The organism is Pseudomonas sp. SMN5, assembly GCF_052041925.1.
Classification (GTDB): Bacteria; Pseudomonadota; Gammaproteobacteria; order Pseudomonadales; family Pseudomonadaceae; genus Aquipseudomonas.
On record NZ_JBKGGX010000014.1, the window covers coordinates 55,356 to 169,550 of the forward strand.

The 114,195-nt window shown below is 60.6% G+C and carries 97 protein-coding genes, 1 tRNA gene and 3 pseudogenes (2 of these 101 running past the window's edge); 60 read left to right on the plus strand and 41 right to left on the minus strand.

Annotation, left to right across the window (positions count from 1 at the left end; translation table 11 throughout):
* Positions 1 to 389 carry the final stretch of a DegQ family serine endoprotease gene (locus ACLEJR_RS15710; RefSeq protein ID WP_440815028.1) on the plus strand. It extends 991 nt beyond the left edge of the window, so only the last 389 of its 1,380 coding nucleotides appear in the window; its start codon lies off the left edge, out of view; the stop codon is at positions 387 to 389.
* A 230-nt stretch (positions 390 to 619) separates the two neighbouring features.
* Here ACLEJR_RS15710 and ACLEJR_RS15715 read toward each other — a convergent pair whose 3' ends face one another.
* Entirely contained in the window at positions 620 to 2,053 is a 1,434-nt protein-coding gene (locus ACLEJR_RS15715; RefSeq protein WP_440797511.1) for a M48 family metalloprotease, read from the minus strand.
* A 97-nt stretch (positions 2,054 to 2,150) separates the two neighbouring features.
* Between ACLEJR_RS15715 and ACLEJR_RS15720 the strand changes: the two genes are divergently transcribed.
* Together ACLEJR_RS15720 and ACLEJR_RS15725 are read left to right on the plus strand one after the other, a co-directional pair.
* On the plus strand, positions 2,151 to 2,390 hold the full coding sequence (locus ACLEJR_RS15720; protein ID WP_025212368.1) for a sulfurtransferase TusA family protein: 240 nt from the start codon (positions 2,151 to 2,153) through the stop codon (positions 2,388 to 2,390).
* Positions 2,391 to 2,421: 31 nt separating this feature from the next.
* Positions 2,422 to 3,492 (plus strand): AI-2E family transporter, encoded by a 1,071-nt coding sequence (locus tag ACLEJR_RS15725; protein ID WP_440797513.1) that lies wholly within the window; start codon positions 2,422 to 2,424, stop codon positions 3,490 to 3,492.
* Positions 3,493 to 3,693: 201 nt separating this feature from the next.
* Here the strand turns inward: ACLEJR_RS15725 and ACLEJR_RS15730 are convergent, their stop codons facing one another.
* Both ACLEJR_RS15730 and ACLEJR_RS15735 read right to left on the minus strand, forming a co-directional pair.
* A complete protein-coding gene (locus ACLEJR_RS15730; protein WP_440797515.1) occupies positions 3,694 to 4,167 on the minus strand; it encodes a peroxiredoxin in 474 nt (157 codons plus the stop codon).
* 10 nt (positions 4,168 to 4,177) lie between these two features.
* Positions 4,178 to 4,738 (minus strand): glycine cleavage system protein R, encoded by a 561-nt coding sequence (locus ACLEJR_RS15735; protein WP_003184325.1) that lies wholly within the window; start codon positions 4,736 to 4,738, stop codon positions 4,178 to 4,180.
* 313 nt (positions 4,739 to 5,051) lie between these two features.
* Here ACLEJR_RS15735 and dapA point away from each other — a divergent pair, with 313 nt between their 5' ends.
* The 7 genes from dapA (at position 5,052) to ACLEJR_RS15770 (ending at position 9,573) form a co-directional block, all read left to right on the plus strand.
* The gene (gene dapA, locus ACLEJR_RS15740; RefSeq protein ID WP_440797518.1) at positions 5,052 to 5,930 is read left to right on the plus strand and encodes a 4-hydroxy-tetrahydrodipicolinate synthase; all 879 of its coding nucleotides are present in this window, start codon (positions 5,052 to 5,054) and stop codon (positions 5,928 to 5,930) included.
* A 17-nt stretch (positions 5,931 to 5,947) separates the two neighbouring features.
* A complete protein-coding gene (gene bamC, locus ACLEJR_RS15745) occupies positions 5,948 to 7,063 on the plus strand; it encodes an outer membrane protein assembly factor BamC (protein ID WP_440797519.1) in 1,116 nt (371 codons plus the stop codon).
* A gap of 4 nt (positions 7,064 to 7,067) precedes the next feature.
* Complete coding sequence (locus ACLEJR_RS15750) at positions 7,068 to 7,826, plus strand: MBL fold metallo-hydrolase (RefSeq protein ID WP_440814938.1); 759 nt, start codon at positions 7,068 to 7,070, stop codon at positions 7,824 to 7,826.
* A gap of 27 nt (positions 7,827 to 7,853) precedes the next feature.
* Positions 7,854 to 8,567, plus strand: coding sequence for a phosphoribosylaminoimidazolesuccinocarboxamide synthase (gene purC, locus ACLEJR_RS15755; RefSeq protein ID WP_440814939.1), 714 nt, complete (start codon positions 7,854 to 7,856; stop codon positions 8,565 to 8,567).
* Positions 8,568 to 8,650: 83 nt separating this feature from the next.
* A tRNA-Ser gene (locus tag ACLEJR_RS15760) sits at positions 8,651 to 8,740 on the plus strand.
* A 228-nt stretch (positions 8,741 to 8,968) separates the two neighbouring features.
* Positions 8,969 to 9,262: a type II toxin-antitoxin system RelE/ParE family toxin gene (locus ACLEJR_RS15765; protein WP_072409894.1), complete on the plus strand. Its 294-nt coding sequence runs from the start codon at positions 8,969 to 8,971 to the stop codon at positions 9,260 to 9,262.
* A gap of 2 nt (positions 9,263 to 9,264) precedes the next feature.
* Positions 9,265 to 9,573, plus strand: coding sequence for an addiction module antidote protein (locus tag ACLEJR_RS15770; RefSeq protein ID WP_440814941.1), 309 nt, complete (start codon positions 9,265 to 9,267; stop codon positions 9,571 to 9,573).
* Here the strand turns inward: ACLEJR_RS15770 and ACLEJR_RS15775 are convergent.
* Positions 9,558 to 9,755, minus strand: a complete 198-nt coding sequence (locus tag ACLEJR_RS15775; protein ID WP_440814942.1) for a hypothetical protein — start codon at positions 9,753 to 9,755, stop codon at positions 9,558 to 9,560. The two genes, ACLEJR_RS15770 and ACLEJR_RS15775, sit on opposite strands and share 16 nt — an antisense overlap.
* Positions 9,756 to 10,020: 265 nt before the next feature.
* On the minus strand, positions 10,021 to 10,374 hold the full coding sequence (locus tag ACLEJR_RS15780; RefSeq protein WP_440814944.1) for a DUF6124 family protein: 354 nt from the start codon (positions 10,372 to 10,374) through the stop codon (positions 10,021 to 10,023).
* Between the two features lie 689 nt (positions 10,375 to 11,063).
* On the opposite strand from ACLEJR_RS15780, the pseudogene ACLEJR_RS15785 reads away from it, so the two are divergent.
* Positions 11,064 to 11,840, plus strand: a pseudogene (locus tag ACLEJR_RS15785) (MCP four helix bundle domain-containing protein); the annotation flags it as partial.
* A 78-nt stretch (positions 11,841 to 11,918) separates the two neighbouring features.
* Entirely contained in the window at positions 11,919 to 12,698 is a 780-nt protein-coding gene (locus ACLEJR_RS15790) for a methyl-accepting chemotaxis protein (protein WP_440815030.1), read from the plus strand.
* Positions 12,699 to 12,773: 75 nt separating this feature from the next.
* Here ACLEJR_RS15790 and ACLEJR_RS15795 read toward each other — a convergent pair whose 3' ends face one another.
* The 3 genes from ACLEJR_RS15795 to ACLEJR_RS15805 form a co-directional block, all read right to left on the minus strand.
* Positions 12,774 to 13,142, minus strand: coding sequence for a cupin domain-containing protein (locus ACLEJR_RS15795; protein WP_440814946.1), 369 nt, complete (start codon positions 13,140 to 13,142; stop codon positions 12,774 to 12,776).
* Between the two features lie 112 nt (positions 13,143 to 13,254).
* Entirely contained in the window at positions 13,255 to 14,061 is an 807-nt protein-coding gene (locus ACLEJR_RS15800; protein ID WP_440814948.1) for an AraC family transcriptional regulator, read from the minus strand.
* A gap of 115 nt (positions 14,062 to 14,176) precedes the next feature.
* Positions 14,177 to 14,368 (minus strand): YegP family protein, encoded by a 192-nt coding sequence (locus ACLEJR_RS15805; protein ID WP_245145723.1) that lies wholly within the window; start codon positions 14,366 to 14,368, stop codon positions 14,177 to 14,179.
* Between the two features lie 334 nt (positions 14,369 to 14,702).
* Here ACLEJR_RS15805 and ACLEJR_RS15810 point away from each other — a divergent pair, with 334 nt between their 5' ends.
* The 6 genes from ACLEJR_RS15810 to ACLEJR_RS15835 all read left to right on the plus strand — a co-directional run bounded on the left by ACLEJR_RS15810 (position 14,703) and on the right by ACLEJR_RS15835 (position 20,493).
* Complete coding sequence (locus ACLEJR_RS15810; protein ID WP_440814950.1) at positions 14,703 to 15,671, plus strand: glycosyltransferase family 2 protein; 969 nt, start codon at positions 14,703 to 14,705, stop codon at positions 15,669 to 15,671.
* Between the two features lie 2 nt (positions 15,672 to 15,673).
* Positions 15,674 to 16,384, plus strand: coding sequence for a class I SAM-dependent methyltransferase (locus ACLEJR_RS15815; protein WP_440814952.1), 711 nt, complete (start codon positions 15,674 to 15,676; stop codon positions 16,382 to 16,384).
* Complete coding sequence (locus ACLEJR_RS15820; protein WP_440797536.1) at positions 16,381 to 16,764, plus strand: GtrA family protein; 384 nt, start codon at positions 16,381 to 16,383, stop codon at positions 16,762 to 16,764. Before ACLEJR_RS15815 ends, ACLEJR_RS15820 begins: the two co-directional genes overlap by 4 nt.
* Positions 16,761 to 18,845, plus strand: coding sequence for a DUF6311 domain-containing protein (locus tag ACLEJR_RS15825; RefSeq protein ID WP_440814954.1), 2,085 nt, complete (start codon positions 16,761 to 16,763; stop codon positions 18,843 to 18,845). Before ACLEJR_RS15820 ends, ACLEJR_RS15825 begins: the two co-directional genes overlap by 4 nt.
* Positions 18,846 to 19,125: 280 nt before the next feature.
* Positions 19,126 to 20,040: a LysR substrate-binding domain-containing protein gene (locus tag ACLEJR_RS15830; RefSeq protein WP_440814956.1), complete on the plus strand. Its 915-nt coding sequence runs from the start codon at positions 19,126 to 19,128 to the stop codon at positions 20,038 to 20,040.
* Between the two features lie 87 nt (positions 20,041 to 20,127).
* Entirely contained in the window at positions 20,128 to 20,493 is a 366-nt protein-coding gene (locus ACLEJR_RS15835) for a 5-carboxymethyl-2-hydroxymuconate Delta-isomerase (RefSeq protein ID WP_440814958.1), read from the plus strand.
* A gap of 3 nt (positions 20,494 to 20,496) precedes the next feature.
* On the opposite strand, the gene ACLEJR_RS15840 is transcribed toward ACLEJR_RS15835, so the two are convergent.
* Complete coding sequence (locus ACLEJR_RS15840; RefSeq protein WP_440814960.1) at positions 20,497 to 21,429, minus strand: LysR substrate-binding domain-containing protein; 933 nt, start codon at positions 21,427 to 21,429, stop codon at positions 20,497 to 20,499.
* 339 nt (positions 21,430 to 21,768) lie between these two features.
* On the opposite strand from ACLEJR_RS15840, the gene ACLEJR_RS15845 reads away from it, so the two are divergent.
* The 5 genes from ACLEJR_RS15845 (at position 21,769) to ACLEJR_RS15865 (ending at position 26,722) form a co-directional block, all read left to right on the plus strand.
* Entirely contained in the window at positions 21,769 to 23,418 is a 1,650-nt protein-coding gene (locus ACLEJR_RS15845; RefSeq protein WP_440814961.1) for a phosphoethanolamine transferase, read from the plus strand.
* A 66-nt stretch (positions 23,419 to 23,484) separates the two neighbouring features.
* Entirely contained in the window at positions 23,485 to 24,123 is a 639-nt protein-coding gene (locus ACLEJR_RS15850) for a class I SAM-dependent methyltransferase (protein WP_440797547.1), read from the plus strand.
* 124 nt (positions 24,124 to 24,247) lie between these two features.
* Entirely contained in the window at positions 24,248 to 25,381 is a 1,134-nt protein-coding gene (gene rnd / locus ACLEJR_RS15855; RefSeq protein ID WP_440814962.1) for a ribonuclease D, read from the plus strand.
* Positions 25,378 to 25,671, plus strand: coding sequence for a YcgL domain-containing protein (locus ACLEJR_RS15860; protein ID WP_440797551.1), 294 nt, complete (start codon positions 25,378 to 25,380; stop codon positions 25,669 to 25,671). Before rnd ends, ACLEJR_RS15860 begins: the two co-directional genes overlap by 4 nt.
* Before the next feature lie 118 nt (positions 25,672 to 25,789).
* Positions 25,790 to 26,722, plus strand: a complete 933-nt coding sequence (locus ACLEJR_RS15865; protein ID WP_440797553.1) for a D-2-hydroxyacid dehydrogenase — start codon at positions 25,790 to 25,792, stop codon at positions 26,720 to 26,722.
* Positions 26,723 to 26,880: 158 nt separating this feature from the next.
* Here the strand turns inward: ACLEJR_RS15865 and ACLEJR_RS15870 are convergent, their stop codons facing one another.
* A complete protein-coding gene (locus ACLEJR_RS15870; protein ID WP_440797555.1) occupies positions 26,881 to 27,474 on the minus strand; it encodes a nitroreductase family protein in 594 nt (197 codons plus the stop codon).
* A 159-nt stretch (positions 27,475 to 27,633) separates the two neighbouring features.
* Between ACLEJR_RS15870 and ACLEJR_RS15875 the strand changes: the two genes are divergently transcribed.
* The gene (locus ACLEJR_RS15875; protein ID WP_440797557.1) at positions 27,634 to 28,083 is read left to right on the plus strand and encodes a YcgN family cysteine cluster protein; all 450 of its coding nucleotides are present in this window, start codon (positions 27,634 to 27,636) and stop codon (positions 28,081 to 28,083) included.
* A gap of 31 nt (positions 28,084 to 28,114) precedes the next feature.
* Positions 28,115 to 29,344 carry a hypothetical protein gene (locus tag ACLEJR_RS15880; protein WP_440797559.1) on the plus strand — a complete coding sequence of 410 codons (1,230 nt, stop codon included), beginning with the start codon at positions 28,115 to 28,117 and terminating at the stop codon, positions 29,342 to 29,344.
* A gap of 388 nt (positions 29,345 to 29,732) precedes the next feature.
* Here ACLEJR_RS15880 and ACLEJR_RS15885 read toward each other — a convergent pair whose 3' ends face one another.
* From ACLEJR_RS15885 to ACLEJR_RS15900, 4 genes are all read right to left on the minus strand, one after another.
* Positions 29,733 to 30,110, minus strand: a complete 378-nt coding sequence (locus ACLEJR_RS15885; protein WP_440797561.1) for a YgaP family membrane protein — start codon at positions 30,108 to 30,110, stop codon at positions 29,733 to 29,735.
* A 77-nt stretch (positions 30,111 to 30,187) separates the two neighbouring features.
* Positions 30,188 to 30,658, minus strand: a complete 471-nt coding sequence (locus ACLEJR_RS15890) for an RNA methyltransferase (protein ID WP_440797563.1) — start codon at positions 30,656 to 30,658, stop codon at positions 30,188 to 30,190.
* 260 nt (positions 30,659 to 30,918) lie between these two features.
* Positions 30,919 to 31,293, minus strand: coding sequence for a YajD family HNH nuclease (locus ACLEJR_RS15895; RefSeq protein WP_003184246.1), 375 nt, complete (start codon positions 31,291 to 31,293; stop codon positions 30,919 to 30,921).
* Between the two features lie 48 nt (positions 31,294 to 31,341).
* Positions 31,342 to 32,028: a hypothetical protein gene (locus tag ACLEJR_RS15900; protein ID WP_440814964.1), complete on the minus strand. Its 687-nt coding sequence runs from the start codon at positions 32,026 to 32,028 to the stop codon at positions 31,342 to 31,344.
* A gap of 74 nt (positions 32,029 to 32,102) precedes the next feature.
* On the opposite strand from ACLEJR_RS15900, the gene ACLEJR_RS15905 reads away from it, so the two are divergent.
* Entirely contained in the window at positions 32,103 to 32,390 is a 288-nt protein-coding gene (locus ACLEJR_RS15905; protein WP_440814966.1) for a hypothetical protein, read from the plus strand.
* A gap of 147 nt (positions 32,391 to 32,537) precedes the next feature.
* Here the strand turns inward: ACLEJR_RS15905 and ACLEJR_RS15910 are convergent, their stop codons facing one another.
* Together ACLEJR_RS15910 and ACLEJR_RS15915 are read right to left on the minus strand one after the other, a co-directional pair.
* The gene (locus ACLEJR_RS15910) at positions 32,538 to 33,011 is read right to left on the minus strand and encodes a cyclic nucleotide-binding domain-containing protein (RefSeq protein WP_440797569.1); all 474 of its coding nucleotides are present in this window, start codon (positions 33,009 to 33,011) and stop codon (positions 32,538 to 32,540) included.
* Positions 33,012 to 33,154: 143 nt separating this feature from the next.
* Complete coding sequence (locus ACLEJR_RS15915) at positions 33,155 to 35,209, minus strand: S9 family peptidase (protein WP_440814967.1); 2,055 nt, start codon at positions 35,207 to 35,209, stop codon at positions 33,155 to 33,157.
* Between the two features lie 164 nt (positions 35,210 to 35,373).
* On the opposite strand from ACLEJR_RS15915, the gene ACLEJR_RS15920 reads away from it, so the two are divergent.
* From ACLEJR_RS15920 to ACLEJR_RS15950, 7 genes are all read left to right on the plus strand, one after another.
* A complete protein-coding gene (locus ACLEJR_RS15920) occupies positions 35,374 to 35,862 on the plus strand; it encodes an MFS transporter (RefSeq protein WP_440814969.1) in 489 nt (162 codons plus the stop codon).
* 32 nt (positions 35,863 to 35,894) lie between these two features.
* The gene (locus tag ACLEJR_RS15925) at positions 35,895 to 36,671 is read left to right on the plus strand and encodes a class II glutamine amidotransferase (RefSeq protein ID WP_440814971.1); all 777 of its coding nucleotides are present in this window, start codon (positions 35,895 to 35,897) and stop codon (positions 36,669 to 36,671) included.
* A gap of 12 nt (positions 36,672 to 36,683) precedes the next feature.
* Complete coding sequence (locus ACLEJR_RS15930) at positions 36,684 to 37,226, plus strand: DUF2937 family protein (protein WP_003184238.1); 543 nt, start codon at positions 36,684 to 36,686, stop codon at positions 37,224 to 37,226.
* Positions 37,227 to 37,558: 332 nt separating this feature from the next.
* Positions 37,559 to 38,845, plus strand: a complete 1,287-nt coding sequence (locus tag ACLEJR_RS15935; RefSeq protein WP_440797577.1) for an MFS transporter — start codon at positions 37,559 to 37,561, stop codon at positions 38,843 to 38,845.
* Positions 38,846 to 38,905: 60 nt separating this feature from the next.
* Positions 38,906 to 39,658, plus strand: coding sequence for a 5-oxoprolinase subunit PxpA (locus ACLEJR_RS15940; RefSeq protein ID WP_440814972.1), 753 nt, complete (start codon positions 38,906 to 38,908; stop codon positions 39,656 to 39,658).
* Positions 39,655 to 40,359: a 5-oxoprolinase subunit PxpB gene (pxpB, locus tag ACLEJR_RS15945; protein ID WP_440814974.1), complete on the plus strand. Its 705-nt coding sequence runs from the start codon at positions 39,655 to 39,657 to the stop codon at positions 40,357 to 40,359. Before ACLEJR_RS15940 ends, pxpB begins: the two co-directional genes overlap by 4 nt.
* Positions 40,356 to 41,276, plus strand: coding sequence for a biotin-dependent carboxyltransferase family protein (locus tag ACLEJR_RS15950; protein WP_440814976.1), 921 nt, complete (start codon positions 40,356 to 40,358; stop codon positions 41,274 to 41,276). The genes pxpB and ACLEJR_RS15950 overlap by 4 nt, the downstream gene beginning before the upstream one ends.
* Positions 41,277 to 41,387: 111 nt before the next feature.
* On the opposite strand, the gene ACLEJR_RS15955 is transcribed toward ACLEJR_RS15950, so the two are convergent.
* The 3 genes from ACLEJR_RS15955 to ACLEJR_RS15965 form a co-directional block, all read right to left on the minus strand.
* Positions 41,388 to 42,566 (minus strand): vWA domain-containing protein, encoded by a 1,179-nt coding sequence (locus ACLEJR_RS15955; protein ID WP_440814978.1) that lies wholly within the window; start codon positions 42,564 to 42,566, stop codon positions 41,388 to 41,390.
* 33 nt (positions 42,567 to 42,599) lie between these two features.
* A complete protein-coding gene (locus tag ACLEJR_RS15960) occupies positions 42,600 to 43,445 on the minus strand; it encodes an AAA family ATPase (protein ID WP_024780422.1) in 846 nt (281 codons plus the stop codon).
* Between the two features lie 347 nt (positions 43,446 to 43,792).
* Positions 43,793 to 44,869 carry a DUF748 domain-containing protein gene (locus ACLEJR_RS15965; protein ID WP_440797588.1) on the minus strand — a complete coding sequence of 359 codons (1,077 nt, stop codon included), beginning with the start codon at positions 44,867 to 44,869 and terminating at the stop codon, positions 43,793 to 43,795.
* Between the two features lie 129 nt (positions 44,870 to 44,998).
* Here ACLEJR_RS15965 and cysK point away from each other — a divergent pair, with 129 nt between their 5' ends.
* The 3 genes from cysK to ACLEJR_RS15980 all read left to right on the plus strand — a co-directional run bounded on the left by cysK (position 44,999) and on the right by ACLEJR_RS15980 (position 48,465).
* Complete coding sequence (gene cysK / locus ACLEJR_RS15970) at positions 44,999 to 45,973, plus strand: cysteine synthase A (RefSeq protein WP_440814980.1); 975 nt, start codon at positions 44,999 to 45,001, stop codon at positions 45,971 to 45,973.
* Between the two features lie 353 nt (positions 45,974 to 46,326).
* Positions 46,327 to 47,265: an aspartyl/asparaginyl beta-hydroxylase domain-containing protein gene (locus ACLEJR_RS15975; RefSeq protein WP_440797592.1), complete on the plus strand. Its 939-nt coding sequence runs from the start codon at positions 46,327 to 46,329 to the stop codon at positions 47,263 to 47,265.
* A 336-nt stretch (positions 47,266 to 47,601) separates the two neighbouring features.
* On the plus strand, positions 47,602 to 48,465 hold the full coding sequence (locus ACLEJR_RS15980) for a DMT family transporter (protein WP_440814982.1): 864 nt from the start codon (positions 47,602 to 47,604) through the stop codon (positions 48,463 to 48,465).
* 118 nt (positions 48,466 to 48,583) lie between these two features.
* Here the strand turns inward: ACLEJR_RS15980 and ACLEJR_RS15985 are convergent, their stop codons facing one another.
* A complete protein-coding gene (locus tag ACLEJR_RS15985) occupies positions 48,584 to 49,492 on the minus strand; it encodes a DMT family transporter (protein WP_440797596.1) in 909 nt (302 codons plus the stop codon).
* A gap of 130 nt (positions 49,493 to 49,622) precedes the next feature.
* Between ACLEJR_RS15985 and aceK the strand changes: the two genes are divergently transcribed.
* The 7 genes from aceK to ACLEJR_RS16020 all read left to right on the plus strand — a co-directional run bounded on the left by aceK (position 49,623) and on the right by ACLEJR_RS16020 (position 62,297).
* Positions 49,623 to 51,332 (plus strand): bifunctional isocitrate dehydrogenase kinase/phosphatase, encoded by a 1,710-nt coding sequence (aceK, locus tag ACLEJR_RS15990; RefSeq protein WP_440814984.1) that lies wholly within the window; start codon positions 49,623 to 49,625, stop codon positions 51,330 to 51,332.
* A 140-nt stretch (positions 51,333 to 51,472) separates the two neighbouring features.
* A complete protein-coding gene (gene hrpA, locus ACLEJR_RS15995) occupies positions 51,473 to 55,384 on the plus strand; it encodes an ATP-dependent RNA helicase HrpA (protein WP_440814985.1) in 3,912 nt (1,303 codons plus the stop codon).
* A gap of 334 nt (positions 55,385 to 55,718) precedes the next feature.
* On the plus strand, positions 55,719 to 56,840 hold the full coding sequence (locus ACLEJR_RS16000; RefSeq protein WP_440797601.1) for a beta-ketoacyl-ACP synthase III: 1,122 nt from the start codon (positions 55,719 to 55,721) through the stop codon (positions 56,838 to 56,840).
* 456 nt (positions 56,841 to 57,296) lie between these two features.
* Positions 57,297 to 58,607, plus strand: a complete 1,311-nt coding sequence (locus ACLEJR_RS16005) for an OprO/OprP family phosphate-selective porin (protein WP_440797603.1) — start codon at positions 57,297 to 57,299, stop codon at positions 58,605 to 58,607.
* Positions 58,608 to 58,803: 196 nt separating this feature from the next.
* On the plus strand, positions 58,804 to 59,943 hold the full coding sequence (locus tag ACLEJR_RS16010) for an RHS repeat-associated core domain-containing protein (RefSeq protein WP_440814986.1): 1,140 nt from the start codon (positions 58,804 to 58,806) through the stop codon (positions 59,941 to 59,943).
* Between the two features lie 41 nt (positions 59,944 to 59,984).
* On the plus strand, positions 59,985 to 61,082 hold the full coding sequence (locus ACLEJR_RS16015; RefSeq protein ID WP_440814987.1) for an RHS repeat-associated core domain-containing protein: 1,098 nt from the start codon (positions 59,985 to 59,987) through the stop codon (positions 61,080 to 61,082).
* Between the two features lie 90 nt (positions 61,083 to 61,172).
* The gene (locus ACLEJR_RS16020) at positions 61,173 to 62,297 is read left to right on the plus strand and encodes a GNAT family N-acetyltransferase (protein WP_440814988.1); all 1,125 of its coding nucleotides are present in this window, start codon (positions 61,173 to 61,175) and stop codon (positions 62,295 to 62,297) included.
* Positions 62,298 to 62,462: 165 nt separating this feature from the next.
* On the opposite strand, the gene ACLEJR_RS16025 is transcribed toward ACLEJR_RS16020, so the two are convergent.
* The 4 genes from ACLEJR_RS16025 to ACLEJR_RS16040 all read right to left on the minus strand — a co-directional run bounded on the left by ACLEJR_RS16025 (position 62,463) and on the right by ACLEJR_RS16040 (position 66,687).
* A complete protein-coding gene (locus tag ACLEJR_RS16025; protein WP_440814989.1) occupies positions 62,463 to 64,295 on the minus strand; it encodes an ABC transporter ATP-binding protein in 1,833 nt (610 codons plus the stop codon).
* Positions 64,296 to 64,378: 83 nt separating this feature from the next.
* Positions 64,379 to 64,942: a peptidylprolyl isomerase gene (locus tag ACLEJR_RS16030; protein WP_440797611.1), complete on the minus strand. Its 564-nt coding sequence runs from the start codon at positions 64,940 to 64,942 to the stop codon at positions 64,379 to 64,381.
* A gap of 3 nt (positions 64,943 to 64,945) precedes the next feature.
* A complete protein-coding gene (locus ACLEJR_RS16035) occupies positions 64,946 to 65,749 on the minus strand; it encodes an alpha/beta fold hydrolase (protein ID WP_440814991.1) in 804 nt (267 codons plus the stop codon).
* Positions 65,750 to 65,763: 14 nt separating this feature from the next.
* Positions 65,764 to 66,687, minus strand: a complete 924-nt coding sequence (locus ACLEJR_RS16040; protein WP_440797615.1) for a LysR family transcriptional regulator — start codon at positions 66,685 to 66,687, stop codon at positions 65,764 to 65,766.
* Between the two features lie 50 nt (positions 66,688 to 66,737).
* Between ACLEJR_RS16040 and ACLEJR_RS16045 the strand changes: the two genes are divergently transcribed.
* The 3 genes from ACLEJR_RS16045 (at position 66,738) to ACLEJR_RS16055 (ending at position 69,241) form a co-directional block, all read left to right on the plus strand.
* Positions 66,738 to 67,052, plus strand: a complete 315-nt coding sequence (locus ACLEJR_RS16045) for a 3-phosphoglycerate kinase (RefSeq protein ID WP_440797617.1) — start codon at positions 66,738 to 66,740, stop codon at positions 67,050 to 67,052.
* Positions 67,053 to 67,201: 149 nt separating this feature from the next.
* Entirely contained in the window at positions 67,202 to 67,801 is a 600-nt protein-coding gene (locus ACLEJR_RS16050; protein ID WP_440814992.1) for an FMN-dependent NADH-azoreductase, read from the plus strand.
* Positions 67,802 to 68,374: 573 nt separating this feature from the next.
* Entirely contained in the window at positions 68,375 to 69,241 is an 867-nt protein-coding gene (locus tag ACLEJR_RS16055; RefSeq protein ID WP_440814994.1) for a carboxylate/amino acid/amine transporter, read from the plus strand.
* A 108-nt stretch (positions 69,242 to 69,349) separates the two neighbouring features.
* Here the strand turns inward: ACLEJR_RS16055 and ACLEJR_RS16060 are convergent, their stop codons facing one another.
* Positions 69,350 to 70,648 carry a mechanosensitive ion channel family protein gene (locus ACLEJR_RS16060; protein ID WP_440814996.1) on the minus strand — a complete coding sequence of 433 codons (1,299 nt, stop codon included), beginning with the start codon at positions 70,646 to 70,648 and terminating at the stop codon, positions 69,350 to 69,352.
* 194 nt (positions 70,649 to 70,842) lie between these two features.
* On the opposite strand from ACLEJR_RS16060, the gene ACLEJR_RS16065 reads away from it, so the two are divergent.
* Positions 70,843 to 72,189, plus strand: coding sequence for a DEAD/DEAH box helicase (locus tag ACLEJR_RS16065; protein ID WP_440814998.1), 1,347 nt, complete (start codon positions 70,843 to 70,845; stop codon positions 72,187 to 72,189).
* Positions 72,190 to 72,434: 245 nt separating this feature from the next.
* Here ACLEJR_RS16065 and ACLEJR_RS16070 read toward each other — a convergent pair whose 3' ends face one another.
* Positions 72,435 to 72,707 carry a hypothetical protein gene (locus ACLEJR_RS16070; RefSeq protein ID WP_440815000.1) on the minus strand — a complete coding sequence of 91 codons (273 nt, stop codon included), beginning with the start codon at positions 72,705 to 72,707 and terminating at the stop codon, positions 72,435 to 72,437.
* 281 nt (positions 72,708 to 72,988) lie between these two features.
* On the opposite strand from ACLEJR_RS16070, the gene ACLEJR_RS16075 reads away from it, so the two are divergent.
* The 6 genes and pseudogenes from ACLEJR_RS16075 (at position 72,989) to ACLEJR_RS16100 (ending at position 91,366) form a co-directional block, all read left to right on the plus strand.
* Positions 72,989 to 74,710, plus strand: coding sequence for a ShlB/FhaC/HecB family hemolysin secretion/activation protein (locus ACLEJR_RS16075; RefSeq protein ID WP_440815002.1), 1,722 nt, complete (start codon positions 72,989 to 72,991; stop codon positions 74,708 to 74,710).
* 24 nt (positions 74,711 to 74,734) lie between these two features.
* On the plus strand, positions 74,735 to 87,847 hold the full coding sequence (locus ACLEJR_RS16080; protein ID WP_440815004.1) for a two-partner secretion domain-containing protein: 13,113 nt from the start codon (positions 74,735 to 74,737) through the stop codon (positions 87,845 to 87,847).
* A gap of 8 nt (positions 87,848 to 87,855) precedes the next feature.
* Positions 87,856 to 88,275 (plus strand): hypothetical protein, encoded by a 420-nt coding sequence (locus ACLEJR_RS16085; protein WP_440815006.1) that lies wholly within the window; start codon positions 87,856 to 87,858, stop codon positions 88,273 to 88,275.
* 464 nt (positions 88,276 to 88,739) lie between these two features.
* The gene (locus ACLEJR_RS16090; protein WP_440815032.1) at positions 88,740 to 89,048 is read left to right on the plus strand and encodes a transposase; all 309 of its coding nucleotides are present in this window, start codon (positions 88,740 to 88,742) and stop codon (positions 89,046 to 89,048) included.
* Positions 89,049 to 89,744: 696 nt separating this feature from the next.
* Positions 89,745 to 90,299 carry a hypothetical protein gene (locus tag ACLEJR_RS16095; protein ID WP_440815007.1) on the plus strand — a complete coding sequence of 185 codons (555 nt, stop codon included), beginning with the start codon at positions 89,745 to 89,747 and terminating at the stop codon, positions 90,297 to 90,299.
* Positions 90,300 to 90,664: 365 nt separating this feature from the next.
* A pseudogene (locus ACLEJR_RS16100) lies at positions 90,665 to 91,366 on the plus strand (transposase).
* 112 nt (positions 91,367 to 91,478) lie between these two features.
* On the opposite strand, the gene ACLEJR_RS16105 reads toward ACLEJR_RS16100, so the two are convergent.
* From ACLEJR_RS16105 to ACLEJR_RS16120, 4 genes and pseudogenes are all read right to left on the minus strand, one after another.
* A complete protein-coding gene (locus tag ACLEJR_RS16105; protein WP_440815009.1) occupies positions 91,479 to 92,384 on the minus strand; it encodes a tetratricopeptide repeat protein in 906 nt (301 codons plus the stop codon).
* Between the two features lie 267 nt (positions 92,385 to 92,651).
* A complete protein-coding gene (locus ACLEJR_RS16110) occupies positions 92,652 to 92,864 on the minus strand; it encodes a hypothetical protein (RefSeq protein ID WP_440815010.1) in 213 nt (70 codons plus the stop codon).
* 100 nt (positions 92,865 to 92,964) lie between these two features.
* Positions 92,965 to 93,236: pseudogene (locus tag ACLEJR_RS16115) on the minus strand (hypothetical protein).
* 261 nt (positions 93,237 to 93,497) lie between these two features.
* Complete coding sequence (locus ACLEJR_RS16120) at positions 93,498 to 94,229, minus strand: DUF899 domain-containing protein (RefSeq protein ID WP_440815012.1); 732 nt, start codon at positions 94,227 to 94,229, stop codon at positions 93,498 to 93,500.
* 175 nt (positions 94,230 to 94,404) lie between these two features.
* On the opposite strand from ACLEJR_RS16120, the gene ACLEJR_RS16125 reads away from it, so the two are divergent.
* Positions 94,405 to 94,797, plus strand: coding sequence for a transcriptional regulator (locus ACLEJR_RS16125; protein WP_440797633.1), 393 nt, complete (start codon positions 94,405 to 94,407; stop codon positions 94,795 to 94,797).
* Positions 94,798 to 94,942: 145 nt separating this feature from the next.
* Here the strand turns inward: ACLEJR_RS16125 and ACLEJR_RS16130 are convergent, their stop codons facing one another.
* The 3 genes from ACLEJR_RS16130 to ACLEJR_RS16140 all read right to left on the minus strand — a co-directional run bounded on the left by ACLEJR_RS16130 (position 94,943) and on the right by ACLEJR_RS16140 (position 96,976).
* Positions 94,943 to 95,809 (minus strand): DUF6279 family lipoprotein, encoded by an 867-nt coding sequence (locus tag ACLEJR_RS16130; RefSeq protein ID WP_440815014.1) that lies wholly within the window; start codon positions 95,807 to 95,809, stop codon positions 94,943 to 94,945.
* Positions 95,810 to 95,889: 80 nt separating this feature from the next.
* Positions 95,890 to 96,600, minus strand: a complete 711-nt coding sequence (locus ACLEJR_RS16135; RefSeq protein WP_440797637.1) for a TorF family putative porin — start codon at positions 96,598 to 96,600, stop codon at positions 95,890 to 95,892.
* A gap of 196 nt (positions 96,601 to 96,796) precedes the next feature.
* The gene (locus ACLEJR_RS16140; RefSeq protein WP_003184153.1) at positions 96,797 to 96,976 is read right to left on the minus strand and encodes a hypothetical protein; all 180 of its coding nucleotides are present in this window, start codon (positions 96,974 to 96,976) and stop codon (positions 96,797 to 96,799) included.
* 336 nt (positions 96,977 to 97,312) lie between these two features.
* Here ACLEJR_RS16140 and ACLEJR_RS16145 point away from each other — a divergent pair, with 336 nt between their 5' ends.
* Both ACLEJR_RS16145 and ACLEJR_RS16150 read left to right on the plus strand, forming a co-directional pair.
* Positions 97,313 to 98,149, plus strand: coding sequence for a CvfB family protein (locus tag ACLEJR_RS16145; protein ID WP_440815016.1), 837 nt, complete (start codon positions 97,313 to 97,315; stop codon positions 98,147 to 98,149).
* Positions 98,150 to 98,554: 405 nt separating this feature from the next.
* Positions 98,555 to 100,009, plus strand: a complete 1,455-nt coding sequence (locus tag ACLEJR_RS16150; protein WP_440815017.1) for an NCS1 family nucleobase:cation symporter-1 — start codon at positions 98,555 to 98,557, stop codon at positions 100,007 to 100,009.
* Here ACLEJR_RS16150 and ACLEJR_RS16155 read toward each other — a convergent pair whose 3' ends face one another.
* Positions 100,010 to 101,182 (minus strand): MFS transporter, encoded by a 1,173-nt coding sequence (locus tag ACLEJR_RS16155; RefSeq protein WP_440815019.1) that lies wholly within the window; start codon positions 101,180 to 101,182, stop codon positions 100,010 to 100,012.
* A 103-nt stretch (positions 101,183 to 101,285) separates the two neighbouring features.
* Here ACLEJR_RS16155 and ptrR point away from each other — a divergent pair, with 103 nt between their 5' ends.
* Positions 101,286 to 102,179, plus strand: coding sequence for a putrescine utilization regulator PtrR (gene ptrR, locus ACLEJR_RS16160; protein WP_440815021.1), 894 nt, complete (start codon positions 101,286 to 101,288; stop codon positions 102,177 to 102,179).
* A 139-nt stretch (positions 102,180 to 102,318) separates the two neighbouring features.
* The gene (locus ACLEJR_RS16165; protein ID WP_256222727.1) at positions 102,319 to 102,447 is read left to right on the plus strand and encodes a PA1414 family protein; all 129 of its coding nucleotides are present in this window, start codon (positions 102,319 to 102,321) and stop codon (positions 102,445 to 102,447) included.
* 303 nt (positions 102,448 to 102,750) lie between these two features.
* Here the strand turns inward: ACLEJR_RS16165 and ACLEJR_RS16170 are convergent, their stop codons facing one another.
* The 4 genes from ACLEJR_RS16170 to speB form a co-directional block, all read right to left on the minus strand.
* The gene (locus ACLEJR_RS16170; RefSeq protein WP_440815023.1) at positions 102,751 to 104,139 is read right to left on the minus strand and encodes a sodium:solute symporter; all 1,389 of its coding nucleotides are present in this window, start codon (positions 104,137 to 104,139) and stop codon (positions 102,751 to 102,753) included.
* Positions 104,140 to 104,375: 236 nt separating this feature from the next.
* Positions 104,376 to 105,887, minus strand: coding sequence for a purine-cytosine permease family protein (locus ACLEJR_RS16175; RefSeq protein WP_440815034.1), 1,512 nt, complete (start codon positions 105,885 to 105,887; stop codon positions 104,376 to 104,378).
* 51 nt (positions 105,888 to 105,938) lie between these two features.
* The gene (locus ACLEJR_RS16180) at positions 105,939 to 106,346 is read right to left on the minus strand and encodes a YybH family protein (protein WP_440815024.1); all 408 of its coding nucleotides are present in this window, start codon (positions 106,344 to 106,346) and stop codon (positions 105,939 to 105,941) included.
* Between the two features lie 9 nt (positions 106,347 to 106,355).
* A complete protein-coding gene (gene speB, locus ACLEJR_RS16185; protein WP_440797650.1) occupies positions 106,356 to 107,306 on the minus strand; it encodes an agmatinase in 951 nt (316 codons plus the stop codon).
* Positions 107,307 to 107,648: 342 nt separating this feature from the next.
* Between speB and ACLEJR_RS16190 the strand changes: the two genes are divergently transcribed.
* Entirely contained in the window at positions 107,649 to 108,542 is an 894-nt protein-coding gene (locus tag ACLEJR_RS16190) for a LysR family transcriptional regulator (protein WP_440797652.1), read from the plus strand.
* 7 nt (positions 108,543 to 108,549) lie between these two features.
* Positions 108,550 to 109,146: a tRNA-uridine aminocarboxypropyltransferase gene (locus ACLEJR_RS16195; protein ID WP_440797654.1), complete on the plus strand. Its 597-nt coding sequence runs from the start codon at positions 108,550 to 108,552 to the stop codon at positions 109,144 to 109,146.
* 149 nt (positions 109,147 to 109,295) lie between these two features.
* On the opposite strand, the gene ACLEJR_RS16200 is transcribed toward ACLEJR_RS16195, so the two are convergent.
* The 3 genes from ACLEJR_RS16200 to ACLEJR_RS16210 all read right to left on the minus strand — a co-directional run.
* Positions 109,296 to 110,660, minus strand: coding sequence for an HlyD family type I secretion periplasmic adaptor subunit (locus ACLEJR_RS16200; protein WP_440797656.1), 1,365 nt, complete (start codon positions 110,658 to 110,660; stop codon positions 109,296 to 109,298).
* A 226-nt stretch (positions 110,661 to 110,886) separates the two neighbouring features.
* Positions 110,887 to 113,046, minus strand: a complete 2,160-nt coding sequence (locus ACLEJR_RS16205) for a type I secretion system permease/ATPase (RefSeq protein ID WP_440815025.1) — start codon at positions 113,044 to 113,046, stop codon at positions 110,887 to 110,889.
* A gap of 31 nt (positions 113,047 to 113,077) precedes the next feature.
* A protein-coding gene (locus ACLEJR_RS16210; RefSeq protein WP_440797660.1) for a TolC family outer membrane protein crosses the window boundary here: on the minus strand, positions 113,078 to 114,195 show its 3' portion. Its footprint extends 241 nt past the window's final position; 1,118 of the gene's 1,359 nt are visible here — the last part of the coding sequence; its start codon lies beyond the right edge, outside the window; it ends in the stop codon at positions 113,078 to 113,080.

Consider the following 114,195-nt stretch of genomic DNA (forward strand, 5'->3'; position numbering starts at 1 on the left):
TGGAAGTGATTCGCGAGGGCAAGCGCCGGAACGTCGAATTGACCGTCGGCGCCATCCCGGAGGAAGGCAAGGAACTGGATTCGCTGGCCAAGTCCGGCGCCGAGCGCAGCAGCAATCGTCTGGGCGTGGCCGTGGCCGAGCTGAGCGATGAGCAGAAGAAGGCCCTGGAGCTGCAAGGCGGCGTGGTGATCAAGGAAGTGCAGGATGGCCCTGCCGCGCTGATCGGCCTGCAGCCGGGCGACATCATCACGCACCTGAACAATCAGGCTATCGGCTCCGCCAAGGAATTCACCGATATCGCCAAAGCCTTGCCGAAGAACCGCTCGGTCTCGATGCGGGTTCTGCGCCAGGGGCGTGCAAGCTTCATTACCTTCAAGCTGGCCGAATGATCGGCTGGTGATGCAACGAAAACCGCCTCGAGAGAGGCGGTTTTTTTATGCGTGGTGAAGGGGACCGAGCACTACCGATAGATTGAGCAGCCCATGACCCCTGTGGGAGCGAGCTTGCTCGCGATAGCGGTCGATCAGCTGGCGAAGAGGGTGATTGGCTCACCGCTATCGCGAGCGAGCTCGCTCCCACAAGACGTTCGGTGCCAGGTCCGCGAATGCTCTGTTTTCCATCACCCCATCATGTCCTTGACCATCCGCTCCTGCTCCATGAGCTCCCGCTGGCGGGCATCGATGCGTGACGAAAGTGGGAAGTTCGTGCCGGCCCGCCGTTTGGCAAAGTCCAACTGCTGGATCGCCTGACGGTAATCGCCCACCAGGGCGAAGTACTCGGCCCGCGCCTGGTGCAAGCCGATGATGTTGCCCGACAACCCGCGAGTCTCGGCCACCATGTACCAGACATCCGGATCGTCCGGACGGGTCTTGAGCAGGTTTTCCAAGGCTTTCTCGGCGTCTGCGGGGCGGTTCTGCTTGAGCAGCAGGTCGACGCGTACCTGGTTGAGCGGATAGTTGCCGGGGTATTGGCTCAGCATCCGGTCGACGCGAGACTGGGCATCGGCCAGCTTGTTGCTGGTGATGTCCAGGTCGACCTGGGCCAGGTTGTAGATGATCTCGTTCGGCGATTTGGCGAGCAGCGGCTTGAGGTTCTCGCGGGCTTCATTGAGCTGGCCGCCCTTGATCTGCGCAATCGCCAGGCCATAGCGGGCCACGTCGTTCTTTGGATTTTCATCCAGTTGCGCCCGGAAGCGTTTGGCACCCAGGCCCGGGGTTTCTTCATAAATCAACTGGACCCGTGCGCGGATCAGTTGATAGCGCATGCTGTCCTCGATGCCCCCCGGCTTGGCCTGTTCGGCGCGGTTACGGGTGTCGGCGATCCGCGATTCGGTCACCGGGTGCGTCAGCAAGAACTCCGGCGGCCTGGCGTCGAAGCGATATTGGCGCATCAGGCGCTCGAACATTGTCGGCATGGAGCGTGGATCGTAGCCGGCCCTCTCCAGGTTCAGGATGCCGATGCGGTCGGCTTCCTGCTCGTTCTGGCGAGAGAAGCGCCGCTGTTCCTGGATGGCCGCGGCCTGGGTCCCGGCAATGGCGGCGATCCCGGCGTCACCGCCACCGGCCGCGGCGATCACGATACCGGTCAGCAGTGCGGCCATCATCGGCACTTGCATGCGTTGCTGGGCTTCGACGCCACGGGCGAAGTGGCGCTGCGACAAGTGGGCCAGTTCGTGGGCCATGACCGAGGCATATTCGCCTTCGGTCTGGGCATTGAGGAACAGCCCGCCGTTGACCCCGACGATGCCGCCGGGCGCGGCGAAGGCGTTGAGCTGCGGGCTGTTGATCAGGATGAACTCCAGGCGCCGGTCATTGACCTGGCTGGTTTCCACCAGTTTGTAGACGCTGGTTTCCACGTAATCCTTGAGCTGCGGGTCGTTGAGTTGTGAAACCTGGCTGCGCAGCAAGGCCAGCCAGGCGCGACCCAGCTGGTGTTCCTGTTCTGGCGAGACGATGGCAGAACTGGCGTCGCCGAGTGACGGCAGGTCGTCGGCGAAGCCCGGTGAGGCAAGCAGGCAAGCGAGCGTCAGCAGGGTGGGGCGCAGAAATGTCATGCACGAAGCCTTAGTCGACAAAGACCTTACTGTAGCCGGACACCGGGCTCGGGACCAGATATTCTAGGCGGCCCAACGACCTGCGCGGAGCGAACCGATGACCGATGCTGTAGCCCACGATGCCGAACTGGACGCCAGCGGCCTGAACTGTCCGTTGCCGTTGCTCAAGGCCAAGTTGGAACTCAATCGCCTGGCCAGCGGCGCTGTGCTCAAGGTCACCGCCACGGATGCGGGCTCCCAGCGCGACTTCCGCACCTTTGCCCGGTTGGCCGGTCATACGCTGCTGCGCGAAGAAGATGACAACGGCGTCTACCGCTACTGGCTGAAAAAAGCCTGAATCATCCCAGGCGTTTCTTAAGGATTTTTTGATGTTCAAAGTGTTACGCGACTGGATCCAGCGCTACTTCTCCGATGAAGAAGCGGTGGTCCTGGCGGTGCTGCTGTTCCTGGCCTTCACTGCGGTGCTCACCCTGGGCGGCATGCTGGCGCCGGTGCTGGCGGGCATGGTGCTGGCGTACCTGATGCAAGGGCTGGTCACTACGCTCGAGCGTCTGAGGCTACCCGGCACCGTGGCGGTCGGGCTGGTGTTCGCGCTGTTCATGGGCTTGTTGGTAGTGTTCATGGTAGTCGTCGTGCCGTTGCTCTGGCATCAATTGGTGACCTTGTTCAACGAGCTGCCGGGCATGCTTGCCAAGTGGCAGTCGTTGCTGTTGCTGCTGCCCGAGCGCTATCCGCATCTGGTGTCCGATGAGCAGGTGCTGCAGACCATCGAGGTGGCGCGTGGCCAGATCGGCAAGTTCGGTCAGTGGGCGCTGACGTTTTCGCTGTCGAGCCTGCCGTTGCTGGTGAACATCATGATCTACCTGGTGTTGGTGCCGATCCTGGTGTTTTTCTTCCTCAAGGACCGGGAGATGATCGGGCGTTGGGTGCGGGGCTACCTGCCTCGGGAACGGGCGTTGATCACGCGGGTGGCCCAGGAGATGAACCGGCAGATCGCCAACTACATTCGCGGCAAGGTCATCGAGATTTTCATCTGCGGCGGCGTGACCTATATCGGTTTCGTGGCGCTGGGGCTCAACTACGCGGCCTTGCTGGCGTTGCTGGTGGGGATTTCGGTGGTGGTGCCTTACGTCGGCACCGTGGTGGTGACCGTGCCTGTGGCCTTGATTGCGCTGTTCCAGTGGGGCTGGAGCGATCAGTTCATTTACCTGATGGCGGTCTACGGGATCATCCAGACTCTGGACGGCAACGTGCTGGTGCCGCTGCTGTTCTCCGAGGCGGTGAACCTGCATCCGGTGGCGATTATCTGCGCGGTATTGCTATTTGGCGGGTTGTGGGGATTCTGGGGGGTGTTTTTTGCCATTCCCCTGGCGACACTGTTCAAGGCGGTGCTGGATGCGTGGCCGAGCAAGGAACCGGTGGTAGCGCCGTTATTGTAGTGGTTTTATCGGTTGAGGCTGATGGCCTCATCGCGAGCAGGCTCGCTCCCACAGAGATCTCTGCAGCAGCACAGATCCAGCTCCCAGAGGGATCTCTGCAGCAGCACAGATCCAGCTCCCACAGGGATCTATGTAACAACACAGATCCAATGTGGGAGCGAGCCTGCTCGCGATAGCGTCAGAACCAACAATGAAAATGTCTCAGGCCTTGTTGAGCGCCTGAGCCGCGGCCAACACCGCATCCACATGCCCCGGCACCTTCACGCTACGCCATTGCTGGCGCAGCACGCCATTCTTGTCGATCAGGAACGTGCTGCGATCCACGCCCAGGTATTCCTTGCCGTAGAGCTTCTTCAGCTTGATCACATCGAACAACTGGCAGACGGCCTCGTCCTTGTCGCTGATCAGCTCGAACGGGAACTCCTGTTTGCACTTGAAATTCTCGTGGGACTTGAGGCTGTCCCGGGAGACACCGAACACCTCGGTGTTGGCCGCCTGGAACTGCGAGTACTGGTCACGAAAACCCTGGCCTTCGGTAGTGCAGCCGGGAGTGCTGTCCTTGGGGTAGAAGTAGATCACCACCTGCTTGCCCTTGAGGGCGGCGAGGCTGACGGTCTGCCCGCTGGTAGCGGGGGCCTGGAAATCGGTAACCGGCTGGTCGATGGCAACGGCCATGAACGCTTCCTTACATTGGGTTTTGTGGGCGCCACGGTTCGATCAGGGCATCCAGGTTCATCGCGTCGGCGAAATCCAGGAACTGATCGCGCAGCCAACTGATCTGGGTGCCGGCCGGCAGGGTCACGGTGAACGTGGCGTTGAGCATGGTGCCGCCGGTCTGCGGCGCCTGGTAGGTGTCGCAGGTCAGGTTTTCCAGCTCGACGTGGTGATCCATGAAGAACTGGCACAGCTCGTTGATGATGTCCGGGCGGTAGGCCGAGCTGACGTAGGCCACATAGGGCAGCGCCTGGGGACGGTTCTCCAGCGCGGCGCTACGCACCACGTTGACCGTGAAGGCGTGCTTCTTGGCCAGCACGGGCAAGCTGCCTTCCAGGCGGGCCAGGGCGTCCCAGCTACCGGAAATCTCGAGCACCAGCGCGCTGCATTCGCCATGGCGGGTCAGGCGTGAGGTCACGACGGCGCAGCGGTTTTCATGGCTGGCGCGGCACAGGACGTTGGTCAGCTCCATGGGGTTGGCGCCAAGGGCACTGATGACAAGGAATTGTTCGCGGACTGTGGGGGTGGACATGCAGCATTCCTAAAGCGATGAGCGGTCGGCGCCTTGCGGCTCGACACGGCGCCAGGCCCGCGTGGAACGTACGGCTCAAGCCCTGTGCCGGGGTTGCGCTGCATTCCTGAAGGCGGGAATGCACCCGGACAAACGCAGGATCGGGGCTTGTGGCGACGAAAACGAAGGCTTGGAACCGGCTGGTGAGCTTATCGGTACCGATCAAAGCCTGAAGGGTAGCGAAAACCATCGCCAAGGGGAATGGTAGTTCGCTTGTACAAGCATCTTGGCGCCAGTACCATTACCGCTCTCTTTTTCCGGCAGGAGCGGTTTCATGATTGCGGGCAGTATGGTGGCACTGGTCACACCCATGGATGCACAAGGGCATCTTGACTGGGCCAGCCTCAGCAAACTCGTGGACTTCCATCTTGAGAACGGCACCCATGCCATTGTCGCTGTCGGCACCACCGGCGAGTCGGCGACCCTCGACGTCAATGAGCACATCGAAGTCATCCGTGCCGTGGTCAAGCAGGTCAACGGTCGCATCCCGGTCATCGCCGGCACCGGCGCCAACTCGACCCGTGAAGCCATCGAGCTGACCCGCAACGCCAAGGAAGCCGGCGCCGACGCCTGCCTGCTGGTCGTGCCGTACTACAACAAGCCGACCCAGGAAGGCTTGTACCAGCACTTCAAGCACATTGCCGAAGCAGTCGACATCCCACAGATCCTCTATAACGTTCCCGGCCGCACCTCCTGCGACATGCAGGCCGAGACCGTGATCCGCCTGGCCAGCGTGCCGAACATCATCGGTATCAAGGAAGCCACTGGCGACCTGAAGCGTGCCAAGGCCATTCTCGATGGCGTCAGCAAGGACTTCATCCTGCTGTCCGGCGACGACCCGACCGCAGTAGAACTGATGCTGCTGGGTGGCAAGGGCAACATTTCCGTCACCGCCAACGTCGCTCCGCGCGAAATGGCCGACCTGTGCGAGGCCGCGCTCAAGGGCGACGCCGAGACCGCACGGGCCATCAACGAAAAACTGATGCCGCTGCACAAGGACCTGTTCATCGAAGCCAACCCGATCCCGGTGAAGTGGGCGTTGGTGGAGATGGGCCTGATGCACGAGGGCATCCGCCTGCCACTGACCTGGCTGAGCACAACCTGTCATGAACCGCTGCGGCAGGCCATGCGCCAGTCCGGCGTCCTGGTTTAATTGAGGAAGTACAACGCATGAAGCGAATGGCCGGACTTTCCGCACTTGCCTTGATTATCTCCAGCACCAGTGGCTGCGGGTGGATCTGGGGGCCGGAGGGTTACTTCCGCGACCGTGGTAGCGATTACCTGCAAGCGCAACAGACTGCACCGATGCAATTGCCACAAGACGTCAACGTCGCCAAGCGACTGGATCCGCTGCTGCCGATCCCGCGCAACGTCGCCGACGACAGCGTCAAGGGCGAATATGTTGTTCCACGTCCGCAACCGCTGTCGGCCATTGCCGATGCCAGCGACTACACCTTGCAGAAGAGCGGCGACTCCAGCTGGGTCATGGGTCAGCATCCACCGGCCGAAGTCTGGCCGGTGGCGATCCAGTTCTTCCAGGACAACGGTTTCCGCTTGGACGAACAGCGTCCGCAAACGGGCGAATTCACCACCACCTGGCAGCGTGCCGATGAGCTGTCCGCCGCCATGGCCAAGCGCCTGAGCGCCGCCGGTGTCGCTTCCGACAGCGAAACCCGCGTGCGGGTGCGCATCGAGCCGGGTGTGCAGCGCAACACCAGCGAAATCTACGTGGTCAGCGCCGAGCGTCCTGCCGGCAGCACCGCCGACGTAGCGTTCACCAACCGTTCGGTCAATACCGGCCTCGACGCCGCGCTGGTGGACGACCTGCTTGCCAGCATGAGCCGCACCGCCGAGCAGGGCGGTTCCGTCTCGATGCTGGCCACCCGGGACTACGATACGCCGAGCCGCGTCAGCCTGAGCGAAGACGGCAGCGGCAACCCGGTGCTCAACGTCGGCTCCGACCTGGACCGGGCCTGGTCGAGTGTTGGCCGTGCATTGGAACAGGGCGAGTGGCGGGTTGAAGACATTAACCGCAGCCTGGGCCTGTACTACATCAACCTCGCCGAAAAGGCCGAGAAAAAAGACGAGAAGCCTGGCTTCTTCAGCGGTCTGTTCGGCAGCAAGCCGGACAAGGAAGAAGTCGAAGCCCGCGCCGAGCGCTATCAGGTTCGCCTGAGCAAGGTGGGCGATAGCGTCCAGGTGACCGTCGAGAAGAACATCAATACCGTGGCGCCGGCCGATGTGGCGCGTAAAGTGTTGAGCGTGATTCAGGACAACCTGGGCTGATCCGATGCGTTTTGCCGTTCTCGGCAGCGGTAGCCAGGGCAACGGCACGCTGATCGCCAGCGCTGGCACATACGTGCTGGTCGATTGCGGTTTCTCCCTGCGGGAAACCGAGAAGCGCCTGTTGCGCCTGGGTGTGCACCCGGCGCAACTGAGCGCGATACTCGTGACCCACGAACATGCCGACCACGTGCATGGCGTGGGTTTGCTGTCTCGGCGCTACAATCTGCCGGTGTACCTGAGCCGAGGCACCCTGGGTGGCCTGCGCAAACCCATCGAGCCAGCGGGTTTCGTGGCCGGTGGCGAGCAATTGCGCATTGGTGCCCTGGATATCAGCGTGGTCAGCGTGGCGCACGACGCCCGGGAGCCAACGCAGTACGTGTTCAGCGACGGCGAGCGGCGTTTCGGCTTGCTCACTGACCTTGGGTCGTATTGCGACCGGGTCATGGACAGTTACCGGGACCTCGATGCCTTGATGATCGAGTCCAACCACTGCCGCGACATGCTGGCGCAGGGTTACTACCCGTACTTCCTCAAGCAGCGCGTGGGTGGGGAGCACGGACATTTGAACAACCACCAGGCGGCGTACCTGGTGGCCGAGTTGGGCTGGCAAGGCCTGCAACACCTGGTCCTGGCCCATCTGAGCAGCAAGAACAACCTGCCGCAGCTGGCCCGGCAATGTTTTGTCGACACCCTCGGGTGCGACCCGGACTGGCTGCAACTGGCCGATCAAGATTCAGGGCTCGACTGGCGACATATCGCCTAGCCCACTACTTAGCAAGCGGAGCCCATCATGGAAAAACGTGAAGAACTCTACCGCGGCAAAGCCAAGTCGGTTTACAAGACCGACGACGCCGACCGCTTGATCCTGCTGTTTCGCAACGACACTTCGGCGTTCGACGGCAAGCGCATCGAACAGCTGGACCGCAAGGGCATGGTGAACAACAAGTTCAACGCCTTCATCATGCAGAAACTCGAAGCCGCCGGCGTGCCGACCCAGTTCGATAAGCTGCTGGGCGACAACGAATGCCTGGTCAAGAAGCTGGACATGATCCCGGTCGAGTGCGTCGTGCGTAACTATGCCGCCGGCAGCCTGGTCAAGCGCCTGGGCGTGGAAGAGGGCATGAAGCTCAACCCCTACACCTTCGAACTGTTCCTGAAGGACGACGCCAAGGGCGACCCGTTCATCAACGAATCCCACGTCGTGGCCTTTGGTTGGGGCACCGCCGAGCAACTGGCGCGCATGAAGGAGTTGTCCCTCAAGGTCAACGAAGTGCTGACCAAACTGTTCGACGACGCCGGGCTGCTGCTGGTGGACTTCAAGCTTGAATTCGGTGTGTTCAGCGACGGCTCCATCGTCCTGGGCGACGAATTCAGCCCGGACGGCTGCCGTCTGTGGGACAAGGACACCATGAAGAAGATGGACAAGGACCGCTTCCGCCAGGGCCTCGGTGACGTCATCGAAGCCTATGAAGAAGTCGCCCAGCGCCTGGGTGTACCGCTGTAATCGACGCAAGCATCTGATAGCGCGGAAAAAAATTCGCTCGGGGGTTCGCTTCCGGCGAATGTGCTGGTATGATGCGCGCCACTGGAGAGATGCCGGAGTGGCCGAACGGGACGGATTCGAAATCCGTTGTACTGGCGACAGTACCTAGGGTTCAAATCCCTATCTCTCCGCCACTATACGAAAAGCCCCGTAGACTTAGGTCACGGGGCTTTTTTGTGGAAGAAATTCTATATAGAGATTCTACGTAATAACTGTCGTTACAGGCACTCTTTGCGCTGCTACGGTGTCAGCAGCCAGTTGCACCAGTTCTACATCAGGTCCCTCACCCCGGATTGAGAATACGGAGGGATGACCAGCATCAGCATCTTGACTTTTTGTATCCAACTGGATACTGTCCACCCATGAATTATCTCATTCAGCAAACGCAGACGTTTACTGCTTGGCATTCATCGGTTCGTGATCTGCGAGCAAAAATCGCAATCGCCCGCCGCATTGATCGCGCCGCAGCAGGTAACCTGGGCGATGTGAAACCTGTCGGTGATGGTGTTTCAGAGTTGCGTGTGGATGTAGGCGCTGGCTACCGGGTTTATTTCACCATGCGCGGTGGAGTGGTCATCGTGCTACTGGCTGGGGGCGACAAGTCTTCACAGAGTGCTGATATCCGGCGAGCGAAGAAATTGGCAAAGGAAATTTGAGCATGAGCCAACACCTGACGACATTCGACATGGCGGCACTACTCGATAGCGACGAAGCGATCAGTGAATACCTTTCTCAGGTGTTGGCTGATGGTGATACCGAGGAGTTTCTCCGAGCGATCGGCTATGTAGCCAAGGCCCGAGGCATGGCGCAGATCGCTAAAGACTCCGGTATGGGACGAGAAAGCTTGTACAAGGCATTCGCCCCCGGATCAAAACCGAGATTTGATACCGTACTCAAGGTCATTCATGCGCTAGGCATTGATCTTCATGCACAGCCTGGGCATGCGACTAATCATTCACCTGCCTGAAGAGTGGATTGGACAGCGGTGATTGGGAGCAGGCCGCGATTATGAATAATAGGAAGCTTGCCAGTGAGTACAAATTTATCGAACGCTTTTAGACCAGCACGCGCTGCTTGTCGGACATCAGCAAACGTCAGCTGGTCTTGAGCGATTTTTTTGTGTGCGCTGTCGGCTTTTATGGTCTTCATCGGAGTTCTCTAGACAGCCTCTTGGTATTACCTGGGCAGAAACGAAAAAAGAGCCATAGGTGCCTTTTTTCGTGTTCGGTAAAGCAGATCCAGACACCACTTGCGAACCGCCTTGCGCGGTTACGGCTTTCACCGCTGGGAAGCGCTCTATCTCATCTGGTCAGTCGCTTTCGACGGAGTAAACCTGAAGAAGATTGGAAGCCTCGTCAATCAGACCTCTGAAATATTGAGCATCCCAGAGGCCTGATCGTTTGAGGTTGCTTCGCTAGCGCGGATCAATGTTATCCAATACCCGATTCGCCAACAGCTCGCTCAGTTCGATCACCTGCAGGATACCCATTGCCACACGTCGACGTGACCCTTCGAGGTCGAATGTCAGGTCGTTGATCATGGCATTGGCCGAGGCCAGGTTTTCGCTGAGATTGGCGAGCAGGGTTTCATTGTCGATGCCCTCGACGACCGTGAAGAGCTGACCCGGTGATGGATCGCTTTTAGTGTCGGCTTCCTTTGGCTTCAAGTAGTAATCCTGCGCCCGGTCGATGGCTTCCTGGACTTTTTTTGGATCGAGGCCGGCGGAGCTGGGGTCCGTTTCCGGTGGGTTGGGGGTGACCTTGAACATAGTAAAACTCCTGTACCTGTTTGAGCCACCATGACTTGTCGCTAAACAAGTAAGGGTGGCGGCTGTACGCAGGTTAGCGAACCGGGGGTACAGGAGCCCGGCAGATCCGAAGATCTCCCGCGCACAGCCACCATTGCAACCGTTGCGGACATGAATACCTGCAACTAGATCAGGAGTGCTGATGCGTCCATACCCTTCGGGTCGCTAAACCCGATCACTGATGAGCAGTGACGGGAACCAAGCTACCGGTGCCGGCAAAGGCGCACAAGCGGGCGGATTCTGGCTTAGTTGTAGGCAAAGGCGCAAGGTAACGTAGCCGGGATCCGTGGGCTTGGTGTTTCCGGGTATGTATGGTTGTAGGACTGGCTACCCGTCTTGCTGAGACGGCGCCTATGAGTAAAGGCCCGCCCACTGTTTAGAGCTGGAATGCATCCGTGGCGAGGGAGCTTGCTCCCGCTTGAGTGCGAAGCACTCACAGAAAAGGGGCCGCTTCGCAGCCCAGCGGGAGCAAGCTCCCTCGCCACGGAAAGCCAAGCAGATCCTGATCGTTCTCTCCCTCGAGCCAAGCAGTTCCCAATGCGATTCTCCATCGTATGTCACCACCCTGTGACAATTTGGTCTACCGTCTCTCTAGCAGGCCCCACCTCTGCCGATAGCTAAAGACATACCCTCGAAAAGGAGTAGTACCCATGCCACGGTTTTTCGCCGATCTGGGCTTCCGCTGGAAAATCACCTTGCCCATTGCATTCCTGGCGTTGTTGCTGGTGCTGATGGGGTGGTCGGGCATGCGGGGGATTGGGCAAGTGACTGAGTCCAGCACTCAGTTGACCAATCGGTACCTGCCGGCGATCAGCCTGTTGCTCAACGCCGACCGGGATCTCTACCAGGCTTTCGTCGCCGAGCGCAGCCTGTTGGGCGGTAATGCCGGGGATCATCTGGAGGCCTTGCGCGCCAGTCATCGGGACAATCTGAAGCAGGCCTATGACCGGGTACAGAAATACGCGGCGATGCAGCCGGGGCCCGAGGCGATGGCGTTGGTCAGTCAATTCAATGATCGCTTTGCCCAGTGGTCGCAGATTTCCCGGCAAGTGGTCGAGCAGGCGACGAGTAATCCGCAGGCCGCCAGTGCACTGAGTTTCGGTGAGGGTGAAAGTAAGTTCGATACCATGCGTGACGCCATCGACAAGCTCGGTGAGCTGGAAGATGCGGCTTCCAACCGCGAGGGTCAGACGGCCATAGATCACGGGCTGGCGGTGGAGGTGCAACAGGGCGGCATCTTGCTGGTCGGTCTGCTGGGGTGTGCGCTGCTGATCGTGGTCTTGCCCATGGTGGTGTTGAGCCCCATGCGTCGCTTGCTGCATCGCGTCGAGCAGATTGCCGAGGGCGGTGGTGATTTGAAGGGGCGTCTCGAGGTGCGTTCGGCTGATGAACTGGGGCAGCTTGGCGGCGCGTTCAACCGCTTTCTCGATAAGTTGCAGCCGTTGATCGCCGAAGTAGGCCGGGTCACTGGCGAGGTGGATGCGGCGGCACGTGCCATGGCCAATATGGCGGCGACCAATGATCAACTGATCAGCAGTGAGCATGCGGCGCTCGATCAGGTGAGTACGGCTGCGACCCAGATGAGTGCCGCTGTGCATGAAGTGGCACATAACGCTGTAAATGCTTCGCAAGCCGCGCAGCAAGCCAGCAGCCAGTCTCGCGATGGCGCCGAGGTGGTTAGCAGCACCATTGAATCGATCCGCCAGTTGGCCCAGGAAGTAGAGAGCGCTTCGGGCACCATCGAGGCGTTGGCACAGGAAACCTCCAGCATCGGCGCGGTGCTCGAAGTGATCCGCGGCATTGCCGAACAGACCAACCTGCTGGCACTGAATGCGGCCATCGAGGCGGCGCGGGCGGGCGAGCAGGGCCGGGGCTTCGCTGTCGTGGCCGACGAGGTCCGGGCGCTGGCGGCGCGCACCCAGGATTCGACCAAGGACATCCAGGTCCGTATCGAACGCCTGCAGTCCGGTGTCGCCAAGGCGGTCCAGGCCATGCAGGTCGGGAGCAACAAGGCTCGGGACAGCGTCGAGCGTGCCGGCGGCGTCGATCAGGTCCTCAGCGGCACCAGCGGCTCAATCCAGCGGATCAACGACATGGCCGCGCAGATTGCCAATGCGTGCGAAGAACAGAGCAGCGTCACCGAGGAAATTGCCCGCAACATCTCCGACATCCGTGACTTGTCCAACGAAGCGGCGGAGAACTCGGCCCAGAGCATGCTCGCCAGCCGGCAACTTTCCAGCCTGTCGAAAGACCTCGCGGAACTGACCGGTCGCTTCCGCACCTGAGTCCGGTTCGTCCTGGGTATTGAACGCACATGAGCCCAGCGCAATCATCATCCGGTGATTGCGCTGGGTGTGCGCTCAGATCCAGACGTCATTGATCGCGGTTCGCTCGTTGGTTTCTTCACCGGTATTACGCACGCCACGGGGCTCGATCAGTAGCAATTTCACTTCCCGTTCGGCACTGGGCTTGTGCTCGATGCCTTTTTTGACCACGTACATCTCGCCCGCACCGATGGTCACCATGCCGTCGCAAAAGTCGATACGAAGCTCGCCTTCCAGCACGATGAAGGTTTCATCGGTCTCGACGTGGACGTGCCAGATGAAATCTCCCTCCAGCCTGACGATCTTGAACTGGTAGTCGTTCATCTCGGCCACGACTTTCGGGGCCCATTGATCGTGGAACAGGGCGTATTTCTCGGTGAAGTTGATTGGAGCGTAATGGGTCATGACGAGGACTCGAATGAGGTGGAAAGCGCCACCTTACTGCCCGGCCACGGGGAGGGATTGTACGATTGTGCAGCCTTGCGAGGATTTATTGTGGCGAGGGAGCTGCGTGTGTTCATCGAAGCATGTTCAACCAACGTGCCGGTGAGATGCCGAAGGCCTGGGTGTGCAGGCGGGTCATGTGGCTCTGATCGAAAAAGCCACAGGCCAGCGCCACCTCGCTCCACGCCATGCCCTGGAAGGCCAGGCGACGGGCTTCGTTGAGGCGGCGCTGGGTGATGTAGCGATAGGGGCTGGTGCCGTACAGCGCGCGGAAGTCCCGGGACAGGCTCCAACGATCCCGACCGCTGGCCTGCACCAGGTCGTCCAGGGTGATCACCTGGTCCAGGACATCATGGATGAACAGGCGCGCACGCTCCGCTGCGGGGTAGTCGATCATTTGCCGTCCACGTCGGTTGCCGGCGGCGAGGTCGAGGGCCTGGGCCACATCGTAGATAGCGTCTTCTTCCTCCAGCGGGTCGAGGGAGTGATCGATGCTGCTTAGTAGCCGGCGGGTCGCGATGTTGAGACGAGGATCGCTGGACAGTCCGCCTTCGATGAAGGGCAGCGGCTTGCCCCCCAGCACTTGCTGGATCACCGACGGCTCTATGTAGAACATCCGGTAACGAAACCCGTCGCTGGTTCCGGCTTCGCCATCGTGGATTTCGTCCGGGTGCAGGACAATGGTGCCCCCGGGCTGGCTGTGACGCTTGCTGTGGCGATAGTTGAAGCTCTGGACGCCGGAAAGCGTGACGCCAATGGCGTAGGTGTCATGCCGATGGGCGTTGTAGCCATGACCGCTGAAATAGGCCTCGATGCGCTCCAGCTTCCTCGAGTCAGGAGCCCGCTTCAGCCAGTCGCGATGGTGGTTGGATAGGGTCATTGCGACCGGCCTCTCACGGTTGTCCACGCACCATACCTGACCCAGGGGAAAGTGCGAATACCAGGACCAGACAGGCTCGGGTACCGGCCTGTCTGTCGATACAGCGCGACGCTGTTCAGATCTCCTTCACAGGCGTCTCGCCCTGGACGTTCTTGATCAACCCGATCACGTGCAGGCAGTCACTCTTGTTCACGTAGGACTCGCCGCTGGCGATGGTCTCGTGATTGCCGGCCCTCAGGCGCCAGCGCCATTGGCCTCTTCCGCTGCTTTGGGTGCCTCGGGTCTGACGGTAGATTTCAAAGTACATCGATTCGCTCCCTGCGATTGATTCATTCTAGACATGTGTTGCACATGTGGCTGCAAGCCTAGCCAAGCTGAAGTTTTTGGCTACGGGAAATTCGTATCCATTGGTGAATAGATATTACCGACTCGGGCTTGAATCGGAGGCTAGACCCGATGATCAGAACAGGTCATCTTGCGAACCATGAGTCTGCTCCAGGTGCCGGTTTCATCCTTGCGTTGCCTTGTCCGCTCCTGCTTAATACGTTCCGATGCAGTCGTCGTCATTGACGCCAGATCCGTGGGGCCCAGGGCCGCAAGCCTGACGGGACTGAAAACACTATAAGAAAAAGAGCCATCAAGTGACTGAATATCCAGGAACGGATCTACAAGGTCGTCTAGCGCTTTCGCTCGTCATTCCCGTCTTCAACGAAGCCCAGTCCATCGATTTGTTCATCGCCAGGATCGATCAGGTCTTTGTCGACCAAGCGCTGGTGAGCCTGGAGCTGGTGTTCGTCAACGATGGCAGCGTCGACGATACGTTAGGATTGCTGCTGGAAAGACAGAAGAGCGATCCGCGCATCCGGGTCGTAGACCTGAGTCGCAACTTCGGCAAGGAGGCGGCGTTGAGCGCCGGTCTGCAAGCAGCGCGCGGCCAGGCGGTGGTGCCGATCGACGTCGACCTGCAAGACCCTCCCGAGGTGATCCTGGAAATGATCGCCCACTGGCGCAACGGTGCCGAAGTGGTGCTGGGGCATCGGATCAATCGCGATTCCGATTCCTGGGCCAAACAGGTGTCCGCCAACGGTTTCTATCGCCTGCACAACAGGATCGCCGATCACAAGCTCCCGGAAAACGTCGGCGATTTCCGCTTGATGGATCGCTGTGTGGTCGATGCCCTGCAAACCCTGCCTGAATCCCGACGCTTCATGAAAGGGCTGTTTGCCTGGGTGGGATTTCGAACCACTTATGTGGATTACGTCAGGCCTGAGCGCGCTGCCGGGGAAAGCAAATTCAACGGCTGGCGACTGTGGAACTTCGCCCTTGAAGGCATTACCAGTTTCAGCACCGAACCGCTGCGTATCTGGACGTACCTGGGGCTGTGCGTTTCGCTGGTGTCCTTTGCGTTCGCCATGTTCATCGTGCTGCGAACGCTGATTTCAGGGGTTGACCTGCCCGGCTACGCCTCGCTGATGGTCGCGGTCACCTTTCTTGGCGGGTTGCAATTGATCGGCATCGGCGTGCTGGGCGAATACCTGGGCCGCACCTACATCGAATCCAAGCGTCGACCGATTTTCCTGGTACGGCGCATCTATGACGCCAAGGACTGACCATGGACCTCAAGGAAACCGACATCCTGGGCCCGGATATCGAGCAGCACTGGTACTACCGCTCGAAAGCGCGGGCGATGCTGCACATGCTCAAGGGCACATCGGCCAATACGCTGCTGGACGTGGGTGCCGGATCGGGCTTTTTTTCCCACCATCTGTTGACCCATACCGAAACGGCCGAGGCCTGGTGCGTGGACATCAGTTACCCGGCCGATTCCGACGCCCGTACCCATGGGAAACCGGTGCACTACCGACGCGCCGTCGATGGGCTGGACGCGGACCTGGTGTTGCTGATGGACGTACTGGAACACGTGGATGACGACGTCGGGCTGCTCAAGGCTTATGTCGACAAAGTGCCGTCCGGCAGCCGTTTCCTGATCACTGTGCCGGCCTTCCAGTTTCTCTGGAGCGGTCATGACGATTTTCTCGAACACAAGCGTCGCTATACGCTCAGACAGCTGGAAGGCGTCGTGGCGCAGGCGGGTCTGCAGGTGCGCCAGGGTGCGTATTATTTCGGCCTGGTGTTTCCCATCGCCGCCGGCTTGCGCCTGTTGCAGCGCAGCACCTCGCAGGCGCCGGCCAGGTCGCAGCTGGCGCGGCATCATCCGCTGGTCAATGGTGTCTTGAAGTCCCTGTGCAGCCTGGAGCGTCCGTTCATGGGCGCCAATCGCATCGCTGGCCTGACTGTGTTTTGCCTGGCGCAGAAGCCGTGACCTGGGTCCGCACGCCGCTGTTGCGACGGGCCCTGCGCTTTGCCGTGACCGGCTTGTTCGTGACGGCGATCCACGTGCTGGCCGCCGTGTTCTTCATGCATTTGATCCTGGCGAATCCCCCACTGGCCAACGGTTTCGCGTTCCTGGTGGCGACGGTGGTGTCCTATCTGATCAACACCCTGTGGAGTTTCTCCAGTCGCCTGCACGGTCGCACGCTCTACCGTTTCGTGCTGGTTTCAACCGGCGGTTTCGCACTGGCGATGCTGGTGGCCTGGGTGGCCCAGAGCGCAGGCCTGAATTACCTGGCGGGCATCGCGGCCGTGGCACTGATCATTCCGGCGTTCACCTTTATCCTGCATAACTTCTGGACGTATCGATGACCGTTCGTGGCGAGCGTTATTTGTCTCTCCTGTTGCCCGTGCTGCTGGGTGCATTGGCGTTTCTGCTGGTGATCGGCCCTCGGGTCCTGGACCCGACGAACATCGCCTGGCTGGGGGAGGGCGATGCGGCCACCCATTACATGGGCTGGGCGTTTTTTCGCCATTCACCCTGGACCTTTCCGTTGGGGCTGAACCCCTCCTATGGCCTGGAGTTGGGCAACGGCATCATTTTTTCCGATTCCAATCCGCTGTTGGCGTTGATGTTCAAGCCATTCAACGCCTGGCTTCCCGAGACGTTCCAGTATTTCGGCCTGTGGTTGCTGGCCTGTTTTATCTTGCAGGCCTGGTTTGCCTGGCGGTTGGTCGGCCTGGTGACACCGTCGTTGTGGATCCGGTTATTGGGGACCGGGTTATTCGTGTTTTCGCCCCCCATGTTCCTGCGCATGGGCGGGCATCTGTCGCTGTCCGGACATTTCCTGATCCTGGCTGCCCTGTACCTGGCGCTACGGCCCGGTCTGCACAGTCGGCGGCTGGCCTGGGGCGTATTGTTGGCCGCCACCGCGCTGGTGCATGCGTACCTGTTGGCGATGGTCGCGCTGATCTGGCTGGCAGACCTTGCCGGCAAGGTTCTCAAGCGCCAATTGTCCCTGCGCGACGGCTGCATCGAGCTGGGCGGATTGTTCCTGTTGGTCGCGTTCTGCTGTTGGCAGGCGGGCTACTTCAGCGTGGGCGGCGGGACTGTAGCAGGTGGCTATGGTTTGTATCGCTTGAATGTACTATCGCTGGTCGACCCCAGTGGCTGGTCGTTCATCCTGTGGGATATGCCCCAGGGACCCGGGGACTACGAGGGCTTCAATTATCTGGGGGCGGGCGTCCTGATGCTGGCGATCTGCGCCGGCGCGGCGTTGCTACAGGGTGATACGGGGTTGCTCGGGGCCATACGCGCTAGAAAGTTGTTGCTGTGGGCGCTGGTCGGGCTGACGCTTTTTTCGCTGACCAACAAGCTCGGTATCGGCATGCTGGATGTCCATATCTGGCTACCGAAACCCCTTGAGCTGATGGCGAACGTGTTTCGCGCTGCGGGCCGGATGTTCTGGCCGGTCTTCTATGCCATCGTGTTTGTCATCATCTTCCTGGTCGTCCGGGGCAATCGACCGAGGGCTGCTGTGTGCCTGTTGACGATTGCCCTGGTGGTCCAGGTTCTGGATACCCGCGCCGGCTGGGCTGGCCTGCGCAAGAGCCGGATGGTGCCACCGGCGTCCACTTGGCCTACGCCGCTCACCGATCCATTCTGGGACAACGCCGGCGGTCATTATTCGAAAGTCCGCTCGTTGCTGCCGCAGAACCAGCCGGAAAACTGGCTGTTGACCAGCCAATACGCTTTGACCCATGGCTTGGAAACCGATGGCGTTTACTTGGGGCGGATGGGCACCCGGGAGCTTGCGCACGCTCAACAGCACGCTGAACGTATGCTCGCCAGCGGGCAGTATGACAATGATTCGTTGTACATCCTCGACAGCCGTGCGGCGCTCGAAGCGGCGAAAACCGTCAACCGCCAGACCGACCTGTTGACCCGCATCGATGGCCTGGTGGTGCTGGCACCAGGCTGGAAGTCTTGCGCCGAATGCGCACCTTTTGCCCACGAGACCCTGGACGTGAGAGTGAAGCCCGGTGAGCGCCAGGTGTTCAACCGGATCAACGGCATGTTGGTCAGCGGCTGGGGGCAGGTCGAGGATTGGGGCACCTGGTCGCAGGGCACCGAGGCTGAAATGACGTTGCAGGTACCGCCAGAGGCCCGCGCCATTTCGATCGAAACGGCAGCCTTCGTACAGCCCAATCATACAAGCCAGCGGGTCGAGGTTTCGGTCAATGGCGTGGCGGCGTTGTCGACTCAATTCACGCGTTTACAGGACAACACCCTGGAATTGCCCCTGACGCCGGCGATGCGTGAAGCGTCGGGTGCCGATGGGCAAGTGCGTCTGCACTTTCATTTGCCTGATGCAATCAGCCCCAAGGCGTTGGGGCTGGGCACTGATGAACGGGTCATGGCGCTGGGGCTAAAATCCCTGACCGTAAAGTGACCCTTCAACAACGCTGATCCATCTGTCTGGACCGGGGAAATGTTGCCCTGTGGCGAGGGGATTTATCCCCGCTGGCTGCGCAGCAGCCCAAAACCTGCATACGATCCGCTGAGTTACCGCCAGTGCTAATGGGGCTGCTGCGCAGCCCGACGGGGATAAATCTCCTCGCCACAAAAAAGCCGCGCTTATGCAATTGTGTTTGGCGTTTGGACTTTTTGCGCATAGACGCGCAGCCACCGTCGTTCCTACACTTCCTACAGTCAGGGGATAGGAGCAGTGGATGAACCGCAACGAATTGCGCAAGACCGACATCAATCTGATGGTGGTATTCGAGACGCTGATGCTTGAGCGCAACGTGACGCGGGTGGCGGAGAAGTTGTTTCTGGGCCAGCCGACCATCAGCTCGGCGCTCAATCGGATGCGCAAGATGTTCAACGATCCGCTGTTCATTCGCGTTGGCCATCGCATGGAGCCGACTGCCCGGGCCGAAGAGATCATCCGGCATCTGTCGCCGGCGCTGGATTCGCTGTCGATGGCCCTGAGCCTGACGCATGATTTCGACCCCGCCAGCAGCACCATGACCTTTCGCATCGGGCTCTCGGACGATGTGGAGTTCGGGCTGCTGCCGCCGCTGTTGAGCAGCCTGCGCCAGGAAGCACCGAACGTGGTGTTTGTGGTCCAGCACGCGGATTACTGGCGCATTCCCGATTTGCTGGCATCGGGCGATATCACCGTGGGCATCAGCCAGACGCGTGGGTTGCCGGCCAATGCCAAGCGCAAGTTGTTGCGGCACATCCAGCCTCGGGTGTTGCGCGCCGATGCATCGGATACGCCGCTGACCCTCGACGAATATTGCTCGCGCCCCCACGTGCTGGTCTCTCACACCGCGAACGTCGCCGGTCTCGCTGACGAATGGCTGGCCGAGATCGGCCGTCAGCGTAGGGTCGTGTTGTCGGTGCCGCAGTACAGCGCCTTGCCCGCGTTGCTGGCCGGCACTGACCTGATCGCCAGCATGCCGGATTACACTGCGGCCGCCATGGCTGCGTCGGGCCGATTGTTCAGCGAACCCTATCCTTTCCCGACCCCGACCCTGGATTTGTCGATGGTCTGGCTGAGCCATGTCGACAGCGATCCGGCTGAACGCTGGCTGCGCTCCCGGCTGGAGGCGTTCATGGGCGAGCGCGGGCAGCGGTGAAACAAAATCTGCCGTCAGGAATAAAGTCGCGCTAAGGTGGCGACGGCTGGAATCACCTCATCGTTTTTTCGAATTGGAGTCGAACACATGCCTCACCTGCACATGGAGTACACCGCCAACCTGCCGGAGCTCAAGGCCGATGTCGCACTGTTGCGCCTGAACAATGCCTTGGTGGCGTCCGGTCAGTTTGCCGCCGAGTCGGATATCAAGAGCCGGGCCATCAAGCTCGAGACGTTCCGGGTGGGCACCGGCATCGGTGAACGCGGTTTCGTGCACGTGAAGCTGGCGCTGCTCAGCGGCCGCTCGCCCGAAATCAAGAAGCAGCTGGCCGATAGCCTGCTGGCGGTGATCCAGGAACTGGGTCCGTGGCCGGATGGCCTGAGTGTGCAGTTGTGCGTAGAGATCCTCGACATCGACCGCGGCCCGTATGCCAAGGCTCTTATCGGTCACTGACGGTTAGGTATCTCGCCCGGCGCAGACTTTGATGATCTGTTCGCGCAGCCAGCTATTGGCGCTGTCCTGATTGGCCGCCTGGGTCCACTGCATGTCCAGGGTAAATCCCGGCAGACCATTGGGTGCTTCGTGGTGATTGAACATCGCCTCGCTGGCCAGCAGCTGCTGAAGGCGCCGGGGCAGGGTGAGGATGAAGTCGGTGCCGCTGATCATCTTCAATGCAGCGCTGTAGCTGTTGGCGCGTGCGGCGATTTGCCGTTGCTGGGCCTGTTGCGCGAGCCAGCCGTCCACCATGTTGGTGGGTGACGTCCAGGGCGTAGGAAAGATGTGCCGGCGCCGTACGAAAGTTTGAAGGCTCAGTTGCAGTTCCAGGGGCGCCGCCCGTTTATCGACGACGCAGACCAGATCCTCCTGTAACAGCTGCCGGGACAGCAGGTCGGCATGATGGCTGTGAAAGTTGGGACCGAAGCAGATCACCAGGTCCAGGCTGCCGTCGCGCAGTCCATCGACCGGAATGTCGGCCTCCAGCTTGTGCACGTTCACGACCACCGGCAGGTCGGCGTAATCGAAGCCTTGTAGCAACTGCGGCAGAATCAAATGCTCGAAGTATTCCGGTGCACAGATGTTGAAGGTCACCGCTTCGCGTGTCGGGTCGAACGTTGGCGTACCGGCATGGCACAGGTTGATGCTTTGCAGAATTGCCTGCACATGATCGTACATGCCCACGGCCTTGCAGGTAGGACGCATGCCGCTGCGGGTGTTGGTAAACAGTTCGTCTTCGAAACAGGTCCGTAGTTTCTTCAGGCAGTAACTGACGGTGGACTGGCTGACACACAGCGCCTCGGATACACCGCTGACACTGCTTTGTTCGTACACGGCGCTAAACACCATGAGGTCTTGCATATCAAGCTTTCTTAGGGAATTACTGTTCAGCATCCGTTCTGTCTCTCGCTGTGCTCCTTGCGCGGATCGTGCGCAAACCAGGCTGATGATCCTAGCGGAACGATAGTCCCAAGAGAATGCCATGCAGGCCGTTCAACGGTCGGGAGTGGGACAGATAGTGTAGGGAACACGACCTCCAATCAACAGCCGGGCGTTTATCCGTCGTCCCTGACGTTTCAGGCCACGCGCTTAAAAAATAATTTAATAGCAACTTTTTCACGAAAAATTGATGGTGGGCTACCTAAAGTTTGTGCTGCCGTAGGGAACGAATTTTTCATAGTCCTTTTCCGGCATTCTTTTCAAAGAGCAACTTTCAGGAAGCCGTCAACTATCATGCTGACTATTAAAGCCGTGCGCCCGGAATGGGTGACGCTGGTTGCCAGTGCCTTTCTTTTGGCAGGCTTCAACATTGTTCTGTGGCAACACCTGCTCTCGATCACCTCGGCTGATGGTCGTGGCGTGCTGATGTGCGCGGCGTTCGGCGTGATGATTTTCGCTGCTTTCAACCTTGTGTTGACGCTCCTGGCGTTCCGTCCGGTGCTCAAGCCCGTGCTGATGCTGCTGTTTCTGATCAGCGCCGGTGTGGCGTATTTCATGGCTCAGTACGGCGTGCTGATCGATGCCGAGATGTTGCGCAACTTTGCCGAAACCAACGCCACGGAAGTCCGTGACCTGTTGTCGCTGAAGTTGTTTGTTTATCTCGGATTATTAGGCGTGTTGCCTTCCTGGTTATTATTCAAGACACCGATCAAGTACCGCAGCTGGCCCAAGGAGTTGCTCAGTAAGTTGCTGGTGGGGGTGGCCTCGGCGGCGCTGATCGGTGTGGTTGCCATGGCCAACTACCAAGGCTTGTCTTCGTTGTTTCGCAACCACCACGAGTTACGCTTGATGGTGGTGCCGAGCAACTACATCGGCGCGTCGATCGGCTACCTGCGCGAGCAGGTCGCGTCGGCCAAGCAACCCTTTATCCCATTGGGCGAGGACGCCAGCCGTAACCCGGCCTGGCAAACCCACGCGCGTAAATCCCTGACGGTATTGGTGGTAGGGGAGAGCGCCCGTGCCGAGAACTTTGGCATCCTCGGCTATGACCGCGACACCACGCCGACGTTGGAAAAAGAGGCCGGCCTGATCGCCTTTACCGACGTGCATTCCTGCGGCACCGAAACCGCAGTGTCGGTGCCGTGCATGTTTTCCAATATGGGTCGCAAGAACTACGACGCCAGCAAGGCCAAGAATGAAGAGGGCCTGCTGGATGTGCTCAAGCGCGCCGGGCTGGACGTGATCTGGCGGGACAATCAGTCCGGCTGCAAGGGCACGTGCGACCGGGTCACCTTGCAGGATGTGAGCAATCTGAAGGATCCGGCCCTGTGCGCCAACAGCGAATGCCGCGATGAGATCCTGCTCCAGGGCTTGCAGCATTTCATCGATACCCTCGACAAGGACACGGTGCTGGTGCTGCACCAGATGGGCAGTCACGGGCCGGAGTATTTCAAGCGCTATCCCAAGGAGTACGAGCATTTCACCCCGGTGTGCGAAAGCAACGCGTTGAACAACTGCAGCCGTGAAAGCATCGTCAACGGCTACGACAACACCCTGGTGTACACCGATCATGTGCTGTCGACCCTGATCGATCTGCTGCGGGCCAATCAGGACAAGGTCGACACGGCGATGCTGTACCTTTCGGACCATGGTGAGTCGCTGGGCGAATACAACCTGTTCCTCCATGGCACGCCCTACATGCTTGCCCCGGAACAGCAGAAACACGTGGCGATGCTCGCCTGGTTCTCCGACAGCTATCAGAAGTCGTTTTCGGTCGACACCCATTGCCTGCAATTGAGCCGGGAAAAACCCCTGAGCCAGGACAACCTGTTTCACTCGATGCTCGGACTGCTGGAGGTCAACAGCCAGGTCTACAACCGGGATCTGGACATGTTTGCCAACTGTCGCGGTGCGGTTATCGACGGGGTGTTGGCGCGGGAATGATTCCTACACCTTTTTTTCACGCCTGAGCGTCTAACCTGTCATCCAACCAATTCAAGAGCCGTTTGTATGTCCGGGTTACCCCTGCGCGCCGTCGAGCTTGAGTTCGCCAGGCATCACGATGAGCAGCATGCGCAAGTCTGTTGCCAGCCGGCACCCCGTCGGGTGCGCCTGGTGTTCTGGCGTGACGAGCAAATGGTGCGCAATGCCCTGAAAGTGGCGGGAGAGCCCGGGCTGGTGCTGGATGTGACGTGCGGTGCGGGGCGGTTTTGGCCGGTGCTGGCCGAACATGCCAACCGAGTGATCCTCGCGGCGGATCCCTCGCCGGACATGCTTGAGCATGCGCTCACCCACCATGGCGGGGCGTTGCTGGCGCGGGTCAGAACGTTTCCCAGTTCGGCATTCACCATCGGCTTGTCCACCAATGCGGTGGACTGCATTTGTTGTCTGCAATTGTTTCGCCACGTTTGCGCCAGCGAGCATCGCCTGGCGTTGTTGCGCGAGTTTCATCGGGTCAGTCGCGACACGGTAATCGTCTCGGTCCGGATCGAAGGCCGCCTCAAGCTCGGCCGTCCGCCGCAGCGAAGCCTGACCGGCAAGGCTGACATCGAGGCCGAGTTTCGCCAGGCCGGGTTCAGCGTGCTGTGGTACCAGGATTTCCTGCCCGGTTTCGCATTGACGCGTGTTTATGTACTGCGTAAGACCTGATAACTCCTGATGTAGGACTATTCTTGTTTTTGCGCAGGCGATTTCTCTCAGGCTCTTGCTCTATGGGTGCTCGCAACCGCCAACGGCGATATATACTGCGCGCCATTCTTCAAGGGAGAGCCGTGTGGCCATCGATATTCACTGGATTCGCGACAACGATAGCCTCGGTCAGTTTTGCGCCGAATGGCAGCAGTTGCCATTCGTCGCCCTCGACACCGAATTCATGCGGGTCGACACCTTTTATCCCATCGCCGGCCTGTTGCAGATCGGCGACGGCAAGCGCGCCTACCTGATCGACCCCTTGACCATCGACAACTGGCAGCCTCTGGCGGCCCTGCTGGAAAACCCGGCGGTGCTCAAAGTGCTGCACGCCTGCAGCGAAGACCTCGAAGTGCTGCTGCGCCTGACCGGCAGCCTGCCCGCGCCGCTGTTCGATACCCAGTTGGCGGCCGCTTATCTGAACCTCGGTTTTTCCATGGGCTACTCGCGGCTGGTGCAGGACGTGCTGGGCATCGAGCTGCCCAAGGGCGAGACCCGTTCCGACTGGCTGCAGCGGCCGCTGTCCGAAACCCAGATCAGCTATGCCGCGGAAGATGCCGTGCATCTGGCGGAAGTTTTCGTACAGTTGCGTCCCAAGCTTTCTGACGAAAAATACGCCTGGGTGCTGGAGGACGGCGCCGAGCTGGTGGCCAACCTGCGTCGCGAAGTCGACCCGTACGAGGTGTACCGCGAAGCCAAGCTGGCCTGGAAACTGTCCCGTGCCCAACTGGCCGTGTTGCGTGAGCTGTGTGCCTGGCGCGAGCGCGAGGCGCGCGCACGTGACCTGCCACGCAACCGCATCATCCGCGAGCACTCGCTGTGGCCGCTTGCCCGTACGCAGCCGGACAATCTCGGCGCGTTGGCAAAAATCGAAGACATGCACCCGCGCACCGTGCGCCAGGACGGCGAATTCCTGTTGGCCCTGATCCAGCGCGCCGCCAGCGTACCGCCCGAGCAGTGGCCGCCGGCCGTGGCCGAGCCACTGCCCATCGAAGCCTCGGCGCTGGTCAAGCGCCTGCGGGCGCTGGGGCAAGCTGAAGCCGAGCGCCTGGGGATCGCCCCCGAACTGATGTTGCGCAAGAAAACCCTTGAGGCGCTGATCAAGAGCGGCTTTCCCGAGGGCCCTTACCAATTGCCCGATTCGCTGCGTGGCTGGCGCCGCGAATTGATGGGCCAGGCACTGCTCGACAGCCTGGCCACTGCCGGAGAACAGCCTTGAAACGTATCTGCTCCATTTACCGAAGCTCGAAGAAAAACGAGATGTACCTGTATGTGCTCAAAAGCGATGCCCTGGCCCGCGTGCCGGAGCCGTTGATGGCGGCCTTCGGCAAAGCCATCCATGCTTTTGACCTGGTGTTGAGCCCCGAGCGGCAGTTGTCCCGGGAGGACATCAACAAGGTATTGGAAAACCTCGACACCCAGGGATATCACCTGCAGATGCCACCGGCCGAAGACGAGTACATCGAACATTTGCCCGAAGAGCTGCTGCGGCGTAACGACCCGGTCTGACACTGCCCGGGCGTTCGCTTGGGATTTTCTGAAATACCGAATGATTTTGGCGACGATTGCCTGGATGGAGTGACACTCTGTCGGCGCTCGTCTGCCCTGGCTTTGAAAGGTTTGATTCATGCGCGTTCTGATTGCCGAACACGACCACGCGGTGTACGCCCAGCTCTTGCGTCAGGCGGCACCCGATCTCGAAGTACTGACCAGCGGCGACTCCGCCGAACTGTCGCGGTTGGCCAGCGATTGCCCGGTCTGGCTCGGCCAGCCGGACCTGCTGGCGACTTTGTTGCGCCAGGGGCACCGGCCCCATTGGTTGCAATCGACCTGGGCCGGCATCACACCGTTGCTGGCCGAGGGCCTGACCCGCGATTACCGCTTGACCCGGGCAGTCGGCATTTTTGGCCAGGTGATGGCCGAGTATGTGCTCACCTACATGCTCGGCCACGAGCGTGAGGTGCTGGCGCGGTTGGTCAGCCAGGTGGAACGCAAGTGGGACAATCGCCAGGGCCAGGGCCTGGCGGGGCGCAAGGTGTTGATTGTCGGCACCGGCGATATCGGCCAGCGCGTGGCGCAGTTCCTGGTGCCGTTCGGGGTGCAGTTGTATGGCATCGCCCGGCAGCCTCGTGAACTCGAACCTTTCATCGAGGTGGGTGGGCTGGCGGATCTTCCGCGTCTGGTAGGCGAGGCGGATTACGTCATCAACCTGCTGCCCAACACCCCCGAGACCCATGATGTGTACGACGCGGCGCTGTTCAAGCAGTTCAAGCCGAGCGGGCTGTTTATCAATGCCGGACGCGGCGTCGCCGTGGTGGATGCGGACCTGGTGCAAGCCCTGAAGGACGGTCATCTGGCCGGTGCGGTGATCGATGTCTGCCGCCAGGAACCACTGCCCCAGCGCCATCCGTTCTGGACCGCCTGGGGCCTGCTGTTGACCGGCCACAGCTCGGCACCGACCTCGCCACCGATGATGGCGCAGTTGTTTCTGGATAACCTGCGGGCTTATCAGTCCGGCGGGGCATTGCGCGGGGAAGTGGATTTCAGCCGGGGGTACTGACAGGCACCGCCAGAACTGAGGGATTGGTTAAGGCGTCTGCGCTCGCCACCAATCCCATTGTGGGAGCGAGCCTGCTCGCGATAGCGGTGTGTCAGTCACCCCAGTGTTGGCTGGCGTGCCCCTATCGAGAGCAGGCTCGCTCCCACAAAATGACAGGATTACAGAGTGAAATCACCTTCCGTCACCAGCTCGCTCAACGGCCGGCGCGGGCTCGGGGTTTCGCGGGCCTGGAGGTACTCGGCCAGGGTGGATTTGTCCCCCAGCTTGCCAATCGCCACGGCAGCATGCAGGGCATAGCCGTCCGGGATCTTCAGTTCCTTGCGGGTCAGCTCTTGGTCGAAACCGGCCATGCCGTGGGTGTGCCAGCCGCTGAGGCTGGCTTGCAGCGCCAGGTGGCCCCAGGCCGCACCCGTGTCGAAGGTGTGCCACAGCGCCGGGGTTTCCTCGGTCGCGCCGGGCACGGCGAAGGTGGTTTTCGACGCGATGATCACCAGTGCCGAGGCGTGTTGTGCCCAACCGCGGTTGAACTCGTTGAGCAGGCCCAGGAAGCGCTCCCAGTTCGGCGTGTCGCGGCGCGCATAGAGAAACCGCCACGGCTGGGAGTTGTACGCCGATGGCGCCCAGCGCGCCGCTTCGAAAAAGCCCAGCAGGGTTTCTTCGGCAATGGCCTCGCCCGTAAAGGCGCGAGGCGACCAGCGTTCGATGAACTGGGGGTGGATGGCGTAGTCGGCGATGCGGGAATTGGCGCTCATGGCTTACCTGACCGGATGGGGGAAGATGAATTGAGCAACCTACGTCCCGGCGCGCAGCCTGGCAAGCCCCGCACTACCGACAGTCGCCAGTGCTTGGCCTCAAGAGGCCCCGGCACTAGACTGTCGGCCTTTTCACCACCTGATGTTGATGCTTGAGCCATGGCCGCCAAAGTCGAACCGTTCTGGATACGCAAAACCCTCGATCAGCTCGATGCGCAGGAGTGGGAATCGCTGTGTGACGGCTGTGGCCTGTGCTGCCTGCAAAAGCTCGAAGACGAAGATGACAACAGCGTCTATTACACGCGCATCGCCTGCAAACTGCTGGATCTGAAGACGTGCCAGTGCACCAACTACCCCAATCGCCGGGAATTTGTGCCCGATTGCATTCAACTCACGCCGGGCAAGGCCGATGAATTCAAGTGGCTGCCGCCAACTTGTGGTTATCGGTTGGTCAGCGAGGGCAAGGATTTGCCGTTGTGGCACCACCTGGTCTGCGGTGATCGCGATGCCGTGCACCATGAACGCATTTCCCAGTCCGGGCGTATGCTGGCCGAAGGCAGCGTGCCTGAAGAGGATTGGGAAGATCATCTGATTTTTCGCGCCGGCTGAGCGTCCCGGCGCCGCACGACCGGGAGAACCCATGGCTGCAGGACTGAAACGGATGCTGGCGGTCGGGCTGCTGGCGGTGTGCGGGCCGTTATGGGCGGCGCAGAAGGTTAATCTGGATTATCACGTGCAGCTGTTGCCGCAGAGCGACCAGGCCGAAGTGCGGCTGACCCTGGCCCGTGGTTCGGCCGTGCGCAGCCTGGATTTCGACCTCGGCGATGGCAGCCGCTACAGCGACTTCAAGGCCGACGGCCAATGGCAGCTCACCCCCGGCCAGCAGGCGCGAGGGGTCTGGCGTCCGACAGCCGACACGGCCAGCCTGAGCTACCGGGTGCGCATCAGTCATGAACGCAAAAGCGGTACCTTCGAAACCCGCATGACCCCGACCTGGGCCCTGTTGCGTGGTGACGACCTGGTGCCGTCGGCCAGACTCGACCAGCAGGACGGCGTCGAACTGGTGGCCCGCCTGGAAGTTGAATTGCCCAGCGGTTGGAAGAGCATCGAGACCCCCTGGCCGCGCATCGGTAAGCAGCGTTTTCGCATCGACAACCCCTCGCGCCTGTTCGACCGCCCGACCGGCTGGATGCTCGCCGGTAAGCTCGGCAGCCGTCGCACACGCCTGGGCGAGACCGAAGTCACCGTGGCCTCGCCCCAAGGCCAGGGCATGCGCCGGATGGATGTACTGACGCTGCTGACGTTTGTCTGGCCGCAGGTGCAAGCGGTGCTGCCACGTCATCCCTCCAAATTGCTGATTGTCGGTGCGGGCGACCCGCTGTGGCGTGGCGCCCAGTCCGGGCATGACTCGATCTACCTGCACAGCCGCCCACCGCTGGTCAGCGAGCGGGGCAGCAGCCCGTTGTTGCGCGAGTTGGTGCAGGTGCTGGCGCGAGTCAATGATCATGATCGCAGCGACTGGATCAGCGAAGGCCTGACCGAGTACTACGCCATCGAACTGCTGCGCCGCGCCGGGGGCATGAGCGATGAGCGCTACCAGGCCTTGAACGAGCGGCTGGCCCGGGACAGTAAAGACGTCACCACCTTGCGCGGCGAGCAACTGAGCCCCGCGATGGTGGCCAAGGCGGTGTTGCTGCTCCAGGAACTGGACCGCGAGATCCGCCTGAAAACCCGCAACAAGCGTTCGCTGGATGATGTATTGCAAGGGGCGATGCGGCTGGAGACGGTGGATACCAAGGAATTCGTGCAACTCAGTGAAAATGTGCTGGATGGCAGTTCCACGGTGCTGGATACCCGGTTACTCCAGTAATACCGCCATCGCGAGCAGGCTCGCTCCCACAGTGGATCTGGTAACCCAGAATCGGTGTCGGACGCGATCAATGTGGGAGCGGGCTTGCCCGCGAAGGCGGTGGGACAGTCAGCCTTTTCGTCGGCTGACACTACGCTTTCGCGAGCAAGCCCGCTCCCACAGAGGTTCAGTGGAGCGCCCAGATTCCGGATTCACCAAGAAAACCTGTGGGAGCGGGCTTGCCCGCGAAGGCGGTGGGACAGTCAACCTTTTCGTCGGCTGACACTACGCTTTCGCGAGCAAGCCCGCTCCTACAAGGGTTCTGTGGAGCGCCCAGATTCCGGATTCACCCAAAAAACTGTGGGAGCGAGCCTGCTCGCGATGAGGCCATCAGCCCCGGCGCAAGAGATCAGAGCCCGACTTTCGGCGAAACCAGCGAATCGTTGCCTGTCACCGTCGCTGTCCCCGTGGCGGCCTCGGCGTTGGCCTTCATGCGGCTCAGTTCATCGCCAGCCTGTTCGATCCGGGCGCGGGCGTTGTGGAGGCTCTGACGGTTTTTTTCCAGCAGACTCTTGGCCGAGCAATGCCCGGTGATGCCCCGCGCCAGTGCCATGCCGCCGATGGCCAGTTGCGCCAGACCGATCACACCGCCACGGCGCAAGCCTTTGCCCATCATCAGCACACCACCTGCCAGCGAGCCGAAGCGTTCCCAGCCATGCACATTCTTTGGCGGATGAGATTGGAAAGGGGTGCGCTCAATCGGCTCGAACGGATTGTTATCGCTCATGATCTGTCTCCAGTGTGGGGATTGGTATAAAGCTGACTGTCCGAGCGATTGCCTTGTTCAATCGGATTTCACACCGATCAGCGGAATTGCGGCCCCGAACGGGTGTTGTTGCCCTTGGCCATGCGGTCATAGAGCACGACGTTGACCGTAGCGGCCAGGTTCATGCAACCGTGGGTGGGGATGTACACCACGTCTTCGCACCAGTCGCGGATTTCCTTGTCCAGCGAGCCGTCTTCGGGGCCGAAGATGTACAGCGCCCGGTCGGGGTGGGTGTATTCGGGCAACGGACGGGCACCCTCCACCAACTCCACCGCCACCGGCACGCAGCCCAGGGGCAGGATCTTCTTCAGGTCGTCGATGCCGATCAGCGGGATGTCGTAATGGACTTTCTTGGTATCGGTGACGAAGTCGGCGGCGCGCTCATAGCGCTTGCCGGTGTAGAACACCGACGCCACGCCGTAGCAACCGGCGGCACGCATGACCGAGCCGACGTTTTCCGGTGACTTGGGGTTGAACAGACCGATGCAGCTGTAGCGTTTGTTGGCCACGGGCGGGGTGCCTTTGGGGAAAAGGCGCGATTATACGGGGAATGGGGCAGGGTGGTCAGTTTGTAGATTGATGGTGGCTGCTCGATCGCATTCGCGAGCAAGCCCGCTCTCACAGGGGATGTGTGTTGCTCCAAAAAACCTGTGGCGAGGGAGCTTGCTCCCGCTGGACTGCGCAGCAGTCCCTTTCTAAAGCGGGGGTCGCTTCGCCACCCAGCGGGAGCAAGCTCCCTCGCCACAAAAGACTGCTATTCGTCAGGCGGCTACTCGTCTTTCTTCATCAACCCAGCCAACGCCGCAAACGGGTTGTGGGTCGCCTTGGCGATTTTCGGGGTGCTCAGGGAGCCATCGCCGAAGTATTGCTGGTCGGTGTAGCGCGAGTGCTCGTTGTCGTGGCAGTACAGGCACAACAGTTCCCAGTTGGAACCGTCCTGTGGGTTGTTGTCGTGGTTATGGTCGCGGTGGTGGACGGTCAGTTCGCTCAAGCGCTTGCCGGAAAATTCGCGGGCGCAGCGGCCGCAGACATGCGGGTACATTTTCAGGGCTTTGTCGCGGTAGCCCATTTCCCGGTCGCGCTGGGCATCGGCGAGGATACGGTCCAGCTTGGCGGTGTTGGACGGTGGCGTTGACGAACTCATGGGTTCACCTTTGTAGAAAAGACTGATGACGGTTGCGCAGAGTTTAGCTCAGCCCTTGAGCTTCTCGGCAATCCAGATGGTGTGGCGGGTGCCTTTGTTGCCGTGGGCGAACACTTGCACCTCCTCGGCCTTGAAGCCGGCTTTTTTCAGTTTGTCGGAAAAATGCCGGTCGGCACTGGCCGACCACACCGCCAGCACACCCTTGGGCCGCAAGGCCTTGGCGCAGGCGGCCAGGCCTGCGGCCGAATACAGCCAACTATTGGCTTTCTGGGTCAAGCCTTCGGGGCCGTTGTCGACATCGAGCATGATCGCGTCGAACCCTTGGGGCTCGGTTTGCAGGACCTTGGCCACGTCTTCCATACGAATCACGGTGCGTGGGTCCGACAGCGGCCGTCCGGCCTTTTCGCCCAAGGGGCCGCGATTCCACTCCACCACGCCGGGGACCAGCTCGGCCACCACCACTTCGGCGTTCTTGCCCAGATGCTTGAGGGCGGAGGCCAGCGTAAAGCCAATGCCGAGGCCGCCGATCAGCACTCGTGAACCGGGCCGTCCGGCAACCTTGCGGCAGGGAATCTCCGCCAGGGCGTCTTCGGAGCCGTGCATGCGGGTGTTCATCAATTGCCCGCCGTCACCGCCCTGGATCTTGATGACGAAATCTTCGCCGTACTCGAACAGGCACAGGGCGCCGCCATTGTCAGGGATGGGTGTGGTGTCGAGCAGGACAAAACGTTTCATGGAAGTCTCATGAAGAAGGGCGAACCCGTGCGGTTAGGACTAGCCTGAAGGTAGACAGAGCCACGGAGCCATTGATGAAGTGCACCATTCTAACGGCCATTGTCCTGACGACGCTCTCGTTAAGTGACGCACAGGCCCAGGAGCCGACGATTCCGGTCAATCCACCGAGCGTCCCCGGTTCGCCCGGCACCGCTACCCCCATGCCATACCCGCCGGTCATTCCCAACGGCGTGCCGAAGGCCGGCCCCGGTAGCGCCGGGCCGCCATTGTTGCCACCGATTGAAATGCCCAGGCCGCCGAGGGATCAGCCGATACCGGGGATGGAGCCGCAAGTGCCGAAAGTCAAGTCGCCGGGTGGATGAGTCAAGGTGGATGCAAACCCTTGTGGGAGCGAGCCTGCTCGCGATAGCGGTGTGTCAGTCAACATGGATACTGGCTGATCGACCGCCATCGCGAGCAGGCTCGCTCCCACAAGGGTTGTAGTGTTCCCAGGGGCTGCGGTGCTGCGGTCAAACCTGCTGCGACAGTAGCTGCCCATCGGCCATGCGCAGGCGTTTGGACAGGGAAACGGCGAGGGCGCGGATGATCTTGGCGGCGACCTTGGGCGCGTCGTTGAGCATTTTCTCCAACGAGTCCTTGCCCAGGTTCAGCAATTGGCAATTGCTCGCGGCAATGCAACTGGCCGAGCGCCGCTCGCCATCGAGTACCGCCATTTCGCCGAACGCCCGGCCGCTGCGCAGCGTGGCGATGGTCACGGGCTGGCCGTCGGGGCCGGTTTTCTGTACGGCCACTTGCCCTGTGTGAATGATGCACATGAAGCTGCCGGCATCGCCCTCGCGAAAGATCGCTTCACCCTCGGCAATGGCGCTGATGCTGAAATAGCCCGACGCAGCGGCGAAGTCGACGGGCAGCAATTGGTCGAACAGACCGCAGTCCATCAGCCAGTCGCGGATTTCTTTATTCAGTAAGGTCGGTTCTGACATGTCGTCACGGTCTTTTTCTTGTGTCTGCTACGGGTTTGGATTGAAGAAGAACCCTTGTGGGAGCGAGCAAGCTCGCTCCCACAATTATCTGATCTGGGATGCCCAGCGCATGGAGCTAAGACCCGGCCATCCCACGGAGTTCCTCAATCCAATCCCAAAACCTTCAAGACAAATGCATATTCGAGCGCTACGTCACGCAATCCCTGGTAACGCCCGCTCATGCCGCCGTGGCCAGCCCCCAGTTCGGTCTTGAGCAACAGGGGGTTGTCATCGGTCTTGGTGGCTCGCAGTTTCGCCACCCACTTGGCCGCTTCCCAGTACTGTACGCGGCTGTCGTTGTAGCCAGCGATGACCAGCAGCGCCGGATACGCCTGGGCCTTGACGTTTTCGTACGGAGCGTAGGCCCGGATCCGATCATAAACGTCTGGCTCCTGCGGGTTGCCCCATTCGTCGTATTCGGTGACGGTCAGGGGCAGGTCCGGGTCGAGCATGGTGTTGAGCACATCGACGAACGGCACCTCGGCTATCGCCACCTTGAACAGTTCCGGGCGTTGATTGAGCACTGCACCGATCAACAGGCCACCGGCGCTGCCGCCGCTGATTGCCAGTCGATCGGCGCTGGTGAAACCGTTGGTGATCAGATGTTCTGCGCAGGCGATGAAGTCGCTGAAGGTGTTGGGCTTGTGCTCCTGCTTGCCGGCGCGGTACCAGGCTTCACCCAGTTCACCGCCACCGCGCACGTGGGCGATGGCAAACGCCACGCCGCGATCGAGCAGGCTCAGCCGCGCATGGGAGAACCACGGGTCAAGGCTCTCGCCATAAGCACCATAGCCGTACAGGTACAGCGGCACCGGCTGACCGAGGGCTTCACGCTTGACCACCAGGCTGATGGGCACTTGCGTGCCGTCCGCAGCCGTTGCCCACAGCCGCTGGCTGACGTAGGCATCGGCGTCGAACGGCCCCAGCACCGGGGTTTGCTTGAGTACAACCTGTTCGCCACTGGCCAGGTCCAGCTGGCGGATCTGCGCCGGGCGGTTCAAGGCTTCATAGCGCAGGCGAATACGTTCGCTGGAGAACTCCAGACTGTTCTGTACGTGCAGGCTGTAGGCTGCGTCCGGAAGCTGCACCCGATATTTCGGCAAATCCTGTGGGTGCACTTCGATGATCGGCAGGCCGCCTTCGCGCAGGCTCAAGGTCATGGCGCCAGCGTTCAGGCTCAGACCGTCGATCATCACGGTGTCGCTGTGAGGGATCAGGTTCTGCCAGTCGGCTTCGGTCGGCGCCACGCCGGTATCGGCCGCCTGGTACAGCGCAAAGTTGATGCCGTCGCGGTTGCTGCGGATGAACCAGGTCCACTGGCCGTCGAGCAGGCCGTGGTCGACGTCGTATTCGTGGTGCTCGACCCGTGGTGCCAGGCAGATGAATGCCTGCTGGGGCTGCGCGGCATCCAGCACCCAGACCTCGCTGGTGGTCTTGCTGCCCAGGGACAGGATCAATTGCCGCTCGGAACTGGAGCGGTAGCAATGCAGGAAGAATCGCCCGTCCGGCTCATGGAATACTTCTTCCGCGGCCGTGCCATCGAGGCGGTAGCGCCAGAGTTTATGCGGGCGATGGGTCTCGTCCAGCTCGCCGAAGAACAGCGTCAGGCTGTCGTTGGCCCAGGTCATGCTGCCATTGCAATTCTCGAAGGACAGTTCGCTGACCTTCTCATTGGACAATTCCTTCACGAACAGCGTGTAGATCTCATCGCCTGTGGTATCCAGGCTGTAGGCCAGGCGCTGATGATCGGGGCTGATGCTGAACGCCCCGAGGGAGAAGAAGCCGCCGCCCGCCAGTGCGTTCGGGTCCAGTAGCAGCTGTTCGTGGCTCTCATCGACCGTCAGGCTGTCATCGGCCGGGCGCGGGCAACGATAATGGCGCGGGTATTCGTCACCGGCCGTGGTGCGCGTGTAATACAGGTACGGGCCCCAGGGTGAGGGCAGCGACAGGTCGGTCTCGAGGATCCGACCCTTGATTTCCTCGAACAGGGTTTCGCGCAGCGCGGCCTGGTCGGCGAGTTGCGCCTGTTGATAGTTGTTTTCCGCCTTGAGGTAATCGAGCACGGCGTCGGTGTCGCGCTCTTGCAGCCAGGCGTACGGGTCGACGCCAGGGTCCCTGCGGGCAATCGGGGCGTTGGAATCTTGGGCAGATAAGGGCATGAAAGGCTCTCGAACGTTGTACGAAAAGGGACCAGTGGCTTGTGCGGATAGTTCGCAGATAACAACCCTGGTGCCTGAAATTGGACTCGTCCACTCACGGGGCAGCCCGAGGAGCGAAAAGCCGTTACTATAAGCGCCTCTTTGCTTGCCTTGCCACGGACACCATGACCGAGAACGACTATCTGATCGCCTGGGGCCTCTACGCCTTCGCCGCTTTGGGCTGCCTGCTGGTATGGATGCGCATGACCCGCTGGATGTGGCGCTGGTTGCGCGAGCCGTTGCGGTTGCTGATGGCGGTGTTGCTGTTTTGCCCGACGATTATCGACCCGGTGAAGGATAAGTTCGCGCCCGCCGTGGCCATTGTCGCCCTGGATGTGTTGTTCAAGGTTGGCAATAACGTCTGGCGGGCGGCGTCCGACCTGCTGATGTACGGCATGATCGCCTTCGGCGTCTACCTGGTTTTCGTGCTGATCCGCCTCCCCATCGAGCGTGCTTCAAACGCGCGCAAGGAGCGCGCCGCTGCCGCCAAAGCCGCCGCCGCAGCTGATGAGCATGATGAGGCGCCGCCATTCGGCGTGGCCGGTGATGATCGCTACGGTCGCCCACCCGTGCCGAGCAATCCCCAGCGTTCGCGTATCGAACCGCGTCTGTAGCCTGGCCTGCCCTTTGAAGCGAGAGTCCGAGCATGTGTGAATTATTGGGCATGAGCGCCAATGTGCCGACCGACATCGTGTTCAGCTTCACCGGGCTGATGCAGCGCGGTGGCAAGACCGGGCCGCATCGGGACGGTTGGGGCATTGCCTTCTACGAGGGCCGTGGCCTGCGCCTGTTCCAGGACCCGGCTGCGAGCAGCGAATCGGAGGTGGCGAACCTGGTGCAGCGCTATCCGATCAAGAGCGAAGTGGTGATCGGCCACATTCGCCAGGCCAACGTCGGCAAGGTCTGTTTGTCCAATACCCACCCGTTCGTACGCGAGTTGTGGGGCCGCAACTGGTGTTTCGCCCACAACGGCCAGCTCGCCGATTTTCAGCCAGGCGTAAGTTTTTACCGGCCGGTGGGCGATACCGACAGCGAGGCGGCGTTCTGTGATTTGCTCAACCGCGTGCGCCAGGCCTTCCCGGAACCGGTGGACGTCGAGCAACTGTTGCCGACGTTGCTCCAGGCCTGCACCGAATACCGCGGCAAAGGCGTGTTCAATTGTCTGCTGAGCGACGGTGACTGGCTGTTCTGCTATTGCTCGACCAAACTTGCCCAGATCACCCGCCGTGCGCCGTTCGGCCCGGCGCGGCTCAAGGATGTGGATGTGATTGTCGATTTCCAGGCGGAAACCACGCCCAATGATGTGGTCACCGTGATCGCCACCGAACCCTTGACCGAAAACGAAACCTGGACCCGCTATGAACCGGGCCAATGGAGCCTGTGGCGACGCGGCGAATGCGTCAGCCAGGGCCGGACCGAATAAGGACGTCACGTTATGTTGCTCAGCTATCTGCGGTTGGTGTTGTTTGCGGTGGGCCTGTTGGTGGGGGTCCAGGTGCCGGGTTTCATCAACGACTACGCCAAGCGGGTCGAAGCCCACCTGATCGAGGCGCAGACCGGCCTGCAAGGGTTCCAGGGCACCGCCAACCAATTCTTCAAAGGCGACATGCAGGCCCTGGTGGCCCATTACCGCGCCAGCGAAGACCCGATCTTTCGCAGCGACGCCGACAGCCTGAACACCCTGTTGGTGCGCCAGCAGGCCCTGGACAAGCAGTTCCAGGCGATGCAAGGCCCGTGGTACATCCGCTTGCTGCAAGTGGCGCTGGCCGCCGACCCGGACATTCGCAAGGAAACCTGGAACGGCTACAGCTATCAGATCCTGCTGACCCCCGAAGCGATGATCTGGGGCATCAGCGGCGCGATGCTGCTGTCGTTCGGCCTGGAATGCCTGTTCCGTCTGATCGACTGGGTGGTGCTGGGCGGCAAGCGCCTGCGCCAGAGCCGGCCGATTGAGGAGCGGGATCTGCGCGGACTGTAGCACCGCAGATCAAACAGCTTTTTTGTGGCGAGGGAGCTTGCTCCCGCTGGGCTGCGAAGCAGTCCCAAACAATCAACTCAATCTGTCTGGTACACCGAGGTGTCCGGGTTCAGGGCCGCTTCGCAGCCCAGCGGGAGCAAGCTCCCTCGCCACAGATACTGTGTACAGCCACCCCTTGCCGTCGTGGCTGCGTCTATCCAATCAACTTTTTCTTATGACCCGGCCCGTGTTTTATTAGTTGGACGCGTCGGCGTGCACGCTCAAGAATCGAGGCAACCGGTCTCCACGTTTGCAGCGTCGAGGCTTAGAACAATAAAACGTGGAGAACCACCATGAGTGCACCCGACACGCTCGGCGTCCCCAAGAACCAGGCCCGTTCCGGTCCGTTCGACTGGTATCGCAACATCAACCAGCAAGAGCGTCGTACCTTCTGGAGCTGCAAGATCGGCTACGCCCTGGACGGCATGGACACGCAGATGCTCAGTTTCGTGGTGCCCACCCTGATCGCGATGTGGGGCATCACCACCGGGCAGGCGGGGTTGATCCACACCAGCACCCTGATCGCGTCGGCCATTGGCGGTTGGGTAGCGGGGATTCTCTCCGACCGTATCGGTCGGGTGCGCACCTTGCAACTGACGGTGCTGTGGTTCGCGTTCTTTACCTTCCTCTGCGGTTTCGCCCAGAGCTATGAGCAATTGTTGATCGCCCGCACGTTGATGGGCTTTGGCTTCGGCGGCGAGTGGACCGCCGGCGCCGTGTTGATGGGCGAAGTGATCCGCGCCCAGGACCGCGGCAAGGCGGTGGGCATGGTGCAATCGGGTTGGGCGTTGGGCTGGGGCATGACGGCGATTCTGTATGCGCTGCTGTTCTCGGTGTTGCCGCCGGAAGACGCCTGGCGCGCCCTGTTCATCCTGGGCATCGTCCCGGCAGTGTTCGTGATTTTCGTCCGCCGGCTGGTCAAGGACCCGGAGGTCTATAACCAGGCCAAGGCCCGGCAAACCCCGAGCAACCCGGCGAAGTTCTACGAGATCTTCGCTCCCGGCATTCTCTTCACCACGATCCGCGCCTCGCTGTTGACCACTGGTGCGCTGGGCGGCTATTACGCCATCACGTCCTGGCTGCCGACCTTCTTGAAGAACGAGCGCGGCTTGAGCGTCCTGAGCACCGGTGGTTACCTGGCGATGGTGATCATCGGCTCCTACGTGGGCTACGTCATCAGCGCGTACCTGTCGGACATCCTCGGTCGCAAGAAGAACTTCGTCCTGTTCGCCGTCGGTTCGTTCACCATCGTGTTGCTGTATACCCAGGTGCCGGTGAGCAACAACGTGATGCTCTGGCTGGGCTTCCCCCTCGGCTTCTTCGCCTCGGGCATGTTCAGTGGCATGGGCTCGTTTCTCACCGAACTGTTCCCGACACGCATCCGTGGTTCAGGCCAGGGTTTCTGCTACAACATTGGCCGGGCGCTGGCGGCACTGTTCCCGCTGTTGATCGGTCTGCTGAGCCAGAAGGTCCCCCTGAGTGTCGGCATCGGGGCGTTCGCGGCGGTGTCCTACGGGGTGGTGATCCTGGCGGCGCTGAGCCTGCCGGAAACCCAGGGCAAGCAGCTCGAAGCCGAATAATCGATCACCGTGGGGCGCTGGCCCCAGGTAGTAAAAAGCACACCTACAGGAGCGTTCACCGTGAACCGCCTGCTATTGAACTGCGACATCGGCGAGAGCTTCGGCAGCTGGACCATGGGTCTGGACGCCGAGGTAATGCCCTTCATCGATTGCGCCAACATCGCCTGCGGCTTTCACGCAGGCGATCCGAGCATCATGCGCAAGACCGTCAGCCTGGCCCTGAGCCACGGCGTGCGGATCGGCGCGCACCCGGCCTATCAGGACCTGGCGGGCTTCGGTCGCCGATCCATGGCCTATGGCGCCCAGGAACTGCAAGACCTGCTGCACTACCAGATCGGCGCCCTCGACGGCATTTGCCGGGCCCAGGGCGGGCGGGTCAGCTACGTCAAGCCCCACGGTGCGATGTATAACGACATGATGGCGAACCCGGCGCAACTGCGTGCGGTGATCCAGGCGGTTGCCGCCTATGATCGGCAGATGCCACTGATGCTGATGGCAACCCGGGACAACAGCGCCGCCCAGGCCCTGGGCGACGAATATGGCCTGACCTTGTGGTTCGAAGCCTTCGCCGATCGCGCCTACGACAGTGCCGGGCACCTGGTATCGCGCCAGACGCCAGGCGCGGTGCATCACGACCCGCAGATCATCGTCGGCCAGGCCCTGACCATCGCCCGCGGCGATGCGTTGACCGCCAGCGACGGCAGCGCCTTGCACTTGAAAGCCAGTACCCTGTGTGTACACGGTGACAACGCCAGTTCGGTGGCCGCCGTGCAGCGCATCCGCGAAGCCCTGGACCGGCAGGCCGCGCCATGAACCTACGTGTGGAAGTGGTGGCGGTGGACTGCCTGATGGTGCGCCTGTTCGATGAAATCGCCGAAGCCAACATGCCGTGGATGCTCGCTGCCAGCGAGCGCCTGCGGGCAGTGTTCGCCGAACGGCTGATCGACCTGGTGCCGTCCTACACCACATTGATGGTGCATTACGATTTGCTGGCGCTGAGCCCCATGCAGGCTCGGGAGCTGATCGGCGAGGCGTTGAATAACCTGTCGCCCGATGCCCGGACTACCGGCCAATGCCATGTGCTGCCGGTGTGGTACGACCCCAGTGTCGGCCCGGAACTGGCGTTGCTGTCCCGGCGCAGCGGCCTGACGGTGGAGCAGGTGATCCGTTGCCACAGCGAGCGCGAGTACCAGGTATTTGCCCTGGGCTTTGCGCCGGGCTTTGCCTTCATGGGCCTGGTGGACGAGCCACTGGCCGCCCCGCGCCTCGACACGCCGCGCAAGCGCGTGGCGGCGGGCAGTGTCGGCATTGCCGAGCGCCAGACCGCGGCCTACCCGGTGGTATCGCCCGGTGGCTGGAGCCTGATCGGTCGCACCCCGGCCCGTTTGTTTGACCGCGAGCGTGACGGCTACAGCCTGATGCAACCGGGCGACACGGTGCGCTTTGCCGCCGTGGACCGCGCCGAATTCATCGCCCTGGGCGGCGACGACACGCCAATGGAGGCGCAGGCATGAGCCGTTTGTTGATCGAGGCCAGCACCCCGTTGTGCCTGTTGCAGGACGCCGGCCGTTTCGGTGTCCGGCATCTGGGCGTGACCCAGGGCGGCGCGGCGGATTGGCTGTCGATGGCGTGGGCCAACTGGATGCTCGGCAATGCCCTGGACACGGCGGTGGTGGAAATCACCCTCGGCGGTTTCACGGTAGAGGCCGAAGAGGATTGCGTACTGGCGCTGGCCGGGGCGGACCTGGGGGCGCGGATCGACGGGCAGCCGGTCGCATCGTGGCGGTTTTTCAGCCTGCGCAAAGGCCAGGTGTTGTCGCTTACCCAACCGGTGCTCGGGGCCCGGGCCTATCTGGCGGCCCCCGGCGGGTTTGACGCGCCTGCGGTGCTCGGCAGTCGGGCGACTGTGGTGCGGGAAGAACTCGGCGGCCTGGATGGCCAGGGCAGGGCGCTGGTTCGCGGGGAGCACTTGAGCTATCGCGGCACGGCAACGCCCCGGCCGATGCCGCAGGCAAGGATTCCGGATTTCCAGCAAGGGACGCCGTTGGATCTGATTCTGGGCGCGCAGAATGGCACCTTCAGCGGACGGAGCCTGTTCGACGCGTTCAACAGCGCCTGGACATTGGACAGTCGTGCCGACCGCATGGGGATCCGCCTGCTGGGCACGCCATTGGAATACCAGGGCCCGGCGATGATTTCCGAAGGCATTCCCCTGGGCGCCGTGCAGGTGCCACCGGACGGCCAACCGATCGTGCTGCTCAATGACCGGCAGACCATCGGCGGCTATCCGCGCCTGGGCGCGCTGACGCCGCTGGCATTGGCGCGCCTGGCGCAATGCCTGCCGGGGGCGCAGGTGCGGTTGCGGCCGGTGGTGCAGGAGGTTGCGCATCGGCAGCAGGTTGAATGTATGCAAGTGTTTTCCAAAAGCTAAAAGCTAAAAGCTTCGCGAGCAAGCCCGCTCCCACACTGGATCTATGTCGAGCAGAAGATCCAGTGTGGGAGCGGGCTTGCTCGCGAAGAGGCCCTAAAGGGCACCAGAAATCTACTTGGAAAGGAATCGCATCCCTTCCTCCAACCCCCGCAACGTCAGCGGGTACATCCGGTCTTCCACCAACTCCCGGACAATATTGGTCGAAGCGGTATAGCCCCAGGTGTCCTTCGGATAAGGATTGATCCAGATAAGCTTCTTGTATGTCTCCATGAAGCGCTGCATCCACACATAACCGGCTTCTTCGTTCCAATGCTCGACACTGCCGCCGGGCTGGGTGATCTCATAGGGCGCCATGGCGGCGTCGCCGATGAAGATCACTTTGTAGTCGGGACCGTACTTGTGCAGCAGATCATGGGTCGAGGTGCGCTCGGAGGTGCGGCGCAGGTTGTTCTTCCACACCGACTCATAGACAAAGTTGTGGAAGTAGAAATACTCCAGGTGCTTGAACTCGGTCTTGCAGGCCGAGAACAGTTCCTCGCAGATTCTCACATGGGCGTCCATCGAGCCGCCGATGTCGAACAGCAGCAACAACTTCACCGTGTTGCGTCGTTCCGGGCGCATCTGGATGTTCAACAGGCCGGCATCGCGGGCGGTGTGGTCGATGGTGCCGTCGATGTCCAGTTCTTCGGCTGCCCCCTGGCGGGCGAACTTGCGCAGGCGGCGCAGGGCGATCTTGATGTTGCGGGTGCCCAGTTCCACCTGGTCGTCGAGGTTCTTGTACTCGCGTTGGTCCCAGACCTTCACGGCCTTGCCCTGGCGCTTGCCGGCGTCGCCGACACGGATGCCTTCAGGGTTGAAGCCACCGGAGCCGAACGGGCTGGTGCCGCCGGTGCCGATCCACTTGTTGCCGCCGGCGTGGCGTTCCTTCTGTTCTTCCAGGCGCTTCTTGAACTCTTCGATCAGCTTGTCCAGGCCGCCCAGGGATTGGATCTGCGCCCGTTCCTCATCGGTCAGCGAACGCTCGAATTCCTTGCGCAGCCAGTCCTCGGGAATCAGCGCCTGGAGGTGATCGTCGAGTTTCTCCAGGCCATTGAAGTAGGCAGCGAATGCCCGGTCGAACTTGTCGAAATGCCGCTCGTCCTTCACCAGGATCGCCCGGGACAGGTAATAGAACTCATCCATGTCGGCGAAGACCACTCGCTGTTTCAGCGCGTTGATCAGGTCCAGCAGTTCACGCACCGACACCGGCACCTTGGCGGCGCGCATTTCATTGAACAGGTTTAGCAGCATGGCGGTTGCCCTCGCGCTGGGTGGACGAGAGGCTCAGCGCGTGCCGCGACGGCTCATGAACGCCAGGCGCTCAAGCAGTTGCACGTCCTGTTCGTTCTTGACCAGGGCACCGGCCAGCGGCGGAATGGCCTTGGTCGGATCGCGCTCGCGCAGGACCGCTTCGCCGATGTTGTCGGCCATCAGCAGCTTGAGCCAGTCCACCAGTTCGGAGGTGGAAGGCTTTTTCTTCAGGCCCGGGACCTTGCGCACGTCGAAGAACACGTCCAGCGCTTCGCTGACCAGGTCTTTCTTGATGTCCGGGTAATGCACATCGACGATTTTCTGCAGGGTGACTCGGTCCGGGAAGGCGATGTAGTGGAAGAAGCAGCGACGCAGGAAGGCGTCCGGCAGCTCTTTTTCGTTGTTGGAAGTAATGATGATGATCGGGCGCTGCTTGGCCTTGATGGTTTCATCGGTCTCGTAGACATAGAACTCCATCTTGTCGAGCTCTTGCAGCAAGTCGTTGGGGAACTCGATGTCGGCCTTGTCGATTTCGTCGATCAGCAGGATCACGCGCTCCTCGGACTCGAATGCTTCCCAGAGCTTGCCCTTCTTCAGGTAGTTGCGCACGTCATGGACCTTGTCCACCCCCAGCTGCGAGTCGCGCAGGCGGCTGACCGCATCGTACTCGTACAGACCCTGGTGGGCCTTGGTGGTGGACTTGATGTGCCAGGTAATCAAGCGTGCGCCGAAAGATTGCGCCAGTTGCTCGGCCAGCATGGTCTTGCCGGTGCCCGGCTCGCCCTTGACCAGCAACGGCCGCTCCAGGGTAATGGCGGCGTTCACGGCCAGCTTCAGGTCATCGGTGGCCACGTAGGCGCTGGTGCCTTCGAACTTCATCTGCAATTTCCTCGAACGTGTCGCCGGCCCGATGAGGCGGGGCGCGCGAAATAAATGTCGTGCCCGACTATAACGCGGCGCCGCGCCGCCTGTGAACGCAGACGCTGTATTCAGTCTCTGAATGGAGCGTCAGATGTTGACTAGGTCTAGGCCGCGACCACTGAACAATGGGTCGCAATGCAGTAGCGACCATGACCCGCTTCTGTGGCGAGGGAGCTTGCTCCCGCTTGGCAGGGCTGACGTCCAGGGCGCAGCGCTCGCAGGTTTTTGGGGTCGCTGCGCAACCCAGCGGGAGCAAGCTCCCTCGCCACAGGGATAGCGGTGCTCAGGAGTGAGCAGTACGGTCGCTAATCCTTGGAAGGCGGCGGCTGCTCGTAGCGCGCATTGAACGCCTGGACGAAGCCATTACGCAGGATTTGCAGGAAGGCTTCGAAGGCGCTGATGTTCTGTTGATGCACGTTGCCGCTGAGTTCCACCCGGGTGGCGAACTGGTTCTTGCGCTGGTTCTTGAGGGCTGTTTCCCCTGTGCCGACCAGCGCCTCCCAGACCGAGCGGAAGATGTTCTTTTTCTCGTTTTCCACGTCCTGCTGCCAGTCGAACACGTCCACATCGCGCAACAGTGGCTTGATGTAGCCGCTGAGCCGGGCATTGTCGGCCTGGGCTTCGATCACGAGGTCGCCATGGCCGGCGTTGAAGTCGAATTTGCCATAGGCCGCGGCAAAGTCGTTCAGGCGCTTGAGCTCGATATTCCTGGCCCGCAGGCGAAAGTCGAAATCCTCGAAATTGCTCAGCGGATCGAAGGTTGCCTGTACTTCCAGCGGCGCGTGTTCGGCTACCAGCGCCTTGCCCTCGAAGCGGGCGTCGCGCTTGCCTTCGGTGTCCACTACGTTGGTCAGGTTATAGAAGCTGGCGTTGACCTCGGTGGCCCGCAGGTTGACCGGTGGCTGTGAGTTGAAGTTGCGAAAGGTGATCTTGCCGTCGCGAATTCGCACTTCGTTGAGGGTGATGGGCAGCAGCTTGCTGAGTTGCTCGCGCCAATTGGTGCCCTGACCGGTCTGAGAGTTCTGACGGTTGGGGCCGCCATCGACGAAGTTCACTTCGGGGCGAGCGAATTCGGCTTCGGCCACCACGGCATGGTCGTACCACAGCGAGTGCCAACTGACGGACAGGTCGATCAGCGGCGCGTCGACGAACGGCACCGGGACCTTACCGTCGACCTTGACGATTTTCAGGCCATTGATCCGATAGGCGCCGCGCCACAGCGCCAGGTCCACGTCGGTGACCTGGCCGCGGTAATCGCCCATGTCGGCCAGTTTGTCGTTCAAGTAGTCGCGCACCAGGTAGGGCAAAGTGAAATGCAGGGCCACCAGCACCGCGACGATGGCGGCGAGCGTCCACAGTGGCCAGCTGTATCGGCGTTTCATGTCAGCACTCCCAGCGTTGTTAATGCCATTGACTGTTGGAGCAACCGGAACGTTCGGTGCAACTGGACGCACTCGGGCAACAGGCATACCTTTAGGCGCTAAATTCCTGCTGAATCAAGGACCCCAGCCATGAGCCGCATATTCGCTGACAACGCCCATTCCATCGGTAATACGCCGTTGGTGCAGATCAACCGCATTGCCCCACGCGGCGTGACCATCCTGGCGAAGATCGAAGGGCGCAATCCGGGTTATTCGGTCAAGTGCCGGATCGGCGCGAACATGATCTGGGACGCGGAAAGCTCGGGCCGGCTCAAGCCGGGCATGACGATTGTCGAACCGACCTCGGGCAACACCGGCATCGGCCTGGCGTTTGTCGCCGCCGCCCGTGGCTACAAGCTGATGCTGACCATGCCTTCATCCATGAGCATCGAGCGGCGCAAGGTGCTCAAGGCCCTGGGCGCGGAGCTGGTGCTCACCGAACCGGCCAAGGGCATGAAAGGCGCCATCGAAAAAGCCGCTGAAATCCTTGCCAGCGACCCGTCCAAATACTTCATGCCGCAGCAGTTCGAAAACCCGGCGAACCCGGCGATCCACGAAAAGACCACCGGCCCGGAAATCTGGAACGACACCGACGGCGCGGTGGACGTACTAGTCGCGGGCGTAGGCACTGGCGGAACGATTACCGGGGTGTCGCGGTATATCAAGAACACTTGCGGCAAGCCGATCCTGTCGGTGGCGGTGGAGCCGGAGACCTCGCCGGTAATTACCCAGGCGCTGGCGGGGCAGGAGATCAAGCCCAGCCCACACAAGATCCAGGGGATCGGCGCCGGGTTCGTGCCGAAGAACCTCGATCTGTCGATGGTCGATCAGGTCGAGCGGGTCACGGATGAGGAATCCAAGGCCATGGCCCTGCGGCTGATGCAGGAGGAGGGCATCCTCTGCGGCATTTCCTGTGGCGCAGCCATGGCGGTGGCCGCACGTCTGGCGGAAAAGCCGGAAATGCAAGGCAAGACCATCGTAGTGATCCTGCCGGATTCGGGCGAGCGGTACTTGTCGAGCATGTTGTTCAGTGATTTGTTTACCGAGCAGGAGATCCAGCAGTAACAACGGGCTCACCGCGAGGGTGGATGAACATCATTGTGGCGAGGGAGCTTGCTCCCGCTCGACTGCGAAGCAGGCGCCTGCAGTCTTGGGGCAATTATCGCAGTGGGGGTGCTGCGCGCCCCAGCGGGAGCAAGCTCCCTCGCCACAAAAGCCGCTTCAGGTTTGAGCCACGGTGTTGGATCGGTGTCAGCCAAGGGTCAGGCCAGGGGTGTCATGAATGTCATTGTTGCGCATCCCTCAACAATGAATATTACGCCGGGCGGTTCCTTACGCTGCCGACGATCTATACCATGACCGGCCGCTGCGCTGGCCCGATGGCATTGCGTTAGTTGTTTTCTGACAAGGAGTTCCAGATGACTTTTTCGTTTGTCGCCAAGGCCTCGGTGCTGCTGTTGTTTCTCGGCAGCACGCTGTACGTGCATCTGCGCGGTAAGGCGCGTTTGCCGGTCTTGCGCCAATTCGTCAATCATTCAGCGTTGTTCGCTCCTTATAACGCCTTGATGTACCTGTTCTCCGGCGTACCTTCCAAACCCTACCTGGATCGCAGCAAGTTTCCCGAACTGGATGTGCTCAAGGATAACTGGCAGGTCATCCGCGACGAGGCCATGCACCTGTTCGACGAGGGGTACATCCGCGCTGCGGAGAAGAACAACGATGCCGGTTTCGGTTCGTTTTTCAAGAAAGGCTGGAAGCGTTTCTACCTCAAGTGGTACGACAAACCGCTGCCCTCCGCCGAGCTGCTCTGCCCGAAAACCGTCGAGCTGGTGAGCGCGATTCCCAATGTGAAAGGCGCGATGTTTGCGCTGTTGCCCGGCGGCAGCCACCTGAACCCCCATCGCGATCCGTTCGCCGGTTCCCTGCGTTATCACCTGGGGCTGTCCACACCCAACTCCGAAGACTGCCGCATCTTTGTCGACGGTCAGGTCTATGCCTGGCGCGACGGTGAAGACGTGATGTTCGACGAGACCTACGTGCACTGGGTGAAGAACGAAACCCCGCAGACCCGGGTGATCCTGTTCTGTGACGTCGAACGGCCCCTGAGCAACCGCCTGATGACCCGCGTCAATCGCGCCATCAGCGCTTTCCTCGGCCGCGCCACCGCGCCGCAGAACCTGGATGACGAACGCGTCGGTGGGATCAACCAGGCTTATGCCTGGAGCAAGTCGTTCAGCGACGCCTTCAGCGGCCGGGTCAAGCAGTTCAAGCGCAAGCACCCCAAGGCGTACCGGGTGATGCGGCCGGTGCTGGCGGTGCTGGTGCTCACGGCGCTTGGCTATTGGTTGTTCGGTTAAGGGTTGCGCAATACTTCGGGCGCTGGTTATAGTCAGCGCTCGTCGGGTTCTCGAACCCACCTTCCCAAGAGATCGGCTCATGCCTGTATCCCCTGTCATCGCGGTTGTGGTTCCAGCGTTCAACGCTGGCGTCGTGCCGTGCGGGAATCAGCAGCCTGTGCAGATCGGTCAATACCCCCCACCTGTCAGTAGCCCGGTATACGGCGTCGTATCACCGCCGGGTGTTGGCGTTCAGGGCTGATCGGCAACGGTTGCCATCCCCTGTGCCTGCCTGAAAAAAACGACTGGACTTCAGCCTCGGCTGAGTTGGCTTTTGCCTGACTACAGGTGGTATCCATGTTTTCCCTATCCAAGAACGCCTTATTGGCGGCGGCTTCCACGAGCCTGTTCGTCCTGCTGTGGAGCAGCGGGGCAATCTTTTCCAAACTGGGCCTGGCCCACGCTTCGCCTTTTGCTTTTCTGCTGATGCGGTTTGCCATTGCACTGTGTGCCTTGGTGCTCTTGATCCCGGTGTTCAGGTTCAAGCTGCCCAAGGCCGGCAAGCCGATGATCTATGCCGCGATCACGGGGTTAGTGCTGTTGGGGGGCTATCAGATTTTCTATCTGTTGGCCCTGCAGATGAACGTCACCCCCGGCGTGATGGCGACTCTGATGGGCGTGCAACCGATCCTCACCGTGGTGCTCGTGGAACGTCATCGTTCCTGGCAGCGTCTGTTCGGCCTGGCGCTCGGGCTGGTCGGGTTGGTCATGGTGGTCTACCAGGGCATCGGGTTGGCTGGGATGTCCTTGACGGGAATGCTGTGCGGGTTGCTGGCACTGGTGTCCATGACCGCAGGTTCGATCATGCAGAAACGCATTACCGATAATCCCCTCGGCACGCTGCCGGTGCAGTATCTGGCCGGGCTTTTACTGTGCGCCGTGTTCGCGCCTTTCCAGCCATTGCATTTCGAGAGCAACGCCGGCTTCATCGTGCCGGTATTGTGGATGGGGCTGGTGGTATCGGTGCTGGCGACGTTGCTGCTGTACCGGTTGATTGCACGGGGCAACCTGGTGAACGTCACCAGCCTGTTCTATCTGGTGCCGGCAGTGACGGCGGTCATGGATTACCTGGTGTTCGGCAACCGGCTGGCACTGTTGAGCTGGCTGGGTATGCTGCTGATCATCGTCGGGCTGGTATTTGTGTTTCGTAAAAGCGGCTGATCGATAGATCGTCGGTGCCGTAGGACCGCTATCGCGAGCAAGCTCGCTCCCACAAGGATCACCTGACCCCTGTGGGAGCGAGCCTGCTCGCGATGGCATTTTCAGCCGCAGCGATGACCTACCGACCAGTCCCCTCAGCCGGCTTCACCGCCCCAGGCTTCAGCACCAACCACAACGCCGCCGCTATCAACACCCCGCCATACAAATGCGCCATCCCCAGCGGCTCATCCAGCAGCAAAGCCCCCCACAACACGCCGAATGGCGGAATCAGAAAGGTCACGGTCATCGACTTCACCGGGCCGATGGAACTGAGCAGGCGGAAGTAAAGAATGTAGGCCAACGCCGTGCACACCAGCCCCAACCCCAGCAGCGACCACCAGACACTCCAGCCGCCCCAGCTGGCCGGTGGCTGGCTGATGACGCTGTAGCCGAACAGCGGCAGCAAGAACACCGTGGCGCCGAACATGCTACCCAGGGTCGAGAGACGGCTGTCCAACCCTCCTTGATGATCGAGCCAGCGACGGGTGAGGAAACCGGCGAAGCCGTAGCAGGCGGTGGCGACCAAGCAGGCGAGGGCGCCCATCAGCAGTTGCAGGTCGAAGGCCACCGGGCCGGCGCCGGTCAGGATGCCGACACCGAGCAGTCCGAGAAACACGCCACTGAGCTTGGCCGCGGTGAGTTTTTCGCTGAAGAACAACCCGCCGATCAGCACGCCCATGAGCGGTGTCGTCGCGTTGAAAATCGCCGAGTAGCCGGCCGGCAGCACCTGGGCCGCCACCGAGTAGAACGTGGCCGGAATGCCGGAGTTGATCAGGCCCAGCGCCATCACCACTTTCAGCTTGCCGCGAAAATTGAAGTCGATGCGCATCAGGGCCAGGATCACTAGCAGCCCGACAAAGGCGATGGACACCCTGAAAAACGCGGTGGGAATCGTGCCAATGACCGGGGCGATGATGCGCATGAACAGGAAGCTCGCGCCCCAGATGGCGGCCAGGGACAGCAGACGCAGGAAGTCGACGGGGTTCACGGGGCATTCCTTGCTGGAGGGGCCGGCCAGTGTCGCCGCCCCCGATACCGATGGCAATGGTTGCGTTGCCGCGTGATTGGCCTCTAAGCTCAGTCGCCAATAACAAGCACGACCCGCCGAGGTTACTCCTATGCCGCAGCCATGGCCCGCCACCGCTATCGCCCGTTCGATCCTCGACGGTTTCGACGATTATCGCGAGCATTTCCGGCAGATTACCGACGGCGCCCGCGCCCGGTTCGAGCAGGCCCAGTGGCAGGAAGCGCAGGCGGCGTCGGCGGCGCGGATCAATCTGTATGAAGAAAAGGTCTTCGAAACCGTGGCCCGCCTGCGCCAGGCATTCGACGACGAGGCGCTGATGGATGTCGGCTGCTGGCCGTTGGTCAAGAGCGCGTACATCAGCCTGATCGACCTGCGTTTCGACGATGAGCTCTCGGAGACCTGGTACAACTCGATTTTCTGCGGGCTGTTCAGCCATGACCTGATCAGCGACGGCACCATGTTCATTCACACCACCCGGCCCAGCCTGCGCCGGGCCCGTGCTGCCCAGACCCGCACCTACAAGCCCCATGGCCAGCTCGACCGGATGCTCGGGCAGATCTTTGCCGACTACCGTTTCAGCGAAGACTACGCCGATCTGCCGGGTGACTTGCAGCGTCTTGAAGCGCAGTTGCGCGAGAACCTGCCGGACTGGGTCTGCAAGGACCCGGAGCTGACCGTGGAACTGTTCTCCTCGGTGCTCTATCGCAACAAAGGCGCCTACCTAGTGGGCCGGATCTACACCCACGATGACCAATGGCCGTTGGTGATTCCGTTGTTGCATCGCGAGGGTCGGGGCATCCAGATCGACGCGCTGATCACCGATGAGGCGCAGGTCTCGATCATCTTTTCGTTCACCCGCTCGTACTTCATGGTGGACGTGCCGGTGCCGGCGGAATTCATCGGCTTTCTCAAGCGCATCCTGCCGGGCAAGCACATCGCCGAGCTGTACACGTCCATCGGTTTTTACAAGCATGGCAAGTCGGAATTCTACCGGGCGCTGATCAATCACCTGGCGAACACCGACGATCGATTCATCATGGCACCGGGCGTGCGCGGCATGGTCATGAGCGTGTTCACCCTGCCGGGGTTCAACACCGTGTTCAAGATCATCAAGGACCGTTTCTCGCCGTCGAAGAATGTCGACCGGGCCACGGTGATCGAGAAGTACCGCCTGGTGAAGAGTGTCGACCGGGTCGGACGCATGGCCGATACCCAGGAGTTCGCCGATTTCCGTTTCCCCCTGAGCAAGTTCGAGCCGGCGTGCCTTGAGGAACTGCTGGAAGTGGCGCCGTCCACCGTCTCGGTGCAAGGCGACACGGTGCTGATCCGCCACTGCTGGACCGAGCGGCGCATGACCCCGCTGAACCTCTACCTGGAAAACGCCAACGAAGCCCAGGTGCGCGAGGCGCTGGAGGACTATGGCCTGGCCATCAAGCAACTGGCGGCGGCCAATATCTTCCCCGGCGACATGCTGCTCAAGAACTTCGGCGTGACCCGCCATGGCCGCGTGGTGTTCTACGATTACGATGAAATCTGCTTCCTGACCGAAGCCAACTTTCGCCACATCCCTCAGCCTCGCACCCCGGAAGACGAAATGGCTTCCGAGCCCTGGTACTCCATCGGGCCGCTGGATGTGTTTCCCGAGGAATTCCCGCCGTTCCTGTTCGCCGACGCCGGGCAACGCAAGCTGTTCGATCAACTCCACGGCGAGCTGTACAACGCCGATTACTGGAAAGGATTGCAAGAGGCGATCCGTGCCGGGAAGGTGATCGATGTCTTCCCTTATCGGCGCAAGGGATAGAAGCAGCTTCAAGCTTCAAGCTTCAAGCTTCAAGCTTCAAGCTTCAAGCGGCAAGTTTCGAGTTTCCGGCCAACGCAGCTTGCAACTTGCAGCTTGCAGCTTGAAACTTGCCGCTGCTCCTTATCTCCCTTGCGTACCTGATGACTGACCAAGCCCCCGCTCTCGACAAGCTGCTGAAAAACCTCGACCACGCCATGCTCGCCGACCGTCATCGGTTGCGGCGCCAGTTGCTCGAGCTGCGCAAGAAACCCGACGAGGCCAAGCTCGCCCAGTGGGTGGCGCGCATGCAGGCGTCGTGCGATCAGGTGCTGGCGCGTAAAGCGAGCCTGCCGCTGATTCGCTATGACGACAATCTGCCGATTGCCGCCAAGCGCGATGAAATCAAGCAAGCGCTGCTCAAGCATCAGGTGTTGATCATCGCCGGTGAAACCGGTTCGGGTAAAACCACCCAGTTGCCGAAGATCTGCCTGGAAATCGGGCGCGGCCAGCATGGCTTGATCGGCCACACCCAACCCCGTCGGATCGCCGCCCGCAGCGTGGCCAGTCGCGTCGCCGAGGAACTGGCGACGCCCTTGGGCGCGCTGGTGGGGTATCAGGTGCGGTTCGAGGACCAGAGCGATGCCAACACCCTGATCAAGCTGATGACCGACGGCATCCTGCTGGCCGAGACCCAGAACGACCGTTACCTGGAACGCTACGACACGATCATCGTCGACGAAGCCCACGAACGCAGCCTCAACATCGATTTCCTGCTGGGTTATCTCAAGACGCTGCTGCCGCGCCGCCCGGACCTGAAAGTCATCATCACATCGGCGACCATTGACCTGGAGCGCTTCTCCAGACACTTCGATGACGCGCCGATTGTCGAAGTCTCCGGCCGCACCTTCCCGGTGGAAACCTGGTATCGGCCGCTGACCCTGGAGCAGGACGAAGAAGGCAACCGGGTCGAAGATGACCTGACCGTCGACCAGGCGATCCTCGCCGTCCTCGATGAGATCGCCGCCCATGAGCGCAGCGAGCGGCGCAGTCCGGGCGATGTGCTGGTGTTCCTGCCAGGCGAGCGGGAGATTCGCGACGCGGCGGAAATGCTGCGCAAGGCCCAGCTCAAGCACACCGAGATCCTGCCGTTGTATGCGCGTTTGTCGCCGGCCGAACAACAGCGGATTTTCCAGTCCCATCCGGGCCGTCGCGTGGTGCTGGCGACCAACGTCGCCGAAACCTCGCTGACCGTGCCGGGCATTCGCTACGTGATCGACAGCGGCACCGCACGCATCAGCCGCTACAGCTACCGGGCCAAGGTTCAGCGCCTGCCCATCGAAGCCATTTCCCAGGCCAGCGCCAACCAGCGCAAAGGGCGCTGTGGGCGGGTCGAGCCGGGGATCTGTGTGCGGTTGTACAGCGAGGAGGATTTCCTCGGCCGGCCGGAATTCACCGACCCCGAGATCCTGCGCACCAACCTGGCGGCGGTGATCCTGCAGATGCTGCACCTGCGCCTGGGCGAGATTACCGACTTCCCGTTCATCGAGCCGCCGGATGGCAAGGCCATCAGTGACGGTTTCAACCTGCTGCAAGAGCTCTCGGCGGTGGATCGCAACGGCCAGTTGACCCCGCTCGGTCGGCAGTTGGCGCGCCTGCCGGTGGACCCGCGCATGGGCCGCATGCTCTTGGAAGCGGCGAAACTGGGCAGCCTCCAGGAAGTGCTGATCGTCGCCAGCGCCATGTCGATCCAGGATCCGCGCGAGCGCCCACCCGAGCGCCAGCAAGCCGCCGACCAGGCCCACGCCCAATGGAAAGACGCCGATTCGGATTTCGCCGGGCTGGTCAATCTGTGGCGTGGTTTCGAGGAGCAGCGCCAAGCGTTGACCGCCAACCCCTTGCGCAATTGGTGTCGCAAGAATTTCCTCAACTACTTGCGCCTGCGCGAGTGGCGTGATTCCCATCGCCAGTTGAGCCTGATCTGTCGCGACATGCAGTTGAGCCTCAACAAGGAACCGGCGGATTACCCGAAACTGCACAAGGCGGTGCTCTCGGGCCTGCTCAGCCAGATCGGCCAGAAAACCGAAGAGGGCGATTACCTCGGTGCCCGTCAGCGCCGGTTCTGGGTCCACCCGTCATCGGGCCTGGGCAAGAAGCGGCCGCAATGGCTGATGACCGCCGAGCTGGTGGAAACCACCAAGCTGTATGCGCGCATGGTCGCCAAGATCGAACCGGACTGGATCGAGCCGCTGGCCGGGCACTTGATCAAGAAGAATCACTTCGAACCCCATTGGGAAAAGAAGCGTGGACAGGTGGTGGCCTATGAACAGATCACCCTGTTCGGGCTGATCGTGGTCGGTCGTCGGCCGGTGCATTACGGTCCGGTGGACCCGGTGGTGTCGCGGGAGCTGTTCATCCGCGAGGCGCTGGTGCGCGGCGAGATCCAGTCCCGAGCCAAATGCCTGGGGGCCAATACCCGGCTGCTGGAGCAGCTCGACGATCTGGAAGCCAAGGCCCGTCGTCGCGACATCCTGGCGGACGAAGAAACCCTGTTTGCGTTCTACGATGCGCGCCTGCCGGCGGAGATCCACCAGACCGCAACCTTCGACAGCTGGTACCGCATCAACAGTCAGAAAGACCCGCAACTGCTGATCATGCGCGAAGAAGACGTGCTGGCCCGCGAGGCCAATGAGGTCACCGCCGCGCATTACCCGGACACCTTGCGCGTCGGCGATTTGACCTTACCCCTGAGCTACCACTTCGAACCCAACCATCCCCGCGACGGCGTGACCCTGCGAGTGCCGGCGCCGCTGTTGCCGATGCTGCCGCCGGAGCGCCTGGAATGGCTGGTGCCGGGGATGATCGAGGCCAAGTGCATTGCCTTGGTGCGCAACTTGCCCAAGGCTCTGCGCAAGAACTTCGTGCCGGTGCCGGATTTCGTCAAGGCCGCGTTGCAACGCATTACTTTTGCCGAGGGCTCTTTGCCACAGTCCCTGGGGCGTGAGCTGTTGCGCATGACCGGGGCGCGGGTCAGTGACGAAGCCTGGGCCGAAGCCGCGCAGCAGGTCGAAAGCCATTTGCGCATGAACCTGGAGATCGTCGACGGCCAGGGCAAATTCCTCGGCGAAGGCCGTGACCTGGCCGAGCTGACGGCGCGCTTTGCCGAGGCCAGCCAGGCTGCGCTGGCCGTGCCGCAGACAGCCAAGAGCCAGGCGCCGGTAGAGGCGAAGATCTTTGCGCCAGTGGCGGAAAAAACCCAACAGAAGATCGCCGGTCTGTCGATGACGGTGTATCCGGCGCTGGTGGAAGAGGGCGGCGTGGTCAAGGAAGGCCGTTTCCCGACCCCGGCCGAGGCCGAATTCCAGCATCGCCGCGCCTTGCAACGCCTGTTGATGCAGCAACTGGCCGAGTCCGCCAAGTTCCTGCGTGGCAAGCTGCCAGGGTTGACCGAGCTGGGCCTGCTGTACCGCGAGCTGGGCCGCATCGACAGCCTGGTGGAAGACATCCTGCTGGCGAGCCTCGACAGCTGCGTGCTGGACGGCGAGGCGAGCCTGCCCCGCGACGGCGCCGCGCTCGCCTCCCTGGCCGAGCGCAAGCGCGGCGGGTGGACCGAGCACGCCGAGCGTCTGGCGAAGCTGACCCTGGACATCCTCAAGCTCTGGCACGGCCTGCAAAAACGCTTCAAGGGCAAGATCGACCTGGCCCAGGCCGTGGCGCTCAACGACATCAAGCAGCAGCTCAACCACTTGGTGTACCCGGGCTTCGTGCGCGAAACCCCACATCAATGGCTCAAGGAACTGCCGCGCTACCTCAAGGCCATCGAGCAGCGCTTCGAGAAACTCGGCAGTCAGGTGCAGAAGGACCGGGTCTGGAGTGGTGAGCTGTCGAACCTCTGGACGCAATACCAGGCCCGCGCCAGCAAACATGCCCAGGAAGGCAAGCGCGATCCGCAACTGGAACTGTACCGTTGGTGGCTGGAAGAATACCGGGTCTCGCTGTTTGCCCAGCAGTTGGGAACCAAGGTGCCGATTTCGGATAAGCGTTTGAGCAAGCAGTGGGGGCAGGTGGAGCCTTGATCAGATCCAGATGACCCCCTGGCCCCTGTGGGAGCGAGCCTGCTCGCGATAGCGGTGTGTCAGTGACAGATGTGGTGACTGACACTCCATTATCGCGAGCAAGCTCGCTCCCACAGGGGATTTGTGTCTGGATTGACGGACCATGGGCCAAACCCCAGCGTTTATGGCAAACTTCGCGCCTATAAATGCCGGCCCTGTGGTTTTGAGCTTCAATGCCACGGGCGGATCGGAATAAAGCGATGCCAGGTCTGCCTCCCCTGGATGGGAAAAGACCCTTTGCGTATTGGTACGTCGGTGCCAATGCTTTCTGCCTGAACAGATCAGAGACACGACCATGCATAACGTCGTCATCAGCGGCACCGGCCTGTACACCCCGGCCAACAGCATCTCCAACGAAGAGCTGGTGCACTCTTTCAACACCTACGTCGCGCAGTTCAACGCCGACAACGCCGAGGCCATCGAGCGCGGCGAAGTCCAGGCGCTGACCGAATCCAACGCGGCGTTCATCGAAAAAGCCTCCGGCATCAAGAGCCGCTTTGTCATGGACAAGGACGGTATCCTCGACCCGCAACGCATGACCCCGCGCCTGCCCGAGCGCTCCAACGAAGAATGGTCGGTCCTCTGCGAAATGGCCGTGGCTGCCGCCAGACAGGCTCTTGAGCGCGCCGGTCGCACGGCGGCCGACATCGATGGGGTGATCGTCGCCTGTTCCAACTTGCAGCGTCCGTACCCGGCCATTGCCATCGAAGTCCAGGAAGCTTTGGGCATCGAAGGTTTCGGTTTCGACATGAACGTGGCCTGTTCTTCAGCGACCTTCGGCATCCAGGCGGCAGCCAACAGCGTGCAACTGGGCCAGGCGCGGGCGATCCTGATGGTCAACCCGGAGGTCTGCACCGGTCACCTGAACTTCCGCGACCGCGACAGCCACTTCATCTTCGGCGACGCGGCCACGGCCGTGATCATCGAACGGGCCGACCAGGCGACCTCGTCGTACCAGTTCGACGTGGTCAGCACCAAGTTGCTCACCAAGTTCTCCAACAACATCCGCAACAACTTCGGCTTCCTCAACCGCGCCGCAGAAGAGGGTGTCGGCAGCCGTGACAAGCTGTTCGTCCAGGAAGGCCGCAAGGTGTTCCGCGACGTCTGCCCGATGGTCGCCGAGCTGATCGGTGCCCACCTGGAGGAAAACCAGCTGAACGTCGCCGATGTGAAGCGCTTCTGGCTGCACCAGGCCAACCTGAGCATGAACCAGCTGATCGTGCGCAAGCTGCTGGGCCGCGAAGCCACCGAAGAAGAAGCGCCGGTGATCCTCGACCGCTACGCCAACACCAGCTCGGCCGGCTCGGTGATCGCCTTCCACAAATACCAGGACGACCTGCCCAGCGGCTCGGTCGCGGTACTCAGTTCGTTCGGCGCCGGGTATTCGATTGGCAGCGTGATTTTGCGCAAGCGCTGATCCAGCCCTGCCACCCTCTGTGGCAAGTGGAGTTTCTGTGGCGAGGGAGCTTGCTCCCGCTGGGTCGGTCCGACGCCTCGGGCGAAGCAGCCCCCCAGATCGTGCGGTCGCTGCGCAACCGAGCGGGAGCAAGCTCCCTCGCCACAAAAGCAGCATCAGGCCTCTCCCCATCTATCAGCCTGTACAAAACCCCTGTGGGAGCGAGCCTGCTCGCGAAAGCGGTATGTCAGTGACAAATCTGTTGACTGACTCACCTCTATCGCGAACAGGCTCGCTCCCACAGGGTTTCGGCGTTTGCCGTTATTCACTTTCGAAGTAAAAAGTTCCTCTGTCATAAAATCTTTATCTGATGGCAACTTGCCTGACACAACCTGCCGCCAAGATCCCCTCCCAACACCAGCGGGCCCGTTTCCGCGTGTTTTCCAACGCATAGACTACCAACAGGGGAATTCTTCGATGATCCGTAAGCACTTCGCAGGTGTTGCCGCCAGCGCACTGGCAATGGCAGTAACCGCCCAGGCTTTCGCCGGCACCGTCACCACCGACGGCGCCGATATCGTGGTCAAAACCAAGGGCGGCCTTGAGGTCGCTACCACTGACAAAGAGTTCAGCTTCAAGCTTGGCGGTCGTTTGCAGGCTGACTACAGCCAGTTCGACGGGATCTACACCGACAACGGCAAATCGGCCGACGCCGCCTACATCCGCCGCGCCTTCCTGGAACTGTCCGGCGTGCTGTACACGGATTGGGCCTACACCATCAACTACGACATGTCCCACAACAGTGGCGACTCCGATAACGGCTACTTCGACGAAGCGTCCCTGGCCTACAACGGCTTCAAGCCGGTCTCCATCAAGGTCGGTCGTTTCGACCCCGACTTCGGCCTGGAAAAAGCCACCAGCTCCAAGTGGGTCACTGCGCCTGAGCGTAACGCCGCTTATGATCTGATCGACTGGACCAACAGCCACCAGAACGGCCTGGGCCTGCAAGCCTCCAGCACCTTCGCCGATTCGTTCTACGCCTCGGCCGGTGTGTTCAGCAAAGACACCGACGACACCGACGGCGACAGCGTCAAGCAGGTCAACGGTCGCTTCGTCTTCGCCCCGATGCACGATGCCGGCAACGTGTTGCACTTCGGTGTGAACGTGGCTTCGCGTGACGTCTCCGACACCGTGTTCGATGCTCGTTATCGCTCCCGCCTGGGCATGCGTGGCGTGGAAACCCTCGGCGGCAACGATGCCGGCCCTAACGGCAACCGTCCGGTACTGGGCGGCGCCAACAACTCGCCGGCCGGCTCCTACGACCGCGACACCGCGTTCGGCCTGGAAGCCGCTTTCGCCATGGGCCCAGCCTCTATCCAGGGCGAATACATCACCCGCAAGACTAAGGCTGACGCCGACGGTTTCGAAGACATCAAGGGCCACGGCTTCTATGTCCAGGGCGCTTACACCCTCACCGGTGAATCCCGTGGCTATAAAGTCGGCAAGTTCGATGCCATCAAGCCTCAGAACAAGTCCATCGGCGCCTGGGAAGTGTTCTATCGCTACGACAGCCTGACCGTCGAAGACGACAACATCACCACCGCCAGCGCCACCCGTGACGTCGGCGATGCCGAAGCCAAGGTTCACAACCTGGGCGTGAACTGGTACGCCAACGAAGCGGTGAAAATCTCCGCCGCCTACATCAAGGCCAAGACCGACAAAGTCACCAACGTCAACGGCGATGACGATGGCGATGGTTTTGTCATGCGCGCCCAGTACGTGTTCTAAGGCACGTACCTGATACACCGCTTTAACTTCATCCGTTAACGCTCCTTTTTCAACCCCGCCTCTGGCGGGGTTTTTTTTGAGCTGCATTTGGGGGAAGCACTGTATGGGCAGTCACCTGTCAACCCTGACAGTTTCGGCGTATCAGTAAAGCGTGCTTACTTTCCCCAGTCACAATGGGCTCATGTGGAGAGTCGCCATGGCGGGATCAGATAAAGAAGGCCAACCCGGGTCCAATGGACCCGCCTCAAATAAGGGCGACTGGCCGACCGAAACGGCTGCTCAATTCCACTATGACGCGCTGGATGGCTTGATCGGACGCACTACATCCGCCGGAAAGGAACAACGGTTCTACCGAAACGATGAGTTGGCGAACGAAGTCAGCGGGACCGTCAGCACGACCTTTGTCCGCGCAGAGGGCGTTGTGCTCGCCGAGCATCAGACCGGCGGTGATCTCGGGCCTATGTTGCTGGTGGGCGATGATAAGAACAGTGTGCTGGGTGAACTGACTCAACAGGGCCTCAAGGGCATCGCTTATTCACCTTACGGCCATCGTACCGATGAAGCATTAGCGAGCAGCCACTTGGGGTACAACGGCGAGCGGCGTGAAAGGCAAACCGGGTGGTATTTGCTCGGCAATGGTTATCGAGTGTTCAACCCACGACTGATGAGATTTCATAGCCCGGACAGTTTGAGCCCATTTGGAAAGGGGGGCTTGAATGCGTATATGTATTGCGTTGGGGATCCGGTTAACAGTGTGGACCTCACTGGGCACTTTGCTTTTTCTAAAGGGGGTTTTTTGCGGCTTTTCAGGAAAACCACCGCGTCTTCCGTTGCTAAGAATATTCCCGAGGATTTAAAGAAGCGGCCAGAAGGAAAGTCGGCGTCCCTATTCACTATTACGAAGACACATGTTGGTGATCTTGATAAAAGACAGATGGTAGCTTATCACGACGCCAAGAAGGCGGTTCGTGAACTGAATGAGTTTATGGGCTCGGAAAACATAAGTTCGGAGGGCCTGACGATGAAGTGGAAGCAGATCGAAAAGTCTGTTGCTGAGGCAAGCTCCGCCAGGCAGATCTATGATTTTTCCGTGAGTAATTTAAAGAAGTACGGTATTACCAGGCATAGTGCAGACGCTTTTCGAGACCAAGCAAAAAAATATCATTCGTCAATGAAAGTGGATGTGGCGAAAATAGATGCTGATTTGGTTAAGGCGCAAAGTGAATTTAATGTGTGGAGCAATCGTCAGCGGAATTCAAACATTCGTGAGGGGGGATTGCGCAACGTAGTTTCACCTCAAACGAATAGACTCGGCGAAAGGTTGTTCTTCCAATAGGATTTCAACATAACGTTCTTTTGCGGTGCGCTGAGGTCGATATGGCTGATTCAAAACAAGCAGAGCAGCTCGCATCCTCCCGTGGCTCCAGTGCCAATCTTGGCGCTCGTACGGACGAAACGGTCGCAGGTTTCCGTTATGACGCGTTGGACATTCTGGTCGGACTCAGCACTGTCGACGGCCAAGCGCAACGGTTCTACCGAAACGATGAGTTGGCGAACGAGCTCAGTGGGGCTGTCAGCACAACCTTCGTGCGTGTAGAGGGCGTTGTGCTCGCTGAATGCCAAACCGGTGGTGAGACTCATTCCAGATTGCTGATGTGTGATGACAAGAACAGCGTGTTGGGTGAGCTTACTCAGCAGGGACTCAAGGGCATCGCTTATTCACCGTACGGCCATCGTACCGTTGAAGCATTGATGAAAGGCCATCTGGGCTACAACGGCGAGCGGCGTGAAAGGCAAACCGGGTGGTATTTGCTCGGCAATGGTTATCGAGTGTTCAACCCCCGGCTGATGAGGTTTCACAGCCCCGACAATTTGAGCCCGTTTGGAAAGGGGGGGGTGAATGCGTATATGTATTGCGTGGGGGATCCGGTTAACAGTGTGGACCCTACAGGGCATACAGTTGCAGGTGATTTTTTAAGGTTTTTCCGGGTTACCACTAATTCGCCTAGTTATCTTCCTGGTGCTACAAGCTCACCCAGCAGTTTTCTCAGAACTAAGGCGAGTAAAGTGACGGATGCATCTATTAAAACTATATCGCGTGATGATATTGAGGCTCTCCGACAAAGAAAGCTATTTTACGAAACCACCGCTGTTGCGCGGAAAGCAGATCATGTGACTAATTTGTTTAAGAGGCGTTTGGAGCGATCATTTGCTCGGGTTGAGCATGAGCGCGCTATTCAAGCGTCTTTACTGGCTAGTAAGGAATACGATTTCGCTATATTGAATCACGGTAAGGATGGTATTACCAGGCATAGCGCCTTGGATTTCAAAATAATAGCAGAGGCTTATAGAAGGGGAGTGGCATTAAAAAGTGGAGTGGAACAAGAGGCATATTTTAAAAAGTTTAAACTTTCAGAGGATGAGATGAAAAACATTCGTGGGGCGAATGTTGATAGAGCTCCATCCGGACAGTGAAGAGCAGGCTGTAAAATCTTTCCGCTTATCGTTCCTCTTCTCCAAATCGGCGATACTCTCCCATTCGCCGCCTGGACTTCGGGAATCCTCATGCCGCTTCACGTTCTGAACAACCTATCCTCCATCGCGCCTCGGCAGTGGGACGCGCTGGTACCCGCCAATCAGCCCTTCCTGCGCCACGCCTTCCTCCGCTCTCTGGAAGACAGCGCCAGCCTCGGTCCGCAGTCCGGCTGGCAGGCCGAGCATTTGCTGCACATCGAGGACGGGCGTTTGCTAGCGGCCTTGCCCAGTTATCGCAAATGGCATTCCTACGGCGAGTACGTGTTCGACCACGGCTGGGCCGATGCCTGTGCCCGGGCCGGCATCGACTATTACCCCAAGTTGCTGACGGCGGTGCCGTTCAGTCCGGTCAGTGGCCCGCGTCTGTTGGCGGCGCGGGTCGAGGATGGCCTGGCGTTGCTGGGCAGCGTGCCGGGTTACCTGGAAATCGAAGGGCTTTCCAGCGCTCACATCAACTTTACCGATGCGTTCACCGACACGGCGCTGGCCGGGCAGGAGGGCTGGTTGCAGCGGATCGGCTGCCAGTATCACTGGCGCAATCGCGGTTATCGGGATTTCCAGGACTTTCTCGACGCCCTCAGTTCGCGCAAGCGCAAGCAGATGCGCAAGGAGCGCGAGCAGGTGGCGGGGCAGGGCATCGAGTTCGAATGGCTCGAAGGTCATCAACTGGACGAGGCGCAGTGGGATTTCGTCTACGCCTGTTACGCCAACACCTATGCGGTGCGTCGGCAGGCGCCGTACCTGACGCGGGCGTTTTTCAGCCTGCTGGCCGAACGCATGCCCGAAGCGATTCGCGTGGTGCTTGCCAAGCAAGGTTCACGGCCGGTGGCGATGGCATTCAGTCTGGTGGGGGACGACAGTTTCTATGGGCGGTATTGGGGTTGCCTGGCGGAGTTTGACCGCCTGCATTTCGAGACCTGTTTCTACCAAGGGATGGACTACGCGATTGCCCATGGCTTGCAGCGTTTCGATGCCGGCGCCCAGGGCGAGCACAAATTGATCCGGGGGTTTGAGCCGGTGATTACCCGCTCGTGGCATTACTTGCGCCACCCGGGGTTGAAGGCAGCGGTCGAGGATTTTCTCGTTCGCGAACAGCAAGGGGTGTTGGCCTACGCCGAAGAGGCCAGGACGGCACTGCCTTATCGGCAGTGCTGATAGCTGCTGACTCGCGTGCAACCTTGTGGCGAGGGAGCTTGCTCCCGCTGGGCTGCGTAGCAGCCCTAATCAACTGACCTTCAACTCATGCATTGAGGCTTAAATCTCAGGGGGGCGCTTCGCACCCCAGCGGGAGCAAGCTCCCTCGCCACGGGGTTGGTGTGCTCAGTCAATCCCCACAAATCCACCCGTCTGATGCTGCCACAACCGCGCATACAACCCGCCTTGGGCCAGCAACTCGGCGTGGCTGCCGGTTTCGGCGATGCGACCGTTTTCCAGGACTACCAGGCGATCCATCCGGGCGATGGTCGATAGGCGGTGGGCGATGGCGATCACGGTCTTGCCTTGCATCAGGGTTTCCAGGCTTTCCTGGATCGCGGCTTCGACTTCCGAGTCCAGTGCCGAGGTCGCTTCGTCCATGATCAGGATCGGCGCATCCTTGAGCAGCACCCGCGCAATCGCGATGCGCTGGCGCTGGCCGCCGGACAGTTTCACCCCGCGTTCCCCCACGTGAGCATCGAAGCCGGTGCGGCCTTGTGCGTCCGACAGCAATGGGATGAACTCATCGGCGCGAGCCTTGTGCACCGCTTCCCAGAGTTGCGCATCGGTGGCGTCGGGCTTGCCGTACAGCAGGTTGTCGCGAATCGAGCGGTGCAGCAGCGAGGTGTCCTGGGTGATCATGCCGATACGTTCGCGCAGGCTTTCCTGGCTGACTTCGGCAATGTCCTGGCCGTCGATGAGAATCCGCCCGCCCTGCACGTCGTACAGGCGCAGCAGCAGGTTGACCAGGGTGGATTTGCCCGCGCCGGACGGGCCGATCAGGCCGATTTTCTCGCCGGGCCTGATGGTCAGGTCAAGGTCGCTGATCACCCCGCTTTTCTTGCCGTAGTGGAAATCCACATGCTCGAAGCGCACCTCGCCACGGGCCACCGCCAGGGGCCTGGCCTGGTCGCGGTCGGTGACGCTGACCGGCTGGGCGATGGTCTCCAGGCCGTCCTGGACCATGCCGATGTTTTCGAAGATGCCGTTGACCACCCACATGATCCAGCCGGACATGTTGACGATGCGGATCACCAGCCCGGTGGCCAGGGCAATCGCGCCGACGCTGATCAGCGACTGCGTCCACAGCCACAGCGCAAGACCGGTGGTGCCGACGATCAGCAGCCCGTTCATGCTGGTGATGACCACGTCCATGCTGGTCACGACACGGCCGGCCAACTGGGCTTTTTCGGTCTGTTCCTGGATCGCTTCGCGGGCGTACTGCTGCTCGAAGTGGGTGTGGGCGAACAGTTTCAGGGTGGTGATGTTGGTATAGCCATCGACGATCCGGCCCATGAGCTTGGAGCGGGCATCGGACGACACCACCGAACGTTCCTTGACCCGGGGCACGAAGTAATAGAGCGCGCCGATGTACGCGGCAATCCACAGCAGCAGCGGGATCATCAGGCGCCAGTCGGCTTCGGCGAACAGCACCAGTGAACTGATGGCGTAGATCAGCACGTGCCACAGCGCGTCTACGGCCTGGACCGCCGAGTCGCGCAGGGAGTTGCCGGTCTGCATGATCCGCTGGGCGATGCGCCCGGCGAAATCGTTCTGGAAGAAGTTCAGGCTTTGCTTGAGCACGTAGCTGTGGTTCTGCCAGCGGATCAGGCTGGTCATGCCGGGGCTCAGGGTCTGGTGCACCAGCAGGTCATGCAGGGCCACGAAGATCGGCCGGAACACCAGCGCCACCACGGCCATCCAGGCCAGTTCGAGGCCGTGGATCTTGAAGAAGTCGGCGTTGGGCGTGCCTTGGGTCAGGTCGATGATGCGGCTCAGGTAGCTGAACAACGCCACCTCGATCATTGCACCGATCAGGCCGACCACCAGCAGCACGGCGAAGCTGGGCCAGACTTGTTTCAGGTAATAGGTGTAGAAGGGCAGGACGCGGTTGGGCGGGGCCGAAGTCGGGGCGTCGCGGAAGATGTCGATCAGTGTTTCGAAACGGCGGTAAACCATGGGTCAATAGCCCGGGCCGGGCTCTCCTTTTTTGCTGTGAGCGGCGCGCGATTGCCGTCGCCGCTCAGGCTTGCCCTGTGGGGTCAGTCGAGGCGCTTGGCCGACTTGATGATCACAGGGTCGACCGGCACGTTTTGCATGCCTTGTTTGGTGGTGGTCTGGGAGTTGACGATGATGTCCACCACGTCCATGCCCTTGACCACTTTGGCGAAGACCGCGTAGCCGGCGTCACGGCCCGGATCGAGGAAGGCGTTGTCGGCTACGTTGATGAAGAACTGGCTGGTGGCCGAGTCCGGGTTGGACGTGCGCGCCATCGACAGGGTGCCGCGAACGTTATGCAGGCCGTTGCTGGCTTCGTTCTTGATCGGCGCCTTGGTGTCTTTCTGCACCATCTGTTGGGTGAAACCACCGCCCTGGGCCATGAAGCCCGGGATCACCCGGTGGAAGATGGTGCCGTTGTAGAAGCCGCTGTCCACGTAGTCCAGGAAGTTCTTGGTACTGATGGGGGCCTTGACCGGGTCCAGTTCGATTTCGATCTGGCCGTTGGTGGTGTCCAGCAGTACATGGGGTGCCTTGGCAGGTTGAGCGGCCATCAGATTGGCGGCAAACAGTACGGTGCCGGCGGCGAGGGCAATCTTTTTCAGCATGGGTCAGTGGTCCTGAGTGGTGGAGTCGGTTGCGGTCAAAAAGTCGAGCAGGGTCTGGTTGAAGCGTTCCGGTTGATCCAGCGGCGTAGCGTGCCGTGAATCGGTGATGACCACCAGCCGTGCGTTGGGTAGCCGTCTTACATAGGCTTCTTTAAGCGCCACCGGGGTGTAGTCGTGATCGGCGCAGATGACTAGGGTTGGACAGGCGACCTGCGACAGTCGTTCCTGCACGCCCCAGCCTACGATGGCGTCGAAACTGGCGAGATAAGCATGTTTGTCGTTCTTTGCCCAGCGCCGGGCCATTTCCAGGCGTAACTCGCTTTGCTCAGGCTTGGGGAACAACTTGGCGCCCAGGGCCTTGCCGATGCTTTCCAGGCTGAGCAGGCGCATCAGGCTCCAGCGCTTGAACCATTGCCAGCGATCGTCGAGGGTGCGGACTTTGACTTCAGGGGCGCTGTTGACGATGCACAGGCTTTTGACTCGCCGGGGTTCATCCACCGCCAGTTGAAAGCAGATCATCCCGCCCATGGACCAGCCCACCAGGTGCACCGGGCCCAGGTCGAGGTGCTCGATCAGCGCCAGCAGGTCTTCGCTGAAGCCCTCGATGCTATAGCGCTCGCGGGGCTTGTCGGAACGCCCGTGGCCGCGCACGTCCACCACGATCAGGCGGTAGTGGGCGGACAGCACAGGGATCTGTTTTTCCCAATCCAGGGTGTTGGAGCCCAACCCGTGAACCAGCACCAGAGGCGCGCCGTGGCCATATTCTTCGTAGTGCAGGCTGCAATCTTCGTGGACGAAATAGGCCATCGGCGAAATCCTTGTCAGGCTTGTTCAGGGGCGGCGAACGGCGCATCCAGCGGCGCGGTGTCGAAGGTGCGCAACAGTTCGACGAGAATCTGCGTGGCCGGCCCCAGCGGTTTTTCCTTGTTCGAAAACAGATAGAAGGTCGAGTTTCGGCTGCCTCCCTGTTCCAAGGGTAGACGCTTGAGCAGACCTTCCTTGAGTTCTCGCTCGATCATGTGCCGGGGCAGCCAGGCGAAACCCAGGCCGCTGCCGACGAAGGTCGCGGCGGTCGCCAGGCTGCCCACGGTCCAGCGCTGTTCGGCGCCCAGCCAGCCGACATCGCGCGGTTGCTGGCGACCGGAGTCGCGGATGACCACTTGCAACTGGCTTTCCAGATCCTGGAAGTTCAGCTCGCGGTTGAGCCGGTGCAGGGCATGCTCAGGGTGGGCCACGGCGACGAATTCCACGTCGCTCAACTCCGCGCCCAGGTAGCCAGGGATGCTGAAGCCGCTGATCGCCAGGTCGGCCACGCCTTCGAGCAGCACCTCCTCGACCCCCGACAACACCTCTTCGCGCAGGCGTACCCGGCAACCGCGGCTTTGCGGCATGAACGCGGTCAAGGCACGCACGAGGCGGGCGTTGGGATAGGCGGCGTCGACCACCAGGCGTACTTCCGCCTCCCAGCCCTGTTCCATGTGATGGGCCAGGTCTTCGAGTTGGCTGGCCTGTTTCACCAGTTGCCGGGAGCGACGCAGCAGTACGCCGCCGGCTTCGGTCAGCACCGCCTTGCGCCCGTCGATACGCAGCAACGGCACGCCGAGCTGATCCTGCATGCGGGCCACGGTGTAGCTCACCGACGACTGGGAGCGATGCAAGACTTCAGCGGCCTGGGCGAAGCCGCCGTGGTCCACCACGGCCTGCAACGTTCGCCATTGATCAAGGGTCACGCGGGGCGCTTTCACATTGAGCTCCTCTTGTCCTAAGCTGGCGGTCCCCTGGTGGAGACTGCCGAATGAAGAAAATCTGTTGCGCGGTACTGGCCTTGCTGCCGCTGACTGCCTTTGCCTACCCGATCGACGTGGAAAAACACCTCAATGGCCTGAGTATCGACTACAACGCCTATGACACCGATGCTGACATCGGTTCAATCCAGGTCAACAACTACGGCAGCACCGACGCGGCCTGCACCGTGGTGTTCCGCAACGGCCCCGAAGCGCCGCGCACCCGCAAGATCGAAGTCGCCGCCGGCAAGTTCAAGAACGCCACGGCCAAATTCAACCGCGACATCATTAAGCTGCGCATCGTGTTGACCTGCCAGCCGAAATAACCGGCAGCGGAGCAGCGCGTACGGCGTGCTCCGCTTATAAACGAATTTATCGATGCTTTGCAGCAATTATTTGCGCTTTTTCATCGATACGACGGCGTTTAACCTTCGCTCCATCGACTGACAACATTCTCAGATGGAGCCTACATCCCATGTCCCGCGTTCTGATCATCGAAAGCAGTGCCCGCCAGCAAGACTCGGTTTCCCGTCAACTGACCCAGACCTTCATCAGCCAGTGGAAAGCCGCACACCCAGCCGACGAAATCAGCGTCCGTGACCTGGCGATCAATCCGGTGCCACACCTGGATGCGCACTTGCTGGGCGGCTGGATGAAGCCCGCCGAACAACGCAGCGACACCGAAAACGCTTCGCTGGAACGCTCCAACGAACTGACCGATGAGCTGCTGGCTGCCGACGTACTGGTCATGGCCGCGCCGATGTACAACTTCGCCATCCCCAGCACCTTGAAAGCCTGGCTCGACCATGTGCTGCGTGCTGGCGTGACCTTCAAATACACCCCGACCGGCCCCCAAGGCCTGCTGAGCGGCAAGCGCGCCTTCGTACTGACCGCTCGCGGCGGCATCCATGCCGGCGGCAGCACCGATCACCAGGAACCCTACCTGCGTCAGGTCATGGCCTTCATCGGTATCCACGACGTGACGTTCATCCATGCCGAAGGCATGAACCTGGGCGGCGACTTCCAGGAGAAGGGCATCAATCAGGCCAACGCCAAACTGTCCCAGGTCGCCTGATCCGTTAATCCTCCGGTAATCGCCAGGTGGTCTAGTGACCTGGCGCTTCCCTTCAAACCGTTTTGCGCATCGAACCTCCCTTTGCACTTGTTGCTCCTGAGTGCAGTAGCCCGATTGAACGCTTTAGCGAGATCGGGCTTTTTTTTGCCTGCGATTCATGCAACGGCACAGATCCCTGTGGGAGCGAGCCTGCTCGCGATGACTATCTGTCAGTGACAGATCTGCTGGCTGACCCACCGCCATCGCGAGCAGGCTGGCTCCCGCATTGGGAAGTATGGTGCTCGCAGATCTTGCGTTCGCCGCCGATCCTGTGGGAGCGAGCCTGCTCGCGATGACTATCTGTCAGTGGCAGATCTGCTGGCTGACCCACCGCTATCGCGAGCAGGCTCGCTCCCACATTGGGAAGTGTGGTGCCCGCAGATCTTGCGTTCGCCGCCAATCCTGTGAGAGCGAGCCTGCTCGCGATGCTATCTGTCAGTGGCAGATCTGCTGGCTGACCCACCGCCATCGCGAGCAGGCTCGCTCCCACCCGGCAAAACCGTTATCTTCGCCGCCATTCGAAACGAGGGGCGTATGGGCTATCTACTTTTTGTGACACTTATCCAGGCATTTTCCTTCAGCCTGATCGGCGAATACCTGGCCGGGCATGTCGACAGTTACTTCGCGGTGCTGGTGCGGGTGGTGCTGGCGGGGCTGGTGTTCATTCCATTGACGCGCTGGCGCCAGGTCGAGCCGGCGTTCATGCGCGGCATGCTGCTGATAGGCGCGTTGCAGTTCGGCGTCACCTACGTGTGCCTGTACCTGAGCTTCCGGGTGCTGACCGTGCCGGAGGTGCTGCTCTTCACCATCCTCACACCGTTGCACGTGACCCTGATCGAAGATGCCCTGAACCGTCGCTTCAATCCCTGGGCACTGATCGCGGCACTGGTGGCCGTGGTCGGTGCGGCGGTGATCCGCTACGACCGGATCAATCCGGATTTCTTCATGGGCTTCCTGCTGCTGCAACTGGCCAACTTCACCTACGCGGCCGGGCAGGTGCTGTACAAGCATCTGGTAGCACGCCATCCGAGCGATCTGCCGCATTACCGGCGATTCGGCTATTTCTACCTTGGCGCGCTGGCGGTGGCGTTGCCGGCCTTCTTGTTGTTCGGCAAATCCGACTTCTGGCCTGAAGCACCATTGCAATGGGGCGTGCTGGTATTCCTTGGCCTGGTCTCCACCGCGCTCGGGCTCTATTGGTGGAACAAGGGCGCGTGCCTGGTCAACGGCGGGACGCTGGCGGTGATGAACAACCTGCACGTGCCGGTGGGGCTGTTGCTGAACCTGCTGATCTGGAATCAGCATGAGGAACTGGGCAGGTTGTTGCTGGGCGGGTCAGTGATATTGGCGGCGGTGTGGATCAGCCGATTGGGGGTGCGCCAGCCTCAGCCTTCATTCTGAACACTGTGGGAGCGAGCTTGCTCGCGATAGCCGATCATCAGTCAGCATCTACGTTTCTGACAACCGCTATCGCGAGCAAGCTCGCTCCCACAGGGGGGGTGGTTGGCTTTAGACCACCTGCTTCTGTGGCTCCGGCAGGTGGCTTGCCCCCAGCACCGCTGGCAGCAAACCCGAGCGCAGGTCCGTGCCACTGGGCTGCTGATACAGGTTCAACCCGAACTCCGGCATCACAGCCAGCAGGTAATCGAAGATATCCCCCTGGATCCGTTCATAGTCGGCCCACACCGTGGTGCCGGTGAAGCAATAGATTTCCAGCGGGATGCCCTGGGCCGTGGTTTGCAACTGGCGGACCATGCAGGTCATGTTCGGTTGGATTTCGGGATGGCTCTTCAGGTATGCCAAGGCATAGGCGCGGAAGGTGCCCAGGTTGGTCATCCGCCGACGGTTGGCCGACATGGCCGCGACGTTGCCCTGGGCCTCGTTCCAGGCCTTGAGCTCGGCCTGTTTGCGGCTGATGTAGTCAGTCAGCAGGCGCACCTGAGTCAGGCGCTGTTCTTCCTCATCGTGCAGAAAGCGCACGCCGCTGGCGTCGATGAACAGGCTGCGCTTGATCCGTCGCCCGCCGGATTGCTGCATGCCGCGCCAGTTCTTGAACGATTCGGACATCAGTCGCCAGGTGGGAATCGAGACGATGGTCTTGTCGAAATTCTGCACCTTGACCGTGTGCAGGGTGATGTCCACCACGTCACCGTCGGCTCCTACCTGGGGCATCTCGATCCAGTCGCCGACCCGCAGCATGTCGTTGCTGGTCAATTGCACGCTGGCGACGAACGACAACAGCGTGTCCTTGTACACCAACAGAATCACCGCTGACATCGCACCCAAACCCGACAGCAGTAACAGTGGCGAACGGTCGATCAATGTGGCGACGATGATGATCGCGCCGAACACATACAGGACCATTTTCGTCAGTTGCACATAGCCCTTGATCGAGCGGGTACGCGCATGTTCGGTGCGGGCGTAGACATCCAGCAGGGCGCTGAGCAGGGCACTGATGGCCAGCACCATGAACAGGATAGTGAAGGCCGTGGCAACATTGCCGAGCAATACCAGGCTGGTCTTGCCCAGTTCCGGCACCAGGTGCAGGCCGGACTGGATGATCAGCGAGGGGGTGGTCTGCGCCAGGCGATGGAACACCTTGTTCTGGCGCAGGTCGTTGATCCAGTACAAGGCGGGCTGGCGGCCCAGCAACTTGGCACCGTGCAAGATCAGGTAGCGCGCCACGCGCCCGAACACCAGGGCGATGGTCAGCAGCAGCAACAGGCCGAGGCTGGAATGCAGGAGCGGGTGCTGGTCTAGGGCACCCCAGAGGTCTTGGAGGTGGACCCAGAGCTGTTTGATATCCATGGACGAAACGATTCTTCTATAAAGGACGCGGCGGCGTGATTAGAGCATTTAAGCCGGTCCAGGTGACTGTTAGCGGCGTACTGCTTGAAAAAAATGCCACTGATTGTCGGTGTTTGCAGAAAGAAACTCGGCCTCCGCGCTCGAAACCGTTACCCTATGCAGCTGTTTTTTTGCATTTCTTCGAGGTAGCACCCGTGTTTTCCGAATTCGCCCTGCACGAACGCCTGCTCAAAGCCGTGGCCGAGCTTAAATTTGTCGAGCCAACGCCGGTGCAGGCAGCGGCTATTCCGCTCGCGCTCCAGGGGCGTGACCTGCGGGTGACGGCGCAGACCGGCAGCGGCAAGACCGCCGCGTTCGTGCTGCCGATCCTCAACCGCCTGATCGGCCCGGCCAAGATTCGCGTCAGCATCAAGACCCTGATCCTGCTGCCGACCCGTGAACTGGCCCAGCAGACCTTGAAGGAAGTGGAGCGCTTTTCGCAGTTCACCTTCATCAAGTCCGGCCTGATCACCGGTGGCGAAGATTTCAAGGTCCAGGCCGCCATGCTGCGCAAGGTCCCGGATATCCTGATCGGTACGCCGGGGCGGATGATCGAGCAACTGAACGCCGGCAACCTTGACCTCAGGGAAGTCGAAGTGCTGGTGCTGGACGAAGCCGACCGCATGCTGGACATGGGCTTTGCCGAAGACGTGCAACGCCTGGTGGACGAATGCGCCAACCGCCAGCAGACCATGCTGTTCTCCGCTACCACTGGCGGTTCCGGCCTGCGCGAGATGGTCGCCAAGGTGCTGAACAACCCGGAGCACTTGCAGCTCAATGCGGTCAGCCAACTGAACTCCACCACCCGCCAGCAGATCATCACGGCGGACCACAACCAGCACAAAGAGCAGATCGTGAACTGGTTGCTGGCGAACGAGACCTACGAAAAGGCCATCGTCTTCACCAACACCCGAGCCATGGCCGACCGCATCTACGGTCGCCTGGTGGCCCAGGAGTACAAGGCTTTTGTGCTGCACGGCGAGAAAGACCAGAAGGACCGCAAGCTGGCGATCGACCGCCTCAAGCAGGGCGGGGTGAAGATCCTGGTTGCCACCGACGTCGCCGCTCGCGGCCTGGACGTGGAAGGCCTGGACCTGGTCATCAATTTCGACATGCCGCGCAGCGGCGACGAATACGTGCACCGCATCGGTCGTACCGGCCGCGCTGGCAACGATGGCCTGGCGATCTCGCTGATCTGCCACGGCGACTGGAACCTGATGTCGAGCATCGAGCGCTACCTCAAGCAAAGCTTCGAGCGCCGCACCATCAAGGAAGTCAAAGGCACCTACGGCGGACCGAAAAAGGTCAAGGCCTCGGGCAAGGCCGTGGGCGCGAAGAAGAAAAAGGTCGACGCCAAGGGTGACAAAAAGAAAACCGCCGCCAAGGCCCCGACCAAACGCAAGACCGCCAACCGCCCGAAGAGCGACGCGCCATCGCTGGTCAGCAAAGACGGCATGGCCCCGCTCAAACGCCGCAGGCCAGAGGCTCCGGCGGCTGAGTGAATCGGCGCTGTTTTATGAAAAACCGGACCTGTGTCCGGTTTTTTTATGGATGAAAACCAACACTCAAGCTTCGCGCGGCCCCCGTGGTGAGGGAGCTTGCTCCCGCTGGACTGCGCAGCAGGCCCAACGATAGCGGCCTGCTCATCAGCTCCATTGGTTGTTTACCTGAGCAGAAGGGGCGCTTCGCACCCCAGCGGGAGCAAGCTCCCTCGCCACAAAGCAGGGTGGAGTCTGGCTTTGGTTAATCAACCTGCTTTTTTCTCGGCGTCTTTCAGCTCTTCCAAACGCTTGTCGATCAGCTGGCACTTGTCCGGCAGCTCCTTGCTGGCCGTTTCCAGGTCCATGGCCTGGAGTTCTTCATTCATTTCCTTGGCCTTGGCCGGGTTCTGCTGGGTGAGCCGGGTCACTTCCTGGGCCAGTTGTTCACGCTTGGCGGTGGCTTCCTCGGGGGTGCAGGCCCAGACGGGCAGGGCGCTGGCGAGGGCGGCGGCGAGTGTGAGCTGCATGAGGGTTTTCATGGTGGGGGCCTCGTATTCCTTGTTGGGCAGGTAAGAGGTTGAGGTCGATGCAGGGCGGAAAGTTCATTGCCGAGGCTTGGTTGTCGTCCGTTTCCTGCAGCGTCCTGCGACCCTTCCAGTCGCTGGAAGAGACATTTCTTGCCGTATAGACAGAAGGGCCTGATTTCAGATGAGCGGTCCCAGCGCTAGCCTCAAAGCTCAAATATTTAATTGACGCCAAAATGATGGCTAACTAATATCGCGCCGCTATTTTGATATCACTTTTGCTCGAGGGATCGAACATGTCCTCACCCGCCCTTTGGGCGAGGTTGTGCCTGGCTTTGCTGTGCATTTCTCCGCTGTACCCTTCTCCACTGAGCCTTGCCAACGCCGCCACCACGCCCGGTGACACGGACCTGATCCGCGAGCGACAGAATCGCCTGCTCGAAGACCAGCGTCGGCGCCTGGAAGAGCTCAAGGACCTGCCCGGTAAAGAGGCACAGCCGACCCAGCCCACAGCGCCTACCGACAGCCGTTGTTTCCCGATCAAGACCATCGAACTCAAGGGCGCCGACAGTCTTTCTACCCGCGAGCGCGAAGCCTTGCTCAAGCCCTACATCGGCCAATGCCTGGGCGTGCCGCAACTCAACGAACTGCTCAAGGTCATCACCGACCACTACATCGAAAAAGGCCTGGTCACCAGCCGTGCCTATCTGCCGCAGCAGGATCTGTCCGGCGGCCACCTGCAAGTGCTGGTGGTCGAGGGCCGACTGGAAGGCCTGAAAGGCGCCGAGAGCAGCCAACTGTCGGACCGCGAACTGGCGATGGCATTTCCCGGCAAGACCGGCGAGCTGGTCAACCTGCGAGAGATCGAACAGATGGTCGATCAGCTCAATCGCCTGCCGTCGAACCAGGCGAAAATGGAGCTGACCCCCGGCCAGAACGTCGGCGGCAGCGAAGTGCGTGTCACCAACGAGCCGAAAAAGCCCTGGCGCGCCGGGCTGGCGCGCAGCAACGACGGCCAGCGCAGCACCGGCGAGCAGCAGTGGGGTACGAGCTTGGAGTGGGACAGCCCGCTGGGCCTCGCCGACCAGTTGATGCTGCGTGGCGGTCACGACGGCATGAGCGACCACCAGCACACTTCCAACAACGCCATGCTCAATTACAACCTGCCCTGGGGCTGGTGGAACGTCAGCTACACCTACAGCCAGAGCGAGTACCGCTCGCAGATCGCGGCCAACGGTTTCAACTTCAAGCAGACCGGCGACAGCCAGAACCATCAGCTGCGGGTCGAGCGGGTGATCCACCGTGATGCGCTGAGCAAGACCTCCCTCAGCACCGGCCTTGCGTACCTGCGCACCAACAACTTCATCGAAGACAGCAAGCTTCGCGAGAGCAGCAATCGCATCAGCGAGGCCCAGTTCGGCCTCAACCACGGACGGCGGGTCGGCAGTGCCTTCGTCACCCTCGACCTGGGCCTGCAGGACGGTATCGGTGCCCTGGATGCCCAGGGCGATCACGACCCGGGCCCCGGCGTGCCGGACGCGCGCTATCGCAAATACACCGCCACCGCCAGCTACCTGCAACCGTTCAAGCTGTGGGACGAATCGTTCAGCTTCAGCAGCCTGATGACCGGCCAGCGCAGCGAAGACGTGCTGTTCAGCCCGCAACGCATGAGCCTGGGCGGGCAATCGTCGATTCGTGGCTACAAGGATCAATCGCTGTCTGGCGACAGCGGCGGCTACTGGCGCAACGACTTGCGCTGGAGCCGTCCGGTGACGTTGCAGTGGCTGCGCCCGGTGTTCGCCGAGTACGGCACCAGCCTCGGTTATGACCAGGGCGTGATTCGCGGCGACCGCTACAACGGCGACCAGCACGGGCGCATGTCGAGCAATTCGCTGGAGCTGTTCGCCCGTGGTGAGCACCTCAGCGCCAGCGTCACCTTCGCCCACTCCCTGGAACGACCGGATGCCCTGACCGAGGGCGAAGCGCCGATCTACTTCCGTATCGATGCATTTCTCTAATTTTGTTGTAACGAGACCTTGATCATGGACGACCGCCAATACGCCTTCCTGGCCAACCAACCTTGCGCTGCCCTGCAAAACCGCGAGCGGTTCTGGGGCATGCCCAAGCGCGGCCTGGCGTTTGTGTTGGCCAACGTCATGTTCTGGCAACCGATGTGGGCCCAGGCTGATGGCATCGTCGTCAGCGCACCGGGCACCGGCCTCAGCCAGGCAGGCAATGGCGTGCCCATCGTCAACATCGCTCGGCCCAACGGCAGCGGTCTGTCCCACAACCAGTTCAGCGACTACAACGTCGGCAGCAACGGCGTGATCCTCAACAACGCCACCGCCCGCACCCAATCCACACAACTGGGCGGGATCATCGTCGGCAACCCGAACTTCAACGGCGCGGCCGCCACCACCATCCTCAACGAAGTCAACGGCGGCAACCCCAGCCAGTTGCGCGGCTACACCGAAGTGGCGGGGCAGTCGGCCCGGGTCATCGTCGCCAACCCCTATGGCATCACCTGTAACGGCTGCGGCTTCATCAACACCCCGAAAGCGACCCTGACCACCGGCAAACCGGTCATTGAGAACGGCCAGGTGAGTCGCTATCAGGTCGACCAGGGCAGCGTCGCCATCGAAGGCGCGGGCCTCAACGCCAACAACGTCGACAGCTTCGAGATCATCACCCGTAGCGCGAAGATCAACGCCGAGATCCAGGCCAAGAACCTGACCATCGTCGCCGGGCGCAACGACGTCGATGCCGCCACCCTCAACGCCACCGCCCGCGCCGACGACGGCAGCGCCAAGCCGCAGCTGGCAATCGACTCCTCGGCCCTGGGTGGCATGTACGCCGGTGCAATCAAACTGGTGGGCACCGAGGCCGGTGTCGGGGTGAAGCTGGACGGGCAGTTGATCGCCAGTGGTGGAGATATTCAACTCGACGCCAACGGCCACTTGAGCCTGGCGCAAACCTCGGCCACCGGCGCGGTCAACGTCAAGGCCGCGAGCCTGGATGCACAAGGTCCGGTCTACGCCGGCACCACATTGAAGGCCCAGACCCAGGGCAACCTGAGCAATCAGCAGAGCCTTGCGGCGCGGGACAGCATTTCCCTGAGCGCGGGGGGGCAACTGACCAACAACGGCATTATCGAGGCCGGGGTTAATGCGGATAACACCCGTAATGCGGTGGGGGATGTGAGCCTGACGGCGCAGAGTCTGGTCAACAATGGCAAGAGCGTTGTGGCCAGTCGTAACCTGACGGTTAACGTTGCACAGACATTGAGCAACCAGGGCGGAACCCTGAGCGGCGCGCAAGCCACCACGGTCAATGCGGCGACCCTGGACAACCAAAACAAGGGACGGGTGCTCAGCAACAATACGCTCGACGTCACTAGCGAGACACTGCTCAACAGCCAAGGCACGGTCAGCAGCAACGGCAACCTGAAGGTCAATGTCAGGCAGCTGAATAACAACAGTGGCGAATTCACCGGCTTGAGCGGCATCACGTTGCGCGTTGCTTCGCTGGACAACGTGGCGGGTCTGGTCGCGGCGGGGCAGGGGTTGGATATCAACGCCAGCGGCCAAGTGAACAACCGCAGTGGCCGGCTCACTTCAAGCAAGAGCGTCCAGCTCAGCGCTGCGTCGATGGATAATACAGCGGGCCGTTTGCTCAGTGACGGTGCGCTCACCGCCAGCATTTCGGCGCAACTGCTGAACCAGGCGGGATTGTTTTCCTCGGCCGGACTACTGACGCTCAATGCGGCGAGCCTGGACAACCGTCAGAACGGCGTCGTCACCACAACCCAGGCGGCCAACCTTAACGTAGGCACGTTGGATAACCGCGGCGGCGAGGTGTCGAGCCAAGGCGTCCTGACGCTGACCGGCACCGGGCTGGATAACAGCAACAGCGGCAAACTGATTGCCTACGGCGACCTGCGCCTGACCCTGGAGCGCCTGACCAACCAGAGCCTAGGGTTGATCTCCACCCGAGGCGCCCTGGCGGTCAACGCCGGGCAGCTGGACAATCGCCAAGGCTCGCTTTACGCCCGGCAAGGGATGAACCTGGACCTGCGCGGACAACTGCTCAATGCCCAAGGCAGCCTCAAAAGCGATACCACCGCCAGCGTCAAAGCCGCCGGGATCACCAACGATGCGGGCCAGCTGACCAGCGTCGGTGCGTTGAACATCGACAGCGCGGCGACCCTGAGCAACCTGGGCGGTAACGTGATCAGCGGTGACACGCTGCTCCTGAAGGCCGGTCAGGTGAACAACGCCTCCGGCCGCATCGCCAGTGCCAAGGCTCTGACTGCCAGCGTCACCGGGCTGGCGCAACAGAACGGCCAGTTGGTCAGCAACACCAGCCTTTCCCTCGACCTCAACCACGGGCAGTTGGACAACCAGGGCGGGCTGATCAGCACCCCAGGTGCGCTGCTGCTGAACAACCTCACCGCCGTGGACAACCGCGACGGTGAGATCTCCAGCGACAAGGCCTTCAGCCTGAGCGCCGTCAGCCTGGACAACCGCACCGGCAAGATCGTCAGCAAGCAGGGCCTCGACCTGATCATCGCCCAGGCGTTGAACAACGCCCAAGGGCTGGTCTCGGCCAATGGCCTTGCCGTGCGCGCAGCCAGCCTGGACAACAGCAGCGGCACCTTGAGCAGCGACGCCGACCTGAGCGTGAACCTCAACGGCGCGCTGACCAACCTGGCGGGCGAGATCTCCAGCGCCGGCCTGACCCGGCTCAACGCGATGACCCTGAATAACCGCAACGGTCAGGTGCTGGGCGACAACGCCCTGAACATCGGCCTTGGTGGCGCGCTGGACAACCGCGAGGGCGTGCTCGGTTCGGGTAAGGTCGTGGACATCCAGGCTGCCAGCCTGAACAACAGCAACGCCGGGCAACTGATCAGCGACGGCAGCCTGAGCGCACGCATCAGCGGCCTGCTGGACAACCAGAACCAGGGCGAAGTGATTGCCAAAGGTGCACTGGACCTGCAAACCGGCAGCCTGGACAACCGCGGCGGTCGCCTCACCGGAATCGACCTGCTCACCGTGCGCAGCGATTCGCTCGACAACCGTGGCGGCAACGTGCGCGCCGACAAGGCGCTGCAACTGACGGTCGCGCAACTGGACAACCGCAACAACGGCATCATCACCGGCAAGGCCCAGGTCAACGTCCAAAGCACGCGGCTGGACAACAGCGGCGGCCTGCTGAGCAGCGTCGGCCCGCTGACTTTGAAGGCCGATGAGGTGCAAAACGGTCTTGGCCGCATCTCCAGCCAAACCGACCTCACCGCAGTGATCGATACCCTGCAACAGCAGGGCGGTGCACTGGTGGCGCAAGGCAACCTGAAGCTTTCCGGCAGCGTTCTGGATAACCGCAACGGCGGGTTGGTCGGCAGCACAAAAGCGCTGGATCTGCAGGTTGGACAGATCGATAACCGGGCGGGCGAAATGTCCGCAGGGCTGGGCGTCAAGGTCGGGGCTCAACGCCTGGACAACAGCGACGGCGGCAAACTGATTGCCGGCAACACGCTTGAATTGAAAGTCGCGCAACTGATCAACCAGGCCAAGGGCCTGATCCACGCCCAAGGCGGCCTCACGCTCACCGGCAGCACCCTGGACAACAGCGCCGGCTCGCTCAGCAGCCTGAATGCTCTGGTGACCACACTCGACAACGCACTGCTGAATAACAAAGGCCTGATCAGCAGCGAAGGTGAACTGACTGTCAACGCCGGTACCCTCGATAACACCGCCGGCAGCCTGGGCAGCGCCGGCGCGTTGTCGATTGTCAGCCAGGGCGGGTTGATCAACCAGGGCGGCTCCATCAGCACCGATGCCGGCCTGAGCCTCAACAGCGCCAGCCTGGACAATAGCCAAAAAGGCCTGGTCTCGGGCAGCGCTGCCACTGAAGTCCGCACTGGCGCTTTCAATAACAGCCAGGGCGGGCGCCTCACCTCGGGCAGCACCCTCACGCTCACGGCCACCCAGGTGAACAACGCCGCCGGCCGTATCGCCAGCAGTCAGGCCCTCACTGCATCGGTCACCGGTCTGGATCAACAGCAAGGGGAGCTGTTCAGCAACACCAGCGTCAGCCTGGACATGAACCAAGGCCAACTGAACAACCAGGGCGGTCTGATCAACGCGCCAGGCCTGTTGCTGCTGAGCAACCTCAAGGACGTCAACAACCAGGGCGGTGAAATTTCCAGCCAACTAGCGTTCACCCTGGCGGCGCGCAACCTCGATAACAGCGGTGGCAAACTGCTCAGCAATCAGGGCCTGATCCTTCGAACAATGCAGGCGCTGAACAACGCCAAAGGCATCCTCTCGGCTTCGTCCGTGGACAGCCACAGCGCCAGCCTGAACAACAGCGACGGCCTGATCAGCAGTCGCGATCAGCTCGATGTGACTGTCGATACGCTGCTCGACAACCAGCGCGGTTCGCTGATCGCCGACGGCGCGCTGACCGTGAACGCTGATCGTCTGGACAACCGCACCGCCAGCATCGCCGGCAAAGCCGGGCTCGACGTCACGGTCACTGCGCTGGACAACCGTCAAGGCACGCTGGTCAGCACCACGGACCTGACGTTGAAAGCGTCCAACCTCGACAACCGTCAGGCTGGTTTGATCGGCGCGACAAAAGCGCTGGATCTCAACGTTGACGATCTCGACAACCGTGGCGGCGAGCTGAGCGGCAACACCGGCGTCACGCTGGTGAGCAACAACCTCGACAACAGTGACAGCGGCCAGGTATTTGCCGGGCAAGCGTTGAAGCTCACCGTGGACAAACTGCTCAACCGCAACAAAGGCCTGCTCAGTGCCAAGACGCAGTTGAACCTCGATGGCGCTTCGCTGGACAACAGCGGCGGCTATCTGATCAGCCAGCAAAACCAGCGCGTCGATCTCAGTGGCGACCTGATCAACGCCAAGGGCCAACTCAGCAGCGAAGGCACTCTGGACGTCAGCGCCGCCAACCTGAGCAACGCTGGCGGCAGCCTGTCCAGCGCGGCCAACCTGACGGTTAAAAGCCTGGGCCGTCTCGACAACCTGGGCGGCGAACTGGTGACCGACGGCGCCTTGCTGCTCACCAGCGCGGCGCTGGACAACCGTCAGCAGGGCAGCATCAGCGGTAAAGGCGCGGTGAGCGTCAGCACCGGTGCGTTCAACAACAGCCAGAACGGACGTCTCAACAGCGCCAGCACCTTGAACCTCAACGCGGCCCAGGTCACCAACCAGGACGGCGGCCGCATCGGCAGCCAAGGCGCGCTGACGGCCTCGGTGTCCGGCCTGGATCAACAGGGCGGCCAGCTGTTCAGCAACACCTCGCTGAGCCTGGATCTGAACAACGGCCAGCTCAACAACCAGAACGGCCTGATCAACGCCCCCGGCACGCTGCTGCTGAAAAACCTGCTCGGCGTGAACAACCAGGGCGGTGAAATCTCCAGCGCCCAAGCCTTCACCCTGACGGCACAAAACCTCAACAACGATGGCGGCCGGCTGCTCAGCAACCAGGGCCTGACCCTGCGCATCGCCCAGGCGCTGAACAACGTCAAAGGCCTGATCGGCGCGGCCAGCGTCGATGTCCGTGGGCAAAGCCTGAACAACAACGGCGGCACCCTGACTAGCCGTGGCAACCTCGACCTGACGGTCGAGCAACAGCTGGACAACCAGGCTCAGGGCCTGATCAGCGCTGCGCAACGGCTGACCCTCAACAGCGGCAATCTGAACAACCAGGGCGGCAGCGTGCTGGCGAGCGGCGCGCTGGTCTTAAACGCCACGGCCCTGAACAACAGCGCCAACGGCCTGATCAATGCCCAATCCAATCTGACCCTGGGCGCCGATTCGCTGGATTCCAGCGACGGCGGTGAAGTGTCGGCCAAGGGCGACCTGTACCTGACCCTGGCAGCGCTCAGCCTAAACGGCGGGCGTTTGCTGGGCGAACAAGCCCTGACGCTGAACCTCGGCGGGCATGACCTGAACAACCGCAATGGCCTGATCACCGCCAAAGGCCAACTGGCCGTCAACGGCCTGCGCAATCTGGATAACCAGGGCGGCGAAATCTCCAGCAGCCTGGGTTTCAACCTCGGCGGCCAGACGATCGATAACAGCGGCGGCAAGCTGATCAGCAGCCAGACCCTCGGCGTGACCGGCACCACCCTGATCAATCAGAACGGCCTGATCTCCGGCTGGCAGGGGCTTGACATCAACGGCACCAGCCTCGACAACCGCAACAACGGCACGCTCTCCAGCCGTAACGCAAACCTCGGCGTCACCCTCAGCGGTGCACTGCTCAACAGCGGCGCCGGTGCGTTGGTCACCCAGAAAAACCTGACCGTCAACGCGGCCAGCCTGGACAACCGTGGCGGCATCCTCTCCAGTGGCAGCGACCAGACCCTGACCGTCACCGGCGGTCCGCTGAACAACGCCCAAGGCGGCCTGATCGACAGCGGCGCCACCCTGGTCATGAACGCCATGACCCTGGGCAACGCCAGCGGCACCATCAACGCACAGAGCGCCCTGAACTTCACCGGCACCAGCCTGGACAACAGCGGCGGCAACCTGATCGGCAACGCCGCCGTCACCCTGGACCTGCTCGGTGCCCTGACCAACACCAACGGCAAGCTCGCCAGCGTCGGCCCCCTACGGGTCGAGCGCGCCACGCAGATCAACAACCAGGGCGGCCAGATCGCCAGCCAAGGCCTGCTGACCTTGCTCACCGGTGGCCTGGACAACCGCAATCGCGGCGCCGTCGCGGCCAATGATCAACTGATCCTCAACACCACCGGCGCGGTACAGAACGACGCGGATGGCTTGATCTACAGCCAGAACAGCGGTGTGCAGATCGACGCGGCCAACTTCAGCAACGGCAAAGGTGTCGTACAAAGCCAGGGCGCGCTGAAGCTCACCCTGACCGGCGACCTCGACAACCAGAGCGGCCGCCTCCAAGCCAAGGCCGGTGACGTGACGGTCGTCGGGCGCAACCTGGACAACCGTGGCGGCGTGCTCGCCAGCGTCCAAGGTCTGCTCACCACCCAACTGAGCGGCGTGCTGAAAAACGGCTACGACCTGAACAACAACCGCCAGGGCGGCATCACCCAGGCCCAGCGCCTGAACCTGATCGCCCTGGGCGGCCTCGACAACTACGGCGGACGCATCTCGGCGCAGACCGGCGACGTCACCGTCACCACCCGCAACTTCGACAACCGCAACGGCGGCCTCTATGCCAAAGGCAAGGTCAACGTCACGGGCAACGATTTCGACAACAGCGGCGACAACGACGGCCAGATCGCCGGCAGCCAGATCGATCTCAACCTCACCGGCGCGTTGAACAACCGCCTGGGGATTATCGAGAGCGACAGCACCCTGGCGATCAGGGCGGCGAGCCTGGATAACCAGACCGGGCAGTTGCGTGCCTTGGGCAACAGCGGCACGACCAACTTCCAGATTGGCGGGCTGTTCGATAACCGTAACGGCACGCTGGAAACCGCCAACAACGGCCTGATCCTCAACGCCGCCAACTTCCAGAACCTGGGCGGTCGTCTGTTGCACGCGGGCAGCGGCGACTTTGACATCTCCACCGCCAACCTCACCAACGCCGGCGGCAGCCTCGTCACCCGCGGTGGCTTGACGCTGACAGCTGACAGCTGGACCAACAGCAGCGTCATCCAGGCCGGGCGGCTGACGGTCAATGTGAACAACCTGACTCAGACCGGGACGGGGCAATTGCTGGCTTCTACCAGTTTGGTGGGGAGTGGGGGAAATTGGAGTAACGATGGGCTGATTGCCAGTGATGGGTCGATCAGTCTGGTGTTGGGGGGGAGTTATGGGGGCAACGGGCGGATGTCGAGCCTCGGTGGCATCGACCTGGCTGCGGCCCAACTGAATCTGGGCGCGGCTTCCAGCATCGCTGGCGGTGGCGACACCACGGTAAATATCGGCGGACAACTGAGTAACGCCGGGCGTCTGACCTCCAACGCCAACCTGACCGTCCAGGCCGCAAGCCTCATCAATTCCGGGACCCTGGGGTCGGCCCGGAACCTCGTGTTGAAAACACCTTCGTTGCTCAATGACCGCGGGCTGGTATTCAGTGGTGCGGACATGACGTTGGGCGTGAGCAGCTTTACCAACCAGAGCGGTGATCTTTACGGGTTGGGTAATGTTGTCATCGCAGGCTATGGCGGCGCGCAAAGGGCTGCGGGTGTCTACAACATTTCTGGTTCGATGGAGAGCGGTAGCGGATTCACGATCAACGCTGACGCATTTGAGAATCGCACCTCAGGCGCGGTGATGTCAGGTGACCGAAAGCTGATATCGGGGCTCATTGCCGGTAGCTGTGGTGACTGCGTGGGGGATTACTACAGCATCTACATCATGGCGCGTGAAACCTTCCAAAGCACTGACAACGATTCCAGCGCTTCTGCTGTGCTCAGCGTCGGCAAGGATTTCACATTCCAGGGCGGGAGTTTTCTCAACAGCAAGAGCACGGTCGCAGCAGGCGGCAACATCAACATCACCGCTGACACCCTCAAGAATATAGGCGCACAAAGTGGGACTATCGAACGCACCACGTCATATGTGTTTGACCTGACCGATGGCGGCACCGGGCGTTTCTTCTCCAACGTCGTGATGCCATACAACCAGCGCAACAATCCTGACTTTCCGAATGTGTACTACGTCGTTGTCGGGATTGAACATCCGATCCGCAAAGCTATCGCTGAATCCTTTGAAGACATAGATACAGAGGGAAATTCGGTACCGGTCGTGCAGCTCAGAGACGCTGAAACCGGCGAGGTTGTCAGCGCGCGGCGCTATGGCCGAGGGTTATCTGGGCTGAGCTATGGCTTCGAAACCTCAACACCATCCCTGTATGACCCGAATAATCTGGTCGCTCTGCCGAGCCAATTGACTCAGTACACGCCACAGTCTGTTGTCGAAGTCGCCGTAGACAACACCGGTGCCGCCAGTACCTCCACCATCCGCAACGCCGTTATTCAGGCCGGCGGTAACGTCTCGATCACCGCCACCAAAGACCTGCAGAACAGCGTCATCCATGAGGACTACACCGCCAGCGGCGGTACCAACAAGGTTGCAGACACCAGGACAAGCGGAACCGGCATCGCCGTCGTCAGGATTAACAATCAGCTGCCCCCTGATCGCGCCCAGCAGCAGGTGAACCCACTGAGTCTTCCTGGCTTCGCCTTGCCTACCGGGCAGAACGGTTTGTTCCGTTTGAGCGGGCAGGGCGGCTCGGTTCAACAGGCCACCCAGGCCAGCACCGGTTCGCAGAACTGGAGCATGGGCAGCGCCTCGATCAGCACCAGCCAGCGCCAGCAAGACCTGCCTGATGCGCAGGCTCGTAATATCCAGGTAGGTGCTGCTGCGGCGGTGGGCACCAGTGATCGGCAACTGGGCCTGATCACTCGTCAAGCCGACGACAGCAACGTGAGAGCCAGTGCGCTCAACGTCGGTGCCCCCGTAGAAGGCAGCCACTCACTGCCAATGCCGAGTCGCAACAGCGGCGTTGGCACCGGGACTCAAGTGGCCGCCGTGAATGTCACCGGCACAAACATACTCCCAACGGCCCAGGTCGTCCCACAGGTGGGCAATGCGGTTGACACACCAGCCTCCAGCCAGGCGGTCGTGCGCGTTCAAGGGGTACCGGAGACGTCTTTCACGACCAACCCGCAAAAATACCTGATCGAAACCAACCCCGTGCTCACCGAACTCAAGTCGTTCATGAGCTCGGACTACCTGCTGCAAAACCTCGGCTACGACCCGGACCAAAGCGCCAAACGCCTGGGTGATGGCCTCTATGAACAGCGCTTGATCCAACAAGCGGTCGTCGCCCGCACCGGCCAGCGCTTCATCGACGGCCAGACCAGCGACGAAGGCCTCTTCAAGTACCTGATGAACAACGCCATCGCCAGCAAACAGGAACTCGGTTTGTCAGTAGGGGTAACGCTGACATCCGAGCAAGTCGCGGCGCTGACCCACGACATCGTCTGGCTCGAAGAGCATGAAGTGAATGGTGAAAAAGTCCTGGTGCCGGTGCTGTACCTGGCCCAGGCCGAAGGTCGCCTCGGCCCTACCGGAGCGCTGATCGCCGGTAACGACGTGACACTGATCGCCGGCCAGAACCTCGATAACGTCGGCACCCTGCGCGCCTCCAACAATCTGTCGGCCACGGCCGGCAAAGACTTGGTCAACAGCGGCTTGATCGAGGCCGGTAATCGTCTGGATGTATTGGCGGTGAACAACATCGTCAACAAGTCCGGCGGGATCATTGCCGGTCGCGACGTGAACATGACGGCGCTCACCGGCGACGTGCTAGTCGAGCGAACCCTCACGTCATCCGAAAACAGCACCCGTTTCGGCAGCCAGCATCACGACTATGCGGACAACGCCGCACGGATAGAAGCGGCCAATGACCTTACGATGGGCGCCGGGCAAGACATCAACGTGATCGGCGGCGTGCTGCAAAGCGGTCGCGACATGAAGCTGGACGGCGGCCGGGACGTGAACCTGTTGTCCACACAGCTCACCAACAGCGAGTCCCGAGGCCGCCGATACAACAGCAGCGATGTCACCCAACTGAGCACTACCGTCGAAGCCGGACGTGACTTCTCCGCCCAGGCCGGGCGTGACATCAACGTCATTGCCAGCCAGGTCGATGCCAAGCGCGACATTGCCATGAGCGCCACGCAGAACCTCGGCATCAGCTCGGCGGCGGATGAAGACCACTACTCGTCCAAAAGTAAGAAGGTCACTGTTCAGAAGGACCACGTCGAACAGATCGGCAGCGCCATCACCGCCGGTGGTGACGTGACGCTAGGGGCTGGAAAAGACATGGCCGTCATCGCCAGCCGCATCAGCGCCGGGGATGAAGCCTATCTGGTGGCGGGCGAAAACCTCGACGTGTTAGCTGCGCAGGACAGTGATTATTCGCTGTATGACAAGAAGAAAAAAGGCAGCTTTGGGAAAAAACAGACCAAGCATGACGAGGTGACCAAGGTCAAGAACGTGGGGAGCGAGATCACCACGGGGGGCGATCTGACGTTGGTCAGTGGGGATGACCAGCGGTATCAGGCTGCGAAGTTGAACAGTGGGGATGACCTGACTGTACAGAGTGGAGGGGCGATTACCTTTGAGGGTGTGAAGGATCTGGTTCAGGAGAGCCATACAAAGAGTAAATCCAGCATGGCCTGGAACTCGATGAAGGGCAAAGGCCATACGGACGAGACCTTGATCCAAAGCCAACTTGTCGCTCAGGGAAACTTGGTCATCAAAGCGGTCGATGGCTTGAACATCGATATCAAGAATATCAACCAGAACACGGTCAGTCAGACCATTGATGCGATGGTTAAAGCTGACCCTCAGTTGGCTTGGCTCAAGGAGGCCGAACAGCGTGGCGATGTTGACTGGCGGTTGGTGAAAGAAACTCACGAGTCGTTCAAGTACAGCAGCTCCAGCCTTGGGCAGGGGGCTATGCTGGCGATCATCATCATCGTCACCGTACTGACGGCGGGGGCAGCGAGTGCGGCAGTGGGAACCGCTGCCGGCGCAACAGCCGGTTCAGGTACGGCGATGGCGGCAGCCGGTACGGCAACAGCCTCCGCGGTGGCGGGCGGAGCTGCAGTCGGTTCGACAGTTGGGGCGGGGTTGGGGAACTTAATGGCCTCAGCCGTCCTGACATCTGCGGCCAGCGGCGCGGCAGTCAGCGCAATTAATAACCAAGGTAACGTTGGCGCAGTTTTCAAAGACGTATTTTCATCCGAGAGTCTGAAAGGCTACGTGCTGGCGGGTGCGACAGCGGGTATCGCCTCGCAGTTCGGGTTTAGCCCTACGGATCTGAAATTTGATCTCGCCAGTGCACAAAACGTGGCTATAAAAGTGGCCGCCGACGCCGCCGCCAAGACGGTGATCACTGGCGGAAGCCTGAAAGACAATCTGATTGCGTCTGCATTGGGTTCGGCGATCAGCATTGGTGGGGCGGTTTCGGCTAATAAAATTGGTGATATCACCGTCTTTGACAATGGCAAGCTTTCCAAAGTGGTGATGCATGCCGCGTTGGGTGGATTGATGGCGGAAGCCATGGGAGGGGACTTCCGTACAGGCGCCATCGCTGCTGGCGCGAACGAGGCGTTGGTAGATGCCCTTGCCGACAAGTTATTGCCGGTCGGAGTAGATCGAAATAGCGTGGAGTACCAACAAGGCGTAAGCAAGTTGTTGGGCGCTTCTCAGCTGATTGGTGTATTGACGGCGGCGTTTACGGGCGGGGATGCATCCGCCGCTGCTGCGGTAACGGCAAACGCAACGCAGTACAACAATCTCAATCATCAGTCAGCAGAGCGTCTGCTTAAAGAGCTTCAGGGGTGTCGGGCGACTGAAGGGTGTAGCGCACAGAACATCCGCGAGATCGTTGGAAAGTACGAAGAGCTATCTGCCCAGCGTTCCATGGCCATCAACGCCTGTGAAAGTAGAGCGTGTGTGGAGGCGATCCAGCAAAGCGCGGTTTCTTTGGACGCCCCTGTCGCCAAGGACCTGATGGACTTCCTGCGGCGTAATGTTTCTTATGACATGGCCGGGCTTCTCACGGGAAATCCAGGGGCGGTTGCCGTTCCGTCACAAGGTGTAGATGGTTGGGGAGCGCTTTTTACCTCAGATAAGCAAATGGCGTTTGCGAAGAACCTCAAGGAAGGTTGGCTGACGCCGGATGAGTTGGCAGGGGTCGATCAGTGGGCCAAGGAGACCAGTTGGCTTGATCAACAGGCTGGACGGCAGTTGTCGCTGGACGAACGGGTGACATTGCTGACCGAGCTGAAATTTACGCTTGGTATGGCGATTCTGGGTAAAAGTCCGGTAGTTGCAGGTGTTGGTGGTCCAAAAGGCACTGAAATACCGTCCGTAGTTAACAAACCACTAGGCTTGGGTTCGACAGGCAGATCTACGCCTGCTAATTTGAATGAACAGCTCGCTATGGAGCAGGCTATTTCAAATCCAGCGGCTGGACGTACGCTACCTGTTCCTATGACTGACCCTCGATGGCCGGCTGCTGATGGTTGGGTAAAGTCAGCCCAAAATATCAATGGTATTGAAATCCATTACGTCAGAAACTCCATTACTGGAGCCATTGATGATTTCAAATTTAAGTGAGTAAATACATGTTGGCGATTTGTAAGTCTAGCCTTGGTGATGCTATTCCACTATCGAAGCGGTATTTGGGTGAGGTTGATCAAACTGATTACTCTCCGTTAACGGTTGGTGAAAGTTACGTCGTATACGCTTTATTATTTATTTTCGATCGGGTGGATTTTTTAGTGAGAGCACCTGGTCAGCCACCGTTCTGGGCTCCGAGCTATATGTTCGACTTGATAAACTCAGAGGTTCCAGCAGGTTGGGAGTTCTGTATTACTCAGTCGACCACTGACTATAAGGCTCTTTTTGATGCGTTCGGAATTAGCTATATTTTTGGGTATTCGTTGTTGGTTAATGAGTATCAGCATTATGTAGGCCTCGTTGAGCGAGAACCACAAGAGGTACATCGGTTTTTGGAGAGGGTGCAGGTGTATAAAGAGGACTGAATTTTGTAACTTGTTGGAGCAAAAGGGGGGAGCTGGGGATGTAGCCAAAGAAACTGATACCCTTGCGAGCGATGCAAAAGGGGGGGCTGCTTGGGATAACGCTATACCTAAAGCTGACGGAGACTTAGGGTATCTCCCGCCTGTCCGGCAAAACTATGTTAAAGATGTTTATGATTTACAGGGACTGTGGATAAGATGCGTGCTCGCGGTGCGAGCGCGGAAGACATTGCAAAGTATGCGAATGGCGCAAGGAACGAGCTGAAAATGAAGTACAGGGAGGGGGAAAGGTGGACAGACCACGTTTTCCGTTGCGTTAAGAAGGATAGCTGGGCAGGCAAGTGATGCATTTTGATTGATAGAAATAGCAGGACATAGTTAAAGGCTATGTTTTCTCTGACGTTGGCTAAGCTTTCGACTCGACAAGTATGAAAGGAGTCACCATGCCACGCAGAGCACGTGTAGTGATGCAAGGCGTACCCTTACATCTAATTCAACGAGGGAACAACAGAACGGCTTGCTTCTACTCAGATGAAGACTATCTCTTTTTTATAGAGCTGCTTGCTGAGCAGGCTAGCAAAAGTCGTTGTGAGGTTCATGCATTTTGCTTAATGACTAATCATGTTCACTTACTAGTTGGCCCTCAGGAGCAAAGCAGTGCAGCTTCGCTTATGAAGGGGGTAGGGCAGAAATATGTGCAGTATGTGAATCGTACATATGGACGAAGTGGGACTTATGGGAGGGCGCTTCCGTTCCTGCCTTGTTCAAAGCAATAGCTATGTATTAGCTTGCTATCGTTATATTGAGCTGAATCCTGTTCGGGCGAAAATCGTCGCACATCCCGCAGAATATCGTTGGTCGAGTTATCGCGCTAATGCACAGTCAGAGTTTTCGCACTTCATTACACCACACATTCAGTATCTGTCTCTTGGCGGGGCAGATATATCGACTGCTGAAGCATACAGAGAGCTTTTTAGAAGTGAGCTGGAAATAGGGCTGGTAGACCAAATTCGGTCTGCCACCAACGGAAACTATGTGCTTGGGAGTTCACGATTTGCTGCTGAAATTGAAGCTATGATCGGACGTCGAGTTCAGCGAGGATCCCCAGGGCGCCCGGGGAAAAATTCAGTTTCTTAGCTGGAAAACGTGGTCAGTCCCCGTTTTCTGCTATCCTCTGGAAGTGCTAGTGGTGGTCCAAAAGCAACATCGATTGAGTTTTTGCCGAAAGCTACGCGGAATAGCGCAGGGCAGATAGAGGCGAACATTAGTCAGAGCGGCGCCATAAAGACCCTTGAGTCTAATGGTTTTAAAAAGACAATTTCTCAAGATGGCTCAGTTACTGTATTAACTAATGGAGAGAAGACCTATCGATTCTATCCATCTTCAACGTCAACAGGGCAACCTTCCGCGTCGTTGACTATAGAAGGGGTGAAAAAACCAACTGCGAAAATCAGGTTTTCAGGAGAGTAGTCATGGCTGTTTTGAAAGTTGAAGATGAAGATTTGAATTGTTTTCTTGATAGGCTGTCAAGGGTGATAAATTTTAATAAAGACTTGCCGATGAATGTTTTTGTTGGTGGTGGATTTCTGTTTTGGTTTTTTGAGAGGCCATTGCTCTGTTTTTTTGAAATCTTTTCGGGATTGGTATGGAATAGCGTTTCCAGCTATAAGTCGGATGTATTTATAAAGTTTTCAGGAGGCGAGCGATTAGGTAACTCTTGTTTTTCCTTCGATGGAAGCGATTTAGAGAAAGATGTTTATTGGTTAAATAAAAAGTTTGAAAGTTTTTTTGATGGAGCAGTTAGTTATCCAATAGTTCTATGCGAAAGCGCGTGCAAATGGGTTGCCTTTGAAAGCGCATATGAGGAATTTGGCGTTGTTGCTGTGAAAAAATCAGAGCTTCAAGAGGGTTTCTACGAGTATTTAAGCTCAAATTTGATCTCGATGGATGAGCTGGCTGAGCTGGCATCCGGCCGCACCGCGGAAGGTATAATCGCAAAGGCTCTGATTTCTTCCTATTCTAGCTAGTCGGGGAAGAAAGGGGGACAGACCACGTTTTCCGTTGCGTTAAGAAGGATAGCTGGGCAGGCAAGTGATGCATTTTGATTGATAGAAATAGCATGACATAGTTAAAGGCTATGTTTTCTCTGACGTTGGCTAAGCTTTCGACTCGACAAGTATGAAAGGAGTCACCATGCCACGCAGAGCACGTGTAGTGATGCAAGGCGTACCCTTAAATCTAATTCAACGAGGGAACAATCGAACGGCTTGCTTCTACTCAGATGAAGACTATCTCTTTTTTATAGAGCTGCTTGCTGAGAGCGAAAAGGGGACAGATTTATTTTTCAATCATCTGCTACGCTGAAGACTTCCAAGGATGGAGGAGCCTAAATATGCCCAGAATGGGACGTATTGTTTTACCAAACTACCCGCACCACGTAGTACAGCGGGGCCATAACCGACAGGTAGTGTTTGCAGCGGCAGAGGATTATCAGCGCTATCTATCTGATCTGCGCGAGCTAAAAGATGCTTTCGGGGTAAAGGTCTATGCCTATTGCCTGATGACGAATCATGTCCATTTGTTGCTGGCTCCGGGTGAATCGACCGTTGGGCTGGGACAGTTAATGAAAGCGTTGGCTGCTCGTGCAACGCGCTATCGAAATCGATTGGAAGGGCGTTCAGGCACCTTGTGGGAAAGCCGTTACAAATCCAGCGTAGTGCAGTCGGATTCATATTTGCTCGCCTGTAGTCGTTACATTGAATTGAATCCTGTATGCGCTCGCATGGTCGCCGATGTCGCAGACTATGCGTGGTCGAGCTTTTGAAACCGGGTAAGTGATGAGCCTGATGGGCGCTGGTTAGATGCTGATCCATGCTTCTTGGCCTTGGCTGATACCCCGCTGGAGCGGCGGCTTCGGTATGAGGAATATGTGCGCCAAGCCATTCCTTGTGATCAGCTTCGATTGATCCGCGATGCTTTGCAGCGAGGCCAACTGACGGGTACAAGCCGTTTCGTAGACGAGGTGGAACGAATTGTTGGCGTGCGGATAGAGCAGCGAGGGCAGGGGCGGCCAAGGACTGAGGTAGAAAAATAAATCTGTCCCCTTTGTATACGTTTTTACGCCCCCCTTTTCCGAATTTTCATAACCGGAGCCTTGCCGCCGGTCCCTTCCAATCGGGCGTTCATTGGACCATTGATTAGTGCAATCAACTACAAGGCCTTCTCCCGCATATCCAATCCAGGCGTTGAGTGTCTTGAGGTGAGAATACAAGCGGCGCCAGGATCTCCTGTTCACCCGAGCTACCCGTCAGCGGCGCGGAGTCACCCATTGTGATCCGCGACGCTGCCTTCATGATCCACCTATCTACATTGGCATCGCCCGAACCTTTGATCATCGTGACCTGAGGCGCACCGCTGTCTGACTTGAAGCGGTAGGACAACTTCACGTTCTTAGCTTCGCCCGTAGCATTGACTGCTTCGAACACTTCCCGAACAGCCATACGGCGGCTCTGCTGCTTGAGGAAACTCGTGATCCAAAGTTGCTGATACCGCTTCGCCTGCACCTCATTAAGCGGCTGCCCCTGTTTGCGCAAACGGTTCATCGCCTCCCAGGCATCATCGCGACAGTACTTCACCGACTCCAGATAGAGTGCCAAGGCACCAGGCAGATCCTGCGGGCCACCTTTACCTTCCTCCATCAATCGCCCCAGCGCCAGCACGGCATTCTTGCCCGAGAGGCGATAGAGTTCGCGGGCCTTGGCGTAGTCCACCGGCTCACCTTCACCGCGCTCCGCCATCTGCCCGAGTAGAATATTCGTGGCCGGGTCCAGCACGGCAGACTCGACGAACAGCGCCCGGGCCTTACTGAAATCTTGATCGACGCCGTATCCTCCTTCCTGATACATCTTACCCAGCATTGCCTTGCACGTAGCATTTCCATAATTGGCATAGCGTTCGATGTAAAGCAGATTGTCCCGCTCGAAGGGTTTCTTACCTGCGATCATCATGCATCGCAAGCCAACAAGTGAAGAGTCGAAATCGGTCGGTCGGGTCAGGCTCTGACAGCCCGTGATCGCGGCCAAAAGCAGCAGGAGAGACAGAGTTTTGAACATGGCTTCCATGCGTCCGTTGAAATAAAACAGGAGGCATTATGCTATCAATCACACGGTCGAGCCATAGATGTTCTGATGTGTGATGTCCAGAGCGTTCACGGTAAGCTCTCCCAGGCAGCGATGACGTTTGAAGTGTAGATGGAAGCTCAATAAGTTATTTTGCGAACAGCACACTAGGAGGACAGATCTTAAAGTGAAATATTGCCTGCTAGGCTACTCACCTAAGCATCTTGATTGGCGCGGATAGGAAAGCTCGCTTTTGCATGATCAACGCAGGTTGGATGAGTTGTTCCCATTTTTACGGGATGGGCTGGTCTCGCTGGGCAATTCGGTCATTTTCTTGGCGTGTGTTATCACTGCCGTAGCTTTGTCGATATAGCTAGCATTGCCGGTTTCCAAGGCATCGCTCATGAATTCCGAAATGGCTTCGGACGTGTTGAGGTATTCGGTGGGGTTGAACTCTGTGAAAGTCTTAGTCATGTGTTCTCCGTGCCTGCATTACGCGGTTCATCTCATCCTCTGATGGCATCTTTGCTTGTAGAAACCTTAAAACGGGCGACCCTCAGGCCGCCCGTTTCCATTACTCCGCCGCTTGCGCCCGCAAGCGTCTCCAATCACGTCCATCACATCACACCCATCGCGCAGCGATATCGTCAGCATTTTGCAGAAATCGGTAAGCACCAACGTGTCGGAGCTGATATCCGAGCGGAAGGCGATGTTCTCAAGCAGCTGTGTCACAGTGCGGATGCGGTAGTCGGCGGTTTCGAAGAGGACGTCGAGTGGGGCTTCGGTGTCGATCAGCAGGGTTGCTGGGGTGATGTCGATACCGGTGATAGGCATGTATCGGGTCATAAGTTGTAGCCTCGTTTGATTTAGTGAGAGCTACTCGTTAGCAGGTCGCCAAACCTGAGCCGCCATTGGGGCGACGGGGGACTATAAGCTTCCTGTTCCAAACGCCGCAAGCCACCGCTTTCCGAGCTTTATGTAGGAACTCTGACCTGCATGCGGTCGGGTTTTTGACTGCGTTGGGGCAGGCAAAGCGGGCGCCTGCTTCGCAGTCGAGCGGGAGCAAGCTCCCTCGCCACAGGCGGTGCTCGACTGGTGACCTGGGCGTCAGCTATGGCAGCAGTTGTGGGGCTTGGCGTCTTCGTATTTGTCGTGATGACGTACCCAATCCATGATTTCGTCTTCGTTGCGGCCTTTGGGGGTCAGGTCGAGATAGTGGTAGGTGCCGACCAGCATGTCCAGGCCGCGGGCGTAGGTGGAGTAGGTGTGGAAGATGTCGCCGGCTTGGTTGCGATAGAAGACGCTCAGGCCGGGGAGTTCGGTGGCGGTGGTGTCAGTTTTTTCGTAGTTGTAGGTGGCTTTGCCGCTGGCGAGGTCCTCGGTGTTGAAGCTGACGCCGAAGTCGTGGTTGAAGTCGCAGCCGTGTGACGAGACCCAGTCGAAGGCCCAGCCCATGCGGCGTTTGAAGGGTTGGAATTCGGCGAAGGGGGCGCGGGAGACTGCGACCACGGCGACGTCGTGGTGGGCCAGGTGTTGATTGGCGCCGTCGATGTGGTCGGACAGGAAGGAGCAGCCTTGGCAGCCTTCTTCCCAGCCGGGGCCGAACATGAAGTGATAGATGATCAGTTGGCTGCGGCCGCCGAACAGGTCGGCCAGACTCAGGTCGCCGTGGGGGCCCTGGAAGCGGTAGGGTTTGTCGATTTTTACCCAGGGCAGGGCGCGGCGTTCGGCGCTGAGTCTGTCGCGTTCGCGGGTGAAGGCCTTTTCGTGGGCCAGGTGTTCGCGGCGGGCGGCGAGCCATTCTTCTCGCGAGACGACGGGATGGTGCTCTACGTTCATGGTGGTTTCTCCTGTTGGCAGAGGTGCTTCAGCAAGTGGTCGTCTGGCCTGGGGGGAATTCGACAGGCCGTTGGTCGGCTGGTGGCATGGCCCACCGGGAAGCTCGGCTGAACGGCGGCGCAGCGCTTGGGTCACAGATTAGGTAGGCATCTCACTCTTTGGAGGATGGATCAGGATGACGACTTATAACTGGGACTTGATCGAGAAGTTGTTGCACGAAGTGCAGAACGGCGCCGGCCACAGTTTTACGCCTCGGCCTTATGCGGAGGAGTACGCAGCGCAGAAGGCGGCGGCGGGTGAGGACATCGAGAACCTCGATCATCTGAAAGCGGTCGCTGGGGAGTACGAAAAGTTACTGCTTGAGCGTGGCTATATCGAGCCTCGTCCGGAGGAAGAGGGCGGCAATGGCGAGAATTTTGTGCTGACGCCCCGTGGCTCGCGATTGTTGAGCCTGATCGACAGCAGCATTCCGGGTAATGATCATCCGCGCCAGGTGCTGGATGAGCAGGAAGATGCGCTGGATGAGTTTACGTTTGATGATTTGGCTTCGAAGGCGCAGATAGCCTGACGGGCGATGCGCTGCCCTATCCCTGTGGGAGCGAGCTTGCTCGCGATGGAGGCGTGTCAGGTTGCCTATATGTTGACTGACATACCGCCATCGCGAGCAGGCTCGCTCCCACAGGGGATTGATGTATGTTCGTGGACGTGCCCGTTCAGTTCCTTGCCGCTTTCAAGCACTTCAAATCAGTGAAATCCTTCTTCACCCCGTCGATTTTCTTCAGCAGCCGTTCGCGCTGGGGTGGGGTGCTCTCGGCCATCAGATCGATCAGCAGGCTGCGGGCCTGGGCTTCGGTTTTGTCATAGGCCTCGCGGTAGGCGGGGGTCCAGAGGCTTTCGCGGTCGACCAGCAGTTGCTCGATGCGTTTGGGGAAGTCGGGGTTGTGGCGTTGGGCCACGGCTTGGCTGAACTGGTTCTGCCAGTGGGCGCGGTTGGCGATCCATTGTTGGTTCTGGTCGCCCAGGGCGGTTGACCAAGCCATCACGCGTTGATGCTGGGCGCTGTTGAGCGGACCGAGCCAGTCGTTCAGGCGTTTTTCCATGCGTTCGCTACGTTCCTGGATCTGTTCCTGCAACGTTGGCTTGAGGTATTGCTGCTGGCGTTTGCGCTGGTCCTTCACAAAGGCGGCGTTCATCTCCGCCACTTGCTCATCGCTTAAACCTTGCAGCAGCTCGATGGCCGACGGGGTGATGGCCCGGGCGGTTTCGGCGATGGCGGCCTTGGCTTCCCGGGTGCGCTGTTGCAGGGTCTGGTCGGTCACCTGGTCGGTTTGCACCATGGTCTTGAGGCGGTCCAGCCAGTCAAGGTAACCGGGCAATTGGGTGGTGCAGTGCCAGCTCAGGTGTTGTTTGAGGCGTTCGTCAAACCAGTCTTTCTGCTCGCCGTTGATCTCCAGGTAATCGTTGAGGGTCCAGGGGATGATCAGGTCGAGGTTGCGGTAGGCCAGGCCGATGCGGCTGCACGCGGTGAGCGTGAGCAACAGGGCGACGAAAACGGCGGTGCGGGTCAACCAGCGCGACATGGGCGAGTCCTTGCGAAGCGGAGGTGCTTGTTTGAGCATCGCAGACGCGTGGCAGTTCAGCCGACTTTAATGCGTAACACTTAGTAAAAAGGGTGGGCCATTTTTAGGGTCAGCAGACTGTCGCACTCGCTGTTGTGGCCGGAGTATGCCGAGCAACTGCTGCCGCTGAGGCTGGAGTCGCTGTAGATCAGGTCCAGGTCGAGGCCTTTCCAGGGACGGGAAATCTTCAGTGACCAGTCGCTGAAACTGCCTACGTAGCCGTTCTCCACCGAGACCGGGGAGTTGAGCTGGTGGGTGGTGTATTTGGCGCTTATCCCGATGCCGAACGGCACGTTGCCGCCCAGGTCGGCGAACAGCGTACTGTTCTGTTTATCCGGATCGTTGCTCAGGGCCGCGCCGAAGCGGCTGCCGAGGATGGTCAGGCCGCCGAAGAATTCCTGGCTGTCGAGGGTATCGGTGGTGGGGTAACTGTAGTGGATCAGGCCGACTTCGTAGCCCAGGGTTTGGTCGAAGGGTTGTTTAAAGCCCATGTAGGAATCGACTTCGAGGTCTGAGGTCAGGCCGGCGCTGGGGGACCATTGGCCGGCGTACCAACCACTGTCATGGCTCAGGTCCAGGCCTCCATGGAACGACCCGGTGCTCGATTGGGTGACCAGACCCTGGGCCATGCTGCGGGTAGGCGTGGTGCCGAGCTTGAGGTCGAAGTCGCCGAGTTCGCGCTGGAATACCTGCCCTTGGGCAAGGGAACAGGCCAGCAGGCTGGTCGTCAGCACAGCAACAGGGAGGTGCATGCTTCACTCCGGAATTAGCGAGGAGCAGTAACGATAATCAAGCTGAAACGCTTGAGCTAGAGAGGTGCAAGAATACCGGCGAATGCACGGCGGTGAGGGCCGTTCGTCGATTTATAAGGGAAGGATGGAGCGAGAGGGGTTTGCAGTCCAAGCGCTTCGAGGCTCAAAGCGCTTTGGGAACCGGTGAGGCGACAGGTTATTTTTTGCCCAGGCTGATCTGCTTGGATGGGCCGAATGTCTGGCCGCTGACGCCTTTGGCAATCTGCTGGATCTCACCGCCGGACTTGAGGAACGCAGCGATCTGATCATTGATCGACTCGCTGGTTTCAACGGCTGGAGCTGGCTTTGCTTTGCTGTTGGATGCTTTTACGCGCATGACGGCCAATACCCTATGGATAATTAATGGGGCCAGGCATCGTACAGCAATTACTTGACAATAGCTTGGTAAATATCCCTCGAAATTATCCTGAGTGAACCGGAACCGTCCCCGGTTTATTTGGCATTTATTGCCCTAAGCCACTGTTTTAAATAACAACCCCTTGAGAAATGTCCCTGCCGATGTGAGCGAAACGAGCCGCGGTCCGCCTGACGAATGGCCGGATCGTTAAGGAAAACCCAGGAAAATCAACGCTCGGCCAGGGCGTGCCGAGGCAACCACGAATCTCGCCACAAAAACGGGTAGAATGCCGCCCACGCAATGAGGGTATTGGAAATGGCTTTAGTCGGGCGCTACAACAGTTTGCAAGTGGTTAAACACACTAACTTCGGTTTATATCTGGACGGCGGAGCGGACGGCGAAATATTGCTGCCTAATCGTTATATCCCCAAAGATATTCCCAGCGAAGATGAAGACTGGCTCAATGTTTTTATTTATCTGGACAGCGACGACAAACTGATCGCAACTACGGAAAAACCCAAGGTCCAAGTCGGCGAATTTGCCAGCCTGAAAGTGGTTGAAGTCAACAGCATCGGCGTGTTCCTCGATTGGGGCCTGCCCAAGGACCTGTTGCTGCCGTACTCCGAAGAGAAACGCCAGATGCACGCAGGTGAATACTGCGTAGTGCATGTCTATCTCGACAAACACACCCGCCGCATCACCGCCACGGCGCGCCTGGACCGTTATCTGGACAAGACTCCGGCCAACTACACGGCGGGACAGGAAGTTGATTTGCTGGTCGCCGAAGCCACCGACATGGGCTTCAAGGCGATCATCAATAACAAGCACTGGGGACTTATCCACAAGAACGAAATCTTCAAGTTCATGCGCGTCGGCATGCGCGAGAAGGGGTTCATCAAGGAAGTCCGTCCGGACGGCAAGATCAGCCTGAGCCTGCAGCCGGTGGGTCAGGAAGCCGCCACCAGCCTGAACGCCAAGATTCTCGCCAAGTTGCGTGAGAGCAACGGTACGCTGGCGGTCAGCGACAAGAGCGATCCGGCATTGATCAGCAGCCTGTTTGGCGTGAGCAAGGGCAATTTCAAGAAGGCCATTGGGGCGTTGTACAAGAATGGTCAGATTGTGATTCATGCGGATCGGATTGAATTGAGCTGACCTGCTGCAACTCCCGCAAGTCGTGGAAATTCCCGTGGCGAGGGAGCTTGCTCCCGCTGGGCTGCGAAGCGGCCCCCAAAAAGGGGTTTACTCCAATCAGCCTGACCCACCGGAGAATGGCCGGAAGGGGTTGCTTCGCAACCCAGCGGGAGCAAGCTCCCTCGCCACGGGTTCCTGGCTGTATACAAAATTTCGCACCTTTAGCATGCACTCGCGCCCTATTCGTGGGCGTACGTACCTGCTTGCTCGGTATAAAGCCTCGCCGCACGCCGCGGCCTGTCTTACATCCAGCACCTATGGCACGCATTCTGCGTAGCGCTTCGTATACAAACCATGCCGGCTCCCGTGCGCAGTATGGTGAGCAGGTTGGTCCGGGGGCACGGCGGTACTCATAAGGAGCCCGCAATGTCCGAGCAATTGCCCAACGGCTACAGCCCCCGCCTCTATAACGAAGACCTGGGCCCGCTGCCGCAGAAATGGAATTGGTACAACATCTTCGCGTTCTGGATGAGCGATGTGCACAGCGTTGGCGGTTATGTGTTCGCCGCGAGTCTGTTCGCGTTGGGTCTGGCGAGTTGGCAGGTGTTGATTGCCTTGTTGGGTGGCATTTGCATCGTGCAACTGATCGCCAATCTGGTCGCCAAGCCGAGCCAGCAGGCGGCGGTGCCTTACCCAGTGATTTGTCGATTGGCGTTCGGGGTGTTCGGGGCGAATATTCCGGCGGTCATCCGCGGTTTGATCGCGGTGGCCTGGTACGGGATTCAGACCTACCTGGCATCCAGTGCGCTGATCATCGTGGTGCTGCGGTTTTTTCCTGCAATGGAAGTTTATGCCGCACCGCATTTTGCCGGTTTGTCCTACTTGGGCTGGTTCGGTTTCCTCAGCTTGTGGTTCGTCCAGGCATTGGTGTTCTGGGCGGGCATGGAGTCGATCCGGCGTTTCATCGATTGGGCCGGGCCGGTGGTGTATGCCGTGATGTTCCTGTTGGCCGGTTGGATCGTGTGGAAAGCCGGTTGGAGCAACATCAGCTTCACCCTGGCGGAAAAGTCCCTGTCCGGCTGGCAGGCGTTCGGCCAGGTGGTCGTCGCAACGGCCCTGGTGGTGTCGTACTTTTCCGGCCCGACCTTGAATTTCGGCGATTTCAGCCGTTACTGCCGGAGCATGTCTGACGTGCGTCGGGGTAATTTCTGGGGGCTGCCGGTGAATTTCCTGGCGTTCTCGCTGGTCACGGTGGTGATCGTGTCCGGGACCCTCCCGGTGTTTGGCGAAATGCTCCATGATCCGATCGCCACGGTGGCGCGCATCGACAACAGTGTGGCGGTACTCCTCGGAGCCTTCGCCTTCGTGACCGCGACGGTCGGCATCAACATCGTCGCGAACTTCGTGTCGCCGGCGTTTGACTTCGCCAACGTCGCACCCAGCAAGATCAGTTGGCGCGCCGGTGGCATGATCGCGGCGGTGGCGTCGATCTTCATCACGCCGTGGAATCTGTTCAACAACCCCGAAGTGATCCACTACACGCTGGACGTGCTGGCGGCGTTTATCGGCCCGCTGTTCGGCATTTTGCTGGTGGATTACTACCTGATCAAAAAACAGCAGATCGATGTGAATGCGCTGTTCGACGAGGGGCCGAGCGGGCGTTACTACTACAGTGGCGGCATCAACTGGACGGCGGTCAAGGCGCTGATTCCCGCGACGCTGATGGGCGTGGCGATCACCTTCACGCCGTGGCTGCAATCGATGGCCAATTTCGCCTGGTTCACCGGTTGCTTCCTCGGCGGGGTGTTGTATTTCGCCTTGGCCCGGCGTGAGCCGGCCATGTTGCCCAAAACGTCGTTCAGCCCGGCCGGCCAGGCCTGATCAGCGCAGGGCAGTTTGAGCACAAGGAGTTGCTGCGTGCTGGTTGCCGGGCCGCAGCAACAGCCCGCCGGCCAACACCAACCCACTGCCGGCAACGATCAACGCCGGTTGCAGCCCGCCGCTGAAATGGCTGCTCAGTGCCGCCAGTAGCGGGCCGCTGAGTTGGCCGATGGCAAAGCAGGCGGTCAACAGGCCGGCGTTGCGCTGAGTGGCGTGGGGCGCCAGTTCTCGGGAGCGCTGCATCACCAGTTGCATGCAGGCCAGGAAGGGCGTGCCACACAGGATGACGCCGAGCGCCAAGCCCGTGCCGCTGCCCGACAGGCAGGCGAACACCCCGATTGCCTGCAACCACAGCGTACCGATCAGCCAACGACCGGTGGTGCCTGGGTCCGGCCGCCGCAGGCTGACCAGCAGCACCCCGAGCGCGGCGGCCAGGCCGAAGCAGGGCCAGAACAGGTCGGCTTGCCATTGCCCGTGGAACTGCGCCGACGCCATCTGCGACAGGAATGTCGCCGGAATGATGTAACCTACGCCGTACAAGGCGTAGACCACGCCGAGGCGGGCGATGCCACGACTGGAGGAGGGACCGGCCGGGGCCGCGACGGGCGCGGTCCCGGCGGTTTGCGGCAAGATCGGCAGGATCAACAGCAACATTGCCAAGGCCACGCCGGCATACACCAGCCACAGGGTCGCAGAGCTCTGGCCCAGCAGGTTCGAGCCCAGGGCGAGCAAGCCGGTCAGGAAAATTCCCAGCCCCGGTCCGGCAAACACCACCGCGCCAAGCCTTGGTCGCCCGGCCGCCGTTGCCAAAGGCTGACTCAGCGCGGTGATCATCACCAGCACCCAGGCACTTGCCACCCCAGTGCCGAAGCGCAACGCCAGGTGCGGCCAGAAGCCCCACGCCCAGAACGACGCCAGGGTCAGCAGCACGCACAGCCACAGGCCGCCATGCAGGCGCCGGCGCACTTGTTCCGGACGGCGGGCGAACATCGCGTCCAATGCCCCGAGGAAGTAACCCAGGTAGTTGGCGGCGGCAATCAGACCGGCGGCCGTCAAGTCGATCTGACCTTCGCCGATCAAATGAGGTAACTGCGGCGTGAGGGCGAAGCGGCCGATACCCATGGCCATCATCAGCGCGATGAAACTGCCGAGCAGGCGAATTAAAGGTGACATGGTCGTACTCCAGCGTTGAGGCGAATGACCGTCAGGCTAGGACTGATTGACTTTCATTAAAAATGAATAATAGTGAGTAACTTGTTCTTTTTTGGAGAAGGTCGTGGAGTTCAGCCAGTTACGGATTTTCCAGGCCGTGGCCGAAGAGGGGTCCGTCACCCGGGCGGCCGAGCGTCTGCATCGGGTGCCGTCGAACCTCTCGACCCGGCTCAAGCAGCTTGAAGAGCAGTTGGGGGTGGAGCTTTTCCTACGCGAGCGTCAGCGACTGCAGTTGTCACCGGCAGGAAAAGTCTTGCTGGACTATGCGACAAAGCTTTTTGCCCTGCACGACGAAGCCCACGCTGCCGTGCAGGGTGGGCAGCCGGCCGGGGAATTTGTGCTGGGTACGATGTACAGCACGGCGGCGACTCACTTGCCGGACCTGCTGGCCGGTTACCACCGCCGCTATCCGGCGGTGAACCTGCAAGTGCAGTCAGGGCCCAGTGGTGAGTTGTTGGAAGGTTTGCTCACCGGACGGCTCGACGCAGCGCTGGTGGATGGGCCGTTGAAGCTGGCGGGGTTGGACGGGGTGCCGTTGTGCGACGAGCGGCTGGTGCTGATCACCGAGGCCGATCATGCACCGGTGCGCAGTGCGCTGGATGTTCAGGGTCGCTCAGTGTTTACCTTTCGGCGCGGCTGTTCGTACCGCATGCGCCTGGAGGCCTGGTTTGCCCATGATCACGCGACCATGGGCCGGGCGATGGAGATTGAGTCGTATCAGGGGATGCTGGCGTGTGTCATCGCCGGGTCCGGGGTGGCGCTGATGTCCGAGTCGATGCTGGCGAGCATGCCGGGTCGTGACCGGGTGACGGTACATCCGCTGGCCGAGCCGTTTGCCAGTGCCACGACTTGGCTGATGTGGCGCAAAGGCATGGTCGGCGCCAACCTGAACGCCTGGATCGAATTGCAGCAACAGGCCTGGCCGCGAGCGCCCCAAGTGACGGCGCAATCGGCTTGAACTACAGGAAACGGATTTGGATCAATTCAGTAACAGATCATTGCGAATTGAAGCGAGCATTGCGTAGCACATCGGACTATTATCAACGCGAAGGGGCCACAGATATCTGCCGCTCGCACGACCCTGAGGGGGCACCACGATGAAAGAGAAAATCCAGAACTGGCTTCATGACCTGGGTGTCGCGCTTGGTTTGATCGAGCCGCCGATGCAACCGATTCCGATCCGCACCGATGACGAGCAACGCCGCCGCCAACCGCGCCGCCGGTAACGCACCTGAGAATATTGAAAAGATCGCAGTCTCGAGCTGTTTCAGATGAAGCAGCTCGAGACTGCGATCTTTTTTTATTTCCGGCATAAGCCGTCCCTGTGGCGAGGGAGCTTGCTCCCGCTGGCGTGCGAAGCGCCCAAAGCCAGGCTCCCCGGTGTGCCAGACCCAATAAGGTGATGGGTCTGCTGCACAGCCTAGCGGGAGCAAGCTCCCTCGCCACGGGGTGTGTGCTCGTTCTGAAGAAAAAAAGGGTGTGGCCACCGACGCCACACCCCTCGAAGAAAACCGCTTATCAGTCGTTGATCAAACCGCCTTTGCCACCACATCCGAACGTGGCGACAACACACTTACCAGCACAAAACTCACCAACGCCACGCCCAGGCTGTAATAGATCGGCGTGTTGGCGTCCAAGCCGTCCTTGACCATGAAAAACAGCGCGGTCAGAAAGCCCAGGGACATGCTGCTGATCGCCCCGGCGGTGGTGGCGCGTTTCCAGTAGATGGCGCCGATCAGCGGAATCAGCATCCCACCCACCAGCAGGTTATAAGCCAGGGTCAGGGCGCTGATCACGTCGCTGACCACCAGCGCGATCACCAGCACCACGGCGCCCATCAGCAGGGTCGCGAGGCGGTTTTCATGAACATCGCCACTGCCGCTTTCACGGCCTTTGCGCAGGCGTGGCAACAAGTCCTGGACAACGGTGGTGGAGGCTGCCAGCAGGCCGGCCGCCGCGGTGGACATCAAGGCCGCCAGGGCCGCCGCGACCACCAGGCCGCGAATGCCGTTGGGCAGGCTGACCTGGACCACGCTGGCAAACGCGTTATTGACGTTCGCCAGGTCCGGCAGCAACACCTTGGCCGCCATGCCGATCAGCGCCCCGGCCAGGCCGTAGAGCACGCAGTACAGCCCGGCGGCGGTGCCGGCCACTTTGGCCACGCCTTCGCTGCGGGCGGTGAACACCCGCTGCCAGATGTCCTGGCCGATGAAGATGCCGAAGAAGTAGATCAGGAAGTAGGTGATGATGGTGTCCCAGCCGATGGCGGTGAAATCGAAGTAGCTGGCCGGCAGTTTCGCGACCATCGCATCCCAGCCGCCGGCGTCCATGATGGACATCGGCATCAGCAGGAACACCAGGCCCACGGTCATGATCAGGAATTGCACGATGTCGGTGAGGGTCAGCGACCACATGCCGCCGATGGTGGAATACAGCACCACCACGCCGCCGCCCACCAGGATCGAGACCCAGAAGGGCAGGCCGAACAGCACTTGCATCACGGTGCCGATGGCGATGGTCGAGGTGGCGCCGATCATCAGCGCGTAGACCAGCATGATCAGCGCACTTGCGTGGCGCGCAGCCGGGTTGTAGCGGCGCTCCAGCACCTGGGTCACGGTGTAGATCTTGAGCTTGAGCAACGGCTTGGCAAGGAACAGGCTCAGGCCGACGATGCCCAGGCCGATGGCGCCGCACAGCCAGAATCCGGAAATACCATGGACATAACCCAGGCGCACGGTGCCGATGGTGGACGCGCCGCCCAGGACCGTGGCGGCCATGGTGCCCAGGTAAAAGCCCGGGCCGAGGTTGCGCCCGGCAACCAGGTAGTCGTCACGGGTTTTGGCGCGGCGCATGCCGTACCAGCCGAGAGCGATCATGCCGGTGGCGTAGATGAGAACGACGATTAAATCCAAAGCCATGATGGCGTGTCTCCGATTGTATTTTTTATGGAGGAACGAGGCGGTGCAGTCCCTGGCATTGCTGCCTCAGTGCGAATCTGCTTTTGTGGCGAGGGAGCTTGCTCCCGCTGGAGTGCGAAGCACTCCCCATAGCGGTTGCTGCGCAACCGAACGGGAGCAAGCTCCCTCGCCACAAAAGCCCCCAGCCTCAGGTGCTGTATGCACCTTGAGTCAGCCAGTGATGTATTCACCTCGGGTCAGGCGGTCTGCCCCAGCTGCGGCTTATCGTTGGGCGCCGAATCGTTGCCACGCAAATCCCCCGGCCCATATACCGCCGCCGGCTCCGGGAACACCCCCAACAACACCAGGTACACCACCGAAGCCAGCCCCAGCGTCACCGGCAGGCTGACGTCGATGCCACCGGCCAGTTCGCCCAGCGGGCCGACAAACTGCCCCGGCAGGTTGACGAAGCACAGCCCCACCAGTGCGCTGGGGATCCACGCGCCCAGGCCGCGCCAGTTCCAGCCGTGGCTGAACCAGTAGCGGCCGCCGGTTTCGCCCCGGGTGAACACTTGTAGGTCGTCCGGGCAATAGAAGCCGCGGCGTACCAGCAGGCCGATGATCATGATCACCATCCACGGTGTGGTGCAGGTGATGATCAGTACGGCGAATGTGGACACGCTCTGCACCAGGTTGGCGGCGAAGCGGCCGATGAAGATGAAGGCAATCGACAGCACGCCGATCAGCAGCGTCGCCTTGACCCGCGACAGCAGTCGTGGAAACACGCTGGACATGTCCAACCCGGTGCCATACAGCGAGGTGGTGCCGGTGGACATCCCGCCAATCACCGCGATCAGGCAAACAGGCAAGAAAAACCAGCTCGGCGACACCGCCAGCAGCCCGCCTACATAATTGTTCGCCGCGATGTAGTCCGGGGCCTTGATCGCTACGATGGTGGCGGTGGCGAGGCCGAACAGGAACGGTATCAACGTCGCCAGTTGCGCAGCGATCACCGCCAGCATGATCCGCGACTTGGGCGTGCTGCGCGGGATGTAGCGCGACCAGTCGCCAAGGAACGCGCCGAAGGAGATCGGGTTGCTCATGGCCACCAGCGAGGCACCGATGAACGCCGCCCAGAAGCCCGGCTGACCGAGGGCGACGGTGCCGGCGAACTGGCTGTCGAAGGTTGGCGCGAAGGCGACAATGCCCAGCAGGAACAGCAGGCTGGCGGCCCACACGGCGATGCGATTGACCCACAGCATGAAGCGGAAACCGTAGATGCAAACCGTCAGCACGAGCAGGGCGAACAGGCCGTAGGCCAGGCCCAGGCTCAGGTCGGTTTCCGGGACGCCGACCAGCCGCTTGGCGCCGCCGATCAGCGCGTCCCCCGAACTCCAGACCGAGAGCGAGAAGAACGCGATGGCGGTCAGCAACGACAGGAACGAGCCGACGATCCGCCCGTGCACGCCGAAATGCGCCCCGGAAGACACCGCGTTGTTAGTGCCGTTGAGCGGGCCGAACAGGCCCATCGGCGCGAGGATCACCGAACCCACCAGCACCCCCAGCACAATCGCCCAGACCCCGGCCTGGAAGGACAGGCCGAACAACACAGGGAAACTGCCGAGTACCGCCGTGGCGAAGGTGTTGGCGCCGCCGAAGATCAGCCGGAACAGGTCGCCCGGCCCGGCAGTGCGTTCGTGGTCCGGGATCTGTTCGACGCCGTTGGTTTCGATTTGCGTAAGGCTGTTGTCGTTATTGTTATGCATGATCTGCTCCGATCATCTAAGACGCGTTCATCGAATGTGAACGTCGTCTATTGGCTAAGGGGATGGCAGCCCTTCCGGTATTGCGGACAAATGTTCGTGACAGGCCAGCCATTGGCCTTGTTGTTCTTGGCGAAACACAATGGTTTCGCGCTCCTGGCTACGGTGAAGCTCCCCTTGCATGCGCAGTTCGGTGGCCACGTCATGGATGAAAATCGCCACGTCCCCTTGCAGGCTGACGAAAGCGTTGTTCGAGGTGCACGAGAGCACCTCGAAGCCATCCTCGGACCGCCAGCGATCCCACAACGCCTGGTAGGCATCGCGTGACAGCAGGGGCTGTTCGAGGGTGTGGAACACAAAGCTCGCATCCGCCGTGAACGCGCCGAAGTAGGCGTCGCGGTCGTTGCGGGCAAAGGCCGCCACCAGTTCGGCGGCGGCCGTGAGCACTTGATCCTGATCGTTCATGACGGCGCCTCAGCGATGCACCACGCCCGGCAGGACGCAGAGCATCTCGTACAACAGGTTGGCACCCAGCAGCGAGGTGTTGCCGGTGGTGTCGTACGGCGGCGAGACTTCTACCAGGTCGCAACCGACCAGGTCGAGACCCTGGCAACCGCGTACGATTTCGATCGCTTGGATGGTGGTCAGTCCGCCGATTTCCGGGGTGCCGGTGCCGGGTGCCCAGGCAGGGTCGATGCCGTCGATGTCGAAGCTCAGGTACACCGGGCCGCCGCCGACCTTTTCCCGGACTTCGGCCATCAGCGGCGCCAGGGATTTGTGCCAGCACTCTTCGGCCTGGACCACTCGGAAACCCTGGTTGCGGCTCCAGTTGAAGTCATCGGCGGTGTAACCCTGGGCCCGCAGCCCGATTTGCACGACCCGGTCGCAGTCCAGCAGGCCTTCTTCCACGGCGCGGCGGAAGGTGGTGCCGTGGGCGATTTTCTCGCCGAACATGTGGTCGTTCACGTCAGCGTGGGCGTCGATGTGTACCAGGCCGACCTTGCCATGCTTCTTGTGGATGGCCCGCAGGATCGGCAGGGTGATGGTGTGGTCGCCGCCCAGGGTGAGGGGGATGACGTTGTGCTCGAGGATCTTGTGGTACGACTCTTCGATGATCCGCACCGCCTCCAGCAGGTTGAAGGTGTTGATTGCCACGTCACCGATGTCGGCGACCGACAGCGAGTCGAACGGCGCGGCGCCGGTGGCCATGTTGTAGGGGCGGATCATCACCGATTCGGCGCGGATTTCCCGGGGGCCGAAGCGGGTGCCGGCGCGCAGGGAGGTGCCGATGTCCAGCGGCACGCCGACGAAGGCAGCGTCCAGGCCGGCAGCGGTGGGAACGTGGGGCAGGCGCATCATGGTGGCGATGCCGCCGAAGCGCGGCATTTCGTTGCCGCCCAGTGGTTGGTGAAGAATCTTGTCCACAGGTAGGGCCTCATCGTTTGTTTTAGTTATCAGGGGCCGATTCTGCGAAAAGCCCTGGCGGCGAAGAATCGCTGCGGGCAAATACTTAGTTCAGATTTTTCTAAACTAATGTGGGGTAGGGCGATAGAATCGCTGCCCAGAGTAATACCACTGTGAGTCCGTATGGATAGCCTGTGGCGAGGGAGCTTGCTCCCGCTGGGCTGCGAAGCGGCCCTGAACCAGACACCCCGGTGTGCCAGACAAGTCGAGTTGTTTGTCTTGGGACTGCTTTGCAGTCCAGCGGGAGCAAGCTCCCTCGCCACAGGAGCGCGGTGGTTTCATGTATGCAATTTGGAGTGACCAATGGCCAACGCTCTACCCGACCTGAAACTGCTGCGCATTTTCGCCAGCGTGGTCCGGCACCAGGGGTTCGCCAATGCCCAGCAGGAACTCAACCTCTCCACGTCGGCCATCAGCACCTACATGAGCCAGCTTGAATCTTCCCTGGGCCTGGTGCTGTGTCATCGTGGTCGGGGCGGATTCAGCCTGACCAGCAAGGGCGAGTTGTTCCATCAGGAAACCTTGCGCCTGCTGGGCGAGCTCGAAGGGTTCGAGCAATACGCCGCGGCGCTCAAAGGTGAATTGCGCGGCACGTTGAACCTGGGGGTGATCGATTCCACCGTCAGCGACAAGGCCTTGCCGTTCGCCGAGGCCATCGGTGCCTACAGCCAGGAGCATCCGGCGGTGCATCTGCACCTGTCGGTGATGAGCCCGTATGAGCTGCAACTGGGCGTGCAGGATAATCGCCTGGACCTGGCCATCGGTGCGTTTTCCACGCGCATGAGCGGGCTGGTGTACATGCCGCTGTACCGGGAGCAGCACTGGTTGTATTGCAGCAATCGCCACCCGTTGTTCACCGAGCGGCGCATCCCCGAGCAAGTCATCACCCAGCAACGCATGGTCGGGCGCGGTTACTGGAGCCAGGCCGAGTTGGCCCGTCACGGCTTCAAGCACAGCGCGGCGACGGTGGAAAGCATGGAGGCCCAGTTGATCCTGGTGCTGTCCGGCGCCTACATCGGCTACCTGCCCGAGCATTACGCCCAGGCCTGGGCCGACAAGGGCGATTTGCGCGTGCTGCTGCCGGCGACCTTTGGCTACCAGGCGCCGTTTTCGATGATCATGCGCCGTGGCCGCAGCCGCGAGCCGCTGATCCAGACCTTCCGCGACCTGCTCAAGGCGCAGCTCAACCAGGCCTGAGGTGCCGATGTCCCGAATCCAGTGTCCGCGTTGCCACCGGCCGCAAAGCCATTGCTTGTGCCCATTGATTCCCAGTCTCGACAGTCGCACGCGGGTATTGCTGTTGCAGCATCCCAGCGAGGTCAACCACGCCTTGAACACCGCCCGGCTGGCAGCCCTGGGGCTGAACAATGCCGAGCTGGTGGTGGGCGAGGTGTTCGAGGATCTGCCGCGTCTGCTCAACCCACCGGGTTACCGGGCGCGGCTGCTGTTTCCCGGCGATGAGGCGCAGCCGCTACAGGCTTATGGCCGGTCGGATGAGCCGCTGCTGCTGGTGGTTCCCGACGGAACCTGGCGCAAGGCGCGCAAGCTGCTGCATCTCAATCCGCTGCTGGCGGCGTTGCCGAGGGTGACCCTGGCCGATGGCGGTGTGTCCCGTTATCGCCTGCGCAAAGCGCCGGGTCCGGGGGCGTTGTCGACGGTGGAGGCGATTGTCCAGGCGTTGCAGGTGCTGGAGGCGCCGAGCCGTTTCGAGCCGTTGCTCAGGCCGTTCGAGGCGCTGATCGAGGGGCAGATCGTGGCGATGGGGGAGGAGGTGTTTCGGCGTAATCATGTCCACAAATGAGGGTTGTCTGTGCGGGCCCTATCGCGAGCAAGCTCGCTCCCACAGTGGTTTGGTGGCGATCATAGATGTGGTTATCACCGCAGATCCCCTGTGGGAGCGAGCTTGCTCGCGATAGCGATAGTCGCTTCCATGAAGAACCCGCTCCTAGCCTACCGCTCCCGCATCGCCTCAGTCCTGGCCTTCAACACCGGCTTGAGCAAGTAATCCAGCACACTTTTCTCCCCGGTAATGATGTCTACCGTCGCCACCATTCCCGGGATGATCAGCAATGGTTTCACCTCCCCGCCCAGGTGGTTTTTGTCGGTGCGCACCTGGATCAGGTAGAAGCTGTTGCCCTTGTCGTCGGTGATGGTGTCGGCACCGATCAGTTCGAGCTTGGCGCTCAGGCCGCCGTAGATCGTGTAGTCATAGGCGCTGAACTTGACCATGGCTTTCTGGCCCGGATGCAGGAAGGCCACGTCCTGGGGGCGGACCTTGGCTTCGATCAGCAGGTTGTCCTCCAGCGGGACGATTTCCACCATGTCGCTGCCCGGCTGCACCACGCCGCCAATGGTATTGATCTTCAATTGCTTGATCACCCCATGCACCGGCGAGACCACGGTGGTGCGCGATACCCGGTCGTCGATGGCGATGCTCGATGCTGTGATTTTCGAAAGGTCGGTGCGTTTTTCGTTGAGGTCCTTGGCGGCCTCGGAGCGGAAGGTCTGCTCCGATTCGTCGATCTTGCTCTTGATCTCGTTGATTGCCGATTCAGCCCGGGGAATCGCCAGGGTGGTGGCGTTGAGCGAACCACGGATTTCCACCGCGCTGCGCTTGAGCCGCAGGATTTCCACCGGCGACACCGCCCCTGTGCGCACCAGGGGTTCGGACATGTTCATTTCTTGCTGGAGCAGCGCCAGGCTGGAACTGAACTGGCCTTGCTTGGAGCGAAACTCCGCCAGCTCCTGGGTTTTTTGCCGCAGCTGTTCGCTCAGCGTCCGTTGTTCGCTGGCCAGGCGCCGTTGTCGCTGTTCATATAGAGCGCGTTCGTCCTCGGCCACTTGCGGGGCCTTGGCGCTCACCTCGGCCGAGGGCGCGAACGGTCGGCCTTCGGCCTCGGCCGACAGGCGTTCGACCTGGGCCATCAGTGCATAGCGGTCGGCCTCGCTTTCGCCCTTGTTCGACAGGTAACGGGTGTCGTCCAGACGCAGCAGGGTATCGCCCTTGTTCACCATCTGGCCTTCACGCACGAAAATCTCAGTGACGATGCCGCCTTCCAGGTTCTGGATCACCTGGACCTTGCTCGATGGAATCGCCTTGCCTTCGCCGGTGGTGACCTCCTGCAGCACCGCCAGCTTGGCCCAGACCAGCCCGGTGACGATCAACCCGGCGGCCAGCCACACCGTGACGCGCGCTCGGCGCGGCGAATCCTGCAGGACCGCGCCGGCGGTTTCCGCCATGAACTCGCTTTCGGCGCTTTTGCTGAAACTGCCGAAGTAGCTTCGGTTGATGGAATCGGGTGTTTGGGAAGACATGGGGCGATACCCCCTCAGTTAAATAAGGCCGTACAAAAAATCCTGGAGCACTGATGGATCTTGTGGCGAGGGAGCTTGCTCCCGCTGGGTTGCGAAGCAACCCCAAACCCATCCACCACGCTGTACCAGGCAGACCGCGCCGACAGGTTTTACGACGGCTTCGCCCGAGGCGTCGGACCGGCCAAGCGGGAGCAAGCTTTCTCGCCACAGAGGGCGGCGGCGCTTGCTAGACAGCCGCAGACCCCACCCGCCCTTTGCGCAACGCATCAATCACTGTTTCCTTGGGGCCATCGGCGACGATCCGGCCGTTGTCCAGCACCACCAGCCGGTCCACCAGGCTCAACATCGAAGTGCGATGGGTGACCAGCAGCACGGTCTTGCCCTGGATGCGGCTCTCCAGATTCTGGCGCAAGGTGTCTTCGCTGCTGTTGTCCATCGCGCTGGTGGGTTCGTCCAGCAGCAGGATCGGCGGGTCGAGCAGCAGGGCGCGGGCCATGAGCACGGCCTGGCGCTGGCCGCCGGACAGCAACTGCCCGCGCTCGCCCACCGGGCGATCGAAGCCTTGGGGATGCTGGCGGGCCAGTTCGCTGACCCCGGTCAGTTGCGCGACTTCCAGCATCCGTGCGTCGCTGATATAGCGGGCGCCGAGGGTGAGGTTGTCGCGCAGGCTGCCGGCCAGCAACGGCAAGTCGTGGGCGACGTAGCCGATCTGTTGGCGCAGGTCAGCGACGTCCAGTTGCCGCAGCTCCAGGCCATCAAGCAACAGCTGGCCTTCGTCCGGCGTATAGAAACCCATCACCAGCCGCGCCAGGGTGCTTTTGCCCGAGCCGCTGCGACCGATGATCCCGACCCGTTCGCCCGGCTTGAGGCTGAAGCTGATACGGCTCAGCGCCGGTGTGCTCTGGCCGTTGTAATGGAAGGTTACACCGCTGACATCCAGTGCGCCCTGCAATTGGGTGCGGTCCAGTGGGCGCTGTTTGGCATCGCGCTCTTGAGGCAGGGCCATCAGCGCGTCGGTGCTGCGCATGGTGAGCTGGGCCTGCTGGTAGCGGGTGATCAACCCGGCGATCTGCCCCAGGGGCGCCAGCACCCGGCTGCCGAGCATGTAGGTCGCCACCAGCGCGCCGACGCTGAGGTTGCCGGCAATGATGCTATAGACGCCGGCAACGATCGTCGCCATGCCGGCCAGTTGTTGCAGGAACAAGGTGCCGTTGGTCGCCAGGGCCGAGAGGTTGCGCGCATGGCTGTCCAGGCGGGTGAGGGCTCCGTGGGTGCTTTCCCATTGATGCTGGCGCTCGCTTTCGGCGCTGCACGCCTTGAGAGTTTCCAGGCCGCCGAGGGTTTCGATCAGCAGCGCCTGGCGCTGGGCACCCAGGGCCAGGCTTTTTTGCACGGTGTCGCGCAGGCGCACCTGGATGATCATGGCGAAGATAATGGTGATCGGGAACGCGATGACCGGAATCACCACCAGCCAGCCGCCCAGCAAGCCGATCACCACCAGCATCAGCACGGCGAAGGGCAGGTCGATCAGGCTGGTGAGGGTCACGGCGGTGAGAAACTCGCGCAGGCCCTGGAAGTCGTGGATGCTCTGGGCGAACCCGCCGATGGTCACCGGCTTGGCTTTCATGGCCATGCCGGTGATGCGCTCGAACAAAGTGGCGGAGAGGATCACATCGGTCTTCTTGCCGGCGGTGTCCAGCAGATGGGCGCGTACCACCCGCAGCACCAGTTCGAAACCGGTGCCGATCAGCAATCCCACCGCCAGCACCCACAGGGTCGACGTGGCTTGGTTCGGCACCACGCGGTCGTAGGTCTGCATCACGAACAGCGGCACCATCAGCCCGAGCAGATTGATCAGGAAGCTTGCCAGGATCGCGTCGCTGTACAACCAGCGCGACAGTTTCAAGGTGTCGCGAAACCACGCTTCGACCCGCGGCACCAGGGGCGAACGCAAGTCTTCCAATTCATGCCGCGGCCGGGCGAACAACGCCTGGCCGCTGTAATCCACGGTCAGTTCCTCGCGGCTGACCCATTGCTCGCCGCCATCGGCTTCGCTGGGCAGGATCAGCGCCCTGCCGTCCTCGCCCCAACGCCGTAACACCGCGCACCGGCCCCCGACCAGAATCAGCAGCACCGGCAGATTCAGTGGCGAGATATCGGCCAGCTCGCGCCGCAGTACCCGTGCCTGCAAGCTGGCCCGGGCCGCTGCGCGCGGCAGCAGGTCCAGGCCCAGGCGTTGGTGCGCCATAGGAAGCCCGGCGCTGAGGCTGGCGCGACTGGCCGTCGCGCCATGGAGTCTGCAGAGGATCAACAGGCCGTCCAGCAAGGGATCATCGAAGTTCAGGCGCGGGTCGGCGCCAGGGATTGCAGGTTCCATGCTGGTCATGTCGATCGCTCCCATCGTTTGGGTGAGGGGGCTACTTCAGTTCAGGCAGCCGTGCTTCGCTCTTGACCTCGGTCTGGGCGATCGCGTCCGCCGGCAACACCACCCGCTGTTTGCTCAACAGCACGCCCATGTTCGCCAACACCCGGTACATCGAGTATTCCTCGGTGTAGCGCACTTCGGTGTAGCGACGGTTGGCGTTGTACAGCTCGTTTTCACTGTCGAGCAGATCGAGCAGGGTCCGCTGGCCGAGTCCGAACTGATCCTGGTACGCCGCGCGCACACGGGCGGTGGTGTCGGCGTATTCCCGGGCGGTGGGCGTCTGTTTGCGCGCATTGGTCATGGCGTTCCAGGCCAGGCGCGTATCCTCGTTGAGTTGGCGCAGGGCATTGTTGCGGATGTCCATGGCCTGGTTGATCTGGTGGGCGTTGGACGCCAGCCGAGCCTTGTCGCTGCCGCCACGGAACAGGTTGTAGTTCATCACCACGCCGACCCGCCAGTTGTTGTCATGGCCTTCTTCGCCGCCAAGGTTGTTATTGGCGCCGACCGCTGCTTCAGCGTCGAAGCGCGGGTAGAAGGGCGACTTCGCCACTTCGTATTGGCTCTCGGCAGACTGGATGTCGGCCTGGGCGGACTTCAGGTACGGGTTGTTGTCCATCATGCTTTGCTGGGCTTCGCGCAGGTCGGCAGGTACTTCGCCTTTGGTCGAGGGTGGCATTTCCAGCTCATCGGGCATGCGCCCGACCACACTGTAGAAATTCGCCTCGGCATCGGCCAGGTCCACTTCGGCGGTGTCGAGGTTGTTTTCCGCCAGTGCCCGGCGGGCGTTGGACTGATCGGAGTCGGCCGTGCTGCCGACCCCGCGCTGGGTGCGCAGGCCGATCTGGTCGTTGACCCGCAGGTGCGCCTGCATGTTGTTTCTAGCCAGGGTCACCAGTTCGCGGCGCTTGAGCACTTCCAGGTAGACCTCGATGGTGCGCAGCGCCAGGTCCTGGGCGGTTCCCTGGGCGTAGTAGGCCCGGGAGTTGACCACACCCTTGGTGCGTTCCACTTCATTGGCGGCGTTGAAGCCGTCAAAGATCATCTGCCGCAGGCGCAGCTCCGATTGGGTGTAGGTCAGGATGTTGGTGTGATGGTTGCCCAACGCCCGGG

Excerpts from the sequence above, each read along its gene's own strand:
- ACLEJR_RS15715 (WP_440797511.1), bottom strand. The coding sequence starts at position 2,053 with ATGACATTTCTGCGCCCCACCCTGCTGACGCTCGCTTGCCTGCTTGCC.
- ACLEJR_RS15720 (WP_025212368.1), top strand. The coding sequence starts at position 2,151 with ATGACCGATGCTGTAGCCCACGATGCCGAACTGGACGCCAGCGGCCTG.
- ACLEJR_RS15725 (WP_440797513.1), top strand. The coding sequence starts at position 2,422 with ATGTTCAAAGTGTTACGCGACTGGATCCAGCGCTACTTCTCCGATGAA.
- ACLEJR_RS15730 (WP_440797515.1), bottom strand. The coding sequence starts at position 4,167 with ATGGCCGTTGCCATCGACCAGCCGGTTACCGATTTCCAGGCCCCCGCT.
- ACLEJR_RS15735 (WP_003184325.1), bottom strand. The coding sequence starts at position 4,738 with ATGTCCACCCCCACAGTCCGCGAACAATTCCTTGTCATCAGTGCCCTT.
- dapA (WP_440797518.1), top strand. The coding sequence starts at position 5,052 with ATGATTGCGGGCAGTATGGTGGCACTGGTCACACCCATGGATGCACAA.
- bamC (WP_440797519.1), top strand. The coding sequence starts at position 5,948 with ATGAAGCGAATGGCCGGACTTTCCGCACTTGCCTTGATTATCTCCAGC.
- ACLEJR_RS15750 (WP_440814938.1), top strand. The coding sequence starts at position 7,068 with ATGCGTTTTGCCGTTCTCGGCAGCGGTAGCCAGGGCAACGGCACGCTG.
- purC (WP_440814939.1), top strand. The coding sequence starts at position 7,854 with ATGGAAAAACGTGAAGAACTCTACCGCGGCAAAGCCAAGTCGGTTTAC.
- ACLEJR_RS15765 (WP_072409894.1), top strand. The coding sequence starts at position 8,969 with ATGAATTATCTCATTCAGCAAACGCAGACGTTTACTGCTTGGCATTCA.
- ACLEJR_RS15770 (WP_440814941.1), top strand. The coding sequence starts at position 9,265 with ATGAGCCAACACCTGACGACATTCGACATGGCGGCACTACTCGATAGC.
- ACLEJR_RS15775 (WP_440814942.1), bottom strand. The coding sequence starts at position 9,755 with ATGAAGACCATAAAAGCCGACAGCGCACACAAAAAAATCGCTCAAGAC.
- ACLEJR_RS15780 (WP_440814944.1), bottom strand. The coding sequence starts at position 10,374 with ATGTTCAAGGTCACCCCCAACCCACCGGAAACGGACCCCAGCTCCGCC.
- ACLEJR_RS15790 (WP_440815030.1), top strand. The coding sequence starts at position 11,919 with ATGGCGGCGACCAATGATCAACTGATCAGCAGTGAGCATGCGGCGCTC.
- ACLEJR_RS15795 (WP_440814946.1), bottom strand. The coding sequence starts at position 13,142 with ATGACCCATTACGCTCCAATCAACTTCACCGAGAAATACGCCCTGTTC.
- ACLEJR_RS15800 (WP_440814948.1), bottom strand. The coding sequence starts at position 14,061 with ATGACCCTATCCAACCACCATCGCGACTGGCTGAAGCGGGCTCCTGAC.
- ACLEJR_RS15805 (WP_245145723.1), bottom strand. The coding sequence starts at position 14,368 with ATGTACTTTGAAATCTACCGTCAGACCCGAGGCACCCAAAGCAGCGGA.
- ACLEJR_RS15815 (WP_440814952.1), top strand. The coding sequence starts at position 15,674 with ATGGACCTCAAGGAAACCGACATCCTGGGCCCGGATATCGAGCAGCAC.
- ACLEJR_RS15825 (WP_440814954.1), top strand. The coding sequence starts at position 16,761 with ATGACCGTTCGTGGCGAGCGTTATTTGTCTCTCCTGTTGCCCGTGCTG.
- ACLEJR_RS15830 (WP_440814956.1), top strand. The coding sequence starts at position 19,126 with ATGAACCGCAACGAATTGCGCAAGACCGACATCAATCTGATGGTGGTA.
- ACLEJR_RS15835 (WP_440814958.1), top strand. The coding sequence starts at position 20,128 with ATGCCTCACCTGCACATGGAGTACACCGCCAACCTGCCGGAGCTCAAG.
- ACLEJR_RS15840 (WP_440814960.1), bottom strand. The coding sequence starts at position 21,429 with ATGCTGAACAGTAATTCCCTAAGAAAGCTTGATATGCAAGACCTCATG.
- ACLEJR_RS15845 (WP_440814961.1), top strand. The coding sequence starts at position 21,769 with ATGCTGACTATTAAAGCCGTGCGCCCGGAATGGGTGACGCTGGTTGCC.
- ACLEJR_RS15850 (WP_440797547.1), top strand. The coding sequence starts at position 23,485 with ATGTCCGGGTTACCCCTGCGCGCCGTCGAGCTTGAGTTCGCCAGGCAT.
- ACLEJR_RS15865 (WP_440797553.1), top strand. The coding sequence starts at position 25,790 with ATGCGCGTTCTGATTGCCGAACACGACCACGCGGTGTACGCCCAGCTC.
- ACLEJR_RS15870 (WP_440797555.1), bottom strand. The coding sequence starts at position 27,474 with ATGAGCGCCAATTCCCGCATCGCCGACTACGCCATCCACCCCCAGTTC.
- ACLEJR_RS15875 (WP_440797557.1), top strand. The coding sequence starts at position 27,634 with ATGGCCGCCAAAGTCGAACCGTTCTGGATACGCAAAACCCTCGATCAG.
- ACLEJR_RS15880 (WP_440797559.1), top strand. The coding sequence starts at position 28,115 with ATGGCTGCAGGACTGAAACGGATGCTGGCGGTCGGGCTGCTGGCGGTG.
- ACLEJR_RS15885 (WP_440797561.1), bottom strand. The coding sequence starts at position 30,110 with ATGAGCGATAACAATCCGTTCGAGCCGATTGAGCGCACCCCTTTCCAA.
- ACLEJR_RS15895 (WP_003184246.1), bottom strand. The coding sequence starts at position 31,293 with ATGAGTTCGTCAACGCCACCGTCCAACACCGCCAAGCTGGACCGTATC.
- ACLEJR_RS15900 (WP_440814964.1), bottom strand. The coding sequence starts at position 32,028 with ATGAAACGTTTTGTCCTGCTCGACACCACACCCATCCCTGACAATGGC.
- ACLEJR_RS15905 (WP_440814966.1), top strand. The coding sequence starts at position 32,103 with ATGAAGTGCACCATTCTAACGGCCATTGTCCTGACGACGCTCTCGTTA.
- ACLEJR_RS15910 (WP_440797569.1), bottom strand. The coding sequence starts at position 33,011 with ATGTCAGAACCGACCTTACTGAATAAAGAAATCCGCGACTGGCTGATG.
- ACLEJR_RS15915 (WP_440814967.1), bottom strand. The coding sequence starts at position 35,209 with ATGCCCTTATCTGCCCAAGATTCCAACGCCCCGATTGCCCGCAGGGAC.
- ACLEJR_RS15920 (WP_440814969.1), top strand. The coding sequence starts at position 35,374 with ATGACCGAGAACGACTATCTGATCGCCTGGGGCCTCTACGCCTTCGCC.
- ACLEJR_RS15925 (WP_440814971.1), top strand. The coding sequence starts at position 35,895 with ATGTGTGAATTATTGGGCATGAGCGCCAATGTGCCGACCGACATCGTG.
- ACLEJR_RS15930 (WP_003184238.1), top strand. The coding sequence starts at position 36,684 with ATGTTGCTCAGCTATCTGCGGTTGGTGTTGTTTGCGGTGGGCCTGTTG.
- ACLEJR_RS15935 (WP_440797577.1), top strand. The coding sequence starts at position 37,559 with ATGAGTGCACCCGACACGCTCGGCGTCCCCAAGAACCAGGCCCGTTCC.
- pxpB (WP_440814974.1), top strand. The coding sequence starts at position 39,655 with ATGAACCTACGTGTGGAAGTGGTGGCGGTGGACTGCCTGATGGTGCGC.
- ACLEJR_RS15950 (WP_440814976.1), top strand. The coding sequence starts at position 40,356 with ATGAGCCGTTTGTTGATCGAGGCCAGCACCCCGTTGTGCCTGTTGCAG.
- ACLEJR_RS15955 (WP_440814978.1), bottom strand. The coding sequence starts at position 42,566 with ATGCTGCTAAACCTGTTCAATGAAATGCGCGCCGCCAAGGTGCCGGTG.
- ACLEJR_RS15960 (WP_024780422.1), bottom strand. The coding sequence starts at position 43,445 with ATGAAGTTCGAAGGCACCAGCGCCTACGTGGCCACCGATGACCTGAAG.
- ACLEJR_RS15965 (WP_440797588.1), bottom strand. The coding sequence starts at position 44,869 with ATGAAACGCCGATACAGCTGGCCACTGTGGACGCTCGCCGCCATCGTC.
- cysK (WP_440814980.1), top strand. The coding sequence starts at position 44,999 with ATGAGCCGCATATTCGCTGACAACGCCCATTCCATCGGTAATACGCCG.
- ACLEJR_RS15975 (WP_440797592.1), top strand. The coding sequence starts at position 46,327 with ATGACTTTTTCGTTTGTCGCCAAGGCCTCGGTGCTGCTGTTGTTTCTC.
- ACLEJR_RS15980 (WP_440814982.1), top strand. The coding sequence starts at position 47,602 with ATGTTTTCCCTATCCAAGAACGCCTTATTGGCGGCGGCTTCCACGAGC.
- aceK (WP_440814984.1), top strand. The coding sequence starts at position 49,623 with ATGCCGCAGCCATGGCCCGCCACCGCTATCGCCCGTTCGATCCTCGAC.
- hrpA (WP_440814985.1), top strand. The coding sequence starts at position 51,473 with ATGACTGACCAAGCCCCCGCTCTCGACAAGCTGCTGAAAAACCTCGAC.
- ACLEJR_RS16000 (WP_440797601.1), top strand. The coding sequence starts at position 55,719 with ATGCATAACGTCGTCATCAGCGGCACCGGCCTGTACACCCCGGCCAAC.
- ACLEJR_RS16005 (WP_440797603.1), top strand. The coding sequence starts at position 57,297 with ATGATCCGTAAGCACTTCGCAGGTGTTGCCGCCAGCGCACTGGCAATG.
- ACLEJR_RS16010 (WP_440814986.1), top strand. The coding sequence starts at position 58,804 with ATGGCGGGATCAGATAAAGAAGGCCAACCCGGGTCCAATGGACCCGCC.
- ACLEJR_RS16015 (WP_440814987.1), top strand. The coding sequence starts at position 59,985 with ATGGCTGATTCAAAACAAGCAGAGCAGCTCGCATCCTCCCGTGGCTCC.
- ACLEJR_RS16020 (WP_440814988.1), top strand. The coding sequence starts at position 61,173 with ATGCCGCTTCACGTTCTGAACAACCTATCCTCCATCGCGCCTCGGCAG.
- ACLEJR_RS16025 (WP_440814989.1), bottom strand. The coding sequence starts at position 64,295 with ATGGTTTACCGCCGTTTCGAAACACTGATCGACATCTTCCGCGACGCC.
- ACLEJR_RS16030 (WP_440797611.1), bottom strand. The coding sequence starts at position 64,942 with ATGCTGAAAAAGATTGCCCTCGCCGCCGGCACCGTACTGTTTGCCGCC.
- ACLEJR_RS16035 (WP_440814991.1), bottom strand. The coding sequence starts at position 65,749 with ATGGCCTATTTCGTCCACGAAGATTGCAGCCTGCACTACGAAGAATAT.
- ACLEJR_RS16045 (WP_440797617.1), top strand. The coding sequence starts at position 66,738 with ATGAAGAAAATCTGTTGCGCGGTACTGGCCTTGCTGCCGCTGACTGCC.
- ACLEJR_RS16050 (WP_440814992.1), top strand. The coding sequence starts at position 67,202 with ATGTCCCGCGTTCTGATCATCGAAAGCAGTGCCCGCCAGCAAGACTCG.
- ACLEJR_RS16055 (WP_440814994.1), top strand. The coding sequence starts at position 68,375 with ATGGGCTATCTACTTTTTGTGACACTTATCCAGGCATTTTCCTTCAGC.
- ACLEJR_RS16060 (WP_440814996.1), bottom strand. The coding sequence starts at position 70,648 with ATGGATATCAAACAGCTCTGGGTCCACCTCCAAGACCTCTGGGGTGCC.
- ACLEJR_RS16070 (WP_440815000.1), bottom strand. The coding sequence starts at position 72,707 with ATGAAAACCCTCATGCAGCTCACACTCGCCGCCGCCCTCGCCAGCGCC.
- ACLEJR_RS16075 (WP_440815002.1), top strand. The coding sequence starts at position 72,989 with ATGTCCTCACCCGCCCTTTGGGCGAGGTTGTGCCTGGCTTTGCTGTGC.
- ACLEJR_RS16080 (WP_440815004.1), top strand. The coding sequence starts at position 74,735 with ATGGACGACCGCCAATACGCCTTCCTGGCCAACCAACCTTGCGCTGCC.
- ACLEJR_RS16085 (WP_440815006.1), top strand. The coding sequence starts at position 87,856 with ATGTTGGCGATTTGTAAGTCTAGCCTTGGTGATGCTATTCCACTATCG.
- ACLEJR_RS16090 (WP_440815032.1), top strand. The coding sequence starts at position 88,740 with ATGCAAGGCGTACCCTTACATCTAATTCAACGAGGGAACAACAGAACG.
- ACLEJR_RS16095 (WP_440815007.1), top strand. The coding sequence starts at position 89,745 with ATGGCTGTTTTGAAAGTTGAAGATGAAGATTTGAATTGTTTTCTTGAT.
- ACLEJR_RS16105 (WP_440815009.1), bottom strand. The coding sequence starts at position 92,384 with ATGTTCAAAACTCTGTCTCTCCTGCTGCTTTTGGCCGCGATCACGGGC.
- ACLEJR_RS16110 (WP_440815010.1), bottom strand. The coding sequence starts at position 92,864 with ATGACTAAGACTTTCACAGAGTTCAACCCCACCGAATACCTCAACACG.
- ACLEJR_RS16120 (WP_440815012.1), bottom strand. The coding sequence starts at position 94,229 with ATGAACGTAGAGCACCATCCCGTCGTCTCGCGAGAAGAATGGCTCGCC.
- ACLEJR_RS16125 (WP_440797633.1), top strand. The coding sequence starts at position 94,405 with ATGACGACTTATAACTGGGACTTGATCGAGAAGTTGTTGCACGAAGTG.
- ACLEJR_RS16130 (WP_440815014.1), bottom strand. The coding sequence starts at position 95,809 with ATGTCGCGCTGGTTGACCCGCACCGCCGTTTTCGTCGCCCTGTTGCTC.
- ACLEJR_RS16135 (WP_440797637.1), bottom strand. The coding sequence starts at position 96,600 with ATGCACCTCCCTGTTGCTGTGCTGACGACCAGCCTGCTGGCCTGTTCC.
- ACLEJR_RS16140 (WP_003184153.1), bottom strand. The coding sequence starts at position 96,976 with ATGCGCGTAAAAGCATCCAACAGCAAAGCAAAGCCAGCTCCAGCCGTT.
- ACLEJR_RS16145 (WP_440815016.1), top strand. The coding sequence starts at position 97,313 with ATGGCTTTAGTCGGGCGCTACAACAGTTTGCAAGTGGTTAAACACACT.
- ACLEJR_RS16150 (WP_440815017.1), top strand. The coding sequence starts at position 98,555 with ATGTCCGAGCAATTGCCCAACGGCTACAGCCCCCGCCTCTATAACGAA.
- ACLEJR_RS16155 (WP_440815019.1), bottom strand. The coding sequence starts at position 101,182 with ATGTCACCTTTAATTCGCCTGCTCGGCAGTTTCATCGCGCTGATGATG.
- ACLEJR_RS16165 (WP_256222727.1), top strand. The coding sequence starts at position 102,319 with ATGAAAGAGAAAATCCAGAACTGGCTTCATGACCTGGGTGTCGCGCTT.
- ACLEJR_RS16170 (WP_440815023.1), bottom strand. The coding sequence starts at position 104,139 with ATGGCTTTGGATTTAATCGTCGTTCTCATCTACGCCACCGGCATGATC.
- ACLEJR_RS16180 (WP_440815024.1), bottom strand. The coding sequence starts at position 106,346 with ATGAACGATCAGGATCAAGTGCTCACGGCCGCCGCCGAACTGGTGGCG.
- ACLEJR_RS16190 (WP_440797652.1), top strand. The coding sequence starts at position 107,649 with ATGGCCAACGCTCTACCCGACCTGAAACTGCTGCGCATTTTCGCCAGC.
- ACLEJR_RS16195 (WP_440797654.1), top strand. The coding sequence starts at position 108,550 with ATGTCCCGAATCCAGTGTCCGCGTTGCCACCGGCCGCAAAGCCATTGC.
- ACLEJR_RS16200 (WP_440797656.1), bottom strand. The coding sequence starts at position 110,660 with ATGTCTTCCCAAACACCCGATTCCATCAACCGAAGCTACTTCGGCAGT.
- ACLEJR_RS16205 (WP_440815025.1), bottom strand. The coding sequence starts at position 113,046 with ATGACCAGCATGGAACCTGCAATCCCTGGCGCCGACCCGCGCCTGAAC.